At 41.3% G+C, this 98,119-nt stretch carries 71 protein-coding genes and 1 tRNA gene (1 of these 72 running past the window's edge); 21 read left to right on the plus strand and 51 right to left on the minus strand.

From position 1 onward, the window contains the following. The 4 genes from rbr to trxA form a co-directional block, all read left to right on the plus strand. Window positions 1-429, plus strand: the 3' portion of a protein-coding gene (gene rbr / locus BM156_RS17450) for a rubrerythrin (RefSeq protein ID WP_093921190.1). The gene continues 147 nt to the left of window position 1, outside the view; 429 of the gene's 576 nt are visible here — the last part of the coding sequence; its start codon lies off the left edge, out of view; the stop codon is at window positions 427-429. A gap of 78 nt (window positions 430-507) precedes the next feature. Continuing rightward, window positions 508-1,161, plus strand: coding sequence for a Crp/Fnr family transcriptional regulator (locus BM156_RS17455; protein ID WP_093921191.1), 654 nt, complete (start codon window positions 508-510; stop codon window positions 1,159-1,161). 104 nt (window positions 1,162-1,265) lie between these two features. Then, entirely contained in the window at window positions 1,266-1,484 is a 219-nt protein-coding gene (locus BM156_RS17460) for a DUF6132 family protein (protein ID WP_093921192.1), read from the plus strand. Continuing rightward, window positions 1,471-1,776, plus strand: coding sequence for a thioredoxin (gene trxA / locus BM156_RS17465; RefSeq protein ID WP_093921193.1), 306 nt, complete (start codon window positions 1,471-1,473; stop codon window positions 1,774-1,776). The genes BM156_RS17460 and trxA overlap by 14 nt, the downstream gene beginning before the upstream one ends. A 230-nt stretch (window positions 1,777-2,006) precedes the next feature. On the opposite strand, the gene BM156_RS17470 is transcribed toward trxA, so the two are convergent. Then, entirely contained in the window at window positions 2,007-2,714 is a 708-nt protein-coding gene (locus tag BM156_RS17470) for a YiaD family glycine zipper/OmpA-like lipoprotein (protein ID WP_093921194.1), read from the minus strand. A gap of 484 nt (window positions 2,715-3,198) precedes the next feature. On the opposite strand from BM156_RS17470, the gene BM156_RS17475 reads away from it, so the two are divergent. Further along, window positions 3,199-4,170 (plus strand): class I SAM-dependent methyltransferase, encoded by a 972-nt coding sequence (locus tag BM156_RS17475; protein ID WP_093921195.1) that lies wholly within the window; start codon window positions 3,199-3,201, stop codon window positions 4,168-4,170. A gap of 2 nt (window positions 4,171-4,172) precedes the next feature. Here the strand turns inward: BM156_RS17475 and BM156_RS17480 are convergent, their stop codons facing one another. The 6 genes from BM156_RS17480 to sufB form a co-directional block, all read right to left on the minus strand. Beyond that, window positions 4,173-4,391, minus strand: a complete 219-nt coding sequence (locus BM156_RS17480; RefSeq protein ID WP_139218324.1) for an aminotransferase class V-fold PLP-dependent enzyme — start codon at window positions 4,389-4,391, stop codon at window positions 4,173-4,175. Window positions 4,392-4,577: 186 nt separating this feature from the next. Then, window positions 4,578-6,956 (minus strand): hypothetical protein, encoded by a 2,379-nt coding sequence (locus tag BM156_RS17485; RefSeq protein ID WP_093921197.1) that lies wholly within the window; start codon window positions 6,954-6,956, stop codon window positions 4,578-4,580. Between the two features lie 292 nt (window positions 6,957-7,248). Continuing rightward, complete coding sequence (locus tag BM156_RS17490) at window positions 7,249-8,469, minus strand: aminotransferase class V-fold PLP-dependent enzyme (RefSeq protein ID WP_093921198.1); 1,221 nt, start codon at window positions 8,467-8,469, stop codon at window positions 7,249-7,251. Between the two features lie 174 nt (window positions 8,470-8,643). Further along, on the minus strand, window positions 8,644-10,005 hold the full coding sequence (gene sufD / locus BM156_RS17495) for a Fe-S cluster assembly protein SufD (protein ID WP_093921199.1): 1,362 nt from the start codon (window positions 10,003-10,005) through the stop codon (window positions 8,644-8,646). Window positions 10,006-10,010: 5 nt separating this feature from the next. Beyond that, window positions 10,011-10,751, minus strand: coding sequence for a Fe-S cluster assembly ATPase SufC (gene sufC / locus BM156_RS17500; RefSeq protein ID WP_093921200.1), 741 nt, complete (start codon window positions 10,749-10,751; stop codon window positions 10,011-10,013). A gap of 75 nt (window positions 10,752-10,826) precedes the next feature. Continuing rightward, window positions 10,827-12,272: a Fe-S cluster assembly protein SufB gene (sufB, locus tag BM156_RS17505; protein WP_093921201.1), complete on the minus strand. Its 1,446-nt coding sequence runs from the start codon at window positions 12,270-12,272 to the stop codon at window positions 10,827-10,829. 146 nt (window positions 12,273-12,418) lie between these two features. On the opposite strand from sufB, the gene thiL reads away from it, so the two are divergent. Beyond that, entirely contained in the window at window positions 12,419-13,468 is a 1,050-nt protein-coding gene (thiL, locus tag BM156_RS17510; protein WP_093921202.1) for a thiamine-phosphate kinase, read from the plus strand. Window positions 13,469-13,695: 227 nt separating this feature from the next. Here the strand turns inward: thiL and lpxA are convergent, their stop codons facing one another. The 4 genes from lpxA to BM156_RS17530 are packed head-to-tail and all read right to left on the minus strand — an operon-like array spanning window position 13,696 to window position 18,249. Then, window positions 13,696-14,478: an acyl-ACP--UDP-N-acetylglucosamine O-acyltransferase gene (gene lpxA, locus BM156_RS17515; protein ID WP_093921203.1), complete on the minus strand. Its 783-nt coding sequence runs from the start codon at window positions 14,476-14,478 to the stop codon at window positions 13,696-13,698. A 26-nt stretch (window positions 14,479-14,504) separates the two neighbouring features. Beyond that, on the minus strand, window positions 14,505-15,893 hold the full coding sequence (locus tag BM156_RS17520) for a bifunctional UDP-3-O-[3-hydroxymyristoyl] N-acetylglucosamine deacetylase/3-hydroxyacyl-ACP dehydratase (RefSeq protein WP_093921204.1): 1,389 nt from the start codon (window positions 15,891-15,893) through the stop codon (window positions 14,505-14,507). Between the two features lie 21 nt (window positions 15,894-15,914). Beyond that, window positions 15,915-16,961: a UDP-3-O-(3-hydroxymyristoyl)glucosamine N-acyltransferase gene (lpxD, locus tag BM156_RS17525; protein ID WP_093921205.1), complete on the minus strand. Its 1,047-nt coding sequence runs from the start codon at window positions 16,959-16,961 to the stop codon at window positions 15,915-15,917. A 37-nt stretch (window positions 16,962-16,998) separates the two neighbouring features. Next, window positions 16,999-18,249 carry an HD domain-containing protein gene (locus BM156_RS17530; protein WP_093921256.1) on the minus strand — a complete coding sequence of 417 codons (1,251 nt, stop codon included), beginning with the start codon at window positions 18,247-18,249 and terminating at the stop codon, window positions 16,999-17,001. Between the two features lie 421 nt (window positions 18,250-18,670). Between BM156_RS17530 and rimP the strand changes: the two genes are divergently transcribed. The 3 genes from rimP (at window position 18,671) to infB (ending at window position 23,460) form a co-directional block, all read left to right on the plus strand. Next, entirely contained in the window at window positions 18,671-19,132 is a 462-nt protein-coding gene (gene rimP / locus BM156_RS17535) for a ribosome assembly cofactor RimP (RefSeq protein WP_093921206.1), read from the plus strand. A 12-nt stretch (window positions 19,133-19,144) separates the two neighbouring features. After that, complete coding sequence (nusA, locus tag BM156_RS17540) at window positions 19,145-20,380, plus strand: transcription termination factor NusA (RefSeq protein ID WP_093921207.1); 1,236 nt, start codon at window positions 19,145-19,147, stop codon at window positions 20,378-20,380. Window positions 20,381-20,484: 104 nt separating this feature from the next. Continuing rightward, window positions 20,485-23,460 carry a translation initiation factor IF-2 gene (infB, locus tag BM156_RS17545; protein WP_093921208.1) on the plus strand — a complete coding sequence of 992 codons (2,976 nt, stop codon included), beginning with the start codon at window positions 20,485-20,487 and terminating at the stop codon, window positions 23,458-23,460. Window positions 23,461-23,630: 170 nt separating this feature from the next. Here the strand turns inward: infB and gcvH are convergent, their stop codons facing one another. Next, the gene (gcvH, locus tag BM156_RS17550) at window positions 23,631-24,011 is read right to left on the minus strand and encodes a glycine cleavage system protein GcvH (RefSeq protein WP_093921209.1); all 381 of its coding nucleotides are present in this window, start codon (window positions 24,009-24,011) and stop codon (window positions 23,631-23,633) included. Between the two features lie 105 nt (window positions 24,012-24,116). Here gcvH and tsaE point away from each other — a divergent pair, with 105 nt between their 5' ends. Then, window positions 24,117-24,563 carry a tRNA (adenosine(37)-N6)-threonylcarbamoyltransferase complex ATPase subunit type 1 TsaE gene (gene tsaE / locus BM156_RS17555; RefSeq protein WP_244525758.1) on the plus strand — a complete coding sequence of 149 codons (447 nt, stop codon included), beginning with the start codon at window positions 24,117-24,119 and terminating at the stop codon, window positions 24,561-24,563. 56 nt (window positions 24,564-24,619) lie between these two features. Then, window positions 24,620-25,828, plus strand: coding sequence for an alanine dehydrogenase (locus BM156_RS17560; protein ID WP_093921210.1), 1,209 nt, complete (start codon window positions 24,620-24,622; stop codon window positions 25,826-25,828). A gap of 189 nt (window positions 25,829-26,017) precedes the next feature. Here the strand turns inward: BM156_RS17560 and pulA are convergent, their stop codons facing one another. From pulA to BM156_RS17595, 7 genes are all read right to left on the minus strand, one after another. Further along, window positions 26,018-27,967 (minus strand): type I pullulanase, encoded by a 1,950-nt coding sequence (gene pulA / locus BM156_RS17565; RefSeq protein WP_093921211.1) that lies wholly within the window; start codon window positions 27,965-27,967, stop codon window positions 26,018-26,020. Between the two features lies 1 nt (window position 27,968). Then, window positions 27,969-28,517, minus strand: a complete 549-nt coding sequence (locus BM156_RS17570; protein WP_139218325.1) for a hypothetical protein — start codon at window positions 28,515-28,517, stop codon at window positions 27,969-27,971. A gap of 165 nt (window positions 28,518-28,682) precedes the next feature. Beyond that, a complete protein-coding gene (locus BM156_RS17575; RefSeq protein ID WP_093921213.1) occupies window positions 28,683-29,432 on the minus strand; it encodes a LytR/AlgR family response regulator transcription factor in 750 nt (249 codons plus the stop codon). After that, window positions 29,429-30,478 (minus strand): sensor histidine kinase, encoded by a 1,050-nt coding sequence (locus BM156_RS17580; protein ID WP_093921214.1) that lies wholly within the window; start codon window positions 30,476-30,478, stop codon window positions 29,429-29,431. Before BM156_RS17580 ends, BM156_RS17575 begins: the two co-directional genes overlap by 4 nt. Before the next feature lie 112 nt (window positions 30,479-30,590). Beyond that, complete coding sequence (locus BM156_RS17585; protein ID WP_093921215.1) at window positions 30,591-31,295, minus strand: LiaF transmembrane domain-containing protein; 705 nt, start codon at window positions 31,293-31,295, stop codon at window positions 30,591-30,593. 101 nt (window positions 31,296-31,396) lie between these two features. Further along, a complete protein-coding gene (locus tag BM156_RS17590) occupies window positions 31,397-31,792 on the minus strand; it encodes a hypothetical protein (protein ID WP_093921216.1) in 396 nt (131 codons plus the stop codon). Between the two features lie 159 nt (window positions 31,793-31,951). Continuing rightward, window positions 31,952-33,649, minus strand: a complete 1,698-nt coding sequence (locus BM156_RS17595) for a glutamine--tRNA ligase/YqeY domain fusion protein (RefSeq protein ID WP_093921217.1) — start codon at window positions 33,647-33,649, stop codon at window positions 31,952-31,954. Window positions 33,650-33,849: 200 nt separating this feature from the next. On the opposite strand from BM156_RS17595, the gene folB reads away from it, so the two are divergent. The 10 genes from folB to BM156_RS17645 all read left to right on the plus strand — a co-directional run bounded on the left by folB (window position 33,850) and on the right by BM156_RS17645 (window position 39,703). Next, window positions 33,850-34,200: a dihydroneopterin aldolase gene (gene folB, locus BM156_RS17600; RefSeq protein WP_093921218.1), complete on the plus strand. Its 351-nt coding sequence runs from the start codon at window positions 33,850-33,852 to the stop codon at window positions 34,198-34,200. A gap of 473 nt (window positions 34,201-34,673) precedes the next feature. Beyond that, window positions 34,674-34,744: transfer RNA gene (locus BM156_RS17605), tRNA-Cys, on the plus strand. A gap of 274 nt (window positions 34,745-35,018) precedes the next feature. Next, a complete protein-coding gene (locus BM156_RS17610) occupies window positions 35,019-35,342 on the plus strand; it encodes a NifB/NifX family molybdenum-iron cluster-binding protein (RefSeq protein WP_093921219.1) in 324 nt (107 codons plus the stop codon). A gap of 17 nt (window positions 35,343-35,359) precedes the next feature. Then, on the plus strand, window positions 35,360-35,587 hold the full coding sequence (locus BM156_RS20955) for a DUF5320 family protein (RefSeq protein WP_093921220.1): 228 nt from the start codon (window positions 35,360-35,362) through the stop codon (window positions 35,585-35,587). Between the two features lie 175 nt (window positions 35,588-35,762). Continuing rightward, window positions 35,763-36,098, plus strand: coding sequence for a NifB/NifX family molybdenum-iron cluster-binding protein (locus BM156_RS17620; RefSeq protein WP_093921221.1), 336 nt, complete (start codon window positions 35,763-35,765; stop codon window positions 36,096-36,098). An 88-nt stretch (window positions 36,099-36,186) separates the two neighbouring features. Then, window positions 36,187-37,047 (plus strand): nucleotide-binding protein, encoded by an 861-nt coding sequence (locus BM156_RS17625; RefSeq protein ID WP_093921222.1) that lies wholly within the window; start codon window positions 36,187-36,189, stop codon window positions 37,045-37,047. Further along, a complete protein-coding gene (locus tag BM156_RS17630; protein WP_170846999.1) occupies window positions 37,040-37,915 on the plus strand; it encodes a P-loop NTPase in 876 nt (291 codons plus the stop codon). The genes BM156_RS17625 and BM156_RS17630 overlap by 8 nt, the downstream gene beginning before the upstream one ends. 46 nt (window positions 37,916-37,961) lie before the next feature. Beyond that, window positions 37,962-38,600, plus strand: a complete 639-nt coding sequence (locus BM156_RS17635; protein WP_170847000.1) for a DUF4405 domain-containing protein — start codon at window positions 37,962-37,964, stop codon at window positions 38,598-38,600. 1 nt (window position 38,601) lies between these two features. Beyond that, entirely contained in the window at window positions 38,602-39,267 is a 666-nt protein-coding gene (gene ribA, locus BM156_RS17640) for a GTP cyclohydrolase II (protein WP_093921225.1), read from the plus strand. Between the two features lie 13 nt (window positions 39,268-39,280). Then, complete coding sequence (locus BM156_RS17645; protein WP_093921226.1) at window positions 39,281-39,703, plus strand: acyl-CoA thioesterase; 423 nt, start codon at window positions 39,281-39,283, stop codon at window positions 39,701-39,703. 22 nt (window positions 39,704-39,725) lie between these two features. Here BM156_RS17645 and BM156_RS17650 read toward each other — a convergent pair whose 3' ends face one another. The 32 genes from BM156_RS17650 to BM156_RS17805 form a co-directional block, all read right to left on the minus strand. After that, window positions 39,726-41,786: an alpha-galactosidase gene (locus BM156_RS17650; RefSeq protein WP_093921227.1), complete on the minus strand. Its 2,061-nt coding sequence runs from the start codon at window positions 41,784-41,786 to the stop codon at window positions 39,726-39,728. A 115-nt stretch (window positions 41,787-41,901) separates the two neighbouring features. Further along, entirely contained in the window at window positions 41,902-43,005 is a 1,104-nt protein-coding gene (locus tag BM156_RS17655; protein ID WP_093921228.1) for a hypothetical protein, read from the minus strand. A 26-nt stretch (window positions 43,006-43,031) separates the two neighbouring features. Then, window positions 43,032-44,885 carry an FAD-dependent oxidoreductase gene (locus BM156_RS17660; protein ID WP_093921229.1) on the minus strand — a complete coding sequence of 618 codons (1,854 nt, stop codon included), beginning with the start codon at window positions 44,883-44,885 and terminating at the stop codon, window positions 43,032-43,034. A 320-nt stretch (window positions 44,886-45,205) separates the two neighbouring features. Continuing rightward, entirely contained in the window at window positions 45,206-47,686 is a 2,481-nt protein-coding gene (locus BM156_RS17665) for a hypothetical protein (protein ID WP_093921230.1), read from the minus strand. A 75-nt stretch (window positions 47,687-47,761) separates the two neighbouring features. Beyond that, the gene (locus BM156_RS17670; protein WP_093921231.1) at window positions 47,762-49,450 is read right to left on the minus strand and encodes a RagB/SusD family nutrient uptake outer membrane protein; all 1,689 of its coding nucleotides are present in this window, start codon (window positions 49,448-49,450) and stop codon (window positions 47,762-47,764) included. Window positions 49,451-49,462: 12 nt separating this feature from the next. Beyond that, window positions 49,463-52,783, minus strand: a complete 3,321-nt coding sequence (locus tag BM156_RS17675; protein WP_093921258.1) for a TonB-dependent receptor — start codon at window positions 52,781-52,783, stop codon at window positions 49,463-49,465. Window positions 52,784-52,975: 192 nt separating this feature from the next. Then, on the minus strand, window positions 52,976-53,959 hold the full coding sequence (locus BM156_RS17680; protein WP_093921232.1) for a FecR family protein: 984 nt from the start codon (window positions 53,957-53,959) through the stop codon (window positions 52,976-52,978). Window positions 53,960-54,015: 56 nt separating this feature from the next. Next, window positions 54,016-54,621, minus strand: a complete 606-nt coding sequence (locus tag BM156_RS17685; RefSeq protein WP_093921233.1) for an RNA polymerase sigma-70 factor — start codon at window positions 54,619-54,621, stop codon at window positions 54,016-54,018. A gap of 197 nt (window positions 54,622-54,818) precedes the next feature. Further along, on the minus strand, window positions 54,819-55,922 hold the full coding sequence (locus BM156_RS17690) for an MBL fold metallo-hydrolase (RefSeq protein ID WP_093921234.1): 1,104 nt from the start codon (window positions 55,920-55,922) through the stop codon (window positions 54,819-54,821). A gap of 158 nt (window positions 55,923-56,080) precedes the next feature. Then, window positions 56,081-59,035, minus strand: a complete 2,955-nt coding sequence (locus BM156_RS17695) for a fibronectin type III domain-containing protein (RefSeq protein ID WP_093921235.1) — start codon at window positions 59,033-59,035, stop codon at window positions 56,081-56,083. A 100-nt stretch (window positions 59,036-59,135) separates the two neighbouring features. Then, window positions 59,136-62,336 carry a beta-galactosidase, LacZ type gene (locus BM156_RS17700; RefSeq protein WP_093921236.1) on the minus strand — a complete coding sequence of 1,067 codons (3,201 nt, stop codon included), beginning with the start codon at window positions 62,334-62,336 and terminating at the stop codon, window positions 59,136-59,138. Window positions 62,337-62,343: 7 nt separating this feature from the next. Further along, on the minus strand, window positions 62,344-64,278 hold the full coding sequence (locus tag BM156_RS17705) for a beta-galactosidase trimerization domain-containing protein (RefSeq protein WP_212733551.1): 1,935 nt from the start codon (window positions 64,276-64,278) through the stop codon (window positions 62,344-62,346). Window positions 64,279-64,434: 156 nt separating this feature from the next. Continuing rightward, window positions 64,435-65,847: a glycoside hydrolase family 30 protein gene (locus BM156_RS17710; protein WP_093921238.1), complete on the minus strand. Its 1,413-nt coding sequence runs from the start codon at window positions 65,845-65,847 to the stop codon at window positions 64,435-64,437. A 9-nt stretch (window positions 65,848-65,856) separates the two neighbouring features. Next, the gene (locus BM156_RS17715; RefSeq protein WP_093921239.1) at window positions 65,857-67,467 is read right to left on the minus strand and encodes a T9SS type A sorting domain-containing protein; all 1,611 of its coding nucleotides are present in this window, start codon (window positions 67,465-67,467) and stop codon (window positions 65,857-65,859) included. Window positions 67,468-67,483: 16 nt separating this feature from the next. After that, entirely contained in the window at window positions 67,484-68,959 is a 1,476-nt protein-coding gene (locus BM156_RS17720) for a glycoside hydrolase 5 family protein (protein ID WP_093921240.1), read from the minus strand. A gap of 246 nt (window positions 68,960-69,205) precedes the next feature. Further along, complete coding sequence (locus BM156_RS17725; RefSeq protein WP_170847001.1) at window positions 69,206-70,336, minus strand: DUF1735 domain-containing protein; 1,131 nt, start codon at window positions 70,334-70,336, stop codon at window positions 69,206-69,208. Between the two features lie 43 nt (window positions 70,337-70,379). After that, window positions 70,380-72,044 carry a RagB/SusD family nutrient uptake outer membrane protein gene (locus BM156_RS17730; RefSeq protein WP_093921242.1) on the minus strand — a complete coding sequence of 555 codons (1,665 nt, stop codon included), beginning with the start codon at window positions 72,042-72,044 and terminating at the stop codon, window positions 70,380-70,382. Window positions 72,045-72,055: 11 nt separating this feature from the next. Then, window positions 72,056-74,920 (minus strand): SusC/RagA family TonB-linked outer membrane protein, encoded by a 2,865-nt coding sequence (locus BM156_RS17735; protein ID WP_212733552.1) that lies wholly within the window; start codon window positions 74,918-74,920, stop codon window positions 72,056-72,058. 33 nt (window positions 74,921-74,953) lie between these two features. Beyond that, window positions 74,954-76,726 (minus strand): RagB/SusD family nutrient uptake outer membrane protein, encoded by a 1,773-nt coding sequence (locus tag BM156_RS17740; RefSeq protein ID WP_212733553.1) that lies wholly within the window; start codon window positions 76,724-76,726, stop codon window positions 74,954-74,956. An 11-nt stretch (window positions 76,727-76,737) separates the two neighbouring features. Beyond that, window positions 76,738-80,250, minus strand: a complete 3,513-nt coding sequence (locus BM156_RS17745; RefSeq protein ID WP_170847002.1) for a TonB-dependent receptor — start codon at window positions 80,248-80,250, stop codon at window positions 76,738-76,740. Window positions 80,251-80,438: 188 nt separating this feature from the next. Next, entirely contained in the window at window positions 80,439-81,662 is a 1,224-nt protein-coding gene (locus BM156_RS17750; RefSeq protein WP_093921244.1) for a FecR family protein, read from the minus strand. Window positions 81,663-81,748: 86 nt separating this feature from the next. Further along, window positions 81,749-82,348 carry an RNA polymerase sigma factor gene (locus BM156_RS17755; RefSeq protein WP_170847003.1) on the minus strand — a complete coding sequence of 200 codons (600 nt, stop codon included), beginning with the start codon at window positions 82,346-82,348 and terminating at the stop codon, window positions 81,749-81,751. Window positions 82,349-82,673: 325 nt separating this feature from the next. Next, window positions 82,674-84,239 carry an ADP-ribosylglycohydrolase family protein gene (locus tag BM156_RS17760; protein WP_093921246.1) on the minus strand — a complete coding sequence of 522 codons (1,566 nt, stop codon included), beginning with the start codon at window positions 84,237-84,239 and terminating at the stop codon, window positions 82,674-82,676. A gap of 105 nt (window positions 84,240-84,344) precedes the next feature. Next, complete coding sequence (locus tag BM156_RS17765) at window positions 84,345-85,349, minus strand: metallophosphoesterase family protein (RefSeq protein ID WP_093921247.1); 1,005 nt, start codon at window positions 85,347-85,349, stop codon at window positions 84,345-84,347. 111 nt (window positions 85,350-85,460) lie between these two features. Next, the gene (locus tag BM156_RS17770) at window positions 85,461-86,582 is read right to left on the minus strand and encodes a glycan-binding surface protein (RefSeq protein ID WP_139218326.1); all 1,122 of its coding nucleotides are present in this window, start codon (window positions 86,580-86,582) and stop codon (window positions 85,461-85,463) included. Window positions 86,583-86,611: 29 nt separating this feature from the next. Next, a complete protein-coding gene (locus BM156_RS17775; RefSeq protein WP_093921249.1) occupies window positions 86,612-88,309 on the minus strand; it encodes a RagB/SusD family nutrient uptake outer membrane protein in 1,698 nt (565 codons plus the stop codon). A 20-nt stretch (window positions 88,310-88,329) separates the two neighbouring features. Then, entirely contained in the window at window positions 88,330-91,863 is a 3,534-nt protein-coding gene (locus BM156_RS17780) for a TonB-dependent receptor (protein ID WP_212733554.1), read from the minus strand. Between the two features lie 138 nt (window positions 91,864-92,001). Continuing rightward, the gene (locus BM156_RS17785) at window positions 92,002-93,027 is read right to left on the minus strand and encodes a FecR family protein (protein WP_093921250.1); all 1,026 of its coding nucleotides are present in this window, start codon (window positions 93,025-93,027) and stop codon (window positions 92,002-92,004) included. Window positions 93,028-93,107: 80 nt separating this feature from the next. Beyond that, a complete protein-coding gene (locus BM156_RS17790) occupies window positions 93,108-93,713 on the minus strand; it encodes an RNA polymerase sigma factor (protein WP_093921251.1) in 606 nt (201 codons plus the stop codon). A gap of 127 nt (window positions 93,714-93,840) precedes the next feature. After that, complete coding sequence (locus BM156_RS17795) at window positions 93,841-95,340, minus strand: TolB family protein (protein WP_139218327.1); 1,500 nt, start codon at window positions 95,338-95,340, stop codon at window positions 93,841-93,843. 1 nt (window position 95,341) lies between these two features. After that, window positions 95,342-97,117, minus strand: a complete 1,776-nt coding sequence (locus BM156_RS17800; RefSeq protein ID WP_139218328.1) for a DUF6057 family protein — start codon at window positions 97,115-97,117, stop codon at window positions 95,342-95,344. A gap of 69 nt (window positions 97,118-97,186) precedes the next feature. Continuing rightward, window positions 97,187-98,038, minus strand: coding sequence for an endonuclease/exonuclease/phosphatase family protein (locus BM156_RS17805; RefSeq protein ID WP_093921254.1), 852 nt, complete (start codon window positions 98,036-98,038; stop codon window positions 97,187-97,189). Window positions 98,039-98,119 lie beyond the last annotated feature (81 nt).

Consider the following 98,119-nt stretch of genomic DNA (forward strand, 5'->3'; position numbering starts at 1 on the left):
GCTTTGAACGAGCAAGCACATGCCAAGCGCTTTTTTCGTTTCTTAGAAGGAGGAATGGTTGAAATTACAGCCAGTTACCCTGCAGGTGTTATCGGATCAACCTTGGAGAACCTGAAAGCTGCTGCTGACGGCGAAAACGAAGAATGGACAGATCTTTATCCTGAGTTTGCCCGTATTGCTGAAGAAGAAGGCTTCAAGCAAATTGCCGTTGTTTTTAAAACCATTGCTAAAATTGAAAAACACCACGAAGAGCGCTACCGCAAGCTTTACCAAAACCTGGAAGAAGGTCGTGTATTTGAGCGCGAAGGCAAAGTAATCTGGAAGTGTCGTGTGTGCGGATTGTTGCACGAATCGCAACGTCCACCTAAAAAATGCCCTTCTTGCGAGCATTCTCAAGAATACTTCGAAATTGAAGCCACCAATTATTAAGCTTCACTAAAAACGCCTGAGAGAACGATAGCATCTCTCAGGCGTTTTTTCTTTTCTTCTTGCTACCTTTACCGGACCATGTCCGACATCAAAACATATTTAAATAAACGCTTCCCCTTTTTTGAGGACGAACTGCTAAAGGAAATTGAGCAATGCGGTACGCCTCTCCAGCTTCAAGCCGGAGAAGAAATCCTTCGTGAAGGACAATTCATCAAATCCTTTCCGCTAATCCTTGAAGGAAGTTTACGCGTCATTCGGCATGATGATGAAGCCCGTGAACTGTTGTTGTACTATCTCAATCCAGGCGAAGTTTGCAGCATGGCACTCACCTGTTGCATGGGCCAGCAACAAAGTAATATTACGGCAATTGCAGAACAGGATAGTCTAATCATACGCATTCCCGTAAGCTATCTGGATCAATGGATGGTCACCTACCCCAACTGGAAATCGTACATGATGTATGCCTACCGCAAACGATTTGACGAACTACTCGATACCATTGATGCCATTGCTTTCATGGATCTGGATAAACGTCTCGAACGTTTTTTCTACTCTCGCTTTGAAGTCACTGGAGAAAAACAATTTCACGGCAAACATCAGGATATTGCCTATCAACTAAATACCTCACGAGAAGTGATTTCCCGCTTGTTGAAAAAAATGGAACAAAAAGGGCTGGTGCATCTGAGCCGAAACCGAATCGACTTCTCACCGCTCATTCAGCAAAGTCAGTAACCCTTTTTTAGAAACAAAGCCTGCTTCAATGCCCTAAGTGACTCGGGTCACTTAGCATCTCATTTTTATCTCATTTCTTTGTTGTCACAATTAAAGCCGAAACAATGAGACAATTTTTGCAGAAACATAAATGGCGGATTTTAGGAATCGGACTTGGAGCCTTAGCTGGATACCTTTACTGGTATTACATTGGCTGCACGTCCGGAACCTGCCCCATTCAATCAAACTGGCACACCAGCACCTTGTATGGTGCATTAATGGGCTATTTGTTTAGCGACCTAAAAAAGAAAAAGCAACCCAAAGAAGATCATGGAAAAGTTTAATCAGATTATTCAAGGTGACACTCCTGTGGTGGTCGACTTTTTTGCCACTTGGTGTGCTCCATGTAAAATGATGGCTCCAATCTTACAACAAGTGAAAAGCCAACTGGGAGATCAGGTCCGCATTCTAAAAATTGATGTCGACAAAAACCCAGAGATTGCTCAAACTTTTCAAATTCGAGGAGTGCCAACATTGAAGGTTTTTCAAAACGGTCATCCCAAATGGACAGGAAGTGGCGTGATGCAAGCAGACCAGCTCGTTTCTGTCATTCAGTCGGTAACAAGTAACAATTAAAAAACCAGCGATAAATATTTGTGAAGAAGGGAAAAAAGCTCAGGGCACAGTGGATAGAAAGACTGAAAGAGAATAAGAGACAGAGCCCATTAAATGAGAAAAGGGAGAAGGAGAAAACAGGAATTCATCTTAGTATGGGTTCCTGTTTTTGTGTTTCACGTGGGAACAAAAAAATAGCGGACTAAATCTATACGCTAGAAATAATCCGCTACCTGTCAACACCTATCTTTTTAGTTCAAAGAACCATCTTCTGCTTGTTGAATCATTTGTTCATTCGCTGTAATGTAGATCTCAACCCGTCGGTTTTGAGCACGTCCTACAGCTGTTGAGTTATCCGCAACAGGCTCGTCGTAAGCTTTCCCTTCGGTTGTTAAACGACCTCCCGGAACACCATTCTCAATCAAATACTTTGCAACTGATTCGGCACGAGCATTCGACACCCGAATATTTACTTCGCGTGATCCGGTATTGTCCGTGTGTCCATAAATCGTAACATCAGTTTCTGGGTTGCTTCTTAGCGACTCCGAAAATTTCATTAAAGATGATTTTGAAACAGCACTCAAGTTACTTTTTCCCGTATCAAAAAGAATTCCACTGTCAAAAGTTACTTTAATCGCCTGCAAATCATTCATATCAGTTACTGTCTCAACCTGTGCACCTTCAATTTGCTCCAGTTCAGCTTGCTGCTTATCCATCTTCTTTCCAATCAGCACACCGGCTCCTGCACCAACAGCACCACCAACTGCGGCACCAATGGCCGCACCTTTACCTTTGCCTGCCAAAGCGCCAATTCCAGCACCAAGCAATGCACCTCCGGTACCGCCTAACACGCCACCTTTCGTTTGGTTATTCGTTGTGGCCCACTGGCCGCTTGAACATCCGGCCAATAAAATAGCCCCGCTTAAAAACAGGACTCCGAAAATTTTAAATTGTCTCATGTTAAAAATATTTGTTTCCTGACTAACTAAAATTAAACCTTCAAATATGACAGATCATTAGATTTTCAGATTTCAGACTGTCAGATAGCTGTTATCCTTAATCCAAACGATTGAACGAATTTCCACCCAGATTTAGTACAACAAAAACAGGTAAATATAATATCTAACGAACTATTAAATAAGACATACAAAGTTAATATTAGTTTGCGATAAGCCTTTTTCAGATGGTCTGCCCACTTTATTATTTAACTAAATTTAATGATTGCACGGACCTACTAACCGAATAAATACTTATGCAAATCATAAAATTAACCGTATTCAATGAATAGCTTACTCGTACTGAAACACTTTCTAAAAAAATAGATGAGTTAGTTACATTAGCTCGCAACGGCTTTTATTATGTAGTAATTCTTATGCAAACAACCTTATGGCAAAAAAAATAATTACATTTGATATATAGTGAAATCAGCATATTACCAGAAATATGAACATACTTAACAACGGTGATTTTTGGGAATTATTCACAAAAGCCAAACAAAAAGGTGGAGCTTTTTTCTTCAAGAAAATATCTTTCAATTCAAAAAAGAGAACTCAAAGTACATTTAGTTCACAGAAGAGACAGGGAGCAAATTGGTGGATTATTCCAGAGGTTAAGAAACGTGAAAATAGAAAAATCTCGGGAGACACTCATAAAACGTTTGATAAACACCTGATAGAATGCCACCTGAAAAACAAAAGAGATTTACAACTCTTATCTGTTGCCTGCGGAAGCGGAAACAGAGAAATAACTCTATCAAAAAGTGGCTTCTTTAAGAATGTTACAGGTATTGACCTTTCACCAGACCTCATACAGGAAGCTCAACAAAAGGTTAGTAAAATGCAATTGACAAATGTAAGTTTTGAGCAAGCTGATTTCTATGATTTCAAAATGGAGGACAATTTTTATGATGTAATTTTATTCCACTCAGCCTTACACCATTTTCAAAAGATAGAGGAAATCGCTCTGAGAGTTAAAACAAGCCTAAAGAGGGACGGAATACTTGTTTTAAATGAGTTTGTTGGAAAAAACAGACTTCAATTCACAAAGCATGAACTTTTCCAAATGAACAAATTACTAACAACAATTCCTAAACCTTACAGAAAACGCTATTTAACGAAACTAACAAAGCAAAAGATATATGCTCCCGGAGTACTCCGAATGATTATCTCAGATCCCTCAGAGGCTGTTGAATCTGAAACAATTTTACCAGTTATTCACAAACACTTCAAAGTAATTGAAGAAAAGAAAATAGGAGGTGATCTTTTGATGATGGTATTAAAAGACATAGCCCATCATTTTGTCAACTCAAACAATCAAGAAAGTAAACAAATCTTACAAGACCTTTTTGAAAAGGAAGATGAATACCTCCAAACAACACATCACCCTAACTTCATTTTCGGGATTTATAAAAAATAGTCCTACCGCAACATGCCAACGAGCTTATTCAAGGCCTCGATAAAGCGGTCGATCTCGTCAAATGTGTTGTAAACAGCAAATGAGATTCGGATGGTTGCTCCTTGTTGGTAATGATCCATAACCGGATCAGCACAAAGCCGGCCAGTGCAATATGCGTATAATGCTAGCCATACAAATGATTTACAAAAAGAGACAATCTGATCTAATAGGTTATTTTTCATGCCGATAACATTTACCAGACTGACGGGGTCCTCTTTCCAGCTTTTGGGTATCACTTCTGCTACTGCTGAATTGCCCACCGAACAATCAAGTTGATGAAACTACGGCTTCATCAACTTGACAAAAGATTTCAGTACAAGAAAAAAATTCGTTAAAAAAGTAAAAACCTCAACATAGTAACCGCCTTTTTATGGAATACAAATTGAAAACCGAAGATCATCAACAATAACTTCGTTATCACCAGAGTTCCAGAGGTACCCTTTCAACATACAGTTAGCTTTATCGTGCACATAAGAGACAAAATTGCTAATATTATTCCAACGCGTTCCATCCAGTAGCTGTCCATCAACCGCTTGCCCCTCCCACAAAACACGGCCATCTTCATCGTTAATTTCAAGGACCAAAATAACTTGATTGGAATAATCGTAATCTGATGATTTCACCCAACAGTCAATGCCAATTTGCCACTGCCCAAATGGAAGTTGATCAAGTGAATAAGAAAATGTCGTGGAAAATGAATTTGGGCGTAGAACACATGCCTTTTGACCTGAGTATTTATCAACAGTCAAATTCGATTCACTTACAGAGCTCCAATGATCTAAAACATTGACTTCGAGTTGATTCATAGAAGTAAAGATCATGGAATCGTTTTGAAACCCCATCTTATTAAAAAAATTTAAGACATAACCGGGATTATTCCCAAATTGAGTCTGTTCCCATTTTAGATTTATATTTTGGGAGATGATCTCTTGGTTCGAACATTTAAACATGATCTGTTTTACCTCTGGTGCTTGATCAATCTTAAAAAAGTAGGGTGCAATCCATATTCCATCCGATGCATTTTTGGGAACAATCCGATATTTATGGACCAAACCGCTGTTCAATTTCAGGTAAATCCAGAACTGTTCATCTTTGTAAAAGAAGCTTTTCAACCGTTGCTTCCAATGCTTTTTGAAATCCATTTTCACTCTCAGCAAACCAGAGTCCCCCTTGGGGACCGATATCCATTCTCCCCATGTTGTTGTATTTTCCTCAAGCGTTAAGCTCCGGGAACCAATGGGTACATCCCGTCTTTTCAGTATCAGAAATTGCTGATCTTTGTAAAAATGATCGTAAGATTTTAAAATTTGCAGTATGGTTTGCGGCTCATCATTCAACAAATACCGGTTATCGATACTATTGAAACTCCCACCATTAATATCCGTCGAAATTTTATCCAACTCCCATATAATATATTCAGGAGCTTGGGGTGATCCAAAATGTTTAAAATTCTGTTGGTCCAACCAATGGGTATAACTGGCATAACTTTGAATGACAGGTCGTGGAATCCAATTCAATTCCAAGTCATTTGCAGGAATAATAGAATATTCCCATGGATAGATATCAACTGTTGCCCCTTTAATCGAATCATGAATAGCCTGAGGAAGTTTTTTTGAAGAGATATTTTCATCAGTGACCTCTAGTGACTTCTCTTTTAAATCAGAAAAATGCAAGACAAACTCAACAAAGTTAGTTGGCTGCCCCCAACTCCAACGATACAGTTTTTCATTATAGTTTACGGTATTTCTTATGTTTAGAAATAACATAATCACCGCAACAGCTCCCACAATTAAATTCAAAAACGTGTGTTTTCGATTAAAAACAACGAATATTGAAAACACAATAAACACATAAACAAGAAAACCTCTGAAATGATAAAAATCTTCCCTTGCCAATCCATGTTTCCAGGCAGCAAAAAAGCTTAACAAAACTAAAAATGAGAAAAAAAATGATCTTCGCGTTCGATTGATAATAAAAAACAATGCTATCGAAGCTACTAGAAAAATGCCTAGTTGCAGCCAATTATTCTGTGGATAATAAGAGGCAGCAGAGGAATTATCCTGAGCCAAATGAAACATTCCAGCTACATATCGGGAAAAACCGGAGAGATTTCCAAATATGATCAACCACAAAATCAGCAGAGCCCCGACAATTGAACCGATATCCTGCAACAGTGTTTTCAGTTTTCGGTGGCAGAAAACAAAGCTATAAAATACAAATGAAGCACAAATTAATCCCGTAAGAATAGCCAAATATGATTTGATATAAAAAGCAAAAGCAGTAATAACAAAAGCAAATACTTTGATCCCATTTCTTTTATAAATAAAATAATTACAATACAAAAGGACAACATTAGCTAGTATAAGTTGATGCATTCCCGCAATCATTGAGATAACATAAGTCAACAGAAATGCAACGAGCCAATAGCTCCATCCTTCTTTTTCCGTCAAATAGATAATGTTAACTGCCAAAAGTACCTTTGCAATCATCAGAACCGACATAGCCAAAACAATATTTTCCTGTGTTGGATATGTTAAAAAAGCCAATGGTCCATGCGGGAAAATAATAATCTCACCTAATGAAAGATCATTTAGAAACAACCAATTAAATGCCCATTTCAAAGAATAATCAATACCAATAGAAAAAGTCCAGTCGTTTTCGGGAAAAGTGAACAAAGCGGTGAAAGTACCAATCAGTATAGCGATGAGCGCTTTTTTGTTTTTGAGTTCAGTAGTAACTAACTTCATTTTCTTAGTGTAAGCGATACATATTCTATTTGGAAGTTGAATATTTACGAACATAAATAAACTTCTTTAAAAGAATAGTTGCAAAGTAAAAATAAAACTCCAAACTTGAATAGGTCGAAATCTAAATTAAGTCCCATGCTCATTGAATCGAGGCGAACCTGTTCATTCAAATGATCTCTTCCATTTTAATAGACTACCAAAGAATCATGCCGTACTTTGAAGTATGCCAGTTGGAAAACTATTTATGCATCTATCTTCTCCTTGAAATAACAGCAATTCCAAAAATCAACTCTTACCCCAGCATCACGCTTAATCTCTCCAAGGCCTCGATAAAACGGTCGATTTCGTCAAATGTGTTGTAAACGGCAAATGAAATTCGGATGGTTGCTGCTTGTTGATAATGATCCATAACCGGATCGGCACAAAGCCGGCCAGTACGAACAGCAATGCCCATTTTATCAAGCATAGTCCCCAAGTCGAACGGGTGAATTCCATCAATATTAAAGGTAATTACCCCTGACTTTGCTTTCTGGGTTCCGAAGATCCGCATTCCTTCGATTTGCTCCATCTTTTGTGTAGCGTATTCCAACAATTGATTTTCATAGCTCGCAACTTCAGCAACGCCCAATTGCAACAAGTAGTCGATGGCTACACCAAATGCAATAACTCCGGTTATGTGAGGGGTTCCGGCTTCAAACTTATAGGGCAATTCGTTGAAGCTGGTCTTTTCAAAGGTCACCTCCGAAATCATCTCCCCGCCTCCCTGGTAGGGTGGCATCTGTTCCAATAGCGCTTTCCTTCCGTACAAAACACCAACGCCATTGGGGCCATACATTTTATGTGCTGAGAAAACATAGAAATCAGCATCCAGCTCCTGCACATCAACCGGAATGTGTTTTACCGCCTGAGCTCCATCAACCATTACTTTCACGCCTTGAGCATGAGCTTTTGTAATAATCTCTTTCACCGGGTTAATGGTCCCCAAGGTATTGGACACATGAGCAACGGCAATCAGCTTCGTTTTTGCATTAATCAGTTCATCCAACTTCTCAACTTCCAGCCGGCCATCATCAGCAAAAGGCAACTTAACGATACGAGCACCTTTGCGTTCAACCATCATTTGCCAAGGAACAATATTGGCATGATGTTCCATTTCTGACACAATGATTTCGTCACCTGCTTGAATAAAAGCTTCGCCAAAAGAAAAAGCAACCAAGTTGATACTCTCAGTTGTTCCCTTGGTGAAAATAATTTCTTCCCGACTTCCGGCATGAATAAAACCAGCCACCTTATCCCGAACGGCCTCGAAATCATTGGTTGCCTGATCGGCCAGGTAATGCGCCCCACGATGAATATTCCCATAGTACTCTAAATGCAGCTGTTCCTCCTTCTTTAAAACCGCCAACGGCTTTTGCGAGGAAGCAGCACTGTCCAAATAAATCAATGGCTTGTTGTAAACCTGTTGGTCGAGAATAGGGAAATCTTTTCGTATCTGGTCAATATCGAGGGTCATAATATTTCGAAGTTAAGATGAAATTGAGCCTTCCAGTAGTGGTTGCCCAACATGACTAAAACAGTCGCACAAAATTAATGTTTTTGAACAAACCAGAAGGCTTAAGCAATACAGAAAACAGCTAAAACGAACAAGAGCTCCCAACCTGGAAGCTCTTTTTATCTTTTAAAACGATTAACTCATATCGCATGAATGGCAGCGAGCTAACTCCCCTCGAAGTCTTTTCTCGACCAACTCATCAATACGGTCTCGCAAAGGTTCCACCCGGATGTTCTGCACCACTTCATGAGCAAAAGCATTCATCAGCATCATTCGTGCATCTGATTCTCCAATTCCACGCGCACGCAGATAAAACAAAGCTTCTTCATCAATCTGTCCTACCGTTGCACCGTGGCTACATTTTACATCATCAGCATCAATAATCAACTGAGGCTTGGTATTCATCTTTGCCGAATCGGTCAACAAAACATTGTTATTCCGCTGAAAAGCATTGGTTTTCTGTGCATCGCGAACCACATGAATTCGCCCGGTAAAAGCGCCAACTGAATCCTCATCCAACACATTTTTGTACACTTGGTTACTCAAGCAGTTTGGATAAGCATGCTCAATATTGGTGAAATTATCAACATGTTGCTTTTTGTCGGTGAATGACATGCCATACACATTGGCTTCGGCATGTTCTCCGGCAAATTCAACCTTCAGGTTATTCCGAATCAGACCACCATGCAGCGTTGCTACACTGGTCAGTAAATTTGAATTAGCTCCTTGTTTAAAAAACGATGAGTTAATTGAATTGGCTTGGTTGTCCTGGTTCTGAACGGTATACACATCTGCAACAGCATCCTCTCCTACAAACACCTCGGTCACATTGTTCGTTAAGAAATCACGAGCACTGAGCGTATGATCGCAGAAAATGACTTTAGCCTGGCTATTTTTGCCAACAACAATTAAGTTACGCTGCGTAGCGAAAACGGCATCTTCTGCACGCATCAGGTTAATCACCTGAATTGGCTTTTCCAGCACCACATGATCGGGAACATATAAGAAAAAGCCATCTTTTGCTAAGGCTGTATTTAAGGCAACAATCGGATCTTCAGACAAACCAGCTTGTCGGTTCAGGTAATCCTGCACTAGTTCAGGCTGCTCGTTAGCCACTTCTTGTAAACTGCCAACGACAACACCTTTAGGCAAATTTTGCAAAGGCTGATTTTTGGCGTAATACCATCCATTCACCAACAAAACTACATGGGTATCCAACTGAGGCACATCACAACGAAAAGCTTCATTCAAATCAATGTCTACCTTTTCGTATTCAAGAATGTGTCGATAATCTTGATCAAAGACCCGTTCTAGATTCGTGTACTTATAGTCTTCGTTTTTAAAACCGGGAATTCCGACCTTTTCAAAACGTTTGATCGCAATGTCGCGCATCCGGTTAATCAAGTTCGATGATCCCTCATCCAACCGAGCCCGGTTTGCATGAAACAGTGCGGTATATCTTTCGCTGAGCGCGATTTTATTCGCTGTCATTGTCATTCCATCTATTTTTTTAGCCAGTCGTATCCTTTTTCTTCCAACTCCAAAGCCAACTCTTTACCGGCCGATTTTACAATTCGTCCTTGGTACAACACATGAACAAAATCAGGGACAATATATTCCAACAAACGTTGGTAGTGCGTAATTACGATCGCTGAACGTTCTGGATTTTTCAAGGCATTTACACCTTCTGAAACAACTCTCAAGGCATCGATATCCAGTCCTGAATCGGTTTCATCCAAAATTGCCAATTTGGGTTCCAACATCGCCATCTGGAAAATCTCATTTTTCTTCTTTTCACCACCCGAAAAACCTTCATTTACAGAACGGTTTGTTAATTGCGAATCCAAATGAACCAACTCTTTCTTTTCGCGCATCAACTTCAGAAACTCGCCAGCAGTTAGGGGTTCCAAACCTTTAAACTTCCGATGCTCATTCACTGAAGTTTTGATGAAGTTGACCATGGGTACTCCTGGAATTTCTACTGGATACTGAAACCCTAAAAACAAGCCCATGCGTGAACGATCTTCTGCCGAAAGATCCAGCAAATCTTGTCCTTCGTACAATACTTCACCTTCCAGTATTTCGTATTCTTCTTTTCCTGCTAATACATTTCCAAGTGTACTTTTCCCTGAACCGTTTGGTCCCATAATGGCGTGTACTTCGCCAGCTTTAATTTCAAGGTTGATTCCTTTCAGGATTTCTTTTCCTTCAACTGCAACTCTTAAATTCTTTATTGTAAGCATGTTATTTGTAGTTTCAAGTTCTGAGCTCGAACTCCTGCAACGGCACAAACTCAGGAATTAATTTAAAAATCAAAATTATCCAACACTTCCTTCCAAGCTTATTTGAAGCAATTTCTGTGCTTCAACAGCAAACTCCATCGGCAATTTATTCAACACTTCCTTGGCATAACCATTAACAATCATTCCAATAGCATCCTCTGTCGAAATTCCTCGCTGGTTACAATAGAAGATTTGATCTTCTCCAATTTTGGAAGTTGTTGCTTCGTGCTCAACCACCGACGATTTATTACCCACTTCAATGTAAGGGAAAGTATGTGCTCCACAGGTTGATCCTAACAACAAGGAATCACACTGTGAAAAGTTGCGTGAATTAACAGCTCCCGGCAGAACCTTGACCAATCCACGATAAGAGTTATCACTTTTTCCGGCTGAAATACCTTTCGAGATAATCGTGCTCTTGGTATTCTTTCCGATATGAATCATTTTCGTTCCGGTGTCTGCCTGCTGGTAATTATTGGTCACTGCTACCGAGTTGAATTCACCAACAGAATTGTCGCCCATCAAAATACAACTTGGGTATTTCCAGGTGATGGCCGAGCCGGTTTCAACTTGGGTCCAACTAATTTTGGATGACTCTCCGCGGCAAATACCACGCTTGGTCACAAAATTGTACACCCCGCCTTTTCCTTCTTTGTTCCCCGGATACCAGTTCTGAACGGTCGAGTATTTCACCTCTGCACGATCAAGTGCAATGATTTCAACAATCGCAGCATGCAATTGATTTTCGTCACGCATTGGTGCTGTACAGCCCTCCAAATAGCTCACATAACTGTCATCTTCGGCGACAATTAACGTTCGCTCAAACTGGCCTGTTCCCGCAGCATTAATCCGAAAATAGGTTGACAGCTCCATCGGACAGCGCACCCCTTTGGGAATGTAGCAGAATGATCCGTCAGAAAAAACAGCCGAGTTCAAAGCAGCAAAGAAATTATCTGAAGTCGGGACTGCTGATCCCAAGTATTTTTTCACCAAATCAGGATGTTCCTGAACGGCTTCGCTGAAAGCACAAAAGATGATGCCTTTTTCAGCCAAAGTCTCTTTAAATGTTGTTTTTACTGATACACTATCGATTACTGCATCAACAGCCACCCCAGCCAGAACTTTCTGTTCTTCCAAGGGAATTCCCAACTTATTGAAGGTTTCGATCAACTCTGGATCGACTTCATCTAAACTCTCGTACTGAGGCTTCTTCTTGGGCGCTGCATAGTAAATGATATCCTGAAAATCAATAGGAGGTATTTTCAGATACGCCCAGTCAGGCATAGGCATCTTCAACCACTTGCGGTAGGCTTCCAATCGAAATTCCAGCATGAACTCCGGCTCATTCTTCTTAGCCGAGATCATCCGAATAACATCTTCGCTCAGCCCTTTGGGTATGGTGTCCATCTCATAATCAGAGACAAAGCCAAATTTATATTCTTGCGAGGTTACCTCATGTAAAATTTTATCTTGTTCTTCCATATCCCTCTTTTATATCGTTTCTTTTACCGCTTGTTATAACAAACTTTAAAATAGACTGTTTAAAAATAATTGCAAAGATAAGGAAGTTAAGCTATTTTTGCAGCCGAAAACAATTAAAACACACCTTAAGGTCTGATATTTAAAACATGGATAATACAAAAAAACAAACAGCGCTATCAACATTGGGAGAATTTGGTCTTATTGATCGGCTAACCCAACAAATTAGACTTCAACACGAAAGTACCGTTAAAGGAGTTGGGGATGATGCTGCGGTCCTGAATTTTGACAAAAACCATGTAGTTGTCACCACCGACATGCTCACTGAAGGAATTCACTTCAACCTGATGTATGTTCCTTTGAAACATCTGGGCTATAAAGCTGTTGTGGTCAACTTATCAGATGTTTTTGCCATGAATGCACAGCCTCGTCAAATCACTGTTTCCATTGCTGTTTCCAGCAAGTTTTCAGTCGAAGCCATCGATGAGTTGTATGAAGGAATTCATTTGGCATGTGAACAGTATGGCGTTGACCTTATTGGTGGTGACACCACCAGTTCAATGACTGGATTAACCATCAGCGTTACCGCTATTGGCGAAGCCCCCAAAGAAGATTTAGTATACCGAAGTGGAGCACAGCCAAATGATTTAATTTGTGTTTCCGGTGACTTGGGAGGTGCCTACATGGGCTTGCAGCTTCTTGAGCGCGAAAATGCAGTATTCAAAGTAAACCCGAAAGAACAGCCCAAACTGGAAGGGTACGACTATATCTTAGAACGTCAGCTCAAGCCTGAAGCGCGTGGAGACATTATGCAAGCACTCAAACAGCTTAATGTAAAGCCGACTTCCATGATTGATATTTCGGATGGGCTTTCGTCTGAACTCATGCATATTTGTAAAAACTCAAAGGTTGGCTGTGCGGTTTATGAAGAAAAAATCCCGATGGATTTCCAAACCAAGCAGTTTGCAGAAGAGCTTAGCATCAACCCGCTGGTTGCAGCATTGAATGGCGGCGAAGATTATGAGTTGTTATTTACGATTCCTCTTTCTGATCATGATAAAATCAAAAATGATCCAGATATTACCGTCATTGGACACATCACTGCAGAAGCGGACGGAAGCCAGCTCATTACTGCGGCAGGCTCAGCAATCCCACTGCAAGCACAAGGATGGAATCCAATAGCCAAAGAATCTGAATAAGCTTACGGCAGACCTTTTAACTTGAAGTTGATCAGCCTTCCTGGCAGAAAACCGGAAGAGAGAGGATAGGGTCACAAGTCATTGAGGAAAAACGGTTCTTCAATTAAACTATTGCGAGGCGTTTTGACACCGTAACAAACTTCGAAAATACAAGTTACCACATTCAAAAAAGACATAAAAAAACCCAGCTAAACTAGCTGGGTTCATTCTTCAATATCTTAATTGAATTAATCTGGGAAGTACCCCCGAATAATTCCTCGTTTAGAGTCTTTCACAAACAATAAGATTTCGTCACGCTCTGGAGTTGCCGACATCTCAGCCTCAATGATTTCGACAGCCTGAGCCGTATTCAACCCTTTTTGGTAGATGTAGCGATAAATCTCCTGAACCTCACGGATTTTATCATTATTGTAGCTTCGTCTTCTTAAGCCAATTGAGTTAATTCCAACATAAGAAAGTGGTTCACGTCCTGCTTTGATAAATGGTGGAACATCTTTACGAACCAACGAACCTCCTGAGATCATTACATGCGATCCAATATGACAGAACTGGTGAATCGCAGTCATTCCTCCAATAATTGCCCAGTCGTCAACGACCACTTCTCCGGCCAATTGGGTACTGTTCACCAAAATCACATTACTCCCTACAAGACAATCATGCGCGATATGTACATAGGCCATAATCAAGCAGTTGCTACCCACAACTGTTTTTCCTCTCGCAGCCGTTCCTCTGTTAATGGTGACAAACTCCCTAATGGTCGTATTATCTCCAATCTCCACAGTGGTGTATTCACCTTTAAACTTCAAGTCCTGTGGGACTGCACCAATAACTGCTCCGGGGAAGATGCGGCAGTTTTTACCAATCCGGGTTCCGGGCATAATGGTTACATTTGAACCAATACGAGTACCTTCCCCGATAATGACATCCTTATCAATGGTAACAAAAGGCTCGATCACCACATTGTCTGCTACCTGTGATTCAGAATGTACGTAAGCTAACGGTTGTTTCATGCTATAATTGTTTTCAGTAATTATATTTACGCTTTAACGATCTGTGCCATAAAGTCTCCCTCCGCAACTACGGTATCACCAACGTAACACAGACCTTTCATATTTGCAATACCTCTTCGGATGGGCGAAATTAACTCCATCCGGAAGATCAATGTATCACCTGGAACAACTTTCCGGCGAAATTTAACATTATCAATACGTATGAAATAGGTTGAGTATTTATCTTCTTTGTCTTGCAACACGTACAATCCACCACACTGTGCCATCGCTTCAATCAAAAGCACACCTGGCATAACGGGCTCTTCCGGGAAATGTCCCTGAAAGAAAGGTTCATTGACGGTCACATTCTTAACTCCAACAATGTAGTTGTCTTTTATTTCGATCACCTTATCGACCAGCAAAAATGGGAAACGGTGTGGCAAAAATGACCGGATTTCATTGATACACATCAATGGTTTTTGTGCCGGATCATAGCATGGAATCACACTACAAGCGTCCTGCTTACGAATCTCCTTTTTCAGCAGCTTCGCAAATTCGGTATTTGCCTTATGCCCTGGTTTGGTTGCAATAATACGTCCTTTAATGCGACGTCCGGCCAAACTCAAATCACCAACGACATCTAATAATTTATGACGAGCACATTCGTTTTCAAACTGCAACTCAAGGTTATTCAGGATTCCTTGCTCCTTTTTCACCTCAACATGCTCGTGATTAAACAGGTCGGCCAGACGATCCAGTTCGTCCTGACTAATTTCCTTATCCATAATCACGATGGCATTATCCAAGTCTCCCCCCTTCACCAAATTGTTTTGCAGCAAAAACTCCAGTTCACGAACAAAAACAAACGTTCGGCATGAAGCAATCTCCGTTTTAAATGCCTCCAGATTCTCCAATACAGCAAACTGATTGTTCAGCACACTTGAATTGAAGGCAATCATTACGTTTAAGTTGTATTCACTGTCCGGCAATGCGATAATTTCAGATCCTGTTTCCGGATCTTTATAAACCATTTTCCGGGTAATCTCAAGATACTTCCGTTCTGCCTCCTGCTCTACAACACCGGCTTTCTCAATAGCCTCCACAAAAAGTTTTGAACTTCCATCCAGAATAGGAACCTCTTGGTTATCCACTTCAATCAGCACATTATCCAGATCCATTCCTGTTAAGGCAGCTAAGGCATGCTCAATTGTGCTTAAGCGTATATCATCCTTACCAATGACCGTACCTCTCGAGGTGTCGATCACTAAACTAGCGTCAGCATCCAATACTGGCTGCCCCTCCAGGTCGACACGTTTAAACTTAAAACCATGATTTTCAGGAGCTGGCTTAAAGGTCATATTAACCAAAACTCCCGTATGTAGTCCTTTGCCGCTTAGTGAAAACTCGCGGGCTAGTGTTCTTTGCTTCACTGTCATTTCCAAGTCGTTTTCTGAGACTTATTCTTCGTTCAACTTCGATTTGAGTTCTTCAACTTCCTTTTGCAGAGCAAGCAACTGTTCACGCATCTGCGGAAGACGTCTGTATACTACGTATGTTTTCAACGCTTTATCGTGATCCATAGCCGGTGCTCCCAGCACGGTCCGACCTGCCTTAATACTATTAGAGACACCTGCCATTGCTCCAATTTTAACATTGTCGCCAACAGTGAGGTGTCCGGCAATTCCAACTTGCCCTCCAAACATACAATTCTTACCAACTTTTGTTGATCCGGCAATTCCAACCAACGCAGCCATCACGGTGTTTTCTCCAACCTCGCAATTGTGAGCGATCTGAATCAAATTGTCCAGTTTTGCCCCTTTACGAATGACTGTTGATCCCATGGTAGAGCAGTCAATTGTGGTATTGGCTCCGATTTCAACATCATCTTCAAGAATAACATTCCCAACTTGAGGAATCTTCTTGTAAGAACCATCAGCCATTGGTGCAAATCCAAAACCATCAGAACCAATCACAGCTCCCGCATGAATAATGCAGTTGTCTCCAATTACAGTTCCATCGTAAATTTTAGCTCCGGCATAAATAATGGTATTATTCCCAATTATCACTCCTGAACCAATATATGTTTGTGGATAAATTTTAACGTTGTTTCCTAGGCTAGAATTAGCCCCGAGGTAGGCAAAAGCTCCAAAATAAACAGATTCTCCAACCGTTGCTGAATCATCAATGAATGAAGGTTGTTCAATACCACTCTTCATTTGACGAGCTTGCTCATACAATTCTAACAAAGAGGCAAATGCCTCGTACGGATCATCGACCCGGATAAGCGTTGCTTTGACCTCATGTTCTGGTTCAAAATCTTTTCTGACCAATACAATCGAGGCCTCTGTTTCATAAATGTATCTTTCGTATTTTGGATTGGCTAAAAAAGCCAGCGTTCCTGTTTTTCCATCCTCAATTTTGGATACATTGTTTACGCTTACATTCTCATCGCCCTCTACCGTTCCATGCAGAAACTCAGCGATGTTCGTTGCTTTAAATTCCATAATTTTTTTCTTGGCGCGCTGCAAAAATAGGTTTAAATTACTTAATGTCCAATTCTTTCGGATAACACACAAAATATTTCCTTACCGTTTGCGACAGGCTAGAAAGGTTAATATCTGATGCTTCGTTTATCTCTTTTACCTTTCCATTCTTCATCAAAATATTGATTTTATCGCTTCCTGCAGCGTAAGCATTATTCGTTATTGAACCACGAATCAAGAAATAATCAAGCTTATCCCGGCTCACCCCCCAACGAGACATAATCTCCTCCTCCATTCGCTGAATTCGTTGAGCTGGGAACGTTGAGTTTTTGATTTTTATCCGAAAAAGTTTCCGATTGATCACAGCCCCTGCCAAGTAGGCCAATATGTTATCTTCGTGATACTGCCATTGCTTCATTGCCGAAATTAGATCATTGTCATCCAATTCTACAAACAACTCCAACAGGTTTTTCTTCTCTGCAAACGACTGCTTCAAGAAACAATCTAGTGTTATATGGTGCTTCAGAAATACGGCAAGTGCCGGGGTCGCAAAAAGCTCCTCCCCGTTCATCATTAATTCCTTGGCTCGACGCAAAACGTTAACCAACATGTTTTCGGCAGATAGCACCGTTTTATGCAAGTAAACCTGCCAATACATCAGCCGCCGGGATATTAAGAACTTCTCGATAGAATAAATTCCCTTATACTCAACCACCAGACCATCGTTTCGGACATTTAACATCTTAATAATGCGGTCAGATCCAATTGTTCCTTCGGTTACGCCCGAGAAGAAACTGTCTCTTCGCAAATAATCCAGTCGATCCACATCCAACTGACTAGCGACCAATTGATGCAGAAATTTTTTGGGATACTCATTCTTAAAAATTTGAATCGCTCGATCAAGTTTTCCCTTAAACTGCCGATTAAGCTCTTCCATTAACATCAACGAAATGTGCTCATGAGAAATTCCTTCGACCAGCGAATGCTCCAATGCATGGGAAAAAGGACCATGGCCAATATCGTGCAACAATATAGCACAAGTTACAGCCTCTTCTTCCTGCTCCGTAATCTCCACATCTTTCATCCGCAAACTCGCTATTGCCGACTGCATTAAATGAACAGCCCCAATGGCATGTTCGAACCGCGTGTGATTTACTCCCGGAAACACGATATAGGAAAGCCCCAGCTGTTTAATGCGCCTCAAACGCTGCAAAAACGGGTGTTCTATTAAATCATAGAGGAATTCAGACTGGATTGTGATAAACCCAAAAACCGGATCGTTGATTATCTTTTTCTTATTTGTTTTCAAGCCCAAAAGCGATCTTTTAAAAATGCATAATCAACAAAAGTAAGAATTTTTTCACACCACCTAAACCAACTACCTCTAGTCCAGTTAAAAATCAGCCTCTAACTCCCCTCAGACGAGTTCTGCTAAAAATAGGTTCCGACTCTAAAACCAGCCTCACACAGGCATTCTGAGACCTTTGCCTTCGCTTTGAGCAAACTCTTTCCCACGAATAGAAAAATGCATTACCCCTTCGTTAGCTCCTCATTGATTACCCCTTCGACGACCAATCTGTCAAAATCCCGCCTCGCCTTTACCTATCAACTGATGATCATGAACTTCCACATTTTGAGAATTGAATTCATTTTGCTAATTTTGCGCTGACAATTGGAAGAAAGACCGTTTGCAGGGGACCCAAAGTCCCCTGTTTTATTAGTCGAAATTTATGATTGACAAAGAGAAAATCGCACAACTCATTGAAGACGAATTAACTGACGATCAGTTCATCGTCGATTTTGAAATAACACCAAGCAACCAAATCATGGTTACCTTGGATGGCGAGAACGGAATCACCATTGATCATTGTGTGCGCATTAGCCGTTTGGTCGAAGGAAACCTTGACCGTGAAGAAGAAGATTTTGAATTACAAGTTTCTTCGGCAGGATTAGGACAGCCCTTGAAGATCCATCGTCAATTTGTAAAAAATACCGGCAAGGAGATGGAAGTCGTTTTAAGTACCGGCGAAAAGCTGGAAGGAATACTGAAATCAGTCGACCAAGATGGCTTTGAATTGGAAACATCCAAACGTGAAAGGGTGGAAGGACATAAAAAAAAGCAACTTATTACGCGTACTTACCGTATAGCGTTTGACGAAGCTAAAACAGTAAAAAACATTATAAAATTCTAAAACGAGGGCAAGATGGATACAATTAATCTTATCGATACCTTTTCTGAATTTAAAGACCTGAAAAATATTGATCGGGTCACGATGATGAGCGTTCTTGAAGACGTTTTCCGCAATGTTTTGCAAAAATCATACGGGACAGATGAAAATTTCGACATCATTATAAATATTGACAAGGGTGACTTTGAAATTTGGCGGAACCGTGAAGTCGTAGAGGATGATGCAATTGAAGATCCGAACACGCAAATTACGTTGACAGAAGCCAAGAAAATTGACAATGACTACGAGGTAGGTGAAGAAGTTACGGATGAAGTAAAACTTCAGGACTTCGGTCGCCGTGCAATTCTAAACCTGCGTCAGAACTTGGCCAGCCGGATTTTGGAACTTGAAAAAGACCACATTTACGGCAAATATAAAGGTAAGATTGGCGACATTGTTACCGGCGAAGTTTACCAGGTATGGAAAAAAGAAATCCTTGTTTTGGATGACGAAGGCAACGAGTTGATTCTTCCAAAAACCGAGCAAATCCCTTCCGACTATTTCCGTAAAGGAGATAACCTCCGGGCGGTGGTTTACAAAGTAGAGTTAAGAAACAACAACCCACTGATTATCCTTTCCAGAACATCTCCAGTATTCCTTGAGCGCTTATTCGAGCTTGAGGTTCCTGAGATTTTTGATGGTTTGATTACCATTAAAAAGATTGTTCGGGTTCCAGGAGAGCGTGCCAAAGTTGCAGTTGAGTCGTACGACGAACGTATTGACCCAGTTGGTGCATGTGTTGGAATGAAAGGATCTCGTATTCACGGCATCGTTCGTGAACTTAGAAATGAAAATATTGATGTGATCAATTATTCGGCTAATGTTCAGTTGTTTATTCAACGGGCATTGAATCCGGCAAAAATATCGTCAATCAAATTACACGAAGACTCGAAACGCGCTGATGTTTACCTAAAACCAGATGAAGTTTCGTTGGCTATTGGTAAAGGAGGCTTAAACATTCGTTTGGCTAGCCAGCTTACCGGTTACGAAATTGATGTCTATCGTGAAATGGAAGCAGATGAGGAAGATGTAAATCTGGATGAATTTGCTGATGAAATTGAAGGCTGGATTCTGGATCTACTAAAATCAATCGGATGTGACACTGCAAAGAACGTGTTGAGTTTAAGCCGTGCCGATTTGATTAAACGTACCGATCTTGAAGAAGAGACGATTGATCACGTATTAAAGATTTTACGCGCTGAGTTTGAGTAATCCCAAACAATTAACACCAAACTATTGGGATTTAAATAAATTGGATTTAAAATTGCATAGTTTTTTGCGTAAAACTTAAAAAAAGAAAAAAATAGATTGGGTATATGGCAATTGGCAAAAAAAATACGCGACTTAGTAAGGTAGCAAGAGAGTTTAATGTTGGAATTTCTACGATCGTTGATTTTCTACATAAAAAAGGATTCGATATTGACTCCAACCCGAACTCAAAAATTTCGGAAGATGCATATCATATGCTCGAAAAAGAGTATAAAAGTGACATCTCTCTGAAAAAAGAGTCTGAGAAAATTAACCTGATGAGTCATCGTAGTAAAAATGAATCTATTTCATTGGACCAGCCGGAAACAGCATCTGACGATACGGAACAAGATGACAATGACGGTGAAGATGAAGTGGAAGAAGTGCGCATTAAGGATATGAATGTTCCGAAGAAGGAAGTTCCTAAACCAAAGCCAGAGCCAAAGCCTCATCCAAAAGAAGAGAAAGAAAGCTTACCTGAAGTTGAAAAACCACGGGTGGTCGGGAAAATAGACTTGGAGAGTGTTCAACCAAAAAAACGCGAGGGAAAACCAACCGTTATTAAAAAAGGGGACTTAAAACAGCAAGAAGCTGAAAAGCCCAAAGCTGTCGAGCCGGAAAAAGAAAAAGAGGTTACCAAGCCGAAAGAAGCCGAACCGGAAAAGCCAGAGGCTGTAACGCCTAAAAAAGAGGAGAAAGTAAAAGAAGAAACTCCTAAAAAAGCAGAAGAATCTCAAGACGTTCAAACAAACATTCCTAAAGTTGACGAGGTTAAGGTCGTAGGAAAGATTGACTTATCATCAATCAACCAAAAAACACGCCCTACGAAAAAGACCAAGAAACAAAAAGAGGAAGAACGCAAGGAACGCGAAAAGCAAAAAAGGCATTCTCAACATAAAGGCCAGGATAAAGATATTAAGACCAATGTGAATAAGCTTTCCGGTCCTAATGTTGTTGGTAAAATTGAGGTCAATAAGAACCCAGGAGGTTCTTCCAATGATAATTCAGCAGCGAAGAAAAAACGTCGCCGAATCCAAAAAGATTCTAGTCCTCGCGTTAACGTTGAAAAGAAACAAGGTCAACAACGCGGCCGCATGCAACAACAAGGCGGAAAAGGAAAACGCAGAATCATTAAGAAAGAGGTTAGCGAGGAAGACGTACAAAAGCAAATTAAAGATACTTTAGCTCGTTTGACATCTGGAAAACAGAAGTCAAAAGGAGCAAAATATCGTCGTGATAAACGCCAAGCAGCCAGCGAAAAAGCAGCTGCCGAATTCGAAAAGCAAAGTGCAGAAAAGAGCATTTTGAAAGTTACAGAATTTGTTTCTGTATCAGAATTGGCAACCATGATGGATGTTTCAGTTACTGAGATTATTTCATCTTGTATGAGCTTGGGGCTTTTCGTATCAATCAACCAACGACTCGATGCAGAAACCATGTCGATTGTTGCTGAAGAATTCGGCTACACCGTTGAATTTGTAAGTGCTGACATTATGGAAGGTGTCGAAGAGGATGACGAACCCGATGAAGTTCACCCACGGGCTCCGATTGTTACTGTCATGGGGCACGTTGACCACGGTAAAACCTCATTGCTTGACTACATTCGTAGTGCAAACGTAATTGCCGGTGAGGCTGGAGGTATTACCCAGCACATTGGAGCTTACCACGTAAGCCTTGAGGATGGTCGTAAAATAACCTTTCTGGATACACCGGGTCACGAAGCGTTTACCGCGATGCGTGCACGGGGTGCTCAGGTTACCGATATTGCAATTATTATTGTAGCTGCTGATGATGACATCATGCCTCAAACCAAGGAGGCGATCAATCACGCGCAAGCAGCAGGAGTTCCAATCGTATTTGCCATCAACAAGATTGACAAACCCGGAGCTAACCCTGAAAAAATTAAAGAAGGACTTGCCAACCTAAACTTCCTAGTTGAAGAATGGGGTGGAAAATATCAAAGTCAGGATATCTCAGCCAAGCAAGGACTTAACATTAGCGAATTGCTCGAAAAAGTAGTTCTTGAAGCTGAAATGCTTGAGCTTAAAGGAAATAAAGACAAACGTGCCAGTGGTACAATCGTAGAATCGTCACTGGATAAAGGACGCGGATACGTTGCAACCGTTTTGGTTCAGAACGGAACACTCCGCCAAGGAGACATTGTGCTGGCCGGTCAATACTACGGTCACATCAAAGCGATGTTCAATGAGCGTAACCAACGTATTGACTCAGCAGGCCCCTCAGAACCAGTTATTATTTTAGGACTGGATGGAGCACCTCAGGCTGGTGATAAATTCAACGTATTTGAAAATGAGCGTGAAGCGCGTCAAATTGCCAATAAGCGTGAACAGTTAGCACGAGAACAAGGCTTGCGAACTCAAAAACATATTACGCTGGATGAAATTGGACGTCGAATTGCTATTGGAAACTTCCAAGAACTGAACTTGATTGTTAAAGGTGACGTGGATGGATCAATCGAAGCACTTTCTGATTCATTGATTAAACTGTCAACCGAAGAAATTCAGGTGAATGTAATCCATAAAGCTGTTGGTGCAATTTCTGAATCAGATATCATGCTAGCTACCGCTTCCGATGCAATCGTTGTGGGATTCCAGGTACGACCAAGCTTGGGTGCTCGTAAATTAGCCGAAAAAGAAGAAGTAGATATTCGCCTTTACTCGATCATTTACGACGCGATCAACGAGCTAAGATCAGCAATGGAAGGGATGCTTTCTCCTGAAATCAAGGAAGAAATTTTGGGTACCGCAGAAGTATTGGAGACTTTCAAAATTACCAAGGTCGGAACCATTGCCGGATGTATCGTTCGGGATGGCAAAATTGCAAGATCTTCGAAAGTCCGCTTGATTCGCGATGGCATCGTAATCTATACCGGAACCTTAGGCTCCTTGAAACGATTTAAGGATGATGCTAAAGAAGTTCTGAAAGGCTACGAATGTGGATTGAACATTGATGGCTATAATGACATTAAAGTAGGCGATATGGTCGAAGCCTTCCACGAAGTTGAAGTTGCAAAATCACTCTAACGAGAAAAGATATCAATTAAAAAAATCCGGTTTTACACCGGATTTTTTTTTGCTCAAAACCCACCTGCTTGCACAAAAAAATCCCTGTTGAAAAATTTCAACAGGGATTTCAATTATTGTATTGATCAAACCCCTAACATGGGATTTATTTTTAATTCAATCTCTGAAAATTAAGCTTCCAGCATGGCTTTGTAAGCTGCTGCATCCATCAGTTCATCCAGCTCAGCCGCATTGCCCACTTCAATCTTAATCATCCAGCCATCACCATAAGGATCTTTATTGATCAGTTCTGGCTCATCTTCTAGAGCAGTGTTAAACTCTGCGACTTTACCACCGACTGGCATAAACAAGTCAGAAACAGTTTTTACCGCTTCTACTGTACCAAAGGTTTCTCCTTTTGGAAGATCTTCACCTTCAGTTTCTATCTCAACAAAAACGATGTCACCCAATTCTCCTTGAGCGAAGTCGGTAACTCCGACATAAACAACGTCTCCTTCAACACGAACCCATTCGTGTTCTTTTGTGTACTTTAAGTTCTCTGGCAGATTCATAATGATAGCTTCAATTGTATTTTTATCAAAAGTAATACATTTTTCGAAAACATAAATCCAACAAAGATCAGCCTTTGTGTTTTTTAAATTGAAGATTACTTAAATTTGCATCAATCAGAAATTTATACCATGTATTCTATCGAGATTAATTCAGTTGACGAAATCCGGGAAGCAGCCCGGAACTTTTTAGCCCAATTCAAGCAAGAACGCATCTTCGCTTTTTACGGTAAAATGGGGGCAGGCAAAACAACCTTTATTAAGGCGCTATGCCGAGAGTTAGGCTCCACCGATCCGATCACAAGTCCAACTTTTGCGTTGGTAAACGAATACACAACAGGCGAAGATGAACGGATTTTTCATTTCGACTTTTATCGAATAAAAAATAACGAAGAAGCACTTGACCTTGGCTTTGACGACTACTTGTATACCGGGAACTACTGTTTTATGGAATGGCCCGAAAATGTAGAAGATTTACTACCCGCAAACATCGTCGAAGTAAAATTAGAAGTGAAAGACTCTTCGGCGCGCACCATCACAGCGAATATCATCTGATCCTTTTTTTGAAAAGATACATTTATAGCGTAAATTGAACTACCAATTTTTTTAGAATGACTGACCAGGAACAACAAGCGGAAATCAAATCATTGTTATTGCCGAAGGAAGAAATGCTGGAAATACGCCGCAAAGGGAAGAAAATTACCATTGGAATTCCATCCGATTCAGCAAAAATTGAATATCGGGTTCCACTTACTCCCGAGGCTGTAGAACTACTGGTTTCCTATGGGCACGAGATTTATCTTGAAAAGGATGCCGGAAAAGCAGCAAGCTACTCTGACAAAGAATATCGCGATGCTGGTGCCGTTGTTGTCGATAAACGCGAAGAAGTCTTTCAATGTGATGTTATCATTCGTGTTTCGCCATTTGATTCAGATGAAATTGACCTGCTCCGTGGCCATCAAACCCTGATTTCGAATATGCACCTCAGCACCCATTGCCTGGAGACCATTCAAAAACTCATGAAAAAAAAGGTAACCACCATTGCCTATGAGTACATGGAAAACGAAGAAAAATGCCTGCCTGTCGTTCAATTGATGAGCCAAATTTCGGGAGCCACTTCCATCACATTGGCCAGCGAATATTTAAGCAACTCACGCAATGGGAAAGGAGTTCTTCTCGGTGGTGTTACAGGGATCTCTCCCACTGAACTCGTTATTTTAGGTGCAAAAACGGCCGCAGAATATGCTGCCAGAGCTGCCTTAGGCCTTGGAGCCACTGTGAAAATATTCGATGACAATATGTTTCACCTTCAGCAGTTAGAAGCCAAATTAGGACAACGGGTATTTACATCAGTCCTCTACCCTAACGTATTGAAGAAAGCCTTGAAATCAGCAGATGTTGTTTTAGGAGCCATGTCTTTCAATAGCCGCACAAATTTTCGGGTATCCGAAGAAATGGTTAAAGACATGAAAGATGGAGCCGTTATTATCGATTTGAATGTTGCACAGGGTGGCTGTTTTGAAACTAGTCAACCAACCAACTTAAAGAATCCCACCTATGTAACGCACGGCGTTGTCCATTACTGTGTTCATAACATGGCATCGATTGTTGCCCGAACGGCCTCAATTGCCTTAAGTAATATTCTTGCGCCCATCATTATCGCCATTGGCGAAAGCGGAGGCATGCAAAACTACATCAAACAGTCAAACGGAATACGTAAAGGCGTTTATATCTACAATGGCATCCTGACCAATAAAGACCTTGGCAACAAACTCAATATTCCGAGTAAAGACATCGACCTGTTATTGGCAATTTTCTAGCGTGGCTGACAAGCTCAAAGTTCACAGTAGCTTAAAGTGAATTTAAGTTGGAGAAGAAATTCTAACTTATTTGAAATCGTTTGATGTTGCCTGAACATCAAAACTTTTGGTTCTATACGCAAGCTCCAGTTCTGCTGTAGCAAATCACCAATCGCCAGCAGGTTGATTCAACTAGTCAATGGGAAATCATCAATAGTCAAGTACAACTTCTCCTTTTACTAGAATCATCATCGACAATGGCGGAATTTCAACATGCTTGTTTTCCAGTCCGCCCACTCCATGTGTATCTATCTCATCATCACGAGCAATCACCTGCCAGTCGTGGGTATCCAGTTCCACCGATAAGATTTCCCTTTGTGCATTAAACACAAGCTGAATTGATTTCCAAGTTCCCGGAAAATCTAAAATAGAATAAGCCAGCACTCCCGGCTGGTAGTTCTTGGAAAAATGCAAGTGCTTCCTGATCTCACCTGCTGATTGCATTCGAAAGGCAGGGACTTCTTTTCGTAAGCGGATAAGCTTCTGAAAATAACTGTAAACATCAGCATATTGCTCCTTCAATTCCCAGTCTATCTGATTAACGGAATCGGGTGATTTATAGGAATTATACTCTCCCTGTTTTGTTCGACAAAACTCACTCCCTGCATGTAAAAAAGGAATTCCCTGAGAGGTCAAAATCAAGGCTGCTGCCAGCTTCTGCATTTTCCTCAATTCAGCATCAGTTGCATCTGGGCAACTGAGTTTAAGCTTATCAAAAAGCGTGAAATTATCGTGACAAGACACATAATTCACACATTGCCATGGCTCAACAGCCCAAGCACTCGTAGAACTCTCGACATAATCATAAACAATCTGCGGATGGAAGCAAGCTCCTACCACCCCAAATTTTACCGCTTCCTCATTCAAGGTTCTTCCGTTAACAAACCCCTTGCTAGTTCCATTGAAATTATTCCCTTTTAAGGCATCGCGCATATCGTCATTAAAGCACGCAATACGATCCAGTTGTTTCACCTGATGCTTAACAGCTCGATACTTTTCATCCATTGGACTCTGATCAGCTGTCCATCCTTCACCGTACAATAACATTCCCGGACGCAACTCATCCAAGCTTTTTCGAATTGAATTCATCGTCTCCAAGTCATGTACGCCCATCAAATCAAAGCGAAAACCATCCAGATGAAACTCGCTCGCCCAATAACAAAGAGAATCAATCATGTACTTACGGGCCATTGCTCTTTCTGAAGCAAACTCATTGCCACAACCACTTGCGTTAGCAAACTGCCCACTAGGCTTTTGGCGGTAAAAATAGCCCGGAACGGTTTGGTTAAACCAAGACCTTCGGGTATACCCAGTATGATTATATACCACATCCATAATCACTCCAATTTCAGTCTGATGCAGTGCTTGAACCAGCTGTTTAAATTCCTTTATTCGGGCAATCGTATCCGGGTTGGACGAATAACTACCTTCCGGACTATTGTAATTCAAGGGATCATAGCCCCAGTTGTATTGTTCATCTGGCTTACGCTCATCAACAGAGTGAAAATCAAAGACAGGCAACAAATGGACATGGGTAATTCCCAATTCTTTTAAATGATCAATTCCTGAGGCCAACTGCTGAGCAGTTTTGGTCTCCGGTTCTGTGAATGCCAGAAACTTTCCTTTGTGCTTCATTCCCGAACTGGGAGCGATTGAAAAATCCCGAACGTGCAATTCATAAATAATTGCATCCACCGGGTTGACTGGATTTAAAGGATGGTCATTTTTCCAATCTACAGGATCTGTATCCCGAGGCTCAAATACCAAGCCTCTGCGGCCATTGGTTCCAACAGCTCGCGCATCAATTCCCGGGGTCTCATTCAGCCAGCCTTGATCATATACCCGGAAGGTGAAATAAAATCCCTTATAATCGCCGAGCAGTGTTAACTCCCATGTTCCCTGATTAGCTTGTATCATCGATTCGACACGAACAGGCCGTCCACCAAGGCTTTGCTTATACAATTTAAATTCAACCTGGCTGGCCGTTGGCGCCCATACCTTCACAAACAACGCTTCGGGCGAATAACTAACCCCCAAATCCATCCCTTCATAATAAGGGTAAGTTGAAAAGTCGATATGATTAAAGCGCCAATCTCTCATGTCAGGAGAATAAACTTCGTCTTAAAGTTATATAACCGGATGAATACTTTTTCCCACGCGTATCAAAAACCTTGACCTTGGCCCAGTAGAAACGCTTGATTTTACGATCATGATTATAAAAAACATTCAAGTCAATCCGCAGTTCATGCGTTTTCCCAGACTCGAGGTATAAAGGGTAGATCTCATAACGATTAAGCCCTTTTAGCTTGAATTTTCGTTTGGTCCACAGCTTCCGAAAAACAAGAACAGGTGCTGCTAAATCAATGTCCTTCTTGCTTGAGTTGGTTACCTTCAGGGTTAATACATGAGGACGAAGTTTCCGATCTTTAATTAACTCAATCTTTAGCTTCCGTCTTGACACAGAACCTGGTTTCGCTTTCTTTGTCGGCTGTGACCGCTTCAACAATTTCGACACAACATAATAGGCAAAAGGAATTGCAACTAAGATAGCTATGAACCAAAAGATCTTATAACCTTCGGGAGCCACCTCACTCTGCGCCACCACTTGCAATGGCATTGCAATCATCAAACTATACAATATTTTTCTCATTGGATCTAACTTAACGCTCATGAACAATGGGCAAAGACATCAACTAAATGATGCTGTCTCTATTCAATTGGGACGTAAAAATAAAAAAGTCCTGCAACTATAGCAGGACTGCCTAAGATAACTTCTTATTCCCATATTTTAAAGAAAACGAACCAGCTTCTATCATTAAAAATGTAAAACTTCCTTAATCTTCTTATACCCGGTTTTACTAACTTTCAACTTCGTCTTATCCTTCAAAATAACCATATAAGATTCTTTCTCATACTGTTGAATTTCATCAATATAATCAACCCGAACAATATAAGAACGATGAATCCGAATAAAATCACTGGGGCTAAGATGCGACTCAAAATACTTCATCGTCTTCTGCTTCATGTGTCTTCCTTCATCCGTATAGATCAGCACATAATCATCCAACGATTCGAGATAACGTACATTTTCGATTGGAATAATCGTTATTTTATGACGATCCTTAACCACAATACGCTGTAAGTACTCATTGACAGCGTAAGCACTCAACTGCTCCAACTTTTCCTGGCTGTTTTCGTTGTTTCCAATGCGTTCCAGCACTTTATCAATGGCTTTTAATAAGCGATCTTTCGAAAAGGGCTTCAGCAAATAATCGATGGCATTATAATCAAAGGCTTTCAGGGCATATTGATCGTACGCTGTTGTAAAGATAATTTCTGGCTTATGCTCTAAGAGTTCCAACATCTCGAAGCCTGTAATTTTAGGCATTTGGATATCCAGAAAAACCAGATCAGGCTTTAGTTCATTGATTTTCTGGACTCCTATAAACCCATTTTCGCACTCTCCAATTAAGGTCAGCGAAGGATGTCCTTTTAAATAGGATTTGAGAAGATTCCGGGCTAGCTCCTCGTCTTCAACAATTAATGCTTTTAATTCTTGTTTCATACCGGTATTGTTTTGGGAAGTAGTAGTTCTACAATAAAGCTTGTTTTTTGGTCGGTGATTCGCAATAAATCTCCCGAACCATAAATTAACTCCAACCGCTGGCGAATATTCCGAAGACCAATTCCTTCTCCCCGATTCATAGCCGAGTCTGCATCGTAATCATTTTCAATACGAATAAGCACATGATTGCTTTCATCCTTACAAGAGGTCTTGATACTGACGGGATCGGTAGCTTCGTAAACCCCGTATTTAATTGCGTTCTCGAACAGCGGCTGTAAAATCATGTTTGGAATCTGAAAATTATGACAACTTTTCTCAATCTCAAAGACTGGATTCAATTTTTTTCCAAAACGGACTTTTTCAATGCTTAAATAAAGCTTAATATTCTCTAATTCATCTTTCAACGAGACCGTTTCATCCTGATCATGCTGCAAGGAATAGCGCATAAAACGAGATAAGTTGATCACCATTTCCTGCGCTTTTTCAGGTGCACTTATTGTCAATGAGGCAATTGAGTTAAGACTGTTAAACAGAAAGTGAGGATTAATCTGGGATTTGAGCGCACTAAGCTCTGCTTCCCGAATTAGAGATTTCAGCTCTGCTTCCCGCTTCACCTTCTCTCTTAAGGTTTGATAATAGTTTATCGAATAAAAGAACAGCACATAGATTACATACATGACATAGCCGGAAAAGATTTTCCCAGGCAAGGTTTCGTAAAGTTCTTCCAGATGTTCCGGATTCACAATTTTAATCATGATGAAACTCAGGTACACCCATATTCCATTGAGAATTGTCGCCCCAATAAAGTGGTACAACATCACCCAGATGAATTCTTTTTCGTCTAAACTATTGAATTTTATAATAAACCAGATACTTCCCCCCAAAATCGGATATAAACCAAAATAGGAAAAGGCATAAAGGAAAGCGATATTTAAGTCGACCCCGTACCAAAGATACTGGATCAGAATATTGGAAATTCCAATAATCAACCAAAATACTCCATAATAGAGCATCAGGGTTTTATTGCTGATGAAAGGATGCTTCATCTATAATTGTCTTCTTTTAGCTTTTTAGATCGTTCTTGTTTCTAGTTTCGTTCGTATGAGAGTAGTTGGATTTTTTGAACTTTAAAGACTCATGACATGGCTAATCAATTTTTTAAACATACTTGACCTCAAACCCACCGAAAATGGTCATTCCTCGTATGACCAATGTTTTTGAAGGATCGTAGCTGGCTCCCCGGTTAAACATATCACCTCGCTTATCGGTAAAAGCTCCAAAAATGGTCGTCACCTCGTTACGCACAACCCAGTCCAACGGAACTTTAATGCCACACCCACCAAAAACAGCAATCGAATCAATAAAAGCACCTTCGGGAGCTAGCTTGGCCTGCCGAAAATCATATTCAATTCCTCCAAATATTGAGGTGGAACGTCCTCCCTTCAAACTCTGTGAGTTCACAAAGATTTCCCGTCCTCCAAAAATCACAAAATCATCAAACTCGTTAAAATCCTTCCCCTCAACACCCCGCTCAATTTGAGTTTTGCAACCTTTATGGCGAAAAAGCAAGGCTGCACCTATGGCAACTAAAATCAAGGGCCAATATAAACGGCGAACTTCATGTGGAACACTAATTAACTCAGGAAGAAGAAAGAACCCTCCAATGACAATCAAGATTGTTCCTCCTGTCTTATTTCCACCTGCTAAGGAAAAAACGCCTATCGCTACCAGCAGCATTTGCCACGAGATCAACAAGTCTGCTACATTCCATGGAAGCAGGTTCAACCGCTCGAGAATCAATACTGCTCCAATAACAATCAGCATAAGTCCTAAGTAAAACCGCTTATTCCCCTTGTTCTCCATAATATTGTGTCTTTAAATCGTTCTAAAATAGTTAAATTCACTTCTCAAAAACCATGCTCAAGCAATTCTTTTTTTGCTTAAGCATTTAAAATCCTACCCTTCTAAAGAATTTTACTGATTAGTATAATCCCTAAAACAACCAATAATACAGGGAAAAAGATAATCGCCAGAATCCCCGGAATTATAAAATGCGGAAGTATAAAAAACACCGCAAACAGAATCAACAACAAACCAACCAGACGACGACCAGCAATTAAAAGAACACCTGCAAGAAGTAAAATAATTGGCCAAGTAACAGACAAAGCCCCAAAATGAAAAATATTCATCAGGCTTGATGTTGCTTCACGAATTGTGTGCCAGCCAGGTAAGCCAATATGCCAACCAATTTCTTTCAATACCCAAAGAACACCAACAATAATCAGGATAACTCCTAAAAAACTGCCACTGCTATTCTTTTCTCGCTTATGTTCATGTCGACTACAATGTTGATTTTCCATGATTTTCAGCTATTAATTTCTGATGTAAAATTAATTCCTCAAAGTATTCTTCTGAAAAAGTGATCGGTTAATGGGTGTGATTCATCGGTAAGGAGCTTTAATATCCAATAAAAAGGCGAGACTAGATAGCCTCGCCCTTCTTTATTGGTATATTTCTCCTTATTTTCCTTGCTTTTTTGCCCAATTATCACGGAGTTGAGCTGTTCGGTTAAATACCAATTTATCTGCTTTTGAATCGGAATCAACATTGAAATAGCCCAAACGTTCAAACTGGAATGAATCCAAAGCTTTTGAATCTTTCACAAATGGCTCGATGTAGCATTTATCCAACACGGTCAACGAGTTCGGGTTCATGAATTCTTTGAAGTCCCGATCTTTGTGACCATTCGGATCCTCATCTAAAAACAAACGATCATACAGGCGCACCTCTGCTTCAACATTTTCGGTAGCCGAAACCCAATGCAAAGTTCCTTTCACCTTACGTCCATCCGGAGAATTTCCACCTCTCGAGGCCGGATCGTAAGTACAATGCAGCTCAACAATCTCACCTTGCTCATCCTTTACCACATCGGTACAAGTAACAAAATAGGCATAACGCAAACGTACCTCGCGCCCTGGTCCTAAACGGAAAAACTTACGAGGAGGCTCTTCCATAAAGTCCTCACGCTCAATATAAATTTCGCGAGTAAATGGTACTTTACGCTTACCTGCCTCCGGGTTCTCCGGATTGTTGATGGCATCCATTTCTTCCACCTGTCCTTCAGGGTAGTTCGTAATAACCACTTTTAGCGGGTTCAATACCCCCATCACACGTTGTGCTTTCTTATTTAAATCTTCGCGTACGCTGTGCTCCAAAAGTGCCACATCAATCATTCCGTCAACCTTAGTTACTCCAATGCGCTCAGCAAAGTTCCGAATGGATTCCGGTGTATAGCCACGACGACGTAGCCCTGAAACGGTCGGCATCCGTGGATCATCCCAGCCTGACACATGTTTGTCTTTCACCAATTCGAGCAGTTTACGCTTGCTCATAACGGTGTACGTCAGGTTCAAACGGGCAAACTCAATCTGACGAGGACGATACTCATCTGTTTTCAGTTGATCGATGAACCAGTTATATAACGGGCGGTGTACTTCAAACTCAAGCGTACAAATTGAATGGGTAATCCCCTCCCAATAGTCACATTGTCCATGGGCAAAATCATACATCGGGTAGATGCACCATTTATCTCCGGTACGGTGATGAGGGGTTTTCATGATCCGATACAAAATTGGATCACGCATGTGCATGTTTGGCGATGCCATATCAATCTTAGCACGCAATACTTTCTCGCCATCACTAAACTCACCATCGCGCATGCGTACAAATAGGTCCAAGTTCTCTTCTACCGATCGTTGTCGGTGTGGACTTTCAAGTCCTGGACGAGTAGGCGTTCCTTTCTGCGAACTGATTGTTTCAGCATCCTGATCATCAACATACGCTTTTCCTTCTTTAATCAGCTTCGTTGCAAACTCATAAAGCTTATCAAAATAATCAGAAGCAAAAAATTCGCGATCGCCCCAGTCAAATCCCAGCCAATGAACATCCTCCTTGATTGAATCAACATACTCTGTTTCTTCTTTCGAAGGGTTTGTATCATCAAATCGCAAGTTGGTCAATCCATTGTACTTCTGAGCGGTGCCAAAATTCAGGCAAATAGATTTTGCATGTCCAATATGCAAATATCCGTTAGGCTCGGGCGGGAACCGGGTATGCACACGTCCATCATTCTTCCCGGCATTCAACTCTTCTTCAACAATTTGGTGGATGAAATTCTTTTTAACCACCGGCTCTTTTTCTGGAATTTTCTCGCTCATAGAAGTTTTCAGTTTATTGTAAGCAACAAAAATATAAAATGATTCTGCACAATGGCTTTTAAGTCTCCTTAAAATCTATTTACGGCAAAGAAAAATTAATTTTGCAGCTGATATTTGGGCCATTTGATTCAATTTTCCACCAAAATGTTGAACCAACGGACCTCCTTCTAACTTGAAAATATAAACGAAAAAATATAGCTATGGGACAAATAGATCTTGAAGGATTAGAATTTTACGCCTACCACGGACACTATCCGGTAGAAAAAGTCGTTGGCAATAAATTTATACTAAATGTTTCCATTCAAACTGATTGTGCTAAAGCAGGTCAGTCGGACCAATTAGAAGATGCCTTAAATTACCAGGAAGCCTATGAGTTGATCAAAGACGAAATGGCCATTAAATCGGATCTGTTGGAACATGTTGCCACCCGCATTGTCGACAGGCTATACGCTAGCTTTACATCGATTCAGCATGCTTCAGTAAAAGTATCGAAAATGAATCCGCCCATGGGGGGACAGATTGAAAAAGTAAGTGTTACTATCAGTCGATAGCGATACAATCAAATGAATGTAAGGGATCTGCTGGCTACTTCCAGCAGATTCTATCGTTCCCTAAATCATGTAAAGCAATTTATTGCTTCGAAAGATTATCTTTTACAGATTCCGCCAGTAAACGGTCGTTTTTCCACTCGCAACTTCCTTTTGGCTAGGTTGACAGCCTACGAATAGACTCATCAATACACAAACGACTATACTTCGCACCATGATCTTGGTTTTATGATTCGACCTCAGAAATAAATACAAATATAAAAAAACTCAGTTTCGTGAAGTTACAAGCCAATGAGTAGGTTTTAGCCCTTCAGCCCTAGAAAATTGGAAACACGCCCGATAAAGGTTTAACTCGGTTGGCCAACTAGTTCGCTTGAATTAATTCGCAAAATTCTGCCCATTACGATATTCTTCTCCTAAATTTTTCTTGTGCAGAAGTGGAAAATTTTATTACATTTGCAGTCCGATTACGGAATGGTCTCTTGGCCGAGTGGCTAGGCAGCGGTCTGCAAAACCGCGTACGGCGGTTCGAATCCGCCAGAGACCTCATAAAAAAGCCAGTGAAAATTCACTGGCTTTTTTTATGTCTCAAACTTTTCTAAGAGTTGGATCCTTTCTTCGCTCAGCTTCCCTCACATTCCTCCAAAAGCAAAACTTACAACTACCTCCAACAAGATTATCAACTCAGCAATAAAGCTATTCTCATTCCTCAAGCTTTAGTATTCAAGAATTAACAACAATCCAAAAATAAATCTTCAATCATTTAATTTTGAACTTTTGTTCATTATATTTGCAGTGTAAACATTTATAATCTACCTGCAATGAAAGTAGCCATTACATCAACAGGACAAGAAGTAACATCGAAATTAGATCACCGGTTCGGACGGTGTTCCTACTTTGCGATTCATGACTTCGATACCGACCAAACTGATTTTATTAAAAATCCCAACAAAGAAGTCGCAGAAGGAGCTGGACCTGCTTCTGTACAGTTTATTGTCAGCCACGGAGTCAGTAAAATTATCTCTGGAGAATTTGGAGGAAAAGTCAAAAAGATTTTAGAAGACCTTGAAGTCCAAATGATCATGTTCAATGGCCCTGAAAGAACAATTCAGGATATCCTTTCATTGATGGCAGTCAAACCATAAAAAAGGAGGTGTGAACCATGCCAGGATTTAATCAAAGAGGCCCTGCAGGAGAAGGTCCGATGACAGGGCGAAAACAGGGGAAATGTGCTAACAAAGGTCGTTCCCAGATGAGAAATAACCAACTAGAACAAGCTTCTGAAGGTCAATCTTTTCAACAAGAGGATACAGCTCCTAGAGGATTTGGATTCAGAAGAGGATTGAAACGTAGAAATGCTTCAGGACGCGGATTGGGTTGTCGAAGCTAATCTACTGAGGAGTTTAAACTGGTAGTTAAATGGTCCTTAAAACTACCAGTTTCTATTTTTTTAAACACCTAAAACGAGCGGCGAAAAAACGTCGATACAATCGAAACAAGATCGGGGAAAAACAAATGCCGTCATCCCCTCCAAATACCATTGAAATCTTTTAAACAATAATGAAATGAAGAAATTTGCCATACCTACTGAAAACGGAAAACTTTGCTCTCACTTTGGCCACTGTCAACAATTTGCAATTATCAATGTCAGTGACAACGCACTAACTCATGAGAGTTACCTCAATCCACCGCCCCACGAACCGGGTCTATTACCTACTTGGCTTGGGCAGCAAGGAGTAACCAATATTATTGCCGGCGGTATCGGACAAAAAGCAATCCAGCTATTCAAGCAACAAAACATTGAAGTAACGGTAGGTGCACTAGCCAAATCCCCAAAGCAATTGGTCGAAGATTTTCTGGCTAACGATTTGGTTTCCGGAGCTAACGCATGTGATCACTAAACGGAGTAAGCCATCTGGATAAAAGCTCCGGTCACATAAGTCCAGTTACAAATTTTCAAAATACGAATACTTACATCTTTATTTTCAAATGAAAATAGCAGTTGCCAGCGGTAAAGGAGGCACTGGAAAGACATTGATTTCAACCAACCTCTTCCATGTAATACAACAATTGGGAGATCCGGTTGAGTTGATTGATTGTGATGCAGAAGAGCCGAATACCCGTCAGTTCATCAAAGGGAAAGTCAATGATGAAGAGATGGTCACCCAAAGAATTCCGGTAATCGATAAAGCCAGCTGTACTTTTTGTGGGAAATGCCAGGAATACTGCCATTACAATGCCATTATCGTTTTACCCGATATTCGACATGTTCAGGTAATTGAAGAACTTTGCCATGATTGTGGTGCCTGCTCCTATGCATGTCATGCAGGAGCTATCAGCGAACGAGTAAAATCGATCGGGTCAATTACCAATTACGAAACAGCCCTCGGTGGATTTTTAACCGAGAGTCAAATCGATATTGGTATCTACTCCCCAGTACCTGTTATTCAAAAAGCAATACACAGCGCAGATAAAAACGCCTTTGTTATTCTGGACGCACCTCCCGGAACCTCCTGCCCCTTTATTGCAACCGTATCTGAAGCCAACTTTGTCGTATTGGTAACCGAACCCACTCCTTTTGGGTTGAATGACCTAAAGTTATCAGTCAATGTTTTAAAAGAACTTCAGAAGCCTTTTGGTGTCATTGTCAATCGGGCTGGTTTGGGTGATGACAAACTATACCACTACTTAAAGGAGAACAACATCAGCTTATTGGCTGACATTCCTTTTGATCGTCAGGTGGCACACACTTATTCTTGTGGCAACCTGATTACCGATGAATCGTCAAAATACAAAGAGCTGTTTCTGCATCTATACGACACCCTTAAAAAACAAGCACAGCATGACTGAAATTACCATACTTAGTGGCAAGGGAGGAACCGGCAAATCAAGCTTAAGTGCTGCCTTAGCAACGCAAGCCGCCAAACTGGTCGTTGCTGATTGTGATGTAGATGCTTCAAATCTCCCGATCATTCTTCAACCCAAGGATTACCAGGAAGGCAAATACGTATCGGGCCAAAAAGCGGTGATTAACCCAGCACTATGCACTAACTGTGGTCAATGCCTAAACTATTGTCGCTTTGATGCTGTAGCGTCTGTCAATAACCGCTATCAGATTGTTGAAACAGCCTGCGATGGCTGCCAGCTATGTGCCCGGGTTTGCCCAGCAAATGCCATTACCATGATTGAGCATGATAAAAGCCGGTGGTTTATTGGCGAAATCACTAATGGGAAAATGGTCCATGCTCACCTTGCTGCCGGAGAGGACAACTCTGGAAAGCTGGTCAATATTGTTCGGGATCAAGCACGCGAACTGGCCTCTGAAATTGAGTCGCAACTGATTCTGATTGATGGGCCTCCAGGAATTGGATGCCCCGCAATTTCGGCTCTAACCGGAACCGACAAAGTTGTTTTAGTCTCCGAACCAACACAATCTGGCATTCATGATCTTAAACGAGTTGTTGAGCTGGTTCGCCAGTTCAAGATTCCAGCCTTTGTGGTCATCAACAAGTATGATATCAACCTTCCGTTAAGTGAAGAACTGGAAGAATGGTGCGAAACGATGCAACTACCAATTATTGGAAAATTACCCTTCGACAAAGTTGTTGTTGACGCCATGGTGCATTGCCAAAGCATCACCGACTGGGCACCCGATTCTCCCGTCAGCGATGAAATACGGAAAATCTGGAACAAGCTGTTATACGCTGATCGTCCTTAATTCAAATCAGCTAAACATTGAAGTTCAGTTCAAAAAAACAATGAAAATGCAAAAGAATAAATTAAACCTTATCATCGATTTGCTTCTATTGATTTGCTTGCTGCTAATCAGTGGAATTGGATTTCTAATCCGATACGTACTTCCTCCTGGGTTTGAGAGAAGGCAGCTTTATGGAAATGGCGTTGATTTACAATTTTGGGGACTCGACCGGCATGAGTGGGGAAACATTCACCTTATCATCAGCTTGGTCTTTATTGCCCTGCTTTTCTTTCATATTCTGTTACACTGGAAAATGATCTGCGCCTTTACAGGAAAGTATTCTCAAGGAAAGATCTCATCAAAAGTACTTTTAGGAATTGTTTTGGCCCTTTCAGCCATCTGCTTAGCGGGACCTTTCTGCATTCAACCAGAAGTTGCTTCTCGACAAGGCCGAATAGTGACCGAATCAATAACGCCAACAAACTCTGAGCAAACGCCCACTCATTCTTCCTCAACCATTGAAGTCAAAGGATCAATGCATTTAAACGAGCTTGCCTCACAATTTCAGGTTTCAACGTCCACCATCATTGCTCAAATGGGCATTTCACCGAAAGATTCCTGCCAAAGAATTGGGCGATTGAAAAAGAAGTACGGATTTGCCATGCACGAACTCAAACAACTCATTGAGTTAGAAATGAACAACTAGTATGTTTGACAGACAACAAGAAAATACCTACCCTAAAAATCTGACGGTCGGCGAACAGGTCGATTTGCCAAGTGTTTACGGAACATTCAAGCTGATCCCCTTTCAGGATAAAGTTAATGGACTTGAACACATTGCATTGATTAAAGGCAATCCTCAGCCCAACCAATCAACACTCGTTCGGATTCACTCTGCCTGTGCCACCGGTGACCTCTTTGGGTCTTTGCGATGCGATTGTGGCCCGCAACTACACCAGGCACTGAGGCAAATTGAGCAAGCCGGACGTGGGGTTTTAATTTACCTGCAACAGGAAGGTCGAGGAATTGGGCTAATGGAAAAAATCAAAGCCTACAAACTCCAGGAGCAAGGTTTTGACACGGTAGATGCCAACCTAAAACTAGGGCACCAAGCCGATGAAAGAGACTACAAGGATGCTGCGGAGATCTTGCATTATCTACACATCAGCAAAGTTGATCTCATGACCAATAATCCGCTAAAAATGGAAGGCTTAAGCCAATATGGCATAACAGTTGAAACGTGTATCCCAATTATAATCAAGCCCAATAAACACAATGCGTTCTATCTTCAAACAAAACAAGAACGCATGGGACATAAGCTTTTGCAACAAGCTTTTGACCAAGAAAAAGCCAAGTTCGAAAACCTAAAGTAAACTTCCTCAAACAATGAAAAACTACTTCGTGCACCACATTCAGTTACGTCCTCGTTATGGCGAAGTTGACCAAATGGGCTATGTTTATCATGCCAACTACGTAACCTACTGTCACCAAGCCCGAACCGAACTCCTTCGCCAATTTGGCATTGAAGATCATCAGTTGGAAGAGCATAACATCATGCTACCGGTTATCAGCATGGATCTACGCTACCACAAACCTGCAGGCTACGATGAGTTACTTACAGTTAAAACAAGCCTAAAAGAGGAACCGCGTACCCGTTTTTCCTTTCAATTTGAATTTAGAAATGAACAAAATGAGCTCATCTGCTCGGCAAATTGCAGCACAGCCATTGTTGATCGGTTGACGCGCAAGCCTATGCGAGCACCTGCGCTCATCAAACAGGCTTTCAACAAAATCGAAATGGTACGCTAAAAGCAAATCGTACAACTGGCTCTTAATCCACCTTCGTATATCGATACAATACGAAGGTATTTTCTGCCGGTAGCTGAAAGCGCAAACGTTGATCAGACGTGACTTTCAGAATCAATTCCTCACCGCTTCCATCTCCCATTATTTTGTGCAACGACACTTGCTGCTCTGCCGGGAGGTAGGTTTGGATCTCTGCTGCTGAACGACTTGAGTTTTCCCGAAAAATCAGGAAATAACCGCCATCTTCTGTTATCGATTGAAAGCCTGTCCAAGACCTGCCTGAAGGCTCATCGCCAATTGGCAGAATGCTTCCCGAGTGGAAATCAGCCTGTACTTCGCGGTACTTAGAAATGGTTTCTGCTACAGAACCAGCTTCTGCTGGCAGTCCTGTAGCTTCAAACCAAGCCAATGGCTGACCAACCATCGCGATTGCAAACAGGTAGTTAAAATCATAATTGCCAGGAGCAAACAGGTCATCAGCTGGATATTTTCCCGCATTACGCCATTTATTCAAAAACTCAACCTGCAGCAACTCAGGAGGGAAATAGAGAGCCAGGGTCCAAACATTACGAAGTGTTCGAAAAGGGTAATAATTGCCCCAATCGGTATATCGGTTCTCCAGAAATAGATTCCCGTACGGACGATAAGAAAAATAGCCTCCTCGTGTTCCGGCTGTTAAATCCAAGTTGAAAAACACATCGCCATTTGTTTCTTTTTTAACCTTCTCGAAAAAACGTTCCAAGTTGATTGCTGCCTCTTTCGTTGGGATTTCCACCCCATCAATTTTAAAATAGTCAATCCCAGTTTCTTTGTTCAAATTGATCAGGATTTCGGCATCTGTCTCCCAAGTTGCATAGTCGTTTTCGTTACTCGGATGAAACCACAGCCCTAAGCGGATTCCTTTCTTCTTTGCTGATTTAATCACCTTGGTCAGCCCGTTGGGAAAGCGCTCCTTATTCGGCATCCAATTTTCCGGGGTCCAAGCATCCCATAAACGCCCTGAACGATGAACTGAATTGGCGGAAAGCCCTTGCTGCCAGCCGTCATCAATTTGAAAATGACTAATTCCCAGAGCCTCGGCTTCCTCCAATTCCCGCAAAATAAATGCTTCGCTGATCTTTCCATCCTGCCCACGATCTCCCCAAGTGTTCATCATGACCATTTCGTATTGTTTCGGATCATAGTTAATCGACGCTTTCAAATACTGGCGTAGAGCCAACAAACAGCCTGCCTGATTCTCAGCAAGCCCCATCGTAATGGTGTAACCTTTAATCCATTCATCTCCTCGTCCCTGAAGCGGGAAGCCAGAGAATGGAACCCGAACGCCTCCCTGCGACACTTCAAAATCAAATCCCGGATAGGCAATCTGGCTGGCTGTGTTTGGCGCTTCTTTGAGCAAGAAAAAACAGCTTTGTCCAACCAAGTCCTCTCCAATTAACAGGTTCCCCTGCCGCTTCTCCGAAGAACGATAAGGGATTGATGTGGTTTCATACACCAAATTATCGTGAATATCTGTGGCATCTTTAAAATTCACCGTTTTGATTTGCCAATGTTTCGAGTCGAAACCAACCGCAAAAGCATGCGATTTCTGAAGCTTTTTATGTTTCTTCTGATGTTTCTCCGTGCCATCAGCTTTATGCTGCTCTTCTTCAAACCCAGTTTTTAAGTGTTCATATTTCAAATAATAATCGCACGAGATGGTCGCCACATCGGGGAATATTCGAAGAATCCGTTTACTAAACACATTTCCGTGCTGATTTTCAATGTATACTGCTAAGTGGTCCGGAAGGAAAATATCACCACGGTTTCGATCGATCTCAAAAGCTACATTTTTGGTAAATCCACTCCCTCCCAAGGCAAATAGATTTTCCTTCTTCCAACTCAAAGCTGATGAGGTATTCTCATTTTTGAATGAAAGCAATTCAATGTTTCCCTTATTCCAAAGCCATTTTTGCTCCACCTGGGAATTACGAATGACCAAAGTATCATTTTTCAGATAGGCTTCACAATCTTTTAACCGGGTTTTGGCATTGCACAAATTCAAGCCAATCAATGTACATACTACACTCAGCAAAAGAGTCTTCATTATGTCTATTTTCTTAGTTAGGGTTTGCTTTAAAAAAGCTCAAAACAAAAGCATCTCACCTTCAAGTATACTATTTTTCCGAATGTAATCAATGCGAATTGAAATATTTTGAAGGCTATTCTTTTGTTCTTTGCAAAAGCCGTTTGGTCATATTTCGAATGTAAACATCTTCTGCTTGAGAGAAGTCAGCTAACTTCTCAACAACCTGCGGATCCTCAAGATGCTCCGGTTTTATAAGACGGTAAATTAAGTTCAGGAGCCCGACAGGCAATTCCTCTGCCTGAACATGCTCCAATAATCGGACGACACTTTCATCAGCCAACAAATCACAATCTACCAGCTTCCAGATAAGTTCGGTATTTTGATGAAGGGATAATGAGGGCATCGTTTCCACCAGTTTGGTCTGAATTAGTATATCATCTAACATGGCCCCTCTAAAGTAGGACAAAGTACTCTCAGCAAGCAAATTATCACCGGACTTCATACACTCGATAAAACGAAGGTAAAAGTGAGCGTGGTATTCCGGATGTTGATCAACCATTTTTACCACCCATAGTTTTTTTGAAACATCACCAGTTTTAAACATTGCCTCCAGGAAAGACTGATCCAAACGTGCAGTAAGCAAACTCCTGATTTTTTCTTGTGTATTCCCATATACCGTATGCCACAAGGTATGACAAGTATAAACGGCATCTTTTACAACAACTTCAGACAAGGCAGGCTGTGTTGCTGCAGTATAACCATCCAACTCATAAGGGTTATCAATCGAATCCGGAATTATTACCAAATCTTCTTGTTTTAAATCCTTCAGAATAGAAAGACTGTCGCTTAAAATTTCGTCCAACTTTTTGTAATCAGCAGCTTCAAACTGGGTATGATCTGATTTGGTTAAAGGCTCATGTTCCAGCAATTTAAAGCCGTGATAGTTGCCAACACCATCCCAAAATAACCACAAGCGAACCATTCGACATTTTCCGGAAATACAGACATCTTTAAAAATATGCCGGGCAAACCAAATCGGAAGGCCATCCTCGTCCTGCAGTTCTATAATTTCCTGATCTGATATAAGATCTGCTGAATCGGCAAAGGAATGTACAACACAGATTCCCTTTGCATCTAAAAAATCAGGGGGCAGGTTTTCCGGATTCTCATACGAAAAACCAATCGCCCCAAACAGAAAAACAATAATTACAGGCCAATGTAGTCCAACAGTTCTCATAAAACAGGATTAATCATGCTTTAACCTTATTCAGTTTTAGGCCCTAACGTTTGTCCTTCATTGTATTTCTGCATATTTTCCATCTTATATTTCCCCACACCAACTTCCATCAAACCATTCAATTCATCCAAGTAATTCTGGTAAACTCCCCATGGATTTGTTTTGTGTGCTGTGGCAATTGATGCTGCCATTCCTACTACTTCCCCCATCATTCCTGTAGTTCGCATTACCCGAACCGTTCCTAAAGCAACATGTGTAACACTAATATTTCGTCCTGCCATAAACAGGTTATCCACATTTCGAGAGTAGAAACAACGATAGGGAATTGGATAAAGGTGAATTGCTTTATGCACAGCAATTGACTTAAATTCTTTCTCCGGGAAATGCGCTGTATTTTTAGGATCGGGATAGTGCAAATCGATGGTCCAGGAAGTCGGTGCCGAGGCATCCGGATAAAGAACATGATTGGTAAGATCCTGCTCTTTTAAAACCAAATCGCCCAAGAGCCTTCTTGACTCTCGTTTCCCTGCAATATAAGCAACCCAGTCAAGCTTTCGGTTCTGATATTTTTGCTTCTTGCTGCTGTGATTTTTCAAAAATGACCAATTAGAGAAAACAACCAGCAAACCATAGTCCCGGATACGCTCAAACTCGCTTATTTGGTTGAAGTTCATTCCGGTCTCCCAAGTCCATTCTCCCATGGTTACCTGTTCTGCATTTGCTTCGTTAAACTCAACGCCATACTGGAAATCAGGAAAATGCTCTTCCTTTTCACTTTCAACCGAATACCACTGAACTGATGCCCCCATGGTCATTGCATCAGCTTTTTCGGGAGCCGTAGCTTCTCCATATTGCTCCTTGCTTTCCCTGCCCATTGCAAAATCGGCACCGGCTAAAAAGCCAATGGTTCCATCTCCGGTGCAGTCTGCAAACAAGGGTGCTGAAAAGAAGAGCTCTTCTGATGTTTCAATATTCCGGGCCCAAACACCCGTTATTTTGGCTCCTTTTGTTTTGACCTCATAAGCCCGATAATTGGTGAACAATGAAATATTTTCTTCTGCCAAAACCATTTCCATCTTCTTCTCATCCTCGTAATAAGCTGCCGGCTGAGCATTGCCTCCTCGTGTAGGCCCCATTTCGTTCACCACATCTCCTAGTGCAGGAAATGGATGAACTTTAACCCGACCACCTAAATGCACACGGACCTCTGAGCTATTGTTACCTCCCAAAACCGGGCGATCTTGAATAAGAGCAACCTTCACGCCCAATCTTGCAGCCGAAATTGCTGCTGCTGTTCCGGCAACTCCTCCACCAACAACGACCAAATCAAATTTTCCAGCTTTACGTGGTTTGATTTTCAATGCTTTGTTTCGAAACTCATTCAACGCGGTAAAATCATTTGTTGGAGGATTTGCACTCTTGCTAAAGTAAATTGCATCAACTCGTCCATTAAACCCGGTTAAATCCCGAAGCCCAATTTTGAGTGTTTTATTGACCACATTCACTTTCCCCGCTTGCTGCCATATCCATTCACTCCCTTCACTTCCCAGAGTAATATTTGTGCTTTGCCCTTCGAGCAACAACTCAAATTTCCCCGGGCCTTCTCCCTCATACCATGGAGCAGTCCAATTAAACGTTCGAACAAAAATATGATAGGCCCCATCCTTCGGAAATTGAACAGTTGTTGTGGCATCTGCAACGGGCTCGCCCATGCCATGGGCCATAATGTAAGGCGATCCCATCTGATCCATAAACTGTTGATCGACCACCCAGCCGCCCTTATTTTGAAAACTCTCTGCCTCTACAAGCACTGACTGGGCATTACTTTCAACCAGCCCAACAGTAATGAAAAGTATAATGAACAATACGACATTTTTCATACGATTATAATTAGATCCAAGACACCAGATAAGATAAGTTGTTAATCATCAGACTCTGTATCAATTTTCCTTGTCATGGGTGTTTATAACTCTTTATTTTTTAACGCAACGCCTGCCTGCCCATCTTTCGAAGTCAGAAGGGGAACTTACATAATCATCTTCCCCGTGTGTGCAGGATAATTTACATGCTCGTTTTATATATTCTTATTAAAGATGTTAGCCAATAGACTTTTAGATTTTCAGAGCTCTTAAATAACATCTTCTAAACGAAGTTCAGGATGATGCCTAAAAAGGAGAACTCTGAAAATCCAGCGATCTATTTATTTATATTTAAGCCAAGCAGTTGCCTGACAGTTTTTATCTGCAACAAAACGTATCCAACGCGACTGAAACCCTGCAGGAAACTCATAATTGAATGTTTCTCCACCTTCGAGTTCAACTTCGCGGTAAGTCATCCATGGTCCATGCCCAATAGGCTCAGCCTGAATTTTAAACCGTACAGTCAAATTCGACTCATTCGTCAGTTTCAAGATACGTTGATCATAAAAGCCAATCAAGTAGGGATCAGAAGGAATTCCGCTTTCAACCTGCGTGTTTTTCCAAGGGCCTCCTTCTCCCGTCGGTTTGCCCATCTTCCATAAATCATCGATAACGCCAGCCCAGACTGAAACTTTTCCATCCTCAGAGCTTATGATGTGTTCACTATTTGCTGGAAGATCTTCCTGTAAGCCGGACATGATCAACATCCCACGATAGGAGGCATAATCAAAAATTCGGAAGTTATGTGACGAAATTGGGCGGATTTTTGCAAAGCCATCTGCATTCTCTGCAGGTAACTCATAGAATGTTCCCGCACAGTTGAGCAAATCCCGTTCGGTTGCAACCTCCCTGCAAATTCGCAACAAACCGTTGTTGGTCAAATCTCTATACGCCTGCTTACTTTTAGGCAAACGCCATCGTCTTCCTTGATCATCAACAACCAAGACTGAAGCATCATCAAGCGTAATCACCTCTTTGGGGATTGCGAACTTTTCACGAATAAAAGCAGCTGTTTGAGGATCTTCTTTCTTAACCAGATTCATCTCTCCATCCAACTCGTAGTAGCCGATCTCTTCAAAATGATTATTATCAGCCTTTCCGGCGAGAATGCCCAAGGCACGCCGGTTATCTCCCAGCCCCCACAACAAGCCAGCTGAAGTTTCAGGTGTATCAACAGTCGCCATACCATCAAATAGTTCACTGGCGCTTTCGCCACGACGATCTTCATCAGCATAATAAAAATGAACCGTTGCTTGAGTTGGTTTATCAACAGAAACCCGCACCCATTCTCCCAATTCTTTTTCATTAAAGATAAGATTGATTGCCTGCCCATTCTTTACTTCCAAAGTCTTGAACTCGCGCCACTCGTTAGTCCCTTCAACATCTACTTCAAACTTAAAATAGACGGGAGCTACTCCCTCGTTATGAATCCATGCCGAACGATGTTTCCAGCCCGAGAAAAGAAACGGTTCAGATGCCACTTCTGGATCAATATGCTCAGAAATCCAGACTGCCCCTTCGGCCGTCGCCGGACCTAAACGATCGGGCAACCTAAAATCGGTAAACCAAAGGTTTGAATTGGATTGGCCTGGCCCTTCGATATTTCCTTTTTGCTTTCGTTTGTTGAGAAACTCTTTCTGAGCAGAATCATCACAACCAAAAACCAATTGGTTATTCCAACGGGCAAAGTCTCCAATCACCTTTAGATAAGCTGATCGAGGACGAATCCCTGCGGAGTTACCGTGTGTAAAATTAGCCGGAAAGCGCCAAAACAAACCATGCATTGTCATCAAGTAATCTGGCTGTTCTGCCGTTCCAATATCCCGAATTCGTGGCCACTCGGTATTCCAGCCATGAGCTCCATCGTAACTGTGACTTGCTTTGGGTAAACGATAAAAATCCCAACCAGTAGCTGCATTTCGCACGCCCAGTATAACTGACTTATGATCCCATCCTGTTGCCCATATTGGGTCATCTTCCGGATTTTCATTGCCATAAATACCTCCGGGCCCGGTCACTTCTACAAACTGGTTACGACGAACGACTTTCCAATCACGACCATCCCATTCGGCCAGAACTCCGGCTTCAATATCAAATTGTTTTAGGGCCTTATTTCCGGACTCACCATTGTTCGAAAAGACCATCACGCCTTGCCCTGAGTACAAGCCTTTACCATGAGCTCCCGGCAATAAGGCTGTTTTCTCATTTGAATCGGTATCTTCTATTTTTCCCTGCTTGCTATTCCCATCTTTGTAATAGGTTGTAACACTCAGGTCATTGACATCGACATCATAAAAACCTTCCTCCATCGTACCATAATAAATCTTGTTTTCAGGATCGGTTAGATGCCGGGCATTTCCAGTATGTCTTCCCTGCATTTCGGTATATGGAATCACCCGAACATCGCCCTGTTGATCGATTGCGTAAGGTCCAATAAAAAGCTGGTTACTCTCACGATGGATCATTCGATTGGCCGGTGTTCCGCCAATACTTTCCGTTCGAATAATTTGTTTCAACCCACTTGTAATTTCATAAAGTTTATCGGAAGAACCATGGGGCAAGTGAGGCCCGTAGGTTATTACCCACAACTGATCAGCCCACGGTACAACAGCTCCTGTACCGCATTCTCCCTCGTTATTATACATCGCTAAATGAGGATAAACACCACTAAAAGATTTTCGTTTATTAGCCTTTTCTACTCCTGAACATGAGATTATTACGAAGAGCAAAAGTAAAGAGCAATAGTTAGAGAATTGAGTCATTTCAAAATAAGTTTAAAATAAATATAGAGAGAGTTATTGGAAAAACTAAAGCATCCCAATAACTCTCGATTTAGGTTAATACCCCGGATTCTGAGTAAGATTTTCGTTAATTAAAATCTCTTTAGACGGAATCGGCCATAAGTATTGTTTGCTTTTATCGAAGGTTCTCAATCCTAAAAGCTTAATCAACCCGGCGTTATACATGGGCTCAAAATCGGCAACGCCATCCTCATCAAGTACCGGAGTTTCAGGAAAAAACCATAAGTCAGCATCTACAACTTTCTCTTTTAGCTCAACAGGATCAAGCATTCCATAATTTGGAATGTTCAACACTTTCTCAGCCAATTTCCAACGAATGATGTCCATATAGCGACGTCCCTCCAAAGCAAATTCCATTCTTCTTTCGATCCGAAGGATCTGACGTAAATCTTCTTGCGAAGTTGTTGTCACAGCCGGATAGCTTGAAGTTTCGCCAACAGCAACACCATAGGCTCTGGCTCTTACCTGATTCATCGCATCCAAAACAGAATCATCAATTTCTCCCAACTCAATTTTGGCTTCAGCGTACATTAGTAACACATCGGCATAACGCATAATAATCTTGTCCGGATCAGACTTATAATCATCAGACCAATCTTCATCAACTCCCTTTTTCCATAGCAACCCATTGTAAGAAGCATACTGTGCATTCACGCGATTGTCATTATTCTTTACATAAGCACCTGTTTTGAAACTGTAGCAGGTCGTTGAATCAGGATGCGGCTGATACATGTAGCCAAGATGCTCCGTTTGGAACTCAACAATTGTTGCCGAACAACGCGGATCACGATTATTGAATGGCTCTCGAGGATTGTAAAGTGGAGATTCATCAATAGGAAGTCCGTCAGTACAATAGAAGGCGCTAAATAATTCCCATGAAGGGTCTTTGGCTCCCCAACCTCCAGAATTTCTACTGATGTAATTCTTACAATCCCAAAACGCAACATCAAGCTCAACAGATCGTGGAATTGCAAAAATGGTCTCGACCGAGTTTTTTGTCGATGATAAAAATAACGCTCCAAAATCGTCATACAACTCATACGCGCCAAGCTCCATACAATCTTTGGCCGCATCACGAGCGAGGGCATAATCTCCCATGTAAAGTGCGATGCGAGCTTTCATCGCCAAGGCTGCTCCTTTAGTCGCTCTCAAGTTCTCCGAATTACCATACTCCTCAGGTAAATTAGCTGCAGCATAGTCATAATCTTCATAGATTGTTGCCAGGATTGTTGCCTTATCTGTGGTTGCTTTTGTAAATGATTCTTCCAATTCCAATGTATTGTTGTAGTAAACCACATCGCCCCAATGAGCAACTAAACGAGCATATTGCGAAGCTCTCACAAACCGGGCATCAGCCTTATACTGCGTTAACTTATCCTCTGGAATCTCATCTGTAACTTCCTCCAAGTTCTCAATCAAAGTTGTAGCTCGAGCCACAGCTTTATAGGTATTTGCCCACCAAGAAATTACAGTACTCCACTCTCCGGTGATTGTAGCGTCTGTTATCGCATTGGTCTGCCCTCTGTACGTCCAATCATCCGACCAATCATCGGCATCAGTCGGCCAAAACGGATCGCGATACAAATCATTTAGAGCCATCTCTATTTCAGTTTGATCGGAGTACCAGCTCTCACTTGACCCTTCTGACAACGGATTCAAATTCAAATCGGTACATGCACTTACTAAAAAAAGTACTAATAGCATTGAATATAGTTTGGTTTTCATATTTTTTTCAGTTTAGAATTTTACAGATACGCCTAAGATAAAAGATGAAGTTATCGGGTAACCGTCACCAGCAACTTCCGGATCCCAGCCTTTAGGATACTTATTGATCGACAAAATATCAGATGCGCTTCCATAGACCCGAACGCTTTTCAGGTGTAATTTGTCGACAACAGCAGCTGGTAAGGTATATCCTAAAGTAATGTTTTTCACCCTAAAGTAAGCTCCGTTAAACAACCAGTAGTCGGACATTGAGTAATTATTACCTGCACTCTTATAAGATAATCTTGGGAAGGCAACTTGCTGATTGACTTCATCCGAGTTGTAAACACTCCAGTAATCTCCATCAATCAGCTTCGGGAAGTTCCCCCAGTTTTCAGCAAATGGCTGCACCATCCGACTACTCATTTTTGCTTTTTGCTTAGCAACTCCCTGGAAGGCTAAGGCAAAATCAAATCCTTTATAGTCGAGTTGAATATTTCCACCAAACAAGTAACGAGGCAATGAGCCACCCAGTAATACTTTATCGTAATCAGAGGAGATAATTCCATCGGGAACGCCATCTGGTCCGCTAATATCTTTATACCGTATATCTCCCACTCCAACACTTGAGTTTAAGGTAGCCGAATTGTCAACCTCGTCTTGTGTCTGATAAATTCCATCAGACAAATAGCCATACCATTCGTTAAACTCACTTCCTTCAAATTTCACCTGATCTCCCAAAAACTGAATTCCTCCGAGCTCTCCCATTTCTGACCTGGAATCGGACAAGTTAGCAGCAACAGAATAACCAAGCTCTCCGATCCGATCATTCCAGCTAAGTTCAATTTCCCAGCCTTTGGTTTCCATTTCGCCGGTATTCTGTTGTGGATTGTCAAAGCCGATATAATCTGGAATCTCTAAATCCAGCAACATATCCTTCGTGATTTTCTTATAAATATCTCCGGTAAAGCGCAGCTTATTATTAATAAAGCTGGCATCCAGCCCGATATCGTAGGATTCGGTTGTTTCCCATGAAATATCGCGAATTGCATAGTAACGCTGAGCTGCTGTTTGGGCTGAAACAACATTATTGCCTTGGTAGAATAGTGCACTTCCAAAGGCGATTGTGGATTGATACGGGTAATAACTCTCCAAGCGTTCGTTCCCAAGTGTCCCCCACGAGGCTCTTAATTTTAAAAATGATAAGGTTGAGTTATTTTTCAAGAAAGCTTCTTCGGACATCACCCATCCTAGAGAGAATGAAGGAAAAAGTCCCCAGCGGTAATCTTCATCGAAACGAGAAGAACCATCGTATCTCATGTTTCCTTGAAAGAAGTACTTGTTATCGAAGTTGTAAAGAACACGTCCGAACCAAGAGCGGTAGGCATTTTCATAAGCACCACCTCCATTGCTTAAGTAATTCTCATTTCCCAGGTCCAAATAAGGATAGCTTGTTAGCTCTAACTGATCACTTCCTGCACTCAGACCTTCATTAAAAGCATAATAATTCTCATAACCGCCCATCAGGTTTAAATTGTTCCTTCCAAATGATTTAATGTAGTTTGCAATAAACTGCGTTGTCACCCGGTAGTTATCATTTCGTTCTTCATTCAAGCGGGTTGAAGAAGCCCACTGCAACGTACCTACTGCCGCTGACGGATTATCGTAGTCTGTGTATTCTACTTTTTTGTAAAAGGCCTTCGATTTATTGTAATTGAGCTCAGGAGCAATAATGGCGGATAGTTTCAATCCTTGGATCGGAGTGAAATTTAAAGCTGCTTTTCCACCTACCTGATTATACCAATTGGTCTTTTCGCCACCATGCTTTACCTGTCCGTAGATATTCGCTCCCGACTTTCCTTCGGCAACCATTCCGTTAGTCCATTCAGCCGCATAAACAGGAGCAGAAATACGAGTATAATATACGATAGTCCCTTCATTTAAACTTGCATTTTCGGAGATTGAACGTTTTACAAAAAAGTCAAGTGAGGCCGACAAATAATCATTAATTGTAACATCATTGTTAAACCGGGCGGTTAGCCGCTGATAGTTCCGGCCATCGTACAAACCATCAATTTCATCATAGGCCATCGAAGCTTTTGAGCGAATTGATTTTGAACCTCCAGAAATACTTATGGTATGGCTTTGACGTGGGGCATTGCTTTTTAACACCAGATCAATCCAGTCGGTATCCGGGTATAAATCAGGATTCTCTTGATGTAATGTTTCGTAGTTATCAACAACATCTGAAGTATAGGTTGGGTACTCTCCTCCTTCATTGTTGCCGTTATCATTCCACTTTAATTCATTCGCCATTTGCATATAGCGTTTGGCATCAACGAAATCGGCCATCTCCGTAGGAACCTCAACGCCGTATTCAGCATTATAGCTAATTGACAGCTCTCCTGTTTTGGCCCGCTTTGTTGTAACCAGAATGACACCTGCTGCCGCTCGTGATCCGTATATGGAAGCCGAAGCCGCATCTTTCAAAACTGAGATACTTTCAATATCATTGGGATTAACATCATTGATTCCTCCAACCGGAACACCATCGACAATTACCAACGGCTCGCTATTACCAATGGTTGTGATTCCCCGGATCCGGATTGATGCGGTTGAGCCAGGCGCATTATTGTTGCGAGTTACCATAACTCCTGAGATGGTCCCTTGTAAAGCCTGCGATACCTGAGTTACTTGCCGGTTCGCAATATCATCCCCCTTAACAGAACCAACAGAGCCTGTCAAATCGCTCTTTTTTACCGTTCCGTAGCCAATCGCAACAACCTCCTCTAAGCCAATGGTTTCATCTTCCATGGTAATATTGATTGTTGCTTGACCATTCACCTCTTGCTCAATGGTGTGCATCCCCACAAATGAAAACACAACAATTCCATTCGCCGGCACATTCGATAGTAAATAGTTGCCATTAAAATCAGAAATGACACCATTCGTTGTTCCTTTCACAACCACTGTAACTCCCGGAAGAGGCTCTCCGTTTTGATCCAAAATCTGGCCTTTTAACTCAATAAACTGTTGCTGAAAACTTTGACTCGCAGAGCTTTTGCTAATCACAATATCTTTATCCAGTATGTGATAGTTTAATCCGGTTCCTCTTAATACTTCCTCAAGAACATCCTCGATATTACTACTTTTATAATCGACAGAAATCTTTTGGGTTCCAGTAATTTGATCTGTTTTATAAAAAAAATCAAATTCACTTTGCTCCTGTATCATCTTAAAGACTTCTTCTAAAGAAGCATTTTCCGTTCTTAAGTTCAGCTTGGTTTGTTGCGAATAAACTGATGCAGAAACATGAACCAGAAAAAAGAACATAAAAAAGAAAGTTAGGCGCATAACCATCCACGTTTTTTGAATCATACCCCTTCTGCAGGAATAGATTCCCGTTAACATTTTTTTCATAAATTTGAAGTGCTTTAATGTTTAAGTTATTCTTTGTAATAACTTGAATTTGAAACGGGGAATGGTAGGACATTCTCCGTTTTTTCGTTCAAGAAAAGTTAGTTCGTTTTTTTAGTGCATAGGCAGTTATTTTTTTTCAATTATGATTTCATCCATGTTTATTTGATATTGAATTGGAATCGATAGGTTCAAAAGCGCAAGGAAATGTTCAACTGACTTATTACGCTTCAAAACGACGGAGAACCGCATGTCTTTAAAATCATTTTCGTCATACTTGATTGAAACATCGTACCAACGCTCCACCAATCGAAATACGTCCGTCAAACATTCATCTTTCAACTCATAACGCCCATCCCGCCACGAATAATAATTGACCGGGTTGACATTTTTCACCTGTATTTTTCCCGTATTAACATGAAGTTGGGTTTGCTCTCCCGGAGATAAGTCTACGATTTCTCTACCTGCGTGCAATTTTATTTTACCTGTATGCAAAGTTGTCTGAACAACATCTGCATCAGGATAAGCCCGAACGTTGAACGAGGTCCCTAAAACTTCGATGGTTTGGCCTTTGACTTCGACCTTGAAAGGGTGCTCCGGATCCTTGGCGATCTCAAAAAAAGCTTCTCCCTCCAAGCTTACTTTTCGTTCATCTCCAGTAAAAACAGAAGGGACATTTAGCTTCGATCCGGAATTTAGCCAAATGCGGGAGCCATCAGCAAGAAATAGCTGATGAATTTGCCCATTGGGAACAACCACTTCCCTCATCTCTGCAACAACATCCGAAGTTCCATGATTCGACACAAGAAACTGGACCAACCAACCAGATAAAAAAGCAAACAGCAATAAGGCTGCAACTTTTAGAGGCCTTGGCATAGAAAAACTCGTCTTCGTGTTAAAACGAATCCGGCGTTTCAATCTTAGAAGTTCCTCCTCTGAGCTGTAGTTTTGGCTATTATTGACAAAAGCATAGGAATCCCAAATATCTTTTTCCTGATAGTAAGCAGTCCGTTCCTCCGGGTTCTTTTCCAACCATTCCAACAAAATCTTTGCTTCGCTTTCAGTGGCTTCGCCCCGAATGTATCTCGACTTTATTTCTTCAATCTCTTTCATTCAATACAGGTGTTTTATACCCATATGATCGGTGAGCTTGGAGAAACCCTACCTTTTTAAGAAAAAAAATCTGAACTTTTCTGATCGATGAAATATGCTTGAAGTAATAAAAAAAGAGGAAGATAATCCCCCAAACTAAGACGAATATACCTTAGCGCCTTGGTTATATGCTTCTCAACCATCTTAACACTAATTCCAAGTTCCTCGGCAATATCTTTGTTCCGCTTGTTTTGGAAACGGCTTAAAATAAAAACCTCCCGGCATTTCTCCGGAAGCTCTTCAATTGCTTTCTCCAGTTGCTCTTTTAGTTCAGCTTCGATTAAACTGGAATGCTCATTCGAATAAAAAAGCAACTCATCTTCTTGCATTCGAAAATGAACCGCATCAGCATACTTTGCCCGAACTTTTTGTTTTTCGATGATTTGTAAACAGCGATTTCGGGTCATGGTAAATAAGAAGCCATTTAATGATCCAGAGATGGAAAGCGATTTATCTTCCCACAACTTATAAAAGACGTCTTGAACCACATCCTTTGCCTGTTCTTCATCAACAAATTTCAAGGCAAAATAAAACAGCGGTTTACTGTAGTGTAAAAACAGCTTATTTACATCAAATCTGCCGTCTTTTAGAAAGAATTCGATTGGTTGAGCAGCAGTCATCATTCCAACTTAAAGTCTGCACAAATTAAAGAATTATTTCCAAACAGCTCAATTCTAAGCTTATTTGATTTTGTCAAAGCTGGAAAAGTCCACAACTCTCTCTAAAGAAAAACAACTTATTTAGTCCCACTTTATCTATAAGAGAAAAGTAACCGTATTATTATTTATTTCTTTAGTAATGTTTTCTTTGAATGAAAATCTTATTTCGAATAATGAAACGCTTCTCCCCATGTCATCATCACCAATGGATGGCTGTAGCCTTTATCATTCTCAGGCAAAACAGATGGGCCTTTTTTCCGAAGGTAGGTTTTAAAGTATGGTTCGCGATGCTGTAAACCATGCCCTAACTCATTTTCATGACCACTAATAATTATTGTTGGGTTTATCCCTTGTGCCATTCGCGCCAGATCAGCCGTCCATGTGTTGGGTATTAACACATCTACTTTAAAGTGCTTATGTACCTCATCAATCCACTCAAAATCGTCATAATTCCACTGGTCTCCGGCATGCATAAACGACAGCCCTTCGGGTGTTGTTACCAGCGAAACATTGTTGATTACATCGCTCCATTGATGTCCAGGATAAGTTACAACCTGCAGTTCAACTTTTCCGTCTTTCACCAGCACTTTCTGACTTTTATGAGCCACTCTTTCCAAATGATTTATTTTACTGAAAGCTTCCTTGTTGTCGGCAAAAATGGTTGGTGGAGCATAAACCGGAATTCCTAATTCAAGAAACTTTTTAAGCGTTTCCGGTCTCCAATGATCCCTGTGTTCATGACTTATAAATAAGACATCGCATTCATCTATCAGTTTTTCCATCAGACTATCGGAAACACAATAGTTGTCATTTCCTTGGAATTTTGGCATAAGCAGATCAAATGCCAGAGTCACCAATTTTGTTTTTACAATAAAAGAATGGTTGTAAAGTTTCCAGATCTTTGCACCCTCATCGACAGTTGTATTTACAATTTCATCAATGCTCTTTGCAATCTGTTTTTGAAAAAATTCTTGTACGGCGGGCCGTTCTTTTGCATAGGGTTCGTGCACAACTGCATCAATAAGAAACAAGGCGCTTACTCGTCCTTCTTGTTCCCTTACAGAAGGTTTGTATTTATTTAATAGTTTCGATGAATAATCTAGCAAAACAGATGCCTGTCTGTTTAGAAAGATGTTTTGCTCTTCTGTTAAATTCGGATCAAAATGGCCATTTTTTAATTGAACGTTCTCTTGTCCAATAAGTGGCATCAACTGAACAAGAAATAGACAAATCAATAAAACGCTGAACTTTAAAAAATTATACATTACATTTCTTTTTTTAGAGGCTACCCAACTGCACTATCATCCTGTTTGGGCACTTGTAACTCAATTAAAATACTATTTAAACTCGCCAGACAGGTACTAAACACTCTTTGGCTTCATGGGTAGCCTCTTTCTTCACTCAAAGAATACTAATTAATCCTCTATTGTACACTTAGCTTAGCTTTCTCTACTTTCTCTTTTCCCTCAACCACAACTACATACATTCCAGGAGCTACTCCACGAATATCTAATGTTAGCTCTTTTTCTCCATTTACTTCCTGAGTGCGCAGTATACTCCCACTCATATTCACTATAGCAATACGCAGGACATCTTCTCTCAGGTTCTTTATAGTTACAACACCAGTTTTTACAGGATTAGGATACACCAATAATTCTGAAACTTCATCGACTCCTTCCACATCAATTTTTGCTGATTTTGTTGAACCCACAAATTCAAGGTTCCAGACCTGGTAGTTGCTTCCGTCATAGGCTTTATTGGTAGCAGTACCCCACGAAGTACTTGTTCCATGTAAATAATTGGTACCCCAGTTACACTTCAACCGATATTCGGAGCCACTGACATGTTCCAAGGTCCACTTCTGAGACCCCCAATCAGGATGTAAAGCGGCCATTTGGACGTCGGTATTTGCGGTTTGGGTTCCATTCAGATATAAGCCATCCCACTTACATTTCAAGCGGTACACATTACCCGAAACCTTTTCCAGATCCCATCTTTGCGACCACCACGTTTCTTCAAGTGGTGCAAGTTTTACCGACACCCACTCCACATTATTTCCATTTAGGTATAAACTACTTGCCTTGCACTTTAAGCGATAGGTTCCTTCAGCCAAAGATGGCGACACGGTTGTAACAGATATTGAGCTGGATTGTGCTGAATAATTTCCGGCAGCATCATACGCCAACACACTCATGGTGTATTGTGTATTTGCAGTTAATCCGGAAATAGTTGTCGATGTTCCGCTTACTGCACTGTGCCATACCCCGTCAATATAAATGCCATAATCGGTTACTCCAACATTATCGGTTGATGCATTCCACGATAAGCTGAAACCACTCGCTGTAATATTTGATGCAGCCAAACCTGTTGGGGGCGTCGGAACTTGGGTATCAACTCCGGAAGTAGTTGTAACTGATATTGGGCTGGACTGCGCTGAATAATTACCTGCAGCATCGTATGCCAACACGCTTACGGTGTATTGCGTATTGGCAGCCAAACCTGAAATTGTTGTTGAGGTACCACTTACCGCACTATGCCATACCCCGTCAATATAAATCCCATAATCGGTTACACCAACATTGTCAGTTGATGCATTCCAAGACAAGCTAAAACTATTTTCCGTAATATTTGATGCTGCCAGACCTGTTGGGAGTGTTGGAACCTGGGTATCAACTCCCGCAGTAGTTGTAACAGTTATCGGGCTGGACTGTGCTGAATAATTACCGGCCGCATCATAGGCTAACACACTTACGGTGTATTGCGTATTGGCAGCCAAACCTGAGATTGTTGTTGACGTACCACTTACCGCACTATGCCATACCCCGTCAATATAAATCCCATAATCTGTCACACCAACATTGTCAGTTGATGCATTCCAAGACAAGCTAAAACTACTACCGGTAATGTTTGATGAAGTAAGGCCTGTTGGCGCTGTCGGAACTTGGGTATCAACTCCGGTGACGTCAATAAATCTTACTTCATAATTGTCGAGTGTAAGTGTTGTACCCGTATTCTGAATAGTGACCTGCACTTGTTGATCCAACTGATTGACCAATATAACTTTATTATTGGTCGCCATAACAGAAACAACATCCTGCACAGATATAGTAGTGCTATATATTTGAGTACCATTACTAAAATTATCTTTTAATCCTTTCTGGGTGTAATAAAACAGTGTTGCTTGTCCACCTCCTGAAATTTCAGTATCAGTCCAAACACCTAGGGGATATGAGTAACCTTGTGAATCTCCTTGGGGACCCCAAATCATTAAATTTTGGTACCCTGCTTTTATCGATTTTATCAAGCCTGAAGCCATAACTGCGTTATTGTACTCATGAGTATAACTACTAACAGAGCCTGCCCCCGGCCAACCGTACCATTCCGACCACCAAACCGGCAGCGTTGAGCCTCCGGGCTGTTGTCTGACCCAGTTTATTAAATCAACAAACTTTTGAGAAGCTTTGAATGCATCGGTATTCCAAACGCCATCTTTATTATCATTACCACCATCGACCGTAATAAAATCACCCCCATTTTTATTCTGCAACCAATAGGAAATAACATCCAGTGCCCGCTGATCAAAAACTCCATAAACTCCTGATAAGTTAGAGGGATGACTGATATTAGCTGTTGACCAAGTATCCATTGGGACATATGGGCCTCCAATTAACAAATTTGGATTTACGGCTTTCAAGGAATCATAAACCATGTTGTACATATCCGTAAAAGTTTCGTATCCCCAACGATTAAGGCTGCCATCAAAAAATCCTTTAAGTTCATTCCATATTTGGAAATATTTTACATCGGGGTAACGCCGTGCCACTTCTGCGCAGAGATGTGCAAAATCATCGTAATGATCGGGTGTCGGAGCTTCTTCAATTTTACTCCAGTCCGTTTGTCCATTCATTGACGGAGTGTGCATCCAGGTAGGGCAGGCACAAAGCGTAATAACAGCTTCACCATTGGTATCGCGTATCAAATTGATACGATCATCCAAAACAGACCAATTCCAATTGGCTGGGTCAACAACCGTTGAGTCTGGCCATGGATTTCCGGGGCCCCATCCCATAATGTGCTGATTTTGGAAATAAGTAACCGAGCTAAGCAATTGTTTAGCACTTGCAATCGCATTTGCATCTCCCCACCAGTCAATACTTTTCTGAGTGTGCGTTACTCCTGCATGATACGAACTCACTAACTCAACATTGGAATAGTCGATGTTTACATTAACAATTGTTTGACCATAGCTAGACAAATTCAAAACGAAGAAGCTCACAATTAAGAACAAACACTTCTTCTTAATACCACTTAAGTCATTACAGAACTTTTTCGTGCCCTCTAAAAAAGGACATAACAAAAACCATCTTTGTTTTTTCATAATTTAAAGTTTAAGTTTATTCATCAAAGCTTTGAGGGCGTATCAACTCAAAAGCAATCTTATCTAATGGTTAGTCTTTTCTCTTTTTTTCTTCGGGTATTTAGTTCACTGGAACTAGCCTAAACTGATACTCATAATAGCCTGATTTGGCTCGATACTCTTCAATTGGTATGGCATCATCGGACCAAGAATTGCATCCCCCCACTCCCGACTGGAACAAATCAATATTTACCGTGAAAAAATCCTCTTCTTTAAGTTGGTTCGTATGGGTTGCCGTCTCAAGCATTTCTGCTGTCCAAGGCCATACTGATATACTTAATGGCTGATCGCCACTGATGCGGAGTCCTTTTCCATTTTTGTTTTTAAGTTCCAGCCAACGTACTTCCGTTCGGTTACTACATTCCTGAGGCTGGATGTATTCGAAAAGAAAATCTTCAACAGAGCCACTATAAACATCCACTTCGGCAGCCTGATTACGGTCACAATAGTTTTCCCACGGACCTTTTCCATAATAGTTCAGATTGGAATATTGATTCGCCACAGCAAGCCTGCTCCCAACTCTTAAAAGCATTGGCAAACTTTTGTTTGCATCCAGCTCGTAATCAACTTTAACACTTGCATCAGCTGATATGGTATAGGTCAATACCAAACTAACCTTTTCTTCCAGTTCTTTTGTTACAACCACCTTTACTGCCGATTCTGTTGTTGACGTTTGGATATCCACCACATTGAGTTTTACAGCAGCATCTTTCCAGAATCCCGATTTCTCATGCGATTTCCATCCCCGCTCGTCATTATCGGTTTGAGGACGCCAGAAGTTTGGTACAATTGGTTGTTGCAGCCATTCGTTATCGTTTGTTTTGTACGAAACGATATTTCCGCTGTTTTTGTCAATTACCACCCTGAATTTCTTTCCTATAACTTTTATATTTTCGGTTTGATCTTCCAGCTTTACACTTCCTTTTACTACTTCGGGTTCAGTCTGAATATAGAAAGGCAGCAAAAATTTCTCTTTGGCTACTTCAAATCCTTTTTCGGCCCAAACTTCATCCAAAGTTGTGTGCACGCTTAATCGCAACCAATATTCACAGCCAGCTCTGACCTTAAAGGAGGGTAATGGAACTTGAAACTCGCCAAAAGATTGTGGCAAAATGATTACATCATCCAATACTCCTGATTCGAGAAGTTTCCCGTCCTCCATTAGTTCCCACTGAAAAAGATACTCTCCTGTGTGTTTAAAATGAAAACGATTACTTATTCGAACTTTTCCCTGCCTTAAATCAACGGCCTCAAAAACAACTGGCTGATAAATGTACTTACACTCTTGCAAGGCAGGTTTTGGCTTTCTATCTGGCGTTACAATACCATTCAAACAAAAATTACCATCATTCGGGGTATCTCCAAAATCGCCACCATAAGCGTAAGATTCCTTTCCGGTATCGTCTTTTTGTAAGATTCCCTGGTCAATCCAATCCCAAATAAAACCTCCAATCAGATTATCGTATTGATGAATTAAATCCCAATATTCTTTCATATTACCCAACGAATTTCCCATCGCATGAGCATATTCACACGGCATAATCGGCCGTTTGATGTAGGGACTGTTTGCCATGTTTTCTAGCTGCTCAAGCGTAGGGTACATTCGGCTTATAACATCCACATAGCTTGGGTCAGTAGGATTTGACAGATCATGGTAATTGCTATTGTGCCACTCAGCAGAATTTACCGGAAGGTATTGGGGATGATTTGGATCGCCCTGTGCCCCTTCGTAATGTAGAAACCGTGTTGGATCAAAATCTTTTACCCACATGGCTGCTGCAGCATGGTTAGGGCCACAGCCTGACTCGTTGCCAAGAGACCAGGAAATAACCGAAGGATGGTTTTTATCCCGCTCTACCATCCGAATTACCCGATCCAGAATAGCATAGTGCCAGGTTGGAATATTTGAAATCAACCCATTTACGCCGTGTGTTTCCACATTGGCTTCGTCCATTACATATACCCCATATTCATCACATAAATCATAGAAATAAGGATCATTGGGATAATGAGATGTTCGAATTGCATTAAAATTGAATTGTTTAATCAATTCCAAATCTCGTCGAATATCTTCACGGCTTACTGTTTTCCCTTCCCGTTCGTTATGATCATGCCGATTCACGCCATAGAGCTTAATTTTCTTTCCATTGACCAATAAGGCGCCATTCTTAACTGCTACATCTCTAAATCCAAGCTTGCAACTTCGGGCTTCTACTATTTCTCCATTGTTGTCGGTAATGGAAAGTACCAACCGATATAAGTAAGGAGTTTCGGCCGACCATTTCTTCGGACGCGAAATGTTTTGTTCAAGCAAAGCAAAAGGAACATTGTCGCGTTGAGGATAAGCTTCATCTACGATTGTCTTCAAACTAAGCTCTAAAGGAGCTGACAATACACTTTCATTTTCCTCATCAAACAATTTTGCTTCCAGCTTCCATCCGTCAATATTCTGATTATCCTGAACCTTAATTTCGGGACGAATTTGCAGGAGTGCATTGCTTAAGTTTTTATCAAACTTTGTGCGAACAAAGAAATCATTCAAAGCCACTTTTGGTTGAGCCAACAGCATTACTTCACGATGAATTCCGCTCATGCGCCAATGGTCCTGATCTTCGAGATACGAACCATCAGACCAGCGAAATACCTGCACCGCAATTTTATTGTTTCCTTTTTTCAGCAGCGAAGTAATATTGAATTCGGCAGGCAAGCGGCTTCCCTGGCTGTAACCGGCTTTTTTGCCGTTCACCCACAGATAAAAAGCAGAACTAACTCCGCCAAAGTGCAAAATAATTTCTTTATCCTCCCAATTTTGTGGCAATTCAAATTCCTTCACATAAGAACCTACCGGATTTTCGCGGTCGATGTTCGGAAGGTTTACAGGAAACGGATAAGTTATATTCGTATAAATTGGCGTTCCGTAGCCTTTCATCTCCCAGCACGAAGGAACTTCAATATCGTCCCATCCTGAAACATCAAAACCGGATTGAAAAAAATCGAGTGGTCGTTTTTCATCATCATCTACAAACTGAAACTTCCAGGCTCCGTTTAGCATTAAAATATTTGCCAGGTTTCGATCTCCTATCACCGCATCTTTTTCGTTCGAATAAGAATAGGATGTAACACGTGCCGGCAGTTTCTTTTGCGAAATCATTAACTCATTTTCCCAATCGTTTTGTGCACAAACACCTTGTACGAAAAGACAAAGAATTACTGTAAGCAAAATGTATAAAGCGGTTCGTTGTTGTAAAAATATTTTTTTCATCGTAGTATTAGTTCCAGTTTATTACAAGCGTTGTTTCAGGGCGAACGATCAAGAAAGATTCAGTGACAACACAATCGTTATCACTACAGAATAGTATTTCAGGATTGCGGTCTTGTTTTTTCATTTCGAGTTTCACATACTGCGTTTCTCCTGATTTATTTACAATTACAGTTATCAGCTCATTATCTGCCCACATCGATTTCATAAGCATGCCTTTCGTTGGCCTGCTAAAACGTACGGGCAATTCCCCAATGCCTTCAATTTCATCCAGAAGCCAGTTACACAATTGAGTATAATCGCGTGAAATTCGCGATCCCAATCCCAGCAGCGATGGTATCCAAACGGTCTCTCCTTCTCCAAACTGATTTCTTATCGCCACAGGCTTCTCATTTTTTAGAGCAATTACTTCTCCTTCTATTGCCTGAATAATTCCCTGCCATAGATGTGCAGGTACTATTTTTTTATTGATCTGAACATCAAAAAGATTATCGACCACTTTAAATTCTGCAATATTGCCTCCGAATAAGGCTTCGAAAGCAAAACCGGTAAGCATGGTATTGTGCAGGTTTTCATCAAAGAATGCTGTCAATCCGTCTACAATTAGTTTTCCTCCATTTGCTACAAAGTTTTCAAAAGCAGAAGCATACAAATCAGGAATAGCCAGTTGGTTGGCCAGGATAATAACTTCACCGTTGTAATCCTTTTTCCCAAAGTCAAACTCGCCAAATTCGGTAATGGAAGTATTAATCCCCATCTCGCTGAAAGCTTCGAAATACCCAAGCAACGATTTCATAACTGCCCCATTCTCTCTGCCTTCGTAGTTTTGTAAAGAAGATGTGGCCATTGCTTTTTCTGCCCACATCGATTCACGGATGTACATCAGGTTTATTCCGGAATCAATTTCTTTGGCATTTTTGAACAACTCAGCATTTTTATTTAAAGTTTCGGCTACCTTTTTTGCTGCAACAAGCCTGTCGGATGCTTCATCCTGAAAAGTAAGCAAGGCCCATTCGCCAGCTTCTATTCCGGAAGCGCGTGGATTCAGCGACCAAAAAATACCTCCTTTTGCTTCTGTAGCCACCGTTATCCATAACCATTGCATAATTTCATCGGCAGTAGGGCAAAAGGGTGCCATACCACTGTATGTGTTGTTTCCGCCCTGAATTTCGGTCATAATCCAGGGTAAATTGCCTGCCCCCGATCGTACTATTTCGCTGTTAGCCGACATTGCCAAAGCGTACTGACTGCGTTTAAAGTCCCCAAAATGCCAGCTTGGATGCGCCGAGCCTCCCAAGCTGTTCAGAAAGGTACGCCAGGCTGGAAAATCGTATTCAGCAGCCAAGCTAAAAATGCCGTGGTTGTTCACATGTAGATGGCTGTCTTTGTCATATTTTCTGATTTCATTAGCAATCCAGCGCAGGTACCAGGTATTGTAATCCATTAAAAATTGCTGGTCTTTTAAATCCTTCAATACAGGATAACCTTTTTCGGTAAATTCGCAGGCAGGATTTTTTTTGAGCCATTCGGCGTACTTTTTTTTTGCAAAACTGTTATCGGGAATACCACCCGATCCGGGTTCGTTAATCAATACCCAGCCATATAAACTTTCGTAGCTTTTAAAATGACGCACCGTTTTTTTTATAAAAAGAGCCACTGAATTTAAATGCTGCTCGTTGCGAGGGAATTTAAAACCACCTATATCGGTTTTCTCAGTATAAGGAAAAAAAGTTGCCAGTATTTTAATCCCGTATTTGTCGGCTGCCCTAAAAGCATGATCGAAAAGGGTAAAATCCCAGCTTTCATCGGATTTTTTCATGTACGATTCGAACATACGAATGCGGCAGAGAGGCATTCCGTTTTCTTTCAAAATCCTGAACCACTTATCAATTTCTTCAGGAGTTTGCCCCGGCTCAATAAAAACTTGTGCTCCAATTAACGGCACTGAATTTTTTGTTATTTCTTGTCCTACGACTTTGTTATGCAGGCAAAACAGTGCTATTAACACAGCACATATGTTGCATAAAATACACCCGGGCTTTGTTTTCAACCTTATCATCTTTTAAAATCTTAATTCACATTAATCCTGTTGTTCAACTTCTTACATGGGTACAATAAATGTATTGATTGACTTTTCGTTAAGCGTAGATCTAAACTTTCTGTCGCCTATTACAAACTCCTTTTCAGCTCTGTTTCCCTGATTGTAATAAACAACTACAATTTTTTCTGAATCTTTAAATGCAAGGCAATTTGGATCTGAACTTTCTATTTTTTGTGCTCCTGGGTCAATAAAATGGCTGAAGTGTTTCATCAAATAGAACTCAGGATTGTAAGTCACTTCTTTTGTTTGGCTGTTCACTGTAATCATGGAGTTCTGTTTCCATCCCCACTGGCTTTTCCCGGTTTCGTTTAGTATCATGTTCCAATACATATACGAGTTAGCCCCATTGTTAAAATAGTGTTTCATTAAGCCAAAAGTGTGCTCCATTGCAGCCCAGTCGTTTGAACCATAACCGCATTCAGTTTCTGTTTGCATTAATTCTAAATGCCCGTAATTTTCATGCACATGAGAAATTGCTCCTTTACCTGCCCATTGAAATCCAACTCCATGAATGTATTTTTTTGCTTCCGGATGATTTAATATTTCATCTACCCGCTCAGTATTTGCACGTTCGATAGTTCCCAGCCAGATTTCGGCATCAATATTATCTGCTTCGAAACGTGGACCGAGATAATCCCCGATAAATGTTGCCAAATCGACGGGATGCCACACGCACGAAGGAAAGTTCTGACACGAGTTTGGCTCATTTTGTACGTGCACAGCACAAATATTAATGTACTGATCTTTATAAGCCTGAATAAATTTTGAGAAATACAGCGCATAAGCCTCCAGGTATTCTTTCTCCATTCTGAATTGTGAAACCAGCTCTTCGCCACGTCCCGCCTCTGTCAAGTCATTTACGCTGTCGGGTTTGCAAGCATAATGGTTGTTGATTTTCATCCACGATGGAGGACACCAGGGCGAGGCCCAAATCCGGATTTCCGGATTAATCGCTTTGGCTTTCCTGATATAGGGAATTAGTCGTTCTTGGTCTCTTTTAATTGAAAAACCGGTCATTTTAAAATCGCCTGCTGTTTCGTTATGACTGTACCAATCAACCGAATAATCGTTAGCACCCAATGGCATCCGGCACAAATTAAATTTGCATCCGTTTATAGGATCAAAAACAGATTGCAGAATGTTTTGCTGATCAGCGACAGGCAATATCTGCAGGGCTTCCCAACCCAATTCGTTAAAACATCCTCCAAATCCATCGATTTTTTGTTGCAATCTTTCTGGGAAGATATGAATTGCAGAATCTCCTAAGTCAGTTTTTAGTTTTTGGGTTTGAATTTTTGATATCTGCCATTGCTTTGTTGGGCAGCTGGTTACCTGTTGAAGGGTACTTTTGTTTTCAAAACAACTTATCAGCGCAACAACAAGCAGAATTAGTAATATGATGTTCTTCCTCATTAGATGGGTTTAGTTTTTAATCAGAATCTTTTCACAATTGGTATTATTGCCGATTATTTTTAGCAGATAAGTCCCGCAGGCAAGGGCTGACAAGTCTAAAGGAAGAACAGGTGCATTTTCCGACATGACTTTGTTTCCTGTCATACTGTAAAGTTCCACCCTGTAAGGTGAATTACCAGAACAGGCCGGAGTAATAAACAGTTTGTCTTTTACCGGATTGGGATAAACCTGAAAGTCCTCTTCCTGTTTTATAATTTTTACGGATGTGGTAATGTCATAATCAACTATAAAGCGAACCTCGTTGGGTGCCAGCACCAACTCTCCATCCATTCCTTCGATATTCACTTTTACCGATTCATACAACTTATTTACCAATAAAATAGCGGTATCGCATACCATCACTGATACAACATCGGCAGTGCTTGTAGTCGTTTTATAAATCTCCGTTCCTTCACTAAAAAAATTGTGAAGTCCTTTCTGTGTTTCGTAAAACAAGGTTGGCTGCCCTCCCCCAGCAATTTCAGTATCCGTCCAAACTCCGAGCGGGTACGAAAATCCCTGTGTGTTCCCCTGAGGTTGCCAGATCATGAGATTCGCATAACCGGCCATTATTGATTTAATCAGCCCCGCAGCCATAATGGCATTTCGGTACTCTGCTTTATTTTTTAAGTAGGTATCCTGGGGCCAAGCATACCACTCCGACCACCAAACAGGCAGGTCTTCTCCGCCGGGTTGCTGCCTGATCCAATTAATGATGTCCACAAATTTCTGAGCGGCTTTAAAACTATCGTTTTTCCATATCCCATCTTTATTATCATTTCCTCCGTCAACAGTAATAAACTGGCCCCCTCTTTTATTCGTCAACCAGTATTTGATTCCATCCAATGCCCTCTGATCGACAACGCCATAGACTCCCCTTAGATTTGAAGGATGACTAAAAGAGCTGCTTGACCAAGAATCCATTGGCATATATGGACCACCAATTAACAGATCCGGATTTACTGCTTTGAGCGAATCGTAAACCATGTTATACATGTCGGTAAATGTTTCGTACCCCCAACGATTTTTAGAAACATCATAAAACCCTTTAAACTCATTCCACACCTGAAAATATCGAACATCCGGATATCTTCTTGCAGTTTCAGCACACAAATGGGCAAAATCATCGTAATGATCTGGTGTAGGAGCCTCTTCGATAGCATTCCAATCGGTTTCTCCGTTTTTTGAAGGATTATGCATCCAAGAAGGACAAGCACACAGCGTTATTACAGCCTCTCCGTTAGTTTCCCGAATAAGATTAATGCGATTATCCAAAGATTCCCAATTCCATTCTTCGGAGTCAACAACCGTAGAATCCGGCCAAGGATTTAATGCTCCCCAGCCCATCAAATGCTGATTTTGAAAATGGGCTACTGAATCAAGTAGTAATTTGGCTTTACTGATGGCAGCTGGATTCCCCCATGAGTCAATGCTCTTTTGAGTATGTGTTAATCCTGCTCGGTATTTACTTACGTATCCCGGAGAGGTAAAATCAATTTCAACATTCACGGTCTTAGTCTGTCCATTAGCCAAACTAAACACCATTGCCAGACTAATGATGATGAGGTAGATTCTTTTCATTATTCGTACTATTTAGTTAGTTGATTGAGCCATGCTCCAGCACCACGATTAGTGATCGTGAAAATTGAGGTAAGGTGATTTCTCCATCAGTCACAAAGATCTTTGTCCAAACTCCTTTCCATGGATCATATGTTTTTACAATTTGTTTTTCAGCCACCTGAATATCAGCTAGCGTAAGTGTAACTCCTTCTCGTGGTTTAGGCTTTAATTCTTCTACCAATTCGGATTGCCAACTATTTCGTCCGTCTCTACACCACAGCAGCGTATGCTGTTTCCCTTTTAATCCATAAATCCGAAGGTCATCTCTTATCGCATAAAAAGGATCAAATTGTTCTGCTACAGGGTCGAATAAAGTAATGACCTCAGTTAAGCGTTGATAATGCCACCACAGGTTTTGACGGTCCAAGTAAACATTCCAATGCCACATCGCGCCACACCCAGCTGCACCACTGAAGTAGGGAGCATATACCATGTCGTGAAGCAACACCCCCAAAGTATCTTTAGCATATAATTCACTAGGGCCTGTATGATTTCCTTGCACGGCACCAATCTCATTCATTAGAACCGGAAGCTGAGCCCCTTTTTCATAAGCAAACTGAACTGCTGTTGAGGCAATTAAATCTGCAGGTTGTCGAACCTGGTCGTATTGGCCCCAAGCAGATCCGGGATCCAAATAACGGTGGACATTCAAATACTCGTTATTCGGGAGCTGGAATAGATCCAGGTAGCGATGCTCTGCATCAATCGAGTGCAAACTTCCTAATGTTTGAACCACCAGCTGGTGTGGGAAGAGCATTTTTACAGAATCCAGAATTTCCGAAGTAAAAGGAAGCCACTTCACTCCATCAACAGCATCCATTTCATTCCAAAGTTCCCAACAAAAAATCTGCGGATTCATACGATACCGATCAGCCAGTACTTCTACTCGATTTAAATAAGCTGCTTTTCCCTCAGGCGTAGTAATGTATTCAAGAATATTGTTAAAACCTTGGCCATTCTTTACAGCTAGAACGTCACTGTTCGACCAACGATTATTGTCCTCTGATTCAGCAGAGATACTTCGAATATGCTGAAGTGTAAACTTTATTCGAATGTTGTATCTTTTAGCAATGGCAAGTAAAGTATCAATCCGAGCTAGCTTATTCTGACTATACGCTCCCATTTGCTTATCTTCAATCTCGAGAAAAGGAGAGCTAATCCAAATGCGTACGGCATTTCCTCCAACTTCAGAGAACGATTTGAAGTACCGATCAACGGACTTGAATACCTCACGCTCTTCACCATCAGGCATAATGTAGTTGATCATCACCGGAATCCAGGTTTTCCCTTCAGAAGTTTGAAAATACCGATTATAGTCAGGACTAATTGTAATGAAGTCATTATCTGTCACCGGTTCTTCCTTTTTCTCTTTTTGAGATCCATCACAGGATATTAAACTTACCACGCAAGCCAGAATCAGCACGTAAACTAAACCATATTTAAGCTGTAACATAATTATTCGATTCTTTAAAATATAATCTCCTCTCCCTCACAAAAAAGTGTAACCATTCAAATACAAACACCATTTTGTTGCACTAAAGAGCATCTGAAAACATCTATGATTTCAGTAGAAATACCACCATTAATTTGGGAAATCTTCCCCCTTCCAGAAGACCTGGAAGAAGGGAAGAATGTGATAGAAAAAAACTACTAACAATTCCTGTTATTTCGGGATTGTATTGTTATTGTTTTAAGTAGATTACTCAAATTCTGTTAACTTGATCTCATCGACCAAGACCGAGCCATTAAATGTACCTCCACAGCACATTCCGCATTTCAAATATACATACATGGTTGAGCTTGTTGCTGTAAACACACCGTTAAGTGCATTTGTCCGACCATCGCCCCAAGTCCCCCAACCAATATTACCAACATCTCTGATGTCGCCGTTAATTGAGCTAACTGGCTCTCCAGACCAAAGTCCGATAAAATCACCTTCTTGTTCCCAGCCGTTTTCTTCTGGATTCACATCAGTAAGATTCAGATCAAACCAGATTCCACTTGCTCCGTCCGGGATTTTTACCTTCCCCGAAAGTTGATATTGTTTTCCCTCTTCCAACTTCACTTCATGGAAAATAACTTGTCCCATCTCTGGAGAGTTTTCATCAAACCAAGCCATACAACTACCGGCTCCTCCCGCCGGAAGATCATCGGAATAGCCCCAAACCTGGGTTTCTGAAGTCCATTGCCAGTATTGCATACTTTCCTCACTCATATCACCTCCTGTGACATAGTTTTGAATTGGCGCCGCTGGCATAAACTCGCGCGAATCAATAATAATAATTGTTGTACTCAATGCTTGATTCAGTTCGTATTTACTCGGATTAGCAATTCCTACAGCCAAAACCAATTTCATTCCTCCTAATTCGGGGTAATTATCGATCAACTTCTGAACATCGACCTGTAACGAAAAACCGATTTCGCGCTGCCCATCGATCACTGAAACAGACTCAGGCAAAGAATATACATCAGCAGGAAGCAACACTGCTTTCTTAATTTCCTCGGTCTCTATCAAGTGTGCAACTGTATCCGGACGCACAATCACATCGACAGAATAAGCTTCCAGCGCTTTCAATGCCGAACGATAAACACCCAGAGTAATATCGAGCGTATTCGAGATTGTATCAAGTTTGTAGTTTTGAGTTAATGGGTTGTTCTCTAAAGGAACAGGGTAGTTATTGGTTACACCTCCATCTAGAATTGAAGCCTGTGGCATATAGATTTTTACAACTCCCCAATCTTTAGCACTATCATCTTCTTCACATTGTATAAAAAGGAACAGAGACAGTAAACAAACAATCAGTGTTGAATATTTTAGTGTGTATTTCATTGTTGTCATTTTTAAATTCACAAAACTGTTGACTATTCGAATTTTACCATTCCGGATTTTGAACTAAAACTCCTTCAGACTTACTAATCTCAACTTGAGGAATTGGGAAGCGATACATTTTGGGACTTATGAACTTCCGATTCTCCACAACAAAATCAGTATAGCTAAATGAGCCATCTTCATTTTTCATGACCTTTATTCCTTTCAATGGCTCACTGAGCACTTCTCCAGCATCCTTCCATCTTACCAAATCCCAGTATCGATGATCTTCAAATGCAAGTTCAATTCTTCGCTCATGCTTAATTTTCTCCCGCATTTCCATCTGATCATTTGCATCAACAGCAGGCATTTCAACACCCGATCTTGCCCTTACAGCATTTACTGCCTGACGAGCACTAATCCCCCAGCCATTATTGTCATCCGGGCCAAAAGCTTCATTCATTGCCTCTGCATAATTCAATAATACTTCAGCATATCTAAAAACGATCCAGCTTCGCAATTTGCTTTCATTTTGAACAAGATTCAGATTTGGATTTAAAAACTTTTTAAGATAATAACCAGTCTTGGAGGCATTCGTATTATGCTCACTATCATTACCTCCTGCCCAAATCTCCATTGTTCGACCATTCCAAAAAATGTTATTCGTTACGATAGAATAGGCTAAACGAGGATCTCGATTAGTATAAGGATCTTCAGGGTCGGGCGTGCCTTTATACTCATAAGCACCTACCAGGTTTTGTGCTGGTGTAACTCCTGATTCTCCTCCCGGTGTGGCAATTGGATAATTTTTAATTTCAAATGAATTATTTGTTCCAAGACGAAGAGCCCAAATGGTCTCACGACTTTTAGCAGTATTGTCTGCTACAAATAATTGCTGGTAATCATCTGCCAAGTAATATTGATTAAGCTCCATCAGCTCTTTAGCGGCTGTTGCTGCTTTTTCCCACTTCGTCAGATCATTTGACGAATTATTGAGGGGACTTGCAGCATAAAGCAAGGTTCTGGCTTTTATAGCTAGAGCCGCCCCTTGGGTGATACGTCCGGCCTGCGTTACATCATAAGAAGCCCAGTCTGACTGTAAATTATTTTTCACCGCATCAATTTCGGTAACAATAAAATCAACAACTTCTTCAAAGCCAGTTCGAACCAAATCAGTATTATCATCTGATGTCAACACCTTTGTCACCAAAGGAACATCACCATATCGCTTGATCAACTCAAAATAAAAATAAGCGCGCAACACCCGACTTTCATTTCGAAGCCACGAAACATCCTTGACATCCAGATTATATTGACGTTGCCCGTCTGAAATCGTATCACGATTAAGGGCTAAAAACGTTTTATAGTCTTCTGAATTTTCAAGAAAAAAGTTAGCGGCTCGAATCCCTTCATAACAGCGGTCATATACGTCTGCAGGGTTCCTGTAAGCATTCCAACTTCCCTCGTTAAACAGCTGAGTACTCGATGTTGGAGAGGTTTGTTCAGCCTCATCACTTACCGCAGCAAACAAGTTGCCATCGATACTTGAAAAACCATTCTTCAGGTAGGTGTAGGGAGCATATCCCAGTCCCCAAAGCGTTGTATAGTTTGTGTTTATGTTTTCTTCTGTTGGCAATGTGTCAATCCGCGTATCCAGCATTTCGCATCCACCAAAAGATATTATCAACGAACATATGATAATGAATAAATATGAGTTTTTAAGTTTCATAATTCTAGTTGTTAAAAGTTAACAGTTACTCCAATATTCATTGATTTCATAGCAGCATAACCTGACATTGTCTCTGGATCAATATTGTAATCATCCAACAATGAACTCAGGGTTAACAAGTTTGCGCCACTTACAAAAAAACGGGCTTCTGCTAAACCTAACTTACTGCCTAAAGCTTTAGGAATCGTATAGCCAAGTTCTACATTGCGTAATTTTATGAAGTCACCATTCTTCATCCAAAAAGTGGAGTTAATGTAGTTATTGCTATTTCCCATGGTCGACAGCCTCGGGTAAGTAGCCTCGGCACGAGTATCAATCCCTTGCTCGGGATAGTACGCCCAACGTCCTTCAGCCAATGCATAAGCATTTCCATTGTCAACAAATGCCAAACTTTGATCCCGTACATGCAGTAAATTAACTGTTCTACCTGCAACTCCCTGAATAATCATACTAAAATCGAAACCTTTGTAGGCTGCACCAAGCGAAATGGAATAGTTAACTTTAGGAAAGTAGTTCTTTCCTACTTTTACTAAATCAGCCTCATTAATCTCAGCGTCGCCATTGCGATCGACATACTTGATATCACCAGGTTGTACAGCTCCAAAGCCAGGAACTGGTAAGTCATTTCGCAACTGTCCGTTGCTATCAAAATCTGTGATATCATAAAAACCATCAGCCTGGTATCCGAATGAAGACCCCATCGGATTTCCTGTTTGCATGGCCTCTGGGGATAATTGAGGAATCTCAGCCATATAGTCAATTTTATTGGATGAGTAAGCTACTATTCCTCCTAGATAGTAACTGAAATCGCCTAGTTGATCGGTAAAATTTAAGCTGAGCTCAACCCCTTTATTCGTAACTTCTCCGATATTGATATAAGGGGGTGTTGTTCCCAATACAGCCATCAGTGAATTATCACGAGTTACAATCCCAGTACGTTTGTCCAAATAACCATCTAAAGTAACATCCAGTTTTCCAAACAATTTTCCATCAATACCCACATTATACTTCGTACTTTTTTCAGCAAATATTTCTGAATTAGGAACATAAGCCTGTCCCATTCCTTGATTCCACTTAGGATCATCATTTCCTGTTGGATAAGCGCCCAAATTGGAGTAATATAACTGATAAAAATACCGACCGCCCCAGAAACTATCGAAACCGGACTGCCCTAAAGAAGCTCTCAACTTCAAATAATCAACCAACTTATTATCCTTCAAGAATGCTTCATTCGACAAAATCCAGGCACCAGAAATTGTTGGATAAAAACCCCAACGATTTCCTTCGGCATAATTATCAGAAGCACTATAAGCAAAACCGAGTTCTGCCACATAGCGAGTATCATAGTCGTAGTGTAAGCGCCCCGCAATGTTTTGATGGGCATAATTTGTGTTCACCCCTGCTCTTCCATTTTGATTTTGATCAATATCGTAGGTATAGTGCAAGTAATTGACTTCTGAAATAAAATGATTCTTTCCCCAGTCATGTTGATACCCAAGTGATGTTGTAAATTGAACCCAATTCCACTGGTTAGTCCCATTATCATCATAAACTGAAGGATTGGTATTTTTATTTGTTGTTTGCTGTTTGTCACCAATATAACGCGCATAATCCCGTGTTACGTTATAAGTACCACGTGTCCAGCTGCTAAACGAAACGCCTTGACTCATGTACAAACCATCTGCAATAAAATCTAACCTTTCTTTCAGTTTAAAATTTGCTTGAAGCGTTCGATCATGGGTTGAGTGATAGCCAAGAGCACGAATTGAGGCCAATGGATTATCCGGATAAGTAGTTGTTCCGGTCCATGAGCCATTGGGATTTTGTGGTGCATAGATATTCGAAGGATACTTAGCCAAATTTGCCCACAACGAATTTCCATCAAAGTTCGGATATTTCCGATCTTCAATCCGTCCACCAATATCTACTTTCCCTTCAAAAATATCAAACACTTTAAAATCCAGATTTGTACGAATTGTATACTGGTCCATCTGGGCATTGGAGTGCGTATCATCATTTGAAGTATCATACAAACCTCCATTCTGCATATAGCCAACCATTAAATAATAACGAGCGGCTTCACTTCCTCCGCTAAACGAAGCATCCAGTGAACTATAAGGAGCATAGTCCTTTAGAACTTCATCATACCAATCGGTGTTTACTCCTGTTCCGTTTTGGTAAGCCTGCAAATCAGAATCGGTATAAGCAGGACTCCAAACCCGACCATTATCATTGCTAATTGCTTCGTTATATAAGCGTGCATAGTCGTAAGATCCTAATGGTTTATTGATATTGAGAGGTTGCTGAAATCCTGTTCTGGCTTGCACCTGAATTTTGGTTTTCCCCACGCTTCCACGCTTGGTTGTAACCCATAATACTCCATTCGCTCCCTTCATTCCAAAAGTTGCCAGCGCCGCAGCATCTTTCAATATTGCAACACTTTCAATCTCAGATGGAGAGAGGTATTGAAAATAAGTTGAAGTCGTCTGAAAACCATCAACATAAATCGTATACTCTTGGTTGTTATAGGTTCCCATTCCACGGATATGCAAAGTAGCGGCGTCATAACCTGGCTGACCAGATCCTTGGCTGACAGTTAATCCAGGTAAAACTCCATAAAGTGTGTTTGTAAGATTGGCATTAGCCGTTTTGTAAAGCTTATTTCCAGAGACAGAAGACACAGCGGCTGTTGACGTTAATTTGTCGACTGAAAAAAAAGCACCAGGTTCTTCTTTGATCACCTTTATCAATTCGACCGTATCTTTAGAATTTATATTTTTCTCCTGAGCCAATACCGCATTCGCCATCACCAATGCTCCTAATAGCAGTAATGATCTTAAAACGATAGCAGGCTTTATATTGAATATATCGATCATAATATTCGTATTTATTTTTACTCAATTAGCTTACTAATAACCAGGGTTCTGAACTAAATACCCCTTGTTAATCTCAATTTGAGGAAAAGGATTGAGAAACTGTTTATCACTCCAGTAGCCAGAAAAAGCAACTTCGCGGGCATATGAAATATAATCATCGACCACCTCTCCGTAGCTTCCGTTTTTATATTCAAACTTGAATGTGTATTTCTCTCCACCAATGATGCCTTTATCAATAGCATCCAATTTCCAGTGTTTTACATCATGTAACCGATGGTTTTCCTCAAAAAACTCAATGGCCCATTCTCGTTGAATAATCTTCCTCAATTCATCTTGATCCGTTTCCTCCACGTCCGGAAGACCTGCTCGATCTCGAATGACATTCAAATACTCCAATGATTTTCCAGATTGCCCCAGTTCATTATAAGCCTCTGCCAGGTTCAAATAAAACTCTGCCAGCCGATATATTGGGAACTCAAACCACTCGCGAGTTCCAGCTTTATACCAAAATTTCACTCTTCGAGCACAACCTTCAGTACCTCCACGTCCATTATAGGTTGAAGCATTGGCAAGTACTTGGCTACTCCAGTAAATATCGTTCGGGTTATTCCACGGATCCATTCCTGCTCCAGCAACAGAAGCTTTAAGGCGAGGCTCCATTTCTTCCATTTTCGTCATGTATTCTGAAAATGGACTTAAGGTCTCATCAGTCCATTCCTGATCGTTACCATCCGCCTTATAATATTGTAAAAGCTGAACAAAGCTCATCCCATTCGATCCACCATCCTCAGTGTGTGGATTATAAAATCGATGTAGCGGACTGCCCCAGCCTTGAAACTGGTATTTATAAGCAACTAATACTTCTGCATTTCCAGGAGTTGAAACTGCAGTTCCATAATCATCCAATGGATTGTTCGTATCAATGATGTGATATCCATTCGACTCAGCCCATTCAATTACAGCCAAACTCGCATCGATTGCTTTTTGCCAGCGAGAATTGTCGTTGTTTCCAAAGCAAATCAAGTTATTGTGCTCCCCTAAATCCATATATGGACTTGATGCATTAAACAATGGTCTTGATGCGTATAAGAGCGCTTCTGCCTTAACAGCTAGAGCCATTCCCTTTGTAGCTCGTCCTGTCCAGGTTCGCGTATAGCTATCAGGCAAAATGGTTACAACTTCATCACATATATCCACAATGTGATTCAATGTTTCTTCCAGAGTAGCACGAGGAATCATTATTTCATCAGCTACTGATAGTGTTTGATTGACAATAGGAACACCACCATAGCGTTTAAACATCTCCAGATAACGGTATGCAATTAGTACCTTCATTTCGGCAATCACCTGAGCCTTTTCGGTATCACTCATATCTGACACGTTTTCGATGTTCTCAATAACAAGATAATCATGCCGAATTGCGCGATAGTTAGTTCCAAATCCGTCATCTGACATAGTCTTTCCACTACCATTATCTGCCATTAATCCACTTCGGGCTACACGCCAACCATCAGTCCAGTTATATTTTATTGGATTAATTTCTCCAGAGATCATAGGTAAAGAAGCTCCCATTAGCATGTAAGTGTTATTATGATCCCACGGACTCATAGGAATACCTGAGGCTAAACTTAGGCCATAAGCTCTGGCAATAGCGGATTCAACTTTTGAGCTTGTTGAGAAAATTGAGTCAACATTCAAGTCACTTCCCAACGGCTTTTTTAAAAATTCATCCTGGCATGAACTTCCCATCAATAGGAATGTACTTAATATCGCCAGTAAGTATATTTTTGATAATCTATTTTTCATTTCTCGCGACTTTAAAATTCAACATTTACCCCAAAATTCCAGGTGCGCATCATTGGATAAAGGTATCCTTCACTGGCTCCTCCTGCGTCTTGTTGCTCTGGATCAAAACCCTTTATCATATCAGACCAAGTCAACAGGTTATTTCCATTCATGAATAATTTCACTTGACTAATCCTAGCCTTTCTCAAAAGGTTACTGTTGCTAATGGTATAACTAACTTCCGCATTCTTCAACCGGATAAAATCGGTAGACATTAGCCAAAGGTCATTCGCAACACCATTTTGCGTATCATAATTTCGGATTGAAGCGCGAGGCCATGTAGGTGTTATCCCTGCTTCCGCTTTCTCTGGGGTCCATCTTCCATCATACTGAAATTGCAGAGCTGCGGATCCTGATTGAAAGAAAGGATTTAATACATAGAAGCTAGACATAGGAAGAGATCCTTTATAAGTACCGGTAAAGAGCATTGAGAAAGCCCATCCTTTATAAGAAGCTCCTACTGTTGCATTAAAAGAGTACTGAGGGAAGTTGGCATTCCCTATTGGAACGTTATCCTTGGTATCTACAATCCCATCTCCATTGATGTCGACAAAACGAATATCGCCTGCCTGAACCCGGTTACCATCAATGACTGAATATGGCCGATTAAAAGCTTCGTCTGCATTATTGTAAAAACCACTCGATACGAATCCTTTGTATTGGCCTAACTGAAAGCCGGTATCATTCATCCATGGATATGGATTGTTGGGCTCATCTTTATATTCAATCTGATTTCTAGCATAAGAGACGCTGGTCATAACATAGTAACCAAAGTCGCGATGTTGATCCCTCCAACCAAGTTGCAACTCATAACCTCGATTTGAAACACGCCCAATGTTAGCTGGTGGCAATGAAGCGCCAACCAACTCAGGAACGGTTCCCAAGGGCCACAAAATATCATCTCTCTTTTCCTGGAAAATATCACCCACAAACTTCAGTCTATTTTTCAGCATATTCAGCTCCAAGCCAATATTTGACTTTTTAGCTCGCTCCCAAGTCACATAAGGATTTCCAACCCGACTTTCCATTGCTCCAGGATAAAATGGATCCTGGCTTGCTCCATTGCTATCACCAAAATAATACCCATAAGTTGGCTCTTCCCAACCATATCCCCATGCATTAGGTAAGTACAGATACCGGTTGCCTCCAATTTTGTCATTACCAACTTCTCCATAAGACCCGCGCACTTTAAGCCAGTTGATCCAGTCGTTTTCCGGGAAGAAACTTTCATTCGAAATAACCCAACCTGCAGATAGCGATGGGAAGAAACCAAATCGACTACCCTCTGGGAAATTCTCCGATCCGTTATACCCCATATTGACCTCAGCCAAGTACTTCTCATCGTAATTGTAAGTGATACGTCCAACCAAGCCCATCAATCCTGAAGGAACATTATATTGCAAGTTTGGATCGAATGCTTTCTGGGCATTCACCAAAGCCAAGGCCGTTACTTCATGTTTATCAAAAGAACGTTGATAGTTTGCAGCAGCCTCCAAATAAAATCTGCGGTACTTTTTTCTCAAATAGCTATCATTAACAGATTCAGGCCCCACCGTACCGCCAAAAAACAATAGCTCATTCAGATCTGCCGGATTACGGGTAGCTGTATACTGAGGAATAGGCGTATAGCGATAAACCCCTTTTGTATAAGTATTATTGTAAGAGGCATTCGCATGAATTGACAAACCTTTCGTCAGATAATCCATGGTATGAATTACTTTAAGGCTAGCATCCATATTGTTCGTATTTGTCGTCAGGTATGGGCGACTAAGAATATAGGCAATTGGCGAATATCCATTCGTTCCTTTTTGCTGCAAAGGATTATAATAGCCAATAAAACGGGTTACTAAATGATCATCAATAATACCCGGTCCCGCAAATGGTGTTGAAGACAGGATCATCACCATCATTTCCTTATGTCTACTCCCGGGGCTCGTAACATCTCCGTCTTTACCAAGGATTCCTCCTCGCAAAGTTGACTGGCCTGAGATATTCACTTTTATCGATAAATTTTTTACGGCATCGATATCGTAATTTGACCTGAAATTATATCGATTGTAATTTGAATTTGTATTGGCGTTAGCGTAATCTGAATTCATGAAAGCCCCCTCTTCCTGATACACACCAACTGAAGTAAAGTACCTTACTTTTTCACTTCCGCCTGAAATATTAATATTGTATTGTTGTTGTGGGGCCCAATGATCAAATTGCTCTTCAAAATAATCATTACTTGTGTAATATAACGCCGGACTGTTTTTTAAGCGTTCTTTCTGTTCTGGCGTCAAGTCCATTGCGTCCACCTCTTGTGGGGTGTAATCTCTGTTATTTTGAAATTTCCAAAGTTCATCTTCGGTAAACAAAATATCTTCAAAACTAGGATCAGCATCATTCGCTACAGCCTCATTTCGAAAAAGAGCATAATGATAAGAATCAAGCAATTCTAATTTCGAAGCTACTTTTGAGACCCCCAGGCTTCCTGAAAATGTGATTTTTGTTTTTCCGGTTCGACCTCTTTTTGTGGTGACAATGATTACTCCATTAGCACCTCGAACTCCATAAACCGCTGTTGAAGAAGCATCTTTTAAGACATTAATATTCTCGACCTCATTCGGATCGAGAGAATTCAATACCGAAAAACTACTTTGAATACCATCTATGATGATAAGGGGTTCTTGTCCTGAACTATTTAAGGTTGCAACTCCACGAATACGTATGGTTGCTGCATTATCTCCTGGCTCACCACTTGACTGAACAGCAGTTAATCCGGGGACACGTCCCACCAGCGCATTCGAAATATTGGCAACTGGGGATTTTGCTAATTCCTCGGTTCCTACACTAGAAATAGAGCCTGTTACTGTTTCTTTCTTTTGGGTTCCATACCCAATAACGATAACCTCTTCAACTCCAACGTTGGCTTCCCGAAGAACAACATTAAAGAAGGATTGATTTCCAATTTCAACTTCAGTTTTTAAAAAGCCTACGAATGAAACAGCTAATTTTTGTGCATTTTCAGGGACCTTCAATGAAAAACCGCCATCAAAATCGGTAATTGTTCCGATCGTTGTTCCGGCAACAATTACCGTTGCTCCAGGAATAGGCTCAGCATCTTCATCTGTAACCTTCCCTTTTAAAACTTTGTCGGGAGGAAAATCTCTTTCTTCTATTCCTTTTCCCTCGTTTTCTACTGGTTCTGAAGTAAGAATAATCTGCTTCTTTATAATCTCATACTTCACTCCTCTCTCCTGAAACAATTGAGCAAGAATCACATCAACGGTTGAACCTTCAATATGAATGTTTACTCTTTCATCTAAATTGACAACATCATTCTTGTAGATAAAAACAAATTCGCTTTGCCCCTCAATATGATCTAATACACTAGATATTGTCACATTCTCAAAGTTCAAGCTAAGCTTTGTTGATTGGGAATATGTAGAAGCAGCTACACTTACCAAGCCTATAAAAAGCAACAAACAGGTTAGTTTCATAATCAACAATACTCTTTTCAAGCACCTCCAGAAGGCGCCCTCATTAAGACGTTTTTTTTTCATAAATTTGTAGTGATTAAAGTTGGTAACTCGATTTAATCATTTAATTACCGATGGATGGGCCAACATTCATCGGTTTTTTTAATTGATTACAATTCGTTCATTGGCATATGTATTCTATTAGTTAGTTATTTTCTTATGATATAATGGTTCTCATCTTTTTGCTCATAACTCCCCTCAACGGTCTTCGACAGAAAAATCATTACGTCCTGAAAATCATCTGACAAGAACAATTTCCCAGACATTTTGACCAGCTCAAGCTCCTCTCCTTCAATTTGAATAGACTTGTTATAGTATTTTTTTACTTGACGAACTAAGTCCAATAAGGTCATATTCTCAAACTGATACACTCCATCCTTCCATGAGATATATTTTTGAACATTGACTTCACGAACAATGGACTCTCGCACCTCTGCTGAGTAAAAGCAGCCTTGTCCTGGGTTAAGGATATATTCTTTATTGCCAACCAATCTGTTCTTTTGAGATACTTCGACTTTTCCTTCTACTAAAATTGCAGTTGCCAAGTCCTCATCCTGATAAGCTGAAACATCAAAAACAGTCCCTAGAACCTTAATATCAATGCTACTCGTTTTTACAATGAAAGGACGTGTTTTATCTTTCTCAACTTCGAAAAAACCTTGACCATCTAAGGTAACTTCCCTGTTTTTTTCAGAAAATTTTGCCGGAAAAACCAGCTTACTTCCAGCATTTAGTAAAACAACGGTACCATCGCTCAGTCGAACTTTATGGCGTTGTCCATAGGGAACAATAATTTGGTTAAAAGCGATATCTTTAGATTGATCTACATTTTCAAATCGCTCTAATTTTTCTTCTTCTTTCTTAATGACTACCGCATCATCAGATGACTTATAATCAATATAGGTATCATTCTCTGATAGCACCCGCTGAGATCCATCAGAAAGAATAATCAACGCTTTATCCTGATCGACAAGGCTGCCTTCTACAAATTTCGGCTGCGAATAATTATGAAGTTGATAATACGCTGTAACTCCTGCAATAGCAATCATGGCTACAAGCGCTGCTGCCTTCCAGATCGACCTTCGAGTAAGTCTTCTAACTCTAGGCTTATTCACTTTCTTAACATAACTCTGAAGTTCATTATGCATGTTTTTCCAAGTCTCAAAGCTCATCTTTCTTTTATCTGAAAGAGCAGTTTGAATAAACTTGGCCGCATATTGTAAATTACTTTTATTGTTGGGATATTTATTAATTAATTCGGCAACAGTATGATCAGGATCATCAGACTTTTTAATTAGTCGAACAAAGTTTTCATCCTTTATCAAGGCAAGAAAATCTCTATTGAAACCACGACCTGTTTTTAGATTCTTCATACTATAGAATGATTCAGAACCTAAAACATAGACAAAAAAAATACACTTTTTTAAAACGTAGGCAGGAAATAATTTCTATTCACCTATTATTCAATGCAATAAAATCTAAAAGAAAACTGCTTCATTTGAATAAAGAACAGCACAAATGAGTCTCCTAAAATATCGCGTATTGTTTTTAACGCCCGATAAACAAGGGTCCGGGCTGATGCTTTGTCCAAGCCCATCAACTCCGCAACTTCATCGTAACTGAGTCCCTCGCTATATCTTAAATAGATGGCTTCCTGTTGTCGTTTGGATAACTGGTTCAAAGCTGACTCAATCCTCTTTTGAATGGCCTCTTTTTGCTCAATATCAATTAAAGAGCTCTCAATGTTATCTTCAAACTCACTTTCTTGTTCTTTCAAGGCATAGAGAATCGCATTCTTCCGATTGATCGTACGTAGTTCCTCAAACAGCTTATTTCGTAGGATTTTAAATGGGAAAACATGTATTTGTGAAGAGATCGAAAGTGTTTGACGCTTATTAATCAATTGAATAAAAACCTCTTGAACACAATCCTTTACAAGGTCCTCGTTGTTTGCAATTTTCATTCCATAGGAATACAGATCATTTGCATATTTCTCAAAGAGAGAAGAAAGCGCCTGATCATCTCCTTCTTTAAATCTTTGCCACAACAGTCTACTCACGATGTCCCTGTTTGATACACAGCAAAGATATATTTTTGCTCCAATTTTTTTTAAAAGGTGTAATATTTATTACCAAATAGCTCTCATGATTAAAAACCAAATAGAAAAACTATTATTTACCATTAAATAATCTAATTACACAACTAACCATATACCTACAAGCCGCTTAATCAACCAACACGACCATGGATTTATCAGGTTATTGATAAAAAGGAATCAATAAAATAGCCTAAAGTTTTGGCTAAATTTCTTTGAAAAAAATTACACAACAGAAAAGGCTGTCCAAAATACAGGACAGCCTTTCTTCTTAAACACTTATTTTTGCTTACTTTTCCTGATCGTATATGAGAGCTGATGTAATTGCAACCCGGTATCCCTCGGGAAGATCGGCAGTTACAAGTTCCAATTGAAGATCACCTTCCGGAAGTTCGTAGTTCCAGTAAACATCTGTTTTGCGAGAGGCCACTTCAGTAGGCAGGGTAAGTACATCAATTTGTTCGCCATTCAGCAAAACTTTTAATTTTAAATCTTTTTCGGGCAAGGCTCCATTGGTTCGCTGGGCATAACCCGTTAGAACAATGCCGGCACCTTTAAAATCAATCCGGTAACTTTTTTCAGCATGTGTGATTTGCTTCTCAGCAAGTGGCCATTGATGTTCAACACGCTCACGTGGATATAAACCATCAAAAGACTGTTCCAAACGAACTGGCTGAACGGCTTGGTAAGCAATAACAACAGAATCATTGGTTACTTCTCCACCTCCGCGTTCAATCATTTGCAAAGCATGTTTATAACCTAGCTGATAAACATCGGTAAGTGCCAAATCAGTGTAACTAAAATTCCGATCCTCCACACGATCCAATCCTTGTTTCCAGTAGTCTGGAATATTGCTGAATCCGATCATGGTTCCTAAAATTCCTGCAGCATTTGAAGGATTACAATCCGAATCCTGTCCGGCGCGAGTGCTGATATCAACGGTTTTTCCATAATCGCCATCTCCATAAAGCAAGCCCAATACAATGTAAGCAGCATTAAGGCTTGCATCAATATTAAATGCTTTGAACACGCCATCCGGGCAACCTTTTTCGAACGACCATTTACGCTGAATTTCAAACCAGTTTCTTTTCCAGTCATCCGGGTATTCTTTGTGCCACCGAATGACATCAGAAATTAACTGGTAAAACCGACTTTCCTGAGGCACTGCTTTTAAGGCTTCGCTAACAACAAATTGAATGTCGTCCGAAATGAAAGCCTGCGTATACATGCCAGCCACAAAAACACCACCGTACCATCCATCTCCATAGTTCATGATGTGGCCAATGCGATCGCACAACTCAGAAGAAGCATTGATCATCCCGGGAGACATCAGCCCTGCAAAATCGGATTCAATCTGAAAATCGATATCGTCGGCATGGGGATTATTCAGGTAATGCCCTGAAGCTGGAGGCATAATTCCTTGAAGAATATTATAACGGGCAGCTTGGTTGGCATGCCAAAGCATGTAGTCTGCAGTTGCAAAAGCCATGGCATGCAAAGAGTCGGGAGCATCAATGCCATGTTCTTCAAATACCGACACAAAGGTCAAATCCATATACACATCGTCATACAAGCCCGGGAACTGATCATACCACATGGTCATTTGGTGTTCGTCCCAGGCAATTGGAACCTGATCATTAATCATGGATCCCAGCCATTTAAACTCCGTTGGTCCACCATACGAACATCCAATAACCTGGCCTGCCCAACCCCCTTTAATTTTATCCTGAAGTTCAGCTTTACTCAGTTTAAAGGTTGAACTTTTGTTGCCTCCGGAAGGAGACTCTGCAGTGGGCGAGCTACAGCCGATAACTGCCAGCAATAAACCAGCAATACCCATTCGTAACATTTTCATTTCTTTTTCATTTTAAAGTAAATTATTCATTTACTCTCTCCTCTTCATAAACAATGTGCCTCCTTATAACCGTCTGTGTCCTTATGCTTTTAGCAAAATATCCGATTAATAAGGAAAAGTGTACTCTAACAATTTATCAGAACGTGTCCGAATATATGTTTCAAAAAAATCTGCTCCTTCAGTCAGCTCAATCACTCTGGCACCACGATCCAAGATTTCTGAATAAGCAGGAACATAGCCTGTTTTACGTCCATAAGCCAAAGCAACTCCAAATATACCACCTATAAAATCATTATTATGATCATGCCCTACAAAAACGCCTTTAACATCATTCATTTCAACAAAAGCTGACAACAAACCGGTATTCATTGTCGGCGCATGAACTCTCTCCGTATTGTTTCCCAAGGTGGCTTCCTGTTCGCGCACAATGGCATACTCAGGCAGTGGAATATGGAAAAACGCCAAAGCCGGCACGACGCGTTTATTCTTTTTAGCATACGCCTGGCTAGTTTTCCGATACCAGTCAATTTGGTCGTGCTTAACCCAGCCATAGCCACTCACTTTTCCATGATCAGAATAAGCCTTTGAGTCAAACAGATACACCACCATTTCATCCTGCTTCCCGTTGGAAGACTGAATTGGCAACGAGCAATTTCCCTGTCCAGAGATCCCCTTAACCTGATTCTCGGTCACACTCATCGGATTTTTGCTCAAATGTTTCAGAATCTCGCTGGTGGTCACATCCGTTTCGGTATCATGGTTCCCAAAATTAACAGCAAATGGCACCTGCAGCTCAGTCATTGGCTGCGTAACCCGGTCCCAACCTTCTAAAGCCGGAGAGGATACCACCACATCGCCTGTGAAGACAACCAAATCAGGCTTTTCTTCTTCAATTAAAAGCCTCATCAGCTCGATGGTACTGTCATTCTGTGCCTTGTGCTTATCTGAATGCACGTAATGCAGATCGGTAAACTGAATGATTTTGAATTTTTGATCCTTAAATTTCAAGCCAGATCCGGCCGAGGCGTTTAAGCTAATTAGCACAAAAAGAAGAACAGCAATTAAGGTTCTTCCTTTCCAATCGAAGTAGTTCAAGTTCGACATTTTCATAGTTGTTTGTTAAAATTGCAAGGAGTGAAGCACTTTTCCACAAGTCTGCAATCAGCTGCATACGTGTGGGAAAGCCCTTCACTCCAAAGTTTATACTAAGTCGTTAATCGGTTATTCTTTCAAGCTAATCCTAAAATTGTCCCATCCCATCTTCAAGGGTTCTCCTGCAGGCGATTCAATCCGAATATTAAATGATCCGATGTAATCTTTATTTCCCTCGAAACCAATTGGAATCAATCGTTCCAACGGAAAACGAACAGTTTGCCATACTCCCAGGCTTTGAACAACCAAGTCTGCTGGCGTTATCTGAGCCGGGGCATGATTCCAATAATTATAAAGATAAAAATGTGTATTCATAATTGGGAGAATCATATTCAGCTCAAATTTCACTTCGTATTTCTCCGGATGATCCTTCATATCGTCGGTGTATGCAAACCCGGTTCCGATCAAATAAGACCAGCCACTCCCTTCGCTTCCAACGGTGAGCAATGAATAGTTCCCATCAACAGGTTCCGGATTCTCCCAAAGTCCTACGTAGTCGACACCACTGGTTCCGGTGTAGCGCACATCGTCAAAGTTCGTAACCAAAGCCTGACGATCGCGGTAATATCCAGGACAAACAGCACTTGCATTGTACTTTTTATTGACCAGTTCAATTTTGATATTTTCAGTGACATCTTCGGGAACGGCCACCGTAATGAAGTTACTTCCAACCTGAATCACCGGCTGTTCTTTCCCTTCAAAAATAACAACAGTATTCAGGGTATCCACTTCGTACAAGTCAAAAAATTCACCATAAATCTTCATGGTATCCCCCGGAGCGGTGTACTCGTTAAACATTCCTGTCAACTTGATATCCGGGATGTTTACCGTAAAATTGAAGTCGAATGAGCCTCCCTCTGTGGTAAGTTTTACTTTGTTATCAATTTCAGTCGGCATGGCAATTGGAACCTGAAGATACAAGATATCATCTTCATAATAAATCTCTTCAATAGCTACAGCCACATCATTGAAGTGAATCTCTTTTGCCTCCGAAATGTTTTGGCCCTGAATAGCGATCCAATCTCCCATCTCTCCTGAAACAATAACCGAATCCAAAGCATATAGCGATGTTATTTTTGAAAACACAGGTGCTTCTGGCACGAACTCGTCATCCTGACAAGCAAAAACCAACAGCACGCAACACCCAATAACAAGGAGTTTGAAATATATGGTTGTCAATATTTTATTCATAATTCGTGTTTTTATTGTGAAAAATTGGCTTACCATCCCGGGTTGTTTGTTTCGATGAATGGGTTGGTGTTTATTTCATTGGCTGGAAGAGGAAGCAACAAATGCCTTTTTTGTCTGCGTTTGATGACATCCTTCTCATCCACATCAATGGCATTCATGGTTTGCAGGTAGATTCCCCAACGCAACAGGTCAAACTTCCGGATTCCTTCTGCAGCAAACTCTTTCACCCGTTCTTCCAAAATATATGAGCGGAATGACTCCTGTGTCCAAGGGCGGGTTTTAGCAATCTCGCCAGCTAGCGTACTATTGTTCCGGGTATTCAGCTTCTCAACCTGTGCAATTGCTTCAGCTGTGGGGCCACCATTTACTTCGTTCGCAGCCTCAGCATACAACAATAGCACTTCGGCATAACGCATAAAAGGGAAGTTGAAATCAGTTCGTTGTCCATCCAAAGGCACCGTAATCTGACGGAATTTCTTCAGCTTTGAGCCGTACAAGTGCGCACTGTAATACAAAATATCTGAAGGATCGTAACCATCCAATCCCAAACGAACTTTCACACTATCTTTTGCGGGATAGTACGAGTAAACCAAATCACCTGAAGAATTTGTTGACACGGGCACCCGGTGAATCACTCCCCATTTTACACGGCCATCATTTTCTTCGAACAGCTGATACCAGTGGTCACGCTGAACGTAATACCCCGACGACATCAGCCCTGTTTCTTTGTAGTACCCGGCATAGTCGGTGGCGACGTAATTGCTGGTTTCTGAACTTCCCGGTGTTGTTTGCAAGGTGAAAATAAACTCACCGCGATTCCGGCTTTCAACTGACCACAGCTCTTCCTGCGAAGGATAAAGCATAAAGTCGTTGGATTGAATGACCTCCATCGCTTTATCCATAGCCAACTTATAGTACTCGGCTGAGTTGAACTCTTCGTAACCGGCAACCTGCGTTTTCTGAAAGGTCAGCTTTTGCGGAACAGGAATAAACTGCTTTGCACCATTTTCGTTATAAAAATGGCCAGGGCCACCCATCACAGATACATTTCCTGAGGCCATTGACGCAGAGCCAATCGTCGCATAAACTTTTGCCAACAACGCTTTTGCGGCACCACGAGAAACATGCCCAATCTCAAATTCAGGATCCTGAGTGGAATACATCGCTTCTTCGGCAAACTTAAGTTCTTCGATAATGTGTTCATACACTTCTTTGATTGGGGAACGCGGTTTGTAAAGATCTGCTCCTTCAGCAATGGATTCTTTATACAAACATAAATCTCCAAAAAACTGAACTAGATTGAAGTAACTCCACGCCTTGAGGAAAGCCAGTTCGCCCATGGCATTGGCTTTTACTTTCTCATCAATATCCATTTGAGCAATCAACGATTTGTGGTAGTTTGCCCGGTGAATGGTGATGTAATAGTAATTATAGAAATTAATCACCGATCCGTGTTCGTAGAAGTTTCCGGCGCCAATGGTACCAAAAGCCCAGGCCGGTCCACTTTGATAGTCACAATCGAAATTGACTACGGTATGGTAATTTCCCCATTCAAAACCGTAATTTAGCGAGTTGAAAGCCCCCGCTACCAGCTGATCGTAATTGTTATTGTCAACCAAGTCCTCTCCTGCAATAAAAGTATAGGTTTTTTCTTCCAGCAAATCAGAACATGCAGTCAGAAAAAGCCCAATCACAATGGCTGCCAAATATTGTATTTGTCGTTTCATAATGTCAAGGTTTTAATTGGTTAAAATTCCAGTTTAAAGCCAAAAGTTACCGTCCTGGCACTCGGGTACGAAGCCATATCAACACCTCTTCTCGAAACATCACCACCGAAAGTATTCACATCAGGATCATACCAGCGATACTTGGTAATGGTGAAAAGGTTGTTTACACTTGCGTTTAGCTGCAAGGATTCAATCCAACGTGCCGGATTGCGGAAGAGGTAACTGAAGTTTAAGTTTTTAAGCCGAACATAAGAGCCATCTTCAACATATCTGTCCGATGCTTTCATACTTCGTGTGAATGTTCCATCAGGACGAGGCGAAGTTGCTCCTTCCCGATTTTCAGGCGTCCAACGATTGTCGTAAATAAAGTGAGGCATGTTACTAAAGCCCGACAAACTGTAACGTTTGATGTTAACATTCAGGATATCATTGCCATAAGTTCCTTGTAAGAAAAAGCTCATGGAAAAGTCTTTCCAGGTAATCGAGTTGGTAAGTCCGTAAAGTACTTTTGGATTGGTATTTCCAATGATCACTTTATCCCGGTCATCCACCACTTTATCGCCATTCGTGTCTTTGTATTTCACCTGGCCAATCATACTTCGAATACGGGAATCCGTTTCATCCCGAAACTGAGGATCAGCGCGTACTTCGGCTTCGCTATCATAAAAGCCATCTTCCTGGTAGCCATAAATCAAACCGATGGGTTCGCCATTCCTTCGCAGGAACATACTCTCCAATCCCCAGGCCACATCTGAGAATTGATCTGCTTCCAATCCGTCAACCTTATTCTGGTTGAAAGAAGCATTGGCATCAATTTTCCAACTGAAGTTTCTCCGAGAAAAGACATACACGCTTCCAGCCACTTCCAACCCTTTATTCTCCACTTCTCCATAGTTTGATGCCAGCGTTGAAAAGCCGGTACTTGCAGGAATAAAACGATTTTGAAGCAAGTCAACAGTCTTCTTATGGTAAAGATCAATGTTTACATTCACCCGTTTATCAAGCATGGTAATGTCCAAGCCCAAGTTTCCCTGGGTCGTTGTTTCCCATTTCAAGTTCGGGTTGGCAGGTCCACCCCAGCGTGATTCGGCATAACCACTAGCCAAACTGCCATCATACGGATAGTTCAGCGCCACCATTCGCGAACGGGTTGCATAGGCACTAATTCCTTGGTTTCCGGTTTGCCCGTAACTGGCACGAAGCTTTAAATCATCAAAAAATCCTAAATTCTTGATAAAATTCTCGTCCGATAGACGCCAGGCAAAAGCGACGGAAGAAAAGTCAGACCAGCGATTTTCCTTTGAAAAGCGGCTGGAGCCATCTCGACGATAAGACACTGTGAACAGGTATTTATCGAATAAAGAATAGTTGACTCGTCCCAGGTAAGACATCAACGAGCTCTCGCCACGGGTGCTGGAATTTGTTTCCTGGTGAAGAGCCGCCCCCATGTCATTTTCTTCGGTCAAATCATTCGGAAATCCGGTTGCACTCATTGTTTTACCACCCCAGTTCACATTTTCATATGTCCAGGCAACGACCGCATCAACGCGGTGAACCTCATTAAACTCTTTGTTGTATTTCAGAATAGATTCCAAGGTTGTACTTTCATAAAAGTTATCAGCCTGACGACCGTAACCATTTTTTGGAGCCAAGCCCTCTGCAACCCATCGGTTGTAGTATTCGTTTCGTGTATTTTTATTGTTGCCATACCCTAGGTTTTGCCTGAATTTCAAGAAATCAGTAAAGCTAATTTCAGCAAAAGCCGAGTTGAAAATATTAAGAGCACCAACCAGGTTCTTGGCAGTCCGCGTGTATAAGTATGGGTTCGCCAAACCAGACGAAGTATCTTCGGTGTAGCCCGAATCCCGATCAGGATCGAAAACAGGGCGCGTAGGATTGAACGAAATGGAAGACGGGATAACCCCATAGTTTTCACTGTTTGTGCGAGCTAAACGGTTGGTTGATTTTGTAATACTCAAATTATTTCCGACCTCAATCCATTCCGATATTTTTTTAGAGATGTTAGAACGCACCGTGTATCGTTTATAGAAAGAGTTCACAATCACTCCTTCCTGATCCAACATACCGGCCGAAAATAAGTAGTGTCCGTTTTCATTTCCTTCAGAAAAACTCAGGTTATATTCCTGAGTAACCGCTGTTTGGAAAATTTGATCTTGCCAGTTGGTACCTCCGCCTTCATAACCATTTCTAAAGTCATCCGGACCTGGCAAGTAGGTGCTGTCAACAATCATTTCCAGCCCTGTTTCCGGGTCAGTTTCTTTGCTGTATGACCAGCGACCATTTACTGGGAATGGCAAGAAATCATCGCCAACATATTCTTTCCCATCATAGGTATACCCATTGATTGCCTGTTCATTTCGATATTCAGCATAAGTGCCCGCATCCAACACATCAATTTTACTGACTACGTTGGATATCCCGAATTTGGAGCTGAAAGTCACTTTCGCCTTAGCCACACCACGCCCCTTGGTGGTGATAATGACAACCCCATTGGCTGCACGAGAGCCATAAATTGCTGTTGCCGAAGCATCTTTCAGCACTTCGATTGATTCAATATCATTGGGATTAATTAAGCTTAGCGGATTATTTCGTTGCTTGTCGCCAAAAGTTCCCGGAGCCGGAGCTTCTCCAGCCTCAAATGGCACCCCGTCAACAATGTATAAAGGTTCGTTACTGGTTGTAAACGAGTTCGCACCACGAATCAAGATGTTAATACCAGAACCGGGAGCTCCATCTGCCTGCTGCACCTGAACACCTGCCAAACGTCCTTGAAGTGCCTGGTTAATTCCCTGAGGATTGGTTTGCATCAAGTCTTCACTTTTTATGGAGGACACCGAACCGGTCAAATCACGCTTACTTACCGAACCGTAACCAATTACGACCACTTCATCAACGCCAATCGCTTTTTCTTTTAAGATAACTTGTAAGTCCTTCTTGCCTTTGACGGGAACTTCCAGAGTTTCCATGCCCACAAACGAAAAGACCAGGACGGCATCTGCGGGAATGTTATTCAGTCGAAATTGCCCCACGTCGTTGGTGACCGTACCATTGGTGGTGCCTGCAACCACAACGGTAACTCCCGGAAGTGGAGTTCCATCAACATCAACAACTTTTCCTTCGACAACTTTTAACAGCTGCCCTGACAAGTCGCCGTTTCTTCCTAAAGAATTGTCTTTAAACAGAAAAATCTGACGTTCATTGATGGAATAAGCCACATCGGTTCCTCGTAAAATGGAATTCAATATTTCATCAACATTCTTTTCAGCCACTTTAATATTGACCGTTTGATCAACATCAACCATGTTTTTGTTGTAAAGAAAAAAGAAGTCCGACGTCTTTTCAATCTCGTCAATCACCTCCTCCAATCTGGCATTATTCATATCCAGCGAGAGCTTGGCCTGCTGAGAATACGAACTCACAGCAAAGACCTGAGAAATAGAGACAAGCACAAGAATAATGGTGAATCGCATCATTTTAATCAATTCTATCAAGCCATGGCACACCCATGACCTGAGGTTGTGTTTTTTTTTCATAAATTTGTTCTTTGGTGGATTTAATTCCTTGCATAATTAATTCTACTTAGAAACAGGGCTGGTACGGGAATACCGCCCTGTTGTCATTTTTGGTTTATCTTCATAGGCAATCAGTTCGTTTTTATTTATTTATCATTTTTATTCTCTCAGCCATATCTCAACCCGCCCCCGATCAAACGTACCATCAAACTGGCTTGCTCGTTTATGAACCTGGTAACGAATAGGAGCTACCGAGGCCAGCATCGAACAGATTTCTTCCAAGCTTTCATCCTGAAATGTTGCCCTAAAAATCAAGGCCTTTAGCTTGTCGCCGTGCAATACAATCTCCGTGTTGTATTTTCGCTCCAGCCGCTTAGCCAACTCAGCCATCGGAACATTCCGGAAAATCAGCAGACCATCTTTCCAACTGGTATAAGCTTTTGAGTCGATATTTTTCTTCTCCATTTTCCGGGTCTGTTTATTGTAAATGAGCTGTTGATCAGGCATCAGATCTATCTCTGAATTTGACGCTTGGCACAAGACTTTGACTCGCCCGTGTTCCAAAATCACCTCAGCCGTCTTTTCATTTTCGTAAGCCACCACATTAAACCGGGTTCCTAAAACCTCAACATCAAAAAATGGCGTTTTCACCCAAAACTTTTTTCGTTCATCATGCACCACATCAAACCAAACTTCTCCTGACACTTCAACTTCCCGCTTTTTAAAATCAAGCGGATATTTGACTACGGCACCGCCATTCAACCATCCTTCGGTGCCATCAGGCAAATGAAATTTGGTTCGAGCTCCAATCGGAGAATGAATTTCGGCCCAACTATCGGCATCATCATAGAATTTAATCCCCAAGTACGCCAGGGTGGCACCAAACAATAAAGCCGGCAATAACAGCCAAACGGCAGCTCTTGCGAACTGTGCCCGGAAGCGATTCCAACGGCTAACAACAGAAGGTTTTTCTGGCTGAATCTGATCATGCAGCTGATCCAATAAAAGCTCCAGCTCTTCGTGCGACATTCCTTCGCCTCCAGCTTTCTCCCAATCCTCTTTCAGTAATTGTTTCAATTCATCGTCCAGCGACTCATTTTTAAAATAAGAAGCTACTGACAGGTAATCGTTAAATGAAAACCGACCCGATTTAAACCGTGTTATTTTATCTCGCTTACTACTCATGCTATAGGTTATATCCTTAAACTTGATTTTTCCACTATATGGAAAATGAAAAAATTGAAATAATTTATTTTGATGCTTGGTCAGCGATCAGAAGGCAAGAAAAACATCCAAAAGAAAAGCTCTGAAATGTTATTGCGACGTAACTCTTCCCGGAGTTTCTTCATGGCTGAAGACAAATGATTTTCAACAGTATTGGGGGAAATTCCAAATTCTTCCGCAATCTGTTTCACCGGCCAGCCTTCATATTTCCGTTTCAGAAAAATCTGCCGACGACGTTCAGGAAATTGCAGAATGATTTGTTCGACCTTCTCCAACAAAGACCGGAAATCCACCACCCGGTCCAAGTTGTTTTCCTGTTTTAGCAAGGAATAAATCAGTTCGTCTCGCGCATTGGTATCACGCAGTTTTCGAAGGAAGAATTTTTTAACCCGGCTGTATGCAATGGTAAAAAGATAGGCGTTGAACGAGCACTCTGGTTTTAACTTCTCCCGGTTTTCCCAGATGTACAGAAACACATCCTGCACAATTTCCCGAGCCTCCTCTTCCGATTTCAGGTAGCTCATGGAGAATTTATACAAACGCTGCGAGTACTTTCGAAACAAAACATCGAAAGACCGCACGTCTCCAGACTTTAGGCTTTTTACAGCATCATAATCGATTGGTATTACTGGCCTCTCATCCTTCATACGAACACGATCCGTCTAAAAAAAATGGATAAACTGAGTGGCCGTCGAAAGATTATTGAACGTTGAGCATGCTTCGCTATCTGTTGTTTTAAAACGCTTCGTTTCATTGGGTAAGCTTTTATCTGAGTTATGGGTTTGTTGTAAAGGTGTGTGCCTGGAAAAAACTGGCCGGGACTGCCGTTTGATTTCGAATCCGCTCAAAACTCCTCGGATCCAGCTGCACTTTTGACTTGACCAACTCCGGGACATTGAATGCTTTGGTAAATTTCTGACTAAAAAGCGGATCCTTAAAGGGAAGCAAAAAAGGCTTGTGAAATTTTCCGGCTGCATCAAAATAGGCAATGTACGAGCGCGTGTAAAGTCCATCCTGCCGGCGGCTGCTAAAAACCATCCAACGACCAGTTGACGACCAGGAATGATAACTTTCGGCCTGCGAACTATTCAACTCCGGACAGCTGATTTCATGAGTTACCAGATCCAAAAGCATCAAGTCACTTTCGCGATGCCAGATCGAGAAATTTCCATAATCTGACTGGCAATAAACCAAGTAACGCCCATCTGGTGATACGCGAGGAAAAGAAATGCTCTTTCCACTGTCGGAGGCATTCACGACAAGCTCCGGCTGACCAAACTGTCTGCTTTCCAAATCGAAAGCCACCTGATACAAATCGTATCGGATTTCATCGTATTGATCAGGGGGCAATGCTTTTGCAGCACAATAAAACAAAGTCTTCCCATCCGGAGCCCAAGTTGGGAAGGTTTCCAAAAGGCCGGCGGTAGCCAGCTGCGCTGGCTGACTAATAGCCTGATTGCGGGTATCGTACAAAACCAAGTCGGACAAAGTATCCAACACTTCCACTTGCTTATCGGGCAGCGCATGAAAGCTTTGCACAATTTTATTGACAGAAAATGCGACAAAATCACCACTCGGATGCCAAGTCGGATAAACTGCTGAAGACAGCGTCTCTGCCGTCTTGGTCTCCACCTTCGAGAGTTGCTGCCCCTGCCAAAAAACAGTTCCTCCTCCCGGACCACGCATATGAAAAAGCAGCTTATCCGGATCATTCATTCGAAAGGAATGGCAATTGACACACCCCCCGTGGTTTACCTCATTGGTTATGATGTGGCTTTCTTCAAAATCTTCAAGACAGCGCTGGTAAATCCCCATGCTTTTCCAGGTTTCAAAGCCCGGCTCAATCAAACGATATACCAAATACGAATCAATCCGATCTGCAACCACCCGATTTTCAAACCGCTGAAAACGCACCCAAGGTCCATCTTTTTGGGCCAAAATTTCAACGGCATATTCTCGTCCTTTGCTTTTTGCCGTAAGCTGCTTCCACTGCTTCATACCCAATTCAATCTTTCCTGAATTAGAATGAACGGAAAACAGCAATTCCTTTTCAACAAAAAAGCAAGCTATAAATTGGTCATAGTCTTCTTGAAGCTGAAAATTGAGTGGCGCAATATTTTCAGGAATAGTTAACTCCACATAATCAGGAAATAATTGCGGAAGACGATCAAGCTGAACATCTGCCTTGGGCAACTGCTGCTGGCAAGCGCTAAAGAGTAAAATCATCAAGCCCAAAATCACACCATATTGAATATGTCCCTTTCCTTTTCCCATTTCAATAAAAATAAAAGTAATACCAAAAAGTAGTGCCAAAAGCAGCTTCCAACTGATAAGCAGCTCGCTTTCCTCGATTCCGACTCAATGCCCGTGCAAACTCCTCGAACCGACGATAAACAGCAGGCTCCACCTGAATTTCATCCAGCGATTTTCCATTCAGGTTTTGATACAAGAGAACGGCTTCGGCAAGCTGGCCATCAAGCTGCCCTGAAAAGCGATCCGGATTTTTCAACACAAGCTCCTTCAGCTCCTCCAACTTTTTGTCGAGCAACAAACTAGCCGTGCAATAATCAAAAGCCGCGTCATTCTCCGGGCAATTCTGCAACAGCTCGTCCACCTTCAAATCAAACCCACGAATATCGGATGTAAAATCCCGATGTACTTGAAAAGTATAGTTCACAGTTCTCAGCAAAGGAGTGGATGCAGCTTGCTCAATTTGCTCACGAAACCGGAAAGCCCAATTCCGGTAGAAAAGGGTTTCTTCCAATAGCGACACGTATTTTTGAGCCAACTCCAGGTGTCCGTTTGCCAAGCTGGTTTGGGCCATTCTCTTTAACGCACGCGGATTCAGCCCATTCGATACAGATGATTCAAAGGCCCAGCGAAAGGCCTCGTTGAAGTAGTGGAGCTGGAAAAACACTTCTCCACCCAAAAGAGAGGCCAGTCGGTTTCGCTCCCAACGCAGGCGAAGTCCTTTGCTTCCTATTTGCGGATAGTCAAAAAGCTGCGTCGTCAAAAGCCCTTGTTTCGATAAGGCTAGATTGGTATAATAAACAACCAGCTGATTCACTCCGGGGTAGCTTTTGCCCAATTCAAGCACTTTATTCCACTGCTCCTGCTGCACGTAGTAATCCATTTTCAGAATCAACTCCTGCTTCTTGTTTAACCCATAATGGGAAACACCCCAAAAGGCAACACTCAACAAAACAACTGTCAACCCAATCGTTTTGAAATTCCAGGCTAACCATGCTTTACGTACTTGATGAGGAACAAACCAAACCACAATCAACAAAGTCGGCAAATAAAGTAAGTTCGCAATCCCCCAGCCATAAAGCGACTGATCCATCTGAATAAAAGGATAGCCCAGAAACACATCAAAAGGTAACTGAAAAACATCATAATAGCCCACTGCCAACCAGCCAAAGCTTAGTAAACAGTAACCCAGAGGAAGCAGCATGTGGGGTAATTTCTGAACCTCTTTCAATGTTACCAAAAGACATAAAAGCAGGAAGACAAAGGCATAAGCGCCAGCCAACCAAAACAGCAACGGCCAACAGAAAGCAAATCCAGCCAAACGCCACCATTGGTTATCCACCTCTAAATAAAGGCGAAAGCAAAGCAGCACCACGATTAAGTGAAACGAATAAACCTGCGAGTAATGCAGGTTGGTTTGAAGCATCAAAAGGCCAAGGACCGGCAAAAAGGACCAAAGCACACCATGGATATTCAGCTTTTTCAGGCAGCTTCGGATCAGGATAAACAAGAGCACTCCGACAGTCGTAAGTAAAAAAGCTCCGAGCCAGGGATAATAGAAGAACTGCACTAAAAAGGAACCTGCATATTCAAGAGGTTTTCCCGGTCGAGTAAGGAAAACACTCAGGTAGTCAAGATTAAAAGAGAAGAGCTGGGTTTGTTCAACGTGCCATAAGTGATAAGGTATACAAATGCCTAGGAATAAACCGTAAAGCACAAAGAAACTACCCGAGGCAAGCAAAAGCAAATGCCTTTCGGAAAACAATTTCCCAAATACACGGACTTTCGTTCTATGTTTCAACCCTGCATCCATCATGGTCATTCAAACCAAAGGGAGAAAATAAGTTTTGTGCTACCCCAAAAGGGCAGGCTAGTTCTTTTTCAAAATTGCTTCGAGGGGTAGGTGATCCGAAGCATAAGTTTCATTAACAGTATGATAATCCAGGACTTCAAATTGATCATTTGCCTGGTCATTCAAAAGGATGTAGTCCAGCGTACGATCCGGATTATCAGCAGGGAAGGTTAACGGACAATTGACACAAGCTGGAACAAGCGCTTCTTTCAAATCACTCATCACCGAATTGTCCGGTTTCATATTAAGATCGGCTCCAATAACCAACGGAAATTGTTGATAGGCATCGATCACATTGATCATGGTTTTTACCTGTAGCAAACGGTCTTCATCCGACAGATGATCGAGATGAGCTGAGCCAAAAGCCATCAGGCTACCATCAGGCAACTGCACTTTAACCAAGGCCAATGCTCTGATTTCAGTTTTAATGCTATCACGAACAGGCAAGCGATAAGCCTGAGCCTCAACAATTGGGAAGCGAGAAAGAACGGCCACACCATAATCGCCCTCCGAGCGGTCAACGGCCTTGGCAAAGAAATAGTCCATGCCCGTTATTTGGGCCAACTCTTTAGCCTGATGAACTGTTTTTCCTGAACGTTCGGTAAATGCATCCACTTCCTGCAAAGCCACCAGATCTGGTTTAATGCGGTTAATTGCCTCTCCAATAGCCGGCAAGTCGATCAGCTCCCAACCTCCCGAAGGTGGATGAGCAATCCGGATATTGTAGCTCAATACCCGGATTGTCTCCTGTTTAGTATTTTGAAGATTTTGGGGTTCAGCAGCGCCAGCAAGCAGGCCGGAACATAAGGCCAAACCAAGCAGCAAGGACCTCATCAACCCAAAACTTAACACATTCCTAGAATAGTTCATCAACTACCTGATTGAAGTAAGCGATGTTCTTTTTGATATCAGGCACTGAGTTGTCCCAGTTGTATTCATATTCGATGGAGA

The sequence above is a fragment of the Sunxiuqinia elliptica genome, assembly GCF_900113005.1.
Classification (GTDB): Bacteria; Bacteroidota; Bacteroidia; order Bacteroidales; family Prolixibacteraceae; genus Sunxiuqinia; species Sunxiuqinia elliptica.

Coding starts and splice junctions, on each gene's coding strand:
- BM156_RS17655 (WP_093921228.1), bottom strand. CDS start 43,005: ATGAGAACTGTTGGACTACATTGGCCTGTAATTATTGTTTTTCTGTTT.
- BM156_RS17740 (WP_212733553.1), bottom strand. CDS start 76,726: ATGAAAAATAGATTATCAAAAATATACTTACTGGCGATATTAAGTACA.
- BM156_RS17560 (WP_093921210.1), top strand. CDS start 24,620: ATGACTGACCAGGAACAACAAGCGGAAATCAAATCATTGTTATTGCCG.
- trxA (WP_093921193.1), top strand. CDS start 1,471: ATGGAAAAGTTTAATCAGATTATTCAAGGTGACACTCCTGTGGTGGTC.
- BM156_RS17680 (WP_093921232.1), bottom strand. CDS start 53,959: ATGAAAGAGATTGAAGAAATAAAGTCGAGATACATTCGGGGCGAAGCC.
- BM156_RS17695 (WP_093921235.1), bottom strand. CDS start 59,035: ATGAAAAAACAAAGATGGTTTTTGTTATGTCCTTTTTTAGAGGGCACG.
- BM156_RS20955 (WP_093921220.1), top strand. CDS start 35,360: ATGCCAGGATTTAATCAAAGAGGCCCTGCAGGAGAAGGTCCGATGACA.
- BM156_RS17660 (WP_093921229.1), bottom strand. CDS start 44,885: ATGAAAAATGTCGTATTGTTCATTATACTTTTCATTACTGTTGGGCTG.
- BM156_RS17490 (WP_093921198.1), bottom strand. CDS start 8,469: ATGACCCTCGATATTGACCAGATACGAAAAGATTTCCCTATTCTCGAC.
- sufD (WP_093921199.1), bottom strand. CDS start 10,005: ATGACAATGACAGCGAATAAAATCGCGCTCAGCGAAAGATATACCGCA.
- BM156_RS17715 (WP_093921239.1), bottom strand. CDS start 67,467: ATGAAAAGAATCTACCTCATCATCATTAGTCTGGCAATGGTGTTTAGT.
- BM156_RS17690 (WP_093921234.1), bottom strand. CDS start 55,922: ATGTATAATTTTTTAAAGTTCAGCGTTTTATTGATTTGTCTATTTCTT.
- BM156_RS17610 (WP_093921219.1), top strand. CDS start 35,019: ATGAAAGTAGCCATTACATCAACAGGACAAGAAGTAACATCGAAATTA.
- BM156_RS17785 (WP_093921250.1), bottom strand. CDS start 93,027: ATGAGTAGTAAGCGAGATAAAATAACACGGTTTAAATCGGGTCGGTTT.
- gcvH (WP_093921209.1), bottom strand. CDS start 24,011: ATGAATCTGCCAGAGAACTTAAAGTACACAAAAGAACACGAATGGGTT.
- lpxD (WP_093921205.1), bottom strand. CDS start 16,961: ATGGAATTTAAAGCAACGAACATCGCTGAGTTTCTGCATGGAACGGTA.
- thiL (WP_093921202.1), top strand. CDS start 12,419: ATGGATAATACAAAAAAACAAACAGCGCTATCAACATTGGGAGAATTT.
- BM156_RS17670 (WP_093921231.1), bottom strand. CDS start 49,450: ATGAAAACCAAACTATATTCAATGCTATTAGTACTTTTTTTAGTAAGT.
- BM156_RS17765 (WP_093921247.1), bottom strand. CDS start 85,349: ATGAAAATGTCGAACTTGAACTACTTCGATTGGAAAGGAAGAACCTTA.
- BM156_RS17520 (WP_093921204.1), bottom strand. CDS start 15,893: ATGACAGTGAAGCAAAGAACACTAGCCCGCGAGTTTTCACTAAGCGGC.
- nusA (WP_093921207.1), top strand. CDS start 19,145: ATGGATACAATTAATCTTATCGATACCTTTTCTGAATTTAAAGACCTG.
- BM156_RS17775 (WP_093921249.1), bottom strand. CDS start 88,309: ATGAAACGACAAATACAATATTTGGCAGCCATTGTGATTGGGCTTTTT.
- BM156_RS17805 (WP_093921254.1), bottom strand. CDS start 98,038: ATGAACTATTCTAGGAATGTGTTAAGTTTTGGGTTGATGAGGTCCTTG.
- BM156_RS17750 (WP_093921244.1), bottom strand. CDS start 81,662: ATGAAGAATCTAAAAACAGGTCGTGGTTTCAATAGAGATTTTCTTGCC.
- BM156_RS17580 (WP_093921214.1), bottom strand. CDS start 30,478: ATGAAGCATCCTTTCATCAGCAATAAAACCCTGATGCTCTATTATGGA.
- BM156_RS17455 (WP_093921191.1), top strand. CDS start 508: ATGTCCGACATCAAAACATATTTAAATAAACGCTTCCCCTTTTTTGAG.
- BM156_RS17675 (WP_093921258.1), bottom strand. CDS start 52,783: ATGCGCCTAACTTTCTTTTTTATGTTCTTTTTTCTGGTTCATGTTTCT.
- BM156_RS17645 (WP_093921226.1), top strand. CDS start 39,281: ATGAAAAACTACTTCGTGCACCACATTCAGTTACGTCCTCGTTATGGC.
- BM156_RS17700 (WP_093921236.1), bottom strand. CDS start 62,336: ATGAAAAAAATATTTTTACAACAACGAACCGCTTTATACATTTTGCTT.
- lpxA (WP_093921203.1), bottom strand. CDS start 14,478: ATGAAACAACCGTTAGCTTACGTACATTCTGAATCACAGGTAGCAGAC.
- ribA (WP_093921225.1), top strand. CDS start 38,602: ATGTTTGACAGACAACAAGAAAATACCTACCCTAAAAATCTGACGGTC.
- sufC (WP_093921200.1), bottom strand. CDS start 10,751: ATGCTTACAATAAAGAATTTAAGAGTTGCAGTTGAAGGAAAAGAAATC.
- BM156_RS17485 (WP_093921197.1), bottom strand. CDS start 6,956: ATGAAGTTAGTTACTACTGAACTCAAAAACAAAAAAGCGCTCATCGCT.
- BM156_RS17735 (WP_212733552.1), bottom strand. CDS start 74,920: ATGATCGATATATTCAATATAAAGCCTGCTATCGTTTTAAGATCATTA.
- BM156_RS17595 (WP_093921217.1), bottom strand. CDS start 33,649: ATGAGCGAGAAAATTCCAGAAAAAGAGCCGGTGGTTAAAAAGAATTTC.
- BM156_RS17795 (WP_139218327.1), bottom strand. CDS start 95,340: ATGGGAAAAGGAAAGGGACATATTCAATATGGTGTGATTTTGGGCTTG.
- BM156_RS17635 (WP_170847000.1), top strand. CDS start 37,962: ATGCAAAAGAATAAATTAAACCTTATCATCGATTTGCTTCTATTGATT.
- BM156_RS17725 (WP_170847001.1), bottom strand. CDS start 70,336: ATGAAATACACACTAAAATATTCAACACTGATTGTTTGTTTACTGTCT.
- BM156_RS17585 (WP_093921215.1), bottom strand. CDS start 31,295: ATGGAGAACAAGGGGAATAAGCGGTTTTACTTAGGACTTATGCTGATT.
- sufB (WP_093921201.1), bottom strand. CDS start 12,272: ATGGAAGAACAAGATAAAATTTTACATGAGGTAACCTCGCAAGAATAT.
- BM156_RS17665 (WP_093921230.1), bottom strand. CDS start 47,686: ATGACTCAATTCTCTAACTATTGCTCTTTACTTTTGCTCTTCGTAATA.
- folB (WP_093921218.1), top strand. CDS start 33,850: ATGGGACAAATAGATCTTGAAGGATTAGAATTTTACGCCTACCACGGA.
- BM156_RS17745 (WP_170847002.1), bottom strand. CDS start 80,250: ATGAAACTAACCTGTTTGTTGCTTTTTATAGGCTTGGTAAGTGTAGCT.
- BM156_RS17770 (WP_139218326.1), bottom strand. CDS start 86,582: ATGAATAAAATATTGACAACCATATATTTCAAACTCCTTGTTATTGGG.
- BM156_RS17620 (WP_093921221.1), top strand. CDS start 35,763: ATGAAGAAATTTGCCATACCTACTGAAAACGGAAAACTTTGCTCTCAC.
- BM156_RS17780 (WP_212733554.1), bottom strand. CDS start 91,863: ATGAAAAAAAAACACAACCTCAGGTCATGGGTGTGCCATGGCTTGATA.
- rimP (WP_093921206.1), top strand. CDS start 18,671: ATGATTGACAAAGAGAAAATCGCACAACTCATTGAAGACGAATTAACT.
- BM156_RS17570 (WP_139218325.1), bottom strand. CDS start 28,517: ATGAGAAAAATATTGTATAGTTTGATGATTGCAATGCCATTGCAAGTG.
- infB (WP_093921208.1), top strand. CDS start 20,485: ATGGCAATTGGCAAAAAAAATACGCGACTTAGTAAGGTAGCAAGAGAG.
- BM156_RS17760 (WP_093921246.1), bottom strand. CDS start 84,239: ATGAAAATGTTACGAATGGGTATTGCTGGTTTATTGCTGGCAGTTATC.
- BM156_RS17710 (WP_093921238.1), bottom strand. CDS start 65,847: ATGAGGAAGAACATCATATTACTAATTCTGCTTGTTGTTGCGCTGATA.
- BM156_RS17685 (WP_093921233.1), bottom strand. CDS start 54,621: ATGATGACTGCTGCTCAACCAATCGAATTCTTTCTAAAAGACGGCAGA.
- BM156_RS17460 (WP_093921192.1), top strand. CDS start 1,266: ATGAGACAATTTTTGCAGAAACATAAATGGCGGATTTTAGGAATCGGA.
- BM156_RS17630 (WP_170846999.1), top strand. CDS start 37,040: ATGACTGAAATTACCATACTTAGTGGCAAGGGAGGAACCGGCAAATCA.
- BM156_RS17730 (WP_093921242.1), bottom strand. CDS start 72,044: ATGAAACTTAAAAACTCATATTTATTCATTATCATATGTTCGTTGATA.
- BM156_RS17720 (WP_093921240.1), bottom strand. CDS start 68,959: ATGTTACAGCTTAAATATGGTTTAGTTTACGTGCTGATTCTGGCTTGC.
- BM156_RS17625 (WP_093921222.1), top strand. CDS start 36,187: ATGAAAATAGCAGTTGCCAGCGGTAAAGGAGGCACTGGAAAGACATTG.
- pulA (WP_093921211.1), bottom strand. CDS start 27,967: ATGAGAGATTGGCGCTTTAATCATATCGACTTTTCAACTTACCCTTAT.
- BM156_RS17790 (WP_093921251.1), bottom strand. CDS start 93,713: ATGAAGGATGAGAGGCCAGTAATACCAATCGATTATGATGCTGTAAAA.
- BM156_RS17475 (WP_093921195.1), top strand. CDS start 3,199: ATGAACATACTTAACAACGGTGATTTTTGGGAATTATTCACAAAAGCC.
- BM156_RS17650 (WP_093921227.1), bottom strand. CDS start 41,786: ATGAAGACTCTTTTGCTGAGTGTAGTATGTACATTGATTGGCTTGAAT.
- BM156_RS17590 (WP_093921216.1), bottom strand. CDS start 31,792: ATGGAAAATCAACATTGTAGTCGACATGAACATAAGCGAGAAAAGAAT.
- BM156_RS17470 (WP_093921194.1), bottom strand. CDS start 2,714: ATGAGACAATTTAAAATTTTCGGAGTCCTGTTTTTAAGCGGGGCTATT.
- BM156_RS17480 (WP_139218324.1), bottom strand. CDS start 4,391: ATGAAAAATAACCTATTAGATCAGATTGTCTCTTTTTGTAAATCATTT.
- BM156_RS17575 (WP_093921213.1), bottom strand. CDS start 29,432: ATGAAACAAGAATTAAAAGCATTAATTGTTGAAGACGAGGAGCTAGCC.